Consider the following 111165-nt stretch of genomic DNA (forward strand, 5'->3'; position numbering starts at 1 on the left):
CCGATCCGGCGTGAGCTCGGGCCAGTAGTCGTGTCGGCAGATCAGCAGGGCGCGCTTGGCGACCTGATCGACGAGCCACGGCTCGCGCTCGTTCAGCGCCTCGAGCTCGGGCCAGGGGGTCGCCTCATCCGCCGGGCGGGCGCGGCGGCCCCGGCCGTTGCGGATTACTGAGGGTCCGGGGTCTCCTCACCCTCCGGCTCCTCGTCGCGGGCGTCGCCGGGCTGAGCGATGATGGTCTCGATGTTGTCGAGCTCGGCGCACGACTTGAACGTCACGTCGTGCCCGGCGCGGCGCAGCGACGCGAAGATCGCGACGGCGGTCTGCATCGACGTGGTGCGCATCTGACGCGCGTACTCCTTGCGGTTCCACCCGGTCTCCCGCTCCACCTCGGCGGTGTCGAACAGGGTCGGCTTGACGACAGGGATCGATGTCCCGTCGGTGAGTCGGATCTTTGCCACGGTTGCTCCTATGTCTCTTGTGCGGCGCGCGTGATGATGTCTTCGGTCGCGCGCAGCAGCTGCTCGCGCCCCTGGATGACGGGCGCGCGGAAGAATGGTTGGCCGGCCTGGTCGACGAACTGACCTCGGCGGCCGAACACGGGGTGACGAAACCGGCGCTTCTGCCAGAACTTCGCCTTGTTGAAACCGTCCGCACCCTTCGGGCCGGTCGTCTTAAACTCGATCCCCTGCCGGGTCTTGCCGGCGACGATTCGGAATTTCAAGCCGGCCTTGATCTTCGAGCGCATGCCCGTCGACCGGCCGCCGCGCTTCACGTCGCGCTCGGCGTAGGTGTTCTGCTTGACGGTGTAGAACTTGCCTTTGCGCTTCGAGTGCACGATCTTGTGTCGAAACCCCGTCTTCACGAGACCGCGGGGTAGCTCCCCGTCCAGGACCGCCTTCTGCGCGTCGATGACGGGCGCCCCGAGGGCGCGAAGTTCCCGCCGAACCGGCGTGCGCACGGCCGGCGGGAACTCACGCAGCTTCGAGATCAGGCGACGCAGCGACTCCGGGTCAGGGACGGCGCCCGTCGCCTGATCGCTCACACCAGCGTGTCGAGCGTCCGATAGACGATCGTGATCGGCTGCGCCGAAACCCCGTCGTCGAACACCTCGAAGTCAGCCGACAGCTTGATCGGGTTGCCCCCGTCGGACGCGGGCACCTCACCCTTCAGCCGGAACGCCGGGATCGCGATCTGCAGCATGGGCTTGTTCGCGCCCGAAACCGCGACGTTGTGCTCGAACGTGAGCAGCAGCGAGATCGGCGTCTGCGCGAGGTACGCGTCGCGCAGGGCGTTGTCGGTGTACTCGGCGGTGATCTTGCCCGAGATCTCCGGGAGGCCGAGCAGCGGCGCGCGCGAGCGCAGGCCCTTGCCGCCGAGGTTCCACCCGTCCGAGTCCAGCGAGCGCTTGATCGACAGGCTGATGTCGACGATGTTCGCCGCGGGACTGCCGGTCATCGACGCGGGCGCCGTGGCCGTCGGCGGGGTGAGCGCGCCGCCCGTGGTGACCGCGCCGTGCACGAACGTGAACAGCGCGTCGTCCGCCGGGTAGCTCGCCGCGGCGGCATTGAATGCCGTCTGCAGTTCCCGCGCCGTGACCGACAGCTTGGCCTCGACGAACCCGCCTTCCTTCGCGCTGAGCTCGATCGAGTCGAACGCGCAGCCGGTGAAGGTGTGCGGGTAGGAGTTGACGCCGCCGAGGGTCGGCAGCACCTCCTGCAGCGTGAACGTCTGCACGGGGTCGGTCGTCGAGATCGTGTGCACCTGCTGATACAGGGCCGGCGTGGTCGACGGGACGACGGTGTTCGTCACGGCGCCCAGCACGGCATTCAGCCACATGCCGAACCCGCGCGTCGGGACGTCGAACGCGACATCTCCCGAGCCCTCGAACCGGCCGATGGCGTTGCGGTTCAGACGGTTGACGTTCTTCCCGGGGCGCAGCCCCTTCGACTGAATCGTCTTGACGTCGTACTTCATCTTCGCGTCGGACTCCGCGAAACGGGTCGGCGCGACGGGCACGCCGTACGTCGTCTCGCGGCCGATCCCGACCGTGAAATCAAGCTGCGTCGTCACCGTCGGTCACCTCCTCGATCTCGGGCTCCTCGGCGGGGGCGAGCGCCCCCGCCGTCGCGGCCTTCGCCGCGGTGTTCACCGGCTCGTAGTTCGCCACCTGACCGGCGAACAGCGGCGCGAGATCCTCGCGCACCTCGAATTCCTCGTCGGCCTTGATGACGCGGCCCAGCGCGGGCACGTCCAGGTCGCCGAGGGGGGACACGTTCTTGAATCGGGGCTCGGCCTTCGCCATAGCTCCCCCTTCCGTTTCGGGGTTGGTCACGTCGGGCGCACCTTGTGCGCGCACACGAACTCGGCTTGGATCTCGACGACGTAACCGCCGCCTTCGGGGTCTTGCACGCCGGCCGTCGACATGCGCCCCGGGAGGCACCACAGGACCGCGTTCCCGAGGGTCGGGTCGGTTTGTGCGATCTGCGTTTGGATCTCGGCGAGGATGCCGTAGGCCTCGTCGAACGCGGCTCGGCCGTCGGCGACGGGATCGCCGGATGCCGCGACCCACGCGCCGACGGACACCCCGACGCTGATCTCTTCGTCGAACGATCGACGCGGGCCGAGCGTTGCGAGATTCGGCGTCGCGCTGACGTCTTCCATCGCCACCCACCGCACCGAGCCGATCGCGTCGGGCGGGGCGTAGTACCGGTCGATGTCGCTGCCCCGGTGCGCGGTCGCCGTGTTGATCGCCGCCCACACGCCATCGCGGGCGGCGAGGATTCCCGTCGCCTGACTAATGCCGCTCACGAGCGGTCGCCGTAGAACAGGCGAGGCGGGTACGGCGCGAGCCAGACCGCCACCTTCGCGGGCATACCGACACCTGCAGGTGCCGACGGGTCAGCCGACTGCCCGCGCGCGTTCGTGCCGCCCTTCGTCTGATTCCACATGAGCTTTCCCCACTCGCGGGCGCTCATCGTGAACTCGGGCGGCAGGGTGCCGTCGCTGGTCTCGTGGCGGAATTCTTCGATGTGTCGACCGGTCGCCCGGTCGATGAGACTGCAGACGGTCGCGGCGAAGAATTCGAGCTCCTCCTGCTCCGTCTGCGTGAGCTCAGCTGATAGGCCGATGGCCTTGCCGAGTACGTCGCTACTGATCGGCCATCCGTCAGCCACAGCTGCCCCTCTCTCTCGAACGTGAGGGCCGCACCTATCCCGGTGCGGCCCTCACGTTCAGCGGTCACTCGGCGGGGTAGGTGTAGCCGTTCGCCACCAGCGACGCGGCCTCGGCCGCCGGGACGGTGACGGTGCGCCCGGCGCGCGGCCAGGGCTCACCGTTGCGCAGGCCCGAGATCGTGAGAGCCATCACGAGCTCGACGTCGCCCTCGTCGGGTACCTCGTCGTCGTCGGCGGTCGGGTCGAAGGCGGGCGATGCTGCCTTCGATGCCGAGTCGGCGAGTACGGATGCCGCGGCGGCGACGTCGGCGACGGCCGGCCCCTGACCCTGCGACGGGTCGACGTCGCCCTGCGGCTTGACGTCGACCGTCACCTCGGGCACGGACTGCCCGGCCGGGTTGGTCGCGGTTTCACCCGCGGCGACGGCGACGAGCGGGGCCGGCTGATCGGCCGCCGTCTCGACGGCCGTGTCTTCGCGAACCTCGCCGGTCTCGGCGGGGACCGACTGCGCGTCAGCCTTCGTGGCGCGGGCCATCAGGACGCACCACCCGCGAAGTGCTTGATGGCCGAGGCGTCCATGAGACGGCCGTCGGCGCGCAGCACGCCGCGGAACGCGACCTGATCGGTACCGAACAGGGCGTGGTCCGAGCGCTCGATGCGCAGGTTTCCGACGGTGCGCACCCAGTAGCGGGAGAAATCGCCGTAGAACAGCGACTTGGCACCGGTTCCGACGCCCGCGATGAACGGGTCACGGAACAGAGGCGCGCCGAGCAGGGTCGACGGGGCACCGCTGAGAGCGTTCGGCTCCCAGAGGTAGCGGCCCGAGGCGTCCTTCTGCTTTCGGACGGAAGCCACGGCCGAGTTGGACGCAACCCACGCGGCGTTCGCCTGGTAGGGCGCGAGCACCGATTCCTGCAGGTCGATCAGGTTGTCCCACGACGGGGCGCCGCCGACGCCGGTCGCGCCGGTCACGCCGACGGTGGTCGCGTTCGCGATGCCCTGCGGTGCTCCCGTGCCCGAGCCGGTCGCGAGATCCTGGCCGAGCAGGACCGATACGTTCTCGCCGATGAGCTTGTTCGTCAGGCCCTCGATGTCGATCAGGGAGTCCTGCACGAGCTCGGTCGAGATGCCGACGAACTCGCCGAACTTCTTGGCCCCGAAAGAGATCTGGCCGAAGGTCGGGTCGGTGCCGCCGATCTGCGTCGCCTCGGGCACGGCGACGGCCGCACCGAAGGACGTCAGCCGGGGCAGGGTGACGGTGTCGCCCTTCTCGGTGACGAACACGTACGCGCCCGCGGCGAAGATGCCCGAGAACTGTCGCAGCGGCTGGATCAGCTGCGCGAGGTAGGTCTGACCCACGGTGTTGCCACCGGCCAGGGCGGTGCCGACGGACAGCGCGCGCGCCTCGGCGTGCATGATGGCGCGAACCTCGTTCGCGTCGGGGATGTAGTCGAGGAATTTGGTGTCCCCGTTCAGCACCCCGCGGATCTCGTTCGCGAACTGCGCGACGTCGGCGGCCGATCCGAAGGTGGAACGGTTGCCGAGGAGGTTGCCGGCGAAATCGGCGGCGCGCTCCTCGATCGTGCGCTGCTGCACGAGCAGCGTGATCCGGTCGTCGAAATCGTTGTAGGCGCGCTCGAGCGCCTCGAACTTGGTCCGCTCGTCGGCGGTCAGCGCGCGCTCGGCGGCGACGTCGGCGAGGGGCTTGCCCTCGGTCTCCCACGCCCGCTTCTGCTCGGCGGCGAGGGACTTGATGCGCTCCTGAATGGCGGTCATTCGGGTGTGTCCTTTCTCAGATCCCGCGCTTGCGGGCTCGGTTGGCGAGGGCGGGATGCGTCTCGCGGGTCATGGCCGCGGCGCGCTTGGTCGCCTCGGCCTCCCACTCGCCGGGACCGGCGGGGGAAGGGTGCAGGGACGCGCGTACGGCGTCGATGTCGACGGCGCTGCGCATCTGCGTGGTGGCCGCCCAGTAGGCGGGGTCGGCGACGGGTGCGACGTCGCTCAGGGTGGAGCGAGTCACCCGGCGCACGAGACTGCCGGCGGCGTTCTCGCGCCACTCGACGTCGAGCGCGTGGAATGCGAACGACGAATGCCGGTAGTCACCGCGTTTCGCGAGTGCGGCGACGTCGCGGCCGGCTCCCGTGTCGGGCAGATCCACCTCGTAGCGCACGCCGACGTCGTCGATGTACAGCCGCAGGGTGCCGGCGTCCGTCGTGCCGAGCAGCAGTCGACTGTCGTGCTCTGCGCGCGCGATCACTCGCGTGTGCAGAGCCATGTCGACGCGGCCCTCGGCATCCGGTGCGCCGAACGCCTCCGGTGCGATCTCCTCGAACCATCCGCCGAGATCGCGAGAGGGCGAGAGGAACACGACCGCGTAACCGGTCAGTACGCCCACACCCCCCGACCCTTCGGCGGCGGCTCGGAACTCGGTCGGTTTGTCGACGACGCGGCGTTCGAGCTCGGTCATTGCGTCCCCCCTTCGGGCATCTCGACGCGCGACGTCGAGTCAGATTCGGATTCGGATTTCGTGGTGGCGTACCAGGCCTGCCACTGCTCGATCTCGGTCGCGTCGATGCCGCGGCGGCCGAGCTCGCGGCGCGCCTCGGCGAGCGTGAGCGTGCCGTTCTTCAGCTGCTCGGTGATCGATCGCATGTACTCGAGCAGGCCGGGCCGCTCGAGCCGCGACAGGTCATAAGTCAGTTCCTGCCCGAAGGGCAGCACGTCGCTGAACGCTGCCTCGGCGCGCCCCGAGACGCCGCCGAGGGTCTTGATACGGAACAGCGTCTGATCCATTTCGCGGTTCGAGTACGTGCGGGACGACCCGGCCTTGCCGCCGACCTCTTCCGGCGGCACGCCGAAGATGATCGCGATTTCCGTCGCGGATGCCTCGATGGTCTGCAGGAACTGCGCCTCTTCGGGCGTGACCGTGATCTTGCGGTAGTCCCACTCGCCCGGCAGAGCGACGGGCTTTCCCTCGGCGGCGGCGCGCACGAAATCGTCGCGCACCTCGGCGAGCACCTCGCCGCCGACCTTCGCCGTTTTCGCCTGCAGGATGGCGGGCGGCATCGACGACTGCTTGAACCACCGACGCCCGTACTGTCGAGCCAGGTCGGCCCACTCGAACGACGCCGCGAACGCTGAGATAGGGGAGATTCCCCGCACGGTCCCGGCGCGCAGCTGCTCGCGCACGTGCAGCAGATTGCCGCCCTGCGAGACGAGCGTGACCGGCGTGCCCGCGACGCGGTACTTCGGCGCGAACGGATTCGACTCGTCGATGCTCACGTGCTCGTCGGCGATCCACTGGCAGTAGCGGCGATCGTCGTCCACCAGCGCGAACGCGTTCCCGCGGGTCTTCAGTTCCGCGACCATCTGCACGCGGGAGTCCCACACCGACAAGGTCGGCGAGGGCTTCGACAGGATCAGGGGTGTGTCGACGATCTCGCGCTGTCCCCCGCGGGTCTCGGTCACCGTGACCGTCGCCTGCGCCCACTGATCCGTGATGTACCGGATAGCCGCATAGGTGGCCGCCTGCCGCATCGCCCCGCCTCGGCCGAGCCCCTGCCACGCCGGCCCGAACACGTCGGATGCCGTTATGTCGCGGGTCTCCGCGGGCCGCGTGAACAGGCTCACGAGCGGCGCCCGACCGGCAGCGGGTGCACCGACAGCAGCACCGCCACCCCGGCCACGACGAGCGCGACGGGCAGCGACCACAGCGCGAGACCGGCAACGATCAGCAGCACCCCGACCACCTCGAGCACTTCCACGCGGAACGTCAGCAGGAACGATCGCAGTACCGCCCACGCAGCTGCGAGGGCCGCGCGCGGCTTCATTCGGTCGGTCATCCGGCCTCCTTTGTCGTGCCGTTCGCGGCGCGGAACGCTGCGATCGGGTCATATGCGAGATCCGGCAGGAGCTCGGCGAGCATCTGCCGGGCGTAGGTGACGGCGACGAGCGCCGAGACGGGGCGCATCGACTTGCCCCTGATCCACTTCCAGCCGGCATCCGTGGCCTTCGTGCTCGCCGACTTCAGTGCCTCGGTGAGCTCGTCTTGCCCGAGGTGCACGACGTCGTGGTTCAGCACGGCATCCAGCAGGCCAGGGCCGGCGACGGCGATGTTCGCGGCCGTCATCACGCGCGCATCGATGCCCGCCTCGAGCAGCTTCGGCAGCAGGAACCCGGCCGCGCGGTGCTCGAGGTACACCGGGCCGGGCGCTTCGGCGACGAGATCGACGATGCCGGGCACGTCGAGCCCGTCGTCGCCGTCAAGAATCCAGTCAGTGCCGGGCGCATCGGCGAGCACTTCGAGGTGCATTTTCGCGTCGGTGCGGATGCCGGCGACGGCGATCGACGCCCACGCCGATTCGGGCGCGACGTCGATCACGTACACGACCTCGTCGCGCGCTACCTCTGACCCGGGGTCGACGACGCGCTCGTGCTCCCACCGTTCCTTCGGGATCTTCCACGTTTTCTCGACGTCGTCGCTCCACCAGTTCAGGAACGGCCGCAGGAACCCGCCCTGCATCGCCTCTCGGAACGCCGCGATCTTCGTCTGATTCGTCGTGTAGCCGAGCGCCGGCATGCACCCCCACCACGTGAGCGGGTCGTCGGGATCGGCCCCGTCGGGCGCCGAGTATTCGACGTACATCGTGCGCATGCGCTGCGCATTCAGCAGCGACGGGTCCGCCCGGAGTAGATCGACACGGGCGCGGCCCGCCTCGGCTTTCTTCCACATGAACGGCGACTTGGTCTTCGACTCGCCCGCCGTCGAGATCCACAGCGACTGGGCGTCATCGACGGCCGTCGTCGCCGGCATCAGCGCGGCCTCGAGACGGTCATCCTTCTGCGCGAAGATCTCGTCACCGACCGTGAGGCCGAGGGTGCCACCGTGGCCGGCGTTCTCTGTCGGCGCGTCGATCGACCATTTCGAGCCGTTCAGGAACTTCATGTGCTCGCCACCGTTGGTGAGATTGAGCGTGTTCCCGGTGCGGTTCCGCTGCAGCAGCTGCCCGAACGGGGATGCCGCGATGCGATGATGCTGCTCCTCCTGCAGCTTCTCGAGCGCCTTTTCGCGTTTCTGCGCGATGTACAGCAGGTACTGCCGTTCGGGCCACATGATCATGCGGTGCACGCCCCACGGCAGAACGATCGACGTCTTGCCCGACTGACGCGGCACGATGATGACGATTTCCGAGTACCACAGCAGGCCCGTCGCCGGGTCGATCTCAAACGCGGTCTCGAGGATCTCCCGCTGCCACGGCATCGCCGCCCAGCCGAGCAGGCCCATGATGTTGACGACTTCGTGCGCGATCGTCTCGCGCGCCGGGTTACGGGGGGTCGCCCACCGGGGCCGGGTTTCCACTCCCGCCGGTACCCCGGATCGCACCCACGAGGGCGGCGAAGGCATCAGCACCGCCAGCACCCCCGGAATCCTTGACGTCGGCCAGCACCTTGCGCAGCGCCTCAACGGTCGACGCGAAGTAGCGGGCGTTCGCCGGGTCGTCGAGCGCGCGCGCACCGCGGAACACGAGCTCGTGTCGCAGCCGCGTCGCGGCATCCTTCGCCTCGGGCAGCGCCTCGCGCGCCGCTCGCTCGATCGCGGCCGACGGCTCGAGGATCTCGAGCGGGTCGACGCTGTCTCGGTGAATCCACCCGGCCGCCCGGATCGCATCGGCCGCGACAACCGACGCCGTCGCCGAATCGCCGTGCGCATCCCACAGCGCGGACTCGATCAGCTGGGCGAGCTCGTCGTCGGACGCCGGTCGACGCACCGTGAGGGCGGTCCGCACCTGATCGTCGAAGTCAGGCGCACCGACGGACACCACCACGGCACCCGTCGGCCGGGCCCGCTCGACGCGTCGCGATTCGCGGGCACTTGTAGGGCGCTTTTCGCGTGTAGGGCGCGCCCTCACCTCGGGCGCGGGCGCCGACTCGGCGACCGGTCCGCCGCCCGCGGCCACACGCTTGCGCTCGCGGTAGGCGGCCTGGTCATTCGTCTTCCACGTGCGGCATTCGCTGCACCGGCAACCCGCGCGATACCGCGCCCGCGTGCCGTGGTCGGCGGTCTTCGTCGCCACGCCAGACCACCTCCGCTCTGCGCCTCGCTGACGCGCCGAATTCCGACGACGCATCGCAGCGCGCGGCGGCTCCGTTCGGCCGTCTACGCCCCCGCCCGCGCCCTACGCGCCCTACACCCTGAGCCGGATGAACCGGGGAGAGGGATTTATGGGCGGGGCGAGGGTGAGGAGGGGTGCCGGGGGGTGAAAAAAATCGAACCGAAGACCGGCGGGTGCCGGCGGCGTGCGGTGCTCATGGCCGTGCAATTGCCGCCGACACCCGTCAGCCTTCGATCACTTCACGTCTTCACCATCACCACGACGACGACCAGCATTCACCCACCGCGACGAGCGGGTGCCACGCGCCAGGCGAGGGGCACGGTCGCGCCTACCCGAGTTGCACCCATAGTGAGCAGGCCTCAGGTTGGATGGCTCCCACGTTCCACCCTGCGACGCGGGCAGCACGTGATCCAGCGACGGCCCCCACGGATGCCAGGGCCGCAGCCCGTACACCACAGGGCGACGACACAGCCAGCACACCGAGCCAGGCGGGCACACCAGGGCCAGCAGCGCCGCGTACGCCGACGCGCTCAGCTTCGGGGCGTGATGAGGCATGCCGCCCCCTCCCCCCGCGATGTCAGACCCCCGGCGTATCTTTCGACGATGGACCCCCGCCCCGGCGCAAGACTCGGACGCGTCGACACCGACCGCGAGCTCACCTACCTGCGAGCAGGCAGTGACCCACCGTGGGAGCGCCCACACCGCGACGGCGTCGATGTCACCGACCACCCCGCAGCGTGGACGCCCTACCAGCGTGAGCGCCGCTTATCGTTCGAGGCCCGCGTCGCCGACTACCGACAGCGCGGACTCATCGACCCCTAACCCTCAGAGCAAGCCGAGGGCGGTCAAGTTCGCCAGCTTCACTCGACCGAATCGCACGGTCCCGATCGTGGGCCACAGTCGCAGGTTCACGGCCGTGGTGCCCGTCGGTACCGGGATCTCCATGTAGAACGTCCGGGCTCCCCCGGTCTCGGCGCGAGCACTGATGGCACGGGCGACACTGTACGGCGATCCGCCCGTGAACCGCAGTTCGACGCTCACGCCCGTTCCATCGACGTTCACCCACTCGCCGGCCAGTGCGAGCACGTCACCGACGGCCCACCCTGTGATGCCCGCTTGCTGCAGGTAGTCCGTGGACTGGTCAGCGGTGATCGACTGCCAGTTGCCGACACCGTCGGCGCGGGGCGTCAGCGTCCCGGCGATCAGGCTGCTATTCGTCCACCCATCGGCGTACCCGTCCGCGTTCGTGTCGACCTCGAAGAGACCGTTACCGGCGAGCAGGTTCGTCGTATCCCCGAGGTTGGCGAGCACGGGCGCGGGGCGAAGGTCATCGGGCAGGCGCGTGACGTTGTACGCGGCGATGGCATCCTGCCCCGCAGCGTTCGGGTGCGTGCCGTCGGCCGTGAACCCCGGCGCCCAGGCGCCCGTAGCCTCCACCCCCACGGGGGTGAACAGGTCGATGTAGTCGAGGCCCAGCTGCGTCGCGAGGGCGCGCAACCACGTGGTCATCTCTCGCAGGCGGGCAGCGACGGCGGGGGTGTTGCTCGGCGGGCCACCGCACACGATGACACGCTTACCCCGGAACAGGCACTGCTCGATGATCGACCGCACGTTGCGCTGCTGCTGCGCGAGCGTCAGCACGGCCGGGTCATCGTTCGGCGTCACCGCCTCGATCACGACGATGTCGCCCCGCTGCGTCAGCACGTCGGCATTCATCCGCGCGAGCATCGCCGACGTCGAGTTACCCGCGATGCCGGCGTTTCGGATGCGCAGCAGGCGCATGCCGCTGAGCTCGCACAGCTTCGAGAACCACGATCCGCCGTACCCGGACGCCACACCATCGGATGCCTGCGCGATCGAGTCGCCGACGATGGTCGATCGCTGCGCACGGGAGCGCCGACCGGACAGCGAGGCCACCACGTCGGCGGCAGCCTTCGCGGCCTTCTCCGCGTCACCCTTGTGCCCGAGCGCCGTCGCCGCCGACTGCCCGGCCGAGAATGCCGAGGTGCCGGCGCGAACGGCGTCGATGTCCGCGGCATCCGCGGCCGTCGACGCTCGCCCCTCGGCAGCCTCGGCGCGCGCGACGAGCGCAGGCGACACCGACGCCCCGTCTTCGCCCTTGTCGCCCCGCAGGGCGGCGTACACCGAGATATCGACGTCAGTCGACACCACGCGCTTACGCTGCACCAGGCCGATCGGGATCGACGACCCCACCTCGGCACCGACACGACCGACGACGAACGTACGACGACCCCCAGCGAGTGTGCCCGCGATCGTAAGCTGCGTGCCGCGCTTCGCGGATGCCGTGACCGACGGCGAGAACGTCACCGACAGGATGCCCTCGACCGCGCGCGACACGTCGACCGTGCCGACCCCGTCGCCGAGGCGGGCGGTGAACGCCCACGCCGACAGATCGACCGGCTGCTGCGACGTCGTCGACACGACCCGGATATCCCGGTACCACGTGTCGCCCGGGTACAGGTTGACCCCGACGACCAGCGGCTCGACAGGCGACGACTCGATCAGCTGCGCGTTCACGGCAACTCCTCTCTTCGATGCGGTCAGACGTCGCGCAGGATGCGATCCCACGCGCGCGCCCGCACCGCAAGCGGGAACGCGTCAGCCATGTGCACAGCGCCCGCGAGGTTCGGGTGCAAGCCGTCCTCACCGAGCATGGCCGCGGCGTCCCATCCCCCATCAGCGTTGACCGCGAGCACGTGCGCGCCGAACTCGGCCGCCGTACCGTCGATCGACGAGAGCAGGTGCGCGCGCAGCGCCGGCTTCTGATGCGACGCGGCCAGCACGGGCGGCGGCTTCACCAGGAACACGAACGGGGGCCGGGCAGCCTGCGGCAGCAGCGCATCGATGATCGCGGCAGACCCGGCGACGCCGTTCTGATCAACGGTCACCGTCACGATGCCCTCGGCGAGATCCGGCAGGCGGATAGCGAGCGGGCTCACGCCCTGGCTCGCCCCCTGGTTGCCCTCGCGGGTCGTCTGCACCGTCTGATCGTCCAGCGACTGCACGGCGACCACCCGGGCGCCCTGCCTGATGCGCAGCGTCGCCCCACGTCCCGCCGTGAGCGCCACACCGTGACAGAGCAGATAGCTCGTCCCGGCGGGCACAGGTATATCGACCTCGAGACCGTCGTGCACGCCGATGCTCGCCGTACCGCCCGAGGCATACGGCTGAGGCTGGTTCAGCATCCACTGCTGACCCGACGCGTTCGGGCGGTACGTCCACCCAGTCTCCTCGACGCGAGCGGATGCCGACGCGATCGCCACCATTGCCCGCAGGCTCTGCGAGATCGCCGCACGGTTGCCCGACGTGTCCGCGTCGATCAAGTTGTTACCGCCAGCGTTGATGATCAGCACGGGCGCGTCGCCCGGTGTCCAGGCGTACCCGCCGCCGGATGCCGCCATGAGCCACGCGATATCCTGCGCGTGCCACCCGGCACGACCCCGGTTCACGAGCCCGGCGAACCCGAGTCGCTCGGGAAGGTAGTACGGGTACGCCATCGCACCGTACGACCCAAACTCGATCCAGCTGTCTCCGCGAAGCTGCGCGGTCAGCGCGGCGAATGACTCGCGGGTGTCCAGCATCCGCGGCACGCTGACCTCGACCGTGCCGACACGGGTCGACAGCGGCGCGAGCGACCCGCCCACCGCGGCGTCGACCATCGCCTGCGCGGGCGCCGTCGCGCGATCGGCGGCGGCGACCGCCTCGTCACGCGCGCCGATCGTCTCGGCGTAGACGGCCTCGTTCACGACGAATTTCGTCGTCGGGGTCTCCACGAGCGGGGCCGCGAGCGTCAGGTCGAGCGGGGCCGCCTCGGTGTGCTCGGCCGTGACCGTCACCTGATAGGACGACGGTGCGACACCCTCGAACGTCAGCGTCACGACCCACGAGCCGACGACCACCCACAGGCCGCGACGGCCCGACGGGTCCACGACGAACCCCTCGGCATCCACCGTCAGCACGAGCGGCTGAGCGACGGCCGTCGCGGGAGGCGTGGCCTCGGCCATCCGAGCGACACCCTTCGGCGTCATCCGCACCGAGCCGCGCGCCGCGACGCCCGCCGGCTCCGCCCCCGCGGATGCCGCAGCACCACGGGGGCTCAGGAACCGACCCACGACGAACCCATACGACTCGGACACCGCTACCGCCCCTCAGAACTCAGTACGACCGGACACGCCCTTGATCGCGGCGCGCCCGCTCAGCACGGGATACCGCACGCTCGCGCGGATCGGCCTGCTGCACGACCAGCGCCTCGACAGGCGGGAACATGCGCGGCGGATCGGGCACGATCGCGAACGACACGACGTCGTCGAACCCGGACGACATCAGTCAACCTCGAGGTACTGCACCCGATCGCCGTCATACGACGACCCGTGCAGGTTCGGCTCGAACACCTCGATCAGATTCCGCGTGAGCGGGATCGTCACGAGCACGACGTCGAGCGACAGCCCGCGGAACTCGGACGCGAGGAACATGATCCGCAGCGACGCGATGTGCTCGGAACCGATTGCGGCTTTGGCCGCCTCGGTCACGGCCTCACGGTCGACGTGCGGCACACCCGGCCAGAACACGCCGACGTGCAGCCCGGTCAGCGGGGCCACCCATTCGGGCTCCCGCTCCTTGCCGAAGGTCGCCGCGCTCTCCTCGGGAGCTCGCTCGGCATCCGCCGCCTCGGCCGCGGTCGTCGCCGCACGCGCGCGCGCGAATTGAGCGAGCACCTCGTCGGGAAGATCACCCACGTGAGGCGCGGCCAGCGTGCCGGCGTTCACGATCTGCAACGCGCCGACCAGGATCGACGCGACGACGGTCGCCACCTGCACGATCAGCGACGACGTCTCGGCCGAGAACAGCGAGAACGCGAACCCCGCGGCACCGATTGCCCCGCCGAGCGCGTAGATCGCGCCGCGGCCATTCGTGTTCAGCCATGTGAACCGGTCACCCGCGCGAAGCAGGATCAGGCCGAGCGCGCCCTGTACGGCGAGCAGACCGGATGCCGACAGGTCGAGCAGCGCCGACGACTGCGCGTCGGTCACCGCGCCGAGCACCACCAGCAGTGACACCGCCGATGCGACCAACGCCTGCAGCGCCTGCCGTCGAGCGTCGGTCATCCAACGCGCCGATTCCGAAAGGAAATCCCTCATCCGTTCTGCCCCTCTCCGTCGGCGCCCGCGCCGCCCGTGTTCTCGATCTCCGACCACAGCCGGTCGTCGACCTCGGCGAGCTCGTCGACCTTCCTATACAGGCCGGCGACACCGACCTCGAGACGTTCCGACGTCTCCCCGAGCTCGGCGACGCGAGCCTCGGTACGACGAACCGCGTCATTCATCGACGTGCCCGAATTTGGGTGCAGTTCGTGGTGAATGGCTGCCATCTGCGCATCCGTGCGATCGATGAACGCCGGCAGCCCCTTGACACTGTCGAGCACCTGCGCGGCCGTGATGACACCGCGCGCGAAGGCGAGCACCCCCGAAGGGATCGACCGAACGACCGGCCACACCTTGCGTACGAACAGCCACACGCCGAAGGCACCGCCCACGACCGTAGCGACCGCCCCGGCGATCTCACCGAGCGCCGAGGCGGTCAGCATCAGCTGCCCTCGCGGCCGACGCGGTCGCGGCGATCCTGCTCGTCGTTGACGGCCTTCGCGATGCGCGCCAGGTCGTCGGCGTCGAGGTCAGTGACCGCCTGCGCGAGCAACGGCCCGAGCACCTTCACGAGCTCCGGGGCGAGCGCCTTCACGTCGACCGCTGCGGCCGGGCGGCCGAGCAGTTCGCGTACGAGCGTGCCCGTGTCGGCGGCATCCTGGATCTGCAGCACCGGGCGCAGGACGTTGTCTGCGTCGGGGCGCAGAACCGGCGTCTTCAGAATGTGATAGACCGAGCCGGCACCGCCGAGGTAGTTCGGATTGGGGGCGTCCGAGCCCCCGAGGTACAGGTGCGCCGCGATGTTGCCCAGCAGTTCACGGTCCTGATCGGTGAAGCTCACGTCTTCCTCCTCTTCGTCTTCGTCCGGGACATCCCGGAACGGGTCGTCGAAGTCGCAGACGTGCCACGGCTCCCAGTCGAATACGCCGGGGGTCAGGCCGACCTCACGGCACGCGGCATAGAACGCCTCACGGCTGCCCCACACCCACAGCCAGTTCGCGAAATCGATCGCGATCGAGTCGCGGCCCTGGTACTCGCCGCCGTGGGATGACGTGCCCTCCACGGCCGCGTCATTGCATCGACCGCGTGCGCACGCCTGCTGACGAGCCAGCTTCTGCCACAGGCGGGGCCGGTAGCAGTTGTAGCCGGGCGTGATCGCGAGCGTGCGCCCGCGGCGCTCCTCACCGATCTTGATCAGCCGGGCCACCTTGCGGGCCGTCGATCGGGGCAGCAGGTGCTTCCACTCGCCGTCTTCGTTCCGACCCGATCCGATCTCGATCAGCAATTCGCCCGGCAGCTCGCCGTTACGGAATCTCGCCACGATGACCCCCTATCCGATCAGGTATCGCAGCGGGTCGAGGCCGACCTCGAGCGTGCCGCGGATCGTCTTGTCAGGCTGGAACAGCAGCGTCCCGTTGGTCTGCAGGCGGATGCGCGCGAAGGTCGTCGACAAGATCGCCAGGGTCAGCACGACCGGCTTAGCTGGCAGGAACGCCGCGGGGATGATCTGTCCCATGCTGTACGTCGTGCCCGCGTCGAACGTCGCCAGAGACGACACGACGATGCCTTCGCCGTTCGCGTAGCCGCGGTCGGCTCGCAGCATGGGCGCCGAGTCGGACGCTGCGGAGTACGTGACCCCCGATACCTCGCCGAGGCTCGGCGTAGTCGGCGCGTCGCCGAGCCACTTCGACCCGTTCCACCACAGGAGAGCGTTCGGCAGCGCCGCCTGATCGCCGTACGACAGCAGGCCACCGTTCGCCGACGCCCACGTGTTCGCAGCCGTCTTCGATGCGAACTGCAGGACACCGGACACCGGCAGGAACACGTTCCCGTCACGCGACACCTCGAGCGAGTGCATCGCCCGGGCATCCGCACGTGACACGACCAACGGTCGAGACGACCCCACCGGCAGACTCGCCGTCGAAAGCCCCTGTACCAGCTGCGTGCGCGCCGTCGCATTCGCCACCGGAACCACACTGCTGACAGACAGGAGGCCCTTCGCGAGCGCCGCACGCGACGGCTTCTCCCCCGCGCCGAACGACTCGTTGCCCTTGATGTCCAACACCACAGCGCGCCCCCTTTCGGTTGTGCAGGACGGCCGCCCGCGGATAACCCACGCGGACGGCCGCCCCTCCTCACCACTCCCACCTCACAGGGAGACCAGCGCCCGACGCCCGCCGGGAAGAACTACGCCCCGAACCGCTCGCATCCTGCATGGGCCATGCATCCACGCGGCGCCCGTATAACGCGGCGCTCGACGACGTGGCATGCGGCATTTGCGTGTGCAGCGGAGTCGGTTCGAGGCGAGCCCCCGCCGGATAACCGACACACGGCGGGAAGACTCAGGCGCAGGAACACCGAAGGCCCGAACCGCTGATCGGTCCGGGCCTTCGTGTCAACTCTTGCGCAAGCTCACCTTAACAGCCCGCCGCGCCACACGGAGGGCGTTACGACCCCTCCCGACAAAACGCCTTACGCGGCGCGGCCAGGCCCCGGCCCCGGATCGAATGCGCCATCCGCGAAGGCAGGCCCCGCAGGCGCGACCGGCGCGAGCAGCCGCTGACTCCTCGGAAAGCCGACAGGATTTCGCCACCGGACGACCACGCGCCAGAACGCATAGTCGCCGAGATCCTGTGTCGACGTCCCGCACTCAGGGAAGTCACACACCAGCGAATACCCCATCTGCTCCTTGACGCTCACGCCGCCTTCTCCCCTTCTGCCTCGGCATACCGGCCGCCCTCGTCGCGGACGTTCTTCGCCGCCGCCATGCGATCCTTCACGGCGAGTAGCGCCGACCGGCGGTAGAGCGGCGTCGGCCGCCCGGCGACGTAGGCGGTGCGCTCGGGCTCGATCTCGCCGTCCTTCCGCCACCGCTGCAGCGTGCGCAGCGACCCCGCCACCGCCGCCGCCTGCTCGCCGCCGAGCAGCGGGTCGCCCGCCTCCGCGATGGGCCGCGCCGTCGACTCGTCGAACACCCGGTCGGGCCGCAGCGCACGGGATGCCGTCAGCGCCTCCTCGGCGGGCTGCTCGCGACGCTCCGCGCCCCACTTGTCGAGCGCATCCTGCACCGACCACGCGACGCGCACTCCGTCGTCGTCGGCCGGGTGACGCTCGAGCAGCAGCGCGGACAGCGACGCCACGTCGTCTTCGTCGGCGAGCCACTCGTCGAGATGAGCGAGGATGCCGGCGGCGGCGGCCTCGGCGTCGTCGAACGCCTCCGCAGCATCCGACCGCGGCCACCCGCCCGACGGCGACCATCGCCACAGCCCCTTCTGTAGAGCGTCCGACGCATCGATGAGATCCGCCGACGCCGGGGCGGGCGCCTCGGGCGACGCCGACCCCGTGCGCCGTGCCCGGTCCTCGTACACGATCGCCGACGTCGGATCGATGAGCGAACGCATCCGCCCGATCAGATCCGGCACCTCGCGCAGCGCGAACCGGAACCGGCCACGACACCTCGAGCACACGAGCGTGCCGCCGACGGTCGGCTCGGACGCGCACCCGTCGCACGGGAACTCGTAGTGCTTCCCGTCGTAGACCATGCAGTCAGCGAAGTGCACGCCCTGCTGCGCACACCCCAGGATGCAACCCGTCATTGCCCCGCCTCCTCTGCCACCTTGCGCATGACCATGCGGCCACCGCGACGACGCGATACCCACACGAACGTGCACCCGAGCTCGCGAGCCCGCTCCTGCGCGACCATCACATCGATCTGCCACTCGTAGAGCTCCACCCCGAGACGTCGCGCAACGTCTCGCCACCACTGACGGCGGCGACGCTCGCGACGGATCGCGCGGCCCGCGTGTCGACGCTCCCTCGATACGCCCATCAGAACGGCATCTCCCCACCCGAGGCATCCCAGGCTCCCGAGTTGTCGACCGGCGCGTCATACGGTGCCGACGGCCGCGACGACGAGCCGGCACCACGGGATGCCGCACGCGTCACCTGCGCCGTTGCGTAGCGCAGCGACGGGCCGATCTCGTCGACCTCGAGCTCGAGCGCCGTTCGGTTGTTCCCCTCGCGATCCTGGTAGCTGCGCTGCACGAGACGCCCCGTCGCCACCACACGGGAACCCTTCGACAGCGACCCGGCGATGTGCTCGGCGTGCTCACGCCAGGCCGAGCAGCGCATGAACAGCGCTTCGCCGTCCTTCCACTCGTTCGCCTGACGGTCGAAGGTGCGCGGGGTGCTCGCAACGGTGAAGTTCACGACCGACAGGCCGTTCTGCGTCGACCGCAGTTCGGGGTCCGCGGTCAGGTTGCCGACGATCGTCAGCGTGGTCTCTCCGGTCACCAGCCCATCCCCTCATTCACGAGATCGGCCATCGACTGCGCGCTGCCGATGCTCGTCGCACTGACGCCGCCGAGCGCGATGAGGTTCGCGATGCGCGTCTGTTCGACGAGCGCCAGCGTTGCCTCGGCCTGCGCCAGAATTGCGTTGTCGCGCACCGAGAAATCGAACTCCCCCTCGGCCTCTTGCTGCTTGTTCGCCCACTCGATGCGCTGCCGCGCCGCGGCTGCGTGGTCGATTCGTTCTGCGGTCATGCCGTCCTTCTCTCGTTTCGATCTCTCAACCCGGCGGCCCACTTCGCGAGCCGTCCGCGTTCCTTCTCCTGCATCTCGGCAATGAACCGATCAGCGTCCGCCACCGCGGCTAGGTGACGTTCCCGGGCCGCCTGCTGCGTGCGGCTCGCCGCCCGGTTGAGCGCCCGATGGAACTCCTGCTGCACCCGGTCGGTCTCCGACCCCGGACGCTCCCGCATCGCGGCGGCCAGCGTCGGGCCGGCCTCCCTCAGCGCGGCGCGTCTATCTACGGGCCAGCCCCATTCGTCACCACTCTTCGCCGGGCTCATCCGACTGCGATCCCCACTCGACGAGCTGATCGGTGTACCGCTGCTGCGCGAGCCACTTGTCGTGCTGACGTCGGGCCGTGCCGCAGGGTCCGCAGTTCTCCCGGCGGCCGTTGGGATGGTCGACGCACCCGATCGGCGGGGCATCCAGCAGCAGCGGCCGGCGAGGCGGTGCGGCCCTCTCGGCCCGCTCCCGCCACGCGGCCCACTCGCCCTCCCGCTCGGCCTGCTCGGCACGCACCCGCGCCGCCGCCCGCTCCCTCGCGCCCTCTCCCCCCATAGCCGCGGAATTCCTCGGAACCCCCCGCGACGGGGGCGGCGGGATCTCCGACGTCGCCCCGCGGGTATCGGCCTTCAGCGGACGCCGCAGCGCCAACACCTCCGACCCCTCGTGCTCGTACCGGATCAGAAACCCCGACTCCTCGAGCATCAGGACGTGCAGAATCACCTGCTCCGTCGCCGCCTCCCCCGGGTAGATCGCCGCGGCGATCAATTCCGGCACCAGCGGGCACCGCCCCTCGACGTCCGTCGCCTTCGTCCACAACCCCAGCGCGGTCGGCTTCGCCTCGTGCGGCGCCCTCAGGTACCCCACGAACTCGAGATCCGCCCCGCTGATCCGGCGCTGAACGCTCCTCGTTGACACCCGTATCGCTACCTCTCGCAAAACCCTTGAAACACAGATCGACCGCCAACTGCACGTAGTGCTCAGGCACGCTGAAGCACTCGGTCCAGCCGCGGCCGTACGGCATCAGCGACCACGCGTCGAGTTCAGAGTCGAACGCGTCGGGGAACCACCGCCGCAGCTGACGCAGCGCCTCCCGCTCCCAGGTGGCGTCCGTGCCGCGCGCGAGCACGAGCACGTGACCACCGGTAGACGTCATCGCGTCGATGCGCGCCCACTGCGACGTGCGGCCCACCTTCAGCACGGCCCGCTCGGGCCAGTAGATGACGTATGTCATCGCGAACCGGGGCATCATGCCGCACGCCCCGCGAAGACTTCCCACGCCCGGGCGACGCCGCCCGACCCGGCGAATATGTCGGTGAACTCGTCCTGCGGCTCAGCCCCGAGGAAATCGAACATCCACCGACAGAACGCCGCCGGCTTCGCCCCGACGACGCGGCCAGGCTCAGTCGTGCGAGCGCCGGGTCGGTAGGTCAGAACGTCGATCCGTCGTCCGTCGACGCGCGACGCGTCGGCGGCGGCCAACCCCGACGCGTCCGCGGCCGCACCGCGCGACGCGTCTCGCTCGACGTCGGTCACGACGGGTCGCGTTTCGCCGGCACCGCGCGACACGTCGTGCGGATCCTCCGCGACGCGTTCACCTGGTCGACGCGACACCTTCTCGCCCGCCATGATGGAACGCGACGCATCCCGTCGACCACCCCAGTAGATGACCGGCTCCCACGCGTTGAGCGGGCCCGCGCTACGGGTCGGTCGTTCGCCGCGCACCCACGCGGCGACGCGCGCACCGGGAGGGCACAGCGCGAGCACTTCCTGCAACGCGCGTGCCGACGTCGACAGCGCCCACCCGTCGAATCCGTCGAGCTGCTCGACGAGACGCCTGTGATCGACCTCCCCGGCGAAGTCAGGGTGACCGCCGTAGTACCGGCGCGACAGCCCGGGGTAAGGCGGGTCAGCGTAGGCGAGGCGCAAGACGTCGTCACCGCGGGCCCCCGCGACGCCTACGCCCGAATTGAACCGGTGGCGCGCCTGACGACAACGCACCGAGCAGCACACCGAGTCGCGACGGGCGGTCGCCGGGATCGGGCCGCGGCACCATGCGCACGCACGATCGCTCATCGACGACCCCCTCGGCCGCGCGCCCCGGGGGCGGGCGCCGGCACCGGGGGTAGCCCGAGGCGCACCCGCTGCGTCTTGTGCGAGTCGGTCACCTTCGAGCACAGCCCGGCCGCATCCAGACGCACCGCCGGCTGACCGCACAGCTTGCACTTCGGGTAGTCGCCCTGCATCCGGTCGATGCGGGCCGACGTCGCCGCCCACTCCCGGCGCAGGTGCTCACGGCGACGCCCATCGATGTTCGACCCGGCGTCATCCCACCCGCCGCGAGGCAGCGCCGCGACCTCGGCCGTGCAGCATCCGAGCTTGCACCCATTCGTCACGACGCCCACCGCTCCTCCTCCTGCACGGCGACCCACTGCCGCTCGAACTCCGCATACGTCACCCGCGGGAACTCCTCCCAGTGCTCGACGAGCTCGGGCGACGCGTACGCGTACGCCCGCACCGCCGGCCCCATGAACAGCGACACCGCGTCGATCCCCCGTCGCCGGCCTCGATCGTTCAGCAGGGCGCCGTTCGTCGCGATCTCCGCCCGGGTGTACGCCGAATGCAGCACCCCGTCGAACGCCTCCCGACACTCGCGCCATACGGCGAACGCCTCCGATATGACGCTCACGCACGCGGCCCCTCTCGAGCGCGCGGTGCGTCAGCATCCAGTCCCGGCTCACGCCGCCATCTCCTCTTCGTCGGGCTCGTCGGCAGGCGCGTAGCCGCCGTCGTTATTGAGTCGCACCCATCCGTGCAGGGCGTGCAGCATGGGCACGTCGACCGGGCGGCGGATGCCGATCCGGGCGACGCGGAACCCGAGGCGCGCGGGCACCTCGTTACGTGTGATCTCGCCGTGGCATCCGGCGACGCCGTCGCCGCAAGTCAGGACACCGTTCGCGGCGAGGGCGAGATAGGCGCGAGGCTGCACCCGACCCTTGCTGGCACGCTTCACGCCGCCCGCGCCGCGGTCCTCTCGGTGATGCAGCGACCAGCCGCCGGGGACGGGGCCGCGCCGCTCCCACACCAGGAACGCGCCGCACTTCGCGCACCGACCGCCGTCACGCTCCCAGATCAGCGCTACCGTCGTCGGCTTGAACTCCCCCGGGCCGGTCACGACGACCGCCCGGCGATCGACGCGGCGACCAGGATCAGGCTCACGACCAGCGACGTCGAGAACGTCGCCACCGGTCGACGATGGCCACGCGTGATCGCGATCGTCAGCATGCCGACCGACACGACTGCGAGCATCAGCGCCATGACACCCACGAACGCGAAGATCACAGTGCACCCCCCTGCATGAACGGGAGCGACCGCGCGAACACGTTCAGCCCCGCGGCCGAGCCGGGAGTGCGCCAGATCAGCAACACGCACCCGAATGGCGGGCGGTCCCCCTTCGGCCCGATCACGGCGTCGGGGCGACTGAAGCGCATGCGACCCGGGAGGAACTCGGTTCGGAGAGGTGATCTCGGGAGATCCCGGGCAGGCTCGACGAGCTCCTGCCACCAGCGCTGCTCGGGTCGGTTCGCCGGCAGCAACATGACGATGCCCCGAGAGCCCTCCCACTCGCGCCATGCCTTCAACACCCACGCGTGCAGGTCTGAATAGGGCGGGTTGCACCACACCCGCTCCCCCGCCCACGACTGCGCGAGGCCGTCGTCGGCGCGGGTGAAGTAGCGGGGCGCCTTCGCGTTATGCGCGGCGGCGGCGACATCGAGCGTGAACGGGGCGCCGAACCGCGCCTCGAGGCCGGCGACGAACGCCGGGTCGGTCCCGCGGTCGTCGACCTCGTCGAGCGCGCCGCGGACGCCGGTCTGCTGCGGGTGATTCTGCGCCTTGAATCCGGTGAGGGTCATCGGACACCCCCGCGGGTCTCGGGTGCGGCCAGGCGGGGCACGTGCGCGGCGGGCGGGCGGGGCACCGGGCCGGGCATCGCGGCCACCTCGGGCGCATCCGACACCCCCCACGGCAGCGCGCGTACGAGCGCCTCGAGCTCTGCGGCCTCGGCATCCGACAGGCGCGGGGCGGGCTCGCCGTCGGCGGGCTCGACTGGCGCGGGCGCGGCGGCGCGGGCGCGCGGCTTGCCCGGTTCGGGGCGGTCGCCGATGACGTCGGCGAAGGCACGGGCGAGCGCGGCGCGCAGCACGTACGACTCGAACCGCTCGGTCGGGTTGGCCTCCCACACGTCGCGCCACAGGCGGCCGTCGTCGGTCGTCACCGTCTCACCGGGCAGTGCCTCCACCCATCGGCGGTAGACGACCGTCTCGACGCCGTCGCGGCGCACCGTGGCGCGGGCGGCGGCGGGCGGCTCGGCGTGCAGCCACAGCGGCACCCACACGTCGCCGTCGGCGGTGAACTCCACCGGGTCGATCTCGAGGCGCGACCTCGTCGACAGCGCGAGGCGCGTGTACTCGGCGAGGGTCTGCGCGACGTCGTCGACCGGGGCCGGCGGCGCGGGCCGCTCGGCACCGCGCAGGCGGGACGCCCGCGTCTCGATCGGGATCTGAATGTCGTTGATGGTCGTCATGTCGTCAGCCCTCCCAGGCCCTCGTTGTGGTCGTAGACCGCCCAGTTCGGCGGGATTGCCATCTGCAGTTCCTGCGGGTATCCGGGCCACTCGCCCGACTCGATGCCGGCGGCGAACCGGCGGCGCGCCTCGGCCGCCCCGGCGTAGCCCATCTCGAGGTACTCGCGGCCGAGAACGAACGTCGCCGTCAGATAGGGCGGCTCCTTCTCGACGACCACGAACACGAACTGGTCGACCTCGCCGCCCGCCGCGGCGAGGGTGTCGAGGTAGTGGCCGACCTGGACGTGATAGCCGAGCTCGGCGACCGTCTTCGAGAACTTCACGGGCGTTGCCAGCCCGTGCTTCGTCTTCAGGTCGACGGCGAAACGGCGGCCCGACCCCGTGCCGAGGTAGTCGAACCGGCACCGCTGCTCGACGCCCGTCTCGGCGTCGTGGGAGAACACCGACAGTTCGGCGTCCCCCTCCTGCTCGAACATGACGCGCGCCATCGCGTGCGCCAGAACCGATTCCGCCATCGCGTCCACCTCGGCGATCTCGGGTGCTTTGAGCGGGATCGCGTTCGAGTCGCGAGCGGCGGCCACCCAGTCTTTTGCGGCGACGCTCGAGATGGCCCGGTTCGGCCCTGACAGCAGATCGTCCGGGATCTCGACGACGTCCCACCCGGTGCCGAGCACCTTCGCGTGCACCGCCGAGCCGACGTCGTACGCCTTTTTGTGCGGCGGCTTGTTCTGCATCCAGTGCGCGAACCGGGCGGGCGCCTGCAGCAGCTGCCGGGCACCGGTCGACGAGAGCGCCGAGTGCGCGTGATAGATCACCTCGTCGAGATCGGGCACGAACCCTTCGAGCGCGGTCACGCGTGACCCCCTCGGCCCGAACGGTCGCGCCACCAGCAGACCGCCAGCACCGCGAACAGCACGCCCGCGATCGGCAGGCCCAGCTGTGGCGGGAAGTAGTCGGGATTCACGGCGCGCCCACCTTCGCGACCGGCGCCCACGTGAGGCCGCAGATACACGTGTGATCGCCGCCGTGGTCAACCTCGGTGCGGCACATGTGCGTCAGCGTCGAAAGCGGCGCGTGCTCGCGCTGATCGGTCGCCGTCGCCTTGCACCGGTACGCGGGGAACGGCACCGGCTCGGTCTTCCCTCGGCCGTAGAACCGGCCGGTTGTCGGATTGGTCATATCGACTCCCTGAGTCGTTTCGGGCAGCACGGAACATCGGCCGTGTCGCCGAGAGGGGTGAGGTGAGTGGTTTAGCGGGCGAGCGCCCAGATTTCGGCGCGGCGGGTGCCGGTCGGCCCAGGCTTGAAAGCCGGGGTGCGGGTCAGCCACCGCTTGCGTTCGAGCTCGGGGCAACAGGACCGCAGTCGCTGATCCGAGTAGGTCGAGCCGAGGCGTCGACCCCACGCGATGACTTCGTGCTCGGCGAGGGCCGTCACGCCCTCGTCGCTGGCGATCTCGAAGATGGCGAGCACTTCCATCTGCGATCGGGCGAGATCCGTGTCGGCGACCGCCTCGGCCGAGGTGACCGGGTCGGCATCCCGAGTGCGCAGCGTGACGCCCATCAGGCGATCACCCGCGTGAAACCGTTCGTGCGACCGGATGCCACCACGGCGACGACCTCGGCGAGCTTGCGGGCCGCGTAGCTCGACGCGTGCGCGTACTCGCGATCGAACCCGTCACCCCCGAGGAGGCTGTGCACGGTGGCGAGCGCCATACGGTCGCGTTCCATGCGCAGCACTTCGACGTCGAGCGCGGTCACGGATGCATCGACGATGCGGCGGGAGCGGGCGATCACGCCGCGGTGCGTCGGCGGCACAGCTGCGGGACGGTGGCCGATCGGAGTCCCGGTCTCGGCGACGCTCACTCGGTCACCCCCGTGGGAAATCCGACGTAGGCGAGGCGGGAGAGCAGAGCCCGGGAGAGCGCGAGCGTTTCGGTCGGGGTGAGGTAGCGGACGCCGTCACGCATTTGCAGGACGACGACGCGCTGCCCTTCGAGCGTGGTCGTGTCGATCGTGAACGTCTCGCCGTCGAACGGGGCGTCGACCACGAGAGCGACGGGACGCTCGTCGGTGAGGATGTTTTCGGTGGGGTGCGGCATGAGGTGGCCTTCGGGGTGAGGTGGGGCGCGGGTCAGGCGCTGCGGCGCAGCGGCGTGACGTTGGTGACGGCCTGGTGTGCGCACTTCGCGCCGGCCATGTAGGCCGACAGGCAGCCCTCGGAGATGAGCCAGCGACCGCCGTCGACCCGCTGCGTGCCGTGCAGGGTCTTGTCGACGAGATCGCGGCGGATGGTCACGACGTGACGGCGCGCGATCTTTGCGGCCTCGGCGGGCGTGTACTGCTGCTCGAGCACGTCACGCCGCCTTCGCTTCGACGAACTCGGCGGGCACGTACTCGGACGGTGATACGCCCACGGCGCGAGCCACGCGCAGAAGTTCGCCCAGTGTGAACTCCACGTGACCGTCGATCTTGCGGCCAAACGTCGAGTTGGGAATGCCAGCCGCCGATGCCACAGACGCCTTCGAGCGGCCCGCGCGCAGAATGCTGGCTGCGACCTTGTCGGCCGTCAGCTTCGCCAGTGAGTGATCCATACGGGTAGATTACGTACCCAAACGGATCATGTCAACGAAGCAGCTACCCCTATTCGGGTTGATTTATGATCCAAAATGGCGATAGTGTTACCCGCATGGATCAGTACGTGGCCGCCGCATCCGCCGAACTGCGCGCCGCGCAAGGGCGAGCGAAGCTCTCGAACGTCGCCCTAGCCGCGAAGTCAGGAATCCCGCTGCCCACCTTGCGCCGCTACCTGAACGGGGAGCGCGACACGCCCGTGTCTGCGCTATTCCGTATCGCGAACGCCCTCGGCGTCGACGCCGGTCGATTGCTGAACGACGCGGCCGATCGCGTCGAGGATGCGTGACGGAGTCGTGCCCAACTCAGATGCCAACGCCAGAACTTCCCCCGCCGTGAAACGCATTCCCATTCCCCCACTCGAATATTTGTTCGATCGTAACTCAGGGGTCAGACACTGATGGCCTGGACCGAGAAGCTCCCTTCTGGCCGTTACCGCGGCGCTTACCGCCTCCCGAGCGGCGAGACCCGCTACACGCGCGGCGGCACCTTCACGTCGAAACGCGCAGCGAAGGACGCCGCTACCGCGCTCGAGGTGAAGGTGAAGCGTCCGGGATGGCGAGACCCGCGCGCATCCGAGATCACGTGGGGCGACTGGCTCGAGCTATGGACGCCCGCCCGCCAGATCGAGCCAAGCACGAGCGACAATGAGGCCGGGATGATCGAGCAGCACCTGCTGCCCCGATGGCGCGACGCGCCCCTCTCGACCATCACCCGCCACGACGTGCAGGCGTGGGCCACCGGACTGATCAAAGAAAACGTGGGCACCGAGGCCGAGCCGCGCTACCGCAAGTCATCGTCGGTGCGCCGGTATCTAAACGTGTTCGTTTCGAGCATGACGGCCGCGATCGACGCCGAGCTCATCGACACCAATCCCGCTACCCGCATCAAGCTGCCGCCGGATGCCGAGGGGCATCAGGTGTTCCTGACCCGCGAACAGTACGCCGCCCTATCGGCGGCCGTGCCGAACGCGCACGATCGCGCCCTGCTCGATTTTCTCGTGGGCACCGGCCTTCGGTGGGGCGAGGCCGCGGGGCTGCACCTGCACCGACTAGACCTCGAGCGCGGTATCGTCACCGTCGCCGACGTCACCGACGGCCGCGAGATCAAGCCCTACCCCAAGGGCCGCCGCCAGCGGCACGTACCCCTGCTGCAATGGGCCGTCGATTATCTCGAGGTGCCGCTGCCGCGCGACTGCGGCGTGCCGCACCGATCGGGGCGCTGCCCGTCCGGGCTCGTCTTCCCCGCGGCGCGCGGCGGTCTCCGCGATGACCGCAATTTCTATCGCCGCGTGATGCTCCCGGCGCTGAAGGCCGCCGGGCTCGAGCACACGGGGGCGACGCTGCACGATCTGCGCCACACCTACGCATCGTGGCTCGCACAAGACGGCGTCCCTCTCGGCCGGATCGCTGAGCTCCTCGGGCACCGATCGATCACGACGACGGAGATATACGCCCACTTCGCGACCGCGCGCGCCGACGACATCGCCTACGCGATGCGCGACCCGCGTGGGGCAAACGTGGGGCAGATTGTCGCTGCGCCGGGCATCACTCCGCTGCGTCGCGCTACGCGAGAATGACCCTCTGATCTGGCATATGTCCGCTCACACTGCGTGACGCTTCACGAGGCTACGCGGTCTCAGGGTCATTCACACGGAAGAGGTCATCGGTTCGAGTCCGGTATCGCCCACACCACAGAGGCCCGGAATCACGCGGAAAGCGGAGATTCCGGGCTTCTTTCATTCATGGCTTCCAGGTTTGGCGTGTGCGTTGTGTGTGACACGTCGGGCGGCGACGCATCTCGGCACCCCCGCGCGATGGCAAGTTGAGTCAGGTCTTCGATGGACGGTCCACCCCGGCGCCAAGCGCGTGCAGCGGCTTCCTGCGCGGTCATTCCGTCCAGCATCACGCCTATCTGATGGACCATGCGGCGGACCTCAGCGAACGCCCGCTCACGGGCAACGCTCTCGCCGTCCCCGATCATGCCCGCTCAGATATGAACGTCATCACGCGGCGGAGCTCACGGGGCGTCAGGGGCCTTCCGTCCTCGTGTATCCACGAGGTCGGAGCGCTACGAACGATACGGCCGCCTTGGTGGCCCGGAATGTCTACGCGCCCCTTCACCACTCGCCCCACCCCTGGCACATCCACCCGTTCATCAGACATGTGCGAAGCCTACTCAGGCTTTCGGGAGAACAGCCGGGCGGAGGCTCCGTCCGTGGTGGACCGGTTCTCGGCGTTGAGTCGTCGTGCGGCTTCGACCGGTGGCCACGATCGCGGCGCCGGCCGATGCGATGACGACGGGTGCCCGGACTGTCTGAATGGGCGCACGAGGGACGCGCGCGCCGTCCCGCGCCCGCGCGCGGGTCGACTGGCTTCGCAGCCGCGTTCGTCCTGCCTCGCAGCGCGGAATGTGCGGGTAAACCTCAGCGCCTGCCTATCTCGAACTCCGCTTCATCGAGAGATGAGGTTGAAGGCGGTTCGGAACCGTTCAAGGATCTTGAAGATGTTGAGCGCGAGGTGCGTCGCGAGCCAAACAACAGGAGGCGTCCACAGCCATGCGAGTCCGACCAGAAACGAGGGTGCCGGCTGCACTGAGGGCGTGACAGCCCCAGCAGCGACCGCCAGCAACACCACTAGCACGACCGCAACGAACACCGTGTAGGTGATTGTTGCGCGCAGGTCTGAGATTGTCTCCATCAGGCCGTGAGCGTTGCTGAAAGACTTGCCGTCCTTGCGCGCGGTGACCGCGAAATTGAACACCAGGAATAGAAGGCCGAAGAGCAGCGCAGTGAAGACGGAGAGAGCGGTGAGGTATGGAGTGAATGTCGGGATCTCGACGCGGAGGGCGAAGAAGGGGATGGCCGCCAGCGTCGGAAGACCGTAGAGGCGGATGCCGACCTTGCGGCGCGCCCGTTTCGCCGCGGCACCAGAAAGAGATGTCCATGAGTCGCGATAGTCGCGGAAGACAGTTCGGACTTGGCTTGGGATCAACGGCATTGCGGTCACCCTCACCCTCCATATCTAGGGGTCTTGCTTCATTTTTCCAGAGGCCACTGAGCGGGGAGCGCAGCTCCGATCCCTCGCAGGAACTGAGCCGACGTCGCGTCCCAAGCTTGCCGTAAGGGCGTGTCTAGCAATCGGTCAGAAAACTCGTAGACCAACTGGGGGACTCGGTCGCCGGCTACCACGAAGGTCTTCTCTGGCCGGTCCTGCCCGAACGATACCTCTACCCTCCGACTCTCGTACTCCGCGCGGTCTATCGGCAACACGGATTGCAGGTCCGCCTCAAGCTCCGCGCTCGACGGGCCCTGTCGGAGAGCGTCTATCTCGGCGACTAGCGCGCGCCACTCCTCCTCATCAGCAACGGTGAACGCGTCGCGGGGGGCCGCTTTCAGCTCGCGGATCACGGTGCCGTCGCGACGGTGGGTCTCACCCATCACCTTCCGTCGCGCTTCGAGCGGCGCGATCTTGATTAGTTGTCGCAACTCTTCCTGCTTCCGCTCCAGCAGTTCGAAGATTCGATCTTTCAGATCTCCGTCTCGAGCAGTGAGACCGGCCCCCTCGGCAGAGACGCGCACGGTCAGATCTTCGACGGTCGACGGGTCGTGTGCGGAGTCCAACGGTGAGAGTACCTCGGTCACTCGCATGACCTGCTTGCCTGCCAGCTCGGCCCGCCAATCATCAGTCAGTGCGAACCCCTCCACTCTCACGCCCATGAAGGTGCGGGCGGAGATTTGACGCGCCACCAGCCGGTACAGCAGATCTTTCAGGTGGCGGCCGCCAATCCGTTCGACGAACATGAACCCGTAGTAGCTGTCTCGGGGTACGTAGAATGCGGCGCGAAACTCGCTCAGCAATGCCTTGGTCGTTCCCGCTTCGACCGACTCGAGGCTCTCGACGTCCAGCATCTCCCCCGGGTTACCGACGGGGCCGCGCCGCATCTTGAGATGAATGCTTCGACCTCGACGGATGAATGACTTGAGCCGGTAGCCCTCTGCCAGGCCGTCATTCCGGTAGAACGTGTCGCCCAGGTCTTTCAGTTCGCGTTCGACCTCGAGAAGTAAATCCAGACCGTCGGGTCCAAACTCACCTAACCGCTGCAAGTAACGCGGCCGGTTCGGCGGAGCGATCCGAATCAAGTACGCCAGATACCCGTACGCAACCACGCATAGCCCCCAAAGCCGTTCCAGTCCCGAAACCATAACCGTAGCCGAGACATGCCCAGGCCCGGCCCTCGACCGGCTGAGGGGCCTACCACGACGAAACGCCCGGCCGGCCGCTCAAGATGCGCCGGCGTCTCGGGTGGTGTCGGGGGTTGCCCGTACGTTGGAGGTCGGTGCTGGGCGCAGGGCCTGGCAAGTGAGGAGAAGCATGAACCTGCTGGAGACGAAGGAGAAGGTGCAGAAGGAGTTGTTCGAGGCGATTTCTGCCCAGATCGCGGGCATTGCGAGTCTGGTTACGCCCCTGGATCGGGCGAAGACCCTGGCCCAGCTCGCTCTCGCATACCGGTACACCGCAGGTGGGCAGCAGCCGGGGAGCGGTGGCGCTGAGAAGTAACCGCCTGACCCGTCGAAGCCCCGGTGTCCACGTGTTGTGGGCCGGGGCTTCGACGTGGACGGAGACGGTGATCAGTCGGGCCAGGATCCAGTTTCTGACTGCAGCGTCCCGAGGTCAGTGGTCCACTCCGCGCGCCAGCGCACAGTGGGTACGCCAGCTCCGTTCTGGAACTGTTCGGGGAAGTCAGTTCTCACTCCCATCTCGACGGGGATTTCATCTTCTCGGTGCTCGACGCGTCCGATGAGGGTGCCCGTTACGGTGATGCGCACATTCCGCGGAACGTCCGGTCCCTGATTGACGAGGTAAAAGTGGCCGGGCTCCCAATCGAAGTGAGGACCCCATTCAACGTGATGCCGCTCGACGGCGCGGGCCATCTCAAGCGCGCGCGCTTCCTCGCCCGCTCGAGCGATGGCGTTGGCCTCCTCCAGGGCGTCAGCGGCGGCCTTCTGGGCACCGAGGCGGCTCTGCGGGCCTCTTGCGCCTGTGCGCTTGACCGCGCCGCTTCACCGCTTGCCTTGTGCGCGAGATGAGCTTGGCGCCATGCGATGCCGGCGGCGACGGTGGCGATGACCAGCAACCCGACGTTGACCCACAGCGATGCCGTCTCCAAAGTGTCCCGCCCCCCTTGCTTGACCCGCGTCGGTCGCGCGGCTACCTCGTTACGGTACCAACGCGTGTCCATGGGATGGGGTGCCGCGATTTCTACAGCGCGAGGTCGTTCAGGGCACGGGAGGCGCGCGTCACATGGCGTGGCTTCGGTCGAGCACCCGTTCATCATGCAACGTCAACGCCGGTCGTCCCCTCAACCGGCTCGACCTGGCCGTACGTGTTGTCGTCGCCGAACTTCTCGTGCAGCGCTTCCCTGAACTCTCGGAGGGCCTCTCGCATCTCCTCCCCCGATCCGTCCGGGACCGGCGACGCTCGCGAGACGGTGAAGAACATCTGGCCGAGTTCGCGCAGCGATGCGGCGCGATCGCGGTGGTCGCGGAGCGTCTTCGGCTTCTCGGCCTCTGCTAGCTCACGGCGGGCTGTCTCGAGGTCGCTGAGCAAATCGGCGCCGAGTGCCTGACGCTTGGCCTCGCTGTCGACCTTTGCGGCGGCGGTGGCGGCGGCGGTCTTCCGCCGGTCGAACGAGACGCCTGCGGCTTTCGAGTATTTCGACACGCTACCGACGCTGACGCCCGCCTCACGGGCGATCTGGTTCCGGGGCACGCCCTCGCGGGCCAGGGCGACGATGCGGTCGACCTGACCCTGCGACAGTGGCTCCGAGACCGGCATGAGCCCCTAGTACTGCGCGATCGTGACGGTTCGGCCGATACCGATCTCGAACAAGGCGGCGCTCAACGCTTCGATGAGGAACTTGCGCCGGTCCGGCACGGTATGGTGCGCCTGACCGTCGACCATCACATGGTGCAGGATGTCTCCCTGTACCAGCCACGCGTAGTTCTGGTGGTCGAGCCCCTCGACGTCCATCGGGTCGACCTGTCCCCATGGGGCAGGCGCCGGCAGCCCTGCCGCGTCGAACACACGGCGGATCTGCTCGACCGATGCGTTGCGGTCATCGGCCGCCGTCAGAACCGCCTGGATCGCGGTCGAGAGCTGTTGTCTCACGTCATCGAAGGGCGTCAGGTCAGCGGCGATGCGCGCCGCCTCTACCTTCGCTGCAGCCTGGGCGGAGGACCGGGCGGCGGCTTCGTCAGCAGCTGCTCGCTGCGCGCGCCCGCGTGCGATGAGGCCCGCGAGGGTCAAGCGCTCTCGCGCCTCGGCCAGCTGCGCCGGCTTCACGTCCTGGCCGTCGACGGCGGCCTGTTCGAGCGTCCGCAGCTGCTCGACGGCGGTCTCTTCGTCGAGCTCGTCGGTCGTGTTCTGTTCGGTCATCGGGTTTCCTTCCAATTGGTGCCGCGGCGGTCACGGCGGGCCGACCGCAGTCGGTCGATGTCGGTTTCTTCTCGCTGGCCTCGCGTGGTGCGGATCTGCTCGATGGGGTCGGTCTGGTCGGGCTGTCCGCGCCGCGCGCGGATCTCGTCGATGCTGTCGGCCGGGAGTGCTTCGTCGGTCATGGTTTCCTCTGTCACGCTTCCGTCGTGAGGAAGCTGGGGGTCTGCGATCCGTGCGTGCGCGCGGCTTCGCGGTGGCGTGTGGGCGGCGTGTGTGCGGTCTATGACTTCCCGAGAAGGCCAGCGACGGCGAGCGCCCTCGCTGTCGAGCGCCACTTCATCACAAACCACTCCACCGCCGCGCGATGGGTGGGCCTGGCACGAAAAGCTGGGCTCCTCCCTCCGGTTGATCGACGACCTGAGGGCTGAACGAGAAGCGGCCCCTGTGCAGGTAGCAACTGCACAGAGGCCAGTCCGACACCACTGAGAGGAACATCGGACATGGAAACGATACAGAACAACGGATACGGCGCTGTGCTGCGGGCCCTTCGCGAAGAACTCGGATGGGGGCGGCGAGAACTCGCGCGCCGCGCGCTGATCGGCTACCGATATCTGCGCCGCGTCGAATGTGGTCGCACGGCCGCTTCGAGGCAGTGGGTCACGCACGTCATGTCCGTCATGGCAGCCGAGCTGCGCGCGCGTTCCCTGGCCGTAGCACCGTGAGCGCGAGCATCTACCGTCGCTGTGGATGCCGCACCGAGGGAGGGCGCCACTTCGGCGCGCTCCCTGAGGGGGCCACGATCGAGCAGCGCGAGAAGGCGTGCCCCCGTCTCCTAGCTGACCCCAAGCACGGGAGCTGGGGGTACTACCTAAGCGCCGGGAAGAACCCCGCGACGGGCAAACGTCAGCAGGCACGCGTTGCGGGATTCCCGACGCGCCAGGCGGCGCAGAAGGCCCGCAACGCGGAGGCCGTGAAGATCGACCCGGGGCGGTGGCTTCCGCCCACACGCGACACGCTGGCGGCCTATCTCGGCAAGTGGCTCCCCCGCCACCGCCGCACCGCCAGGAACGGCCAGGGCCTTCGCGAGACGACGCACGGGCAGTACGAGCGGTACGTCACGAATGACATCATCCCCACGCGCCTCGGCGGCATGAGGCTGAGCGATGTGCGCCGGCATCACCTGATCGCGTTCTTCGACCAGCTCGCGGAAGACGGCCGCGGGATCGGCACACAGCACAAGATCCTGGTCGTGCTACAGGCAGCGTTCTCGTCGGCGCTGCTCGACGGTCTGGTCGACGTCAACCCAGCTTTGCGCATCCCGCTCGAGGCGGAGCGCCCGAAGCGATTCGAGGCGTGGAGCCCTGTGCAGGTTGGGACCTTCCTCGACGCCGCCGTGCAGCACCGCCTCGGATCGATGTACGAGTTGGCATTCCTGTCCGGGATGCGCCGCGGTGAGCTCGTCGGGCTCCGGTGGGAGCACGTCGACCTGGCGTCGCGTGTCCTGCACGTGCAGCACACGCGTGCGCAGGCACGCCGCGGGATCGTCGAGAGCGACCCGAAGACCGAGAGCGGGCGCCGAACCGTCACGCTCGACGACGCAGCCGTGGGAGCGCTACTGGACTGGCGTCTTCGGCAGGACCGCGATCGTGAGCGCTGGGCGGAGGCGTGGACCGACAGCGGCTACGTCTTCACGATGGAGGACGGCGGCCCCGTGAAGCCGGACTACGCGACGCGCCTCTTCGAGACGCTCCGGAAGCGCGCTGGCCTGCCCAAGATCACGCTGCACGGCGCGCGTCATGAGCACGCCTCGCTGTGGATCGCCGGCGGCGGCGACGTCACACAGCTGTCGAAGCGGCTGGGACACTCGACGAGTCGGATCACCGCTGACCTCTACGTTTCGCGCGTGGGCGACGCCGACCGGGTGCACGCCGACAGGGTGGCGAGCATGATCCCGCGCGCCCCGCGTGTGCACGAACGTGTGCACGCACCACGGACTACAGAACCGGACGGGACCGCACCAGACCGGATCGACGCCGCACGGGACCGCACGAAAACGGGCTAAACCATTCGGAACCGGACCGGGCGCAACTCGCCTAGTTACTTCACACGGAAGAGGTCATCGGTTCGAGTCCGGTATCGCCCACCGCACAAGCCCTCGGTACGCCGGGGGCTTCGTCGTTTGCGGCTCTCACCCCGCGGGAGAAGATCGAGCGCGGGCACCCTCGGCAAACGCCGGGCTCCATCGCCCCGGTCGAGCTCGGAGGGACGGTCATCGCCTGACGAGGGCGCCGAGAACCCTACCGCTGCTGCCACCCGTATCGCGCGGCGAGGGCCGCGGCGACCGCATCGAAACGCTTACGGTCCAGGGCGGCCGCCTCGCGGCGCATGCCCGCGTCATGGACGAGATACACCTGCTCGACGTCGATCCACGAGGGGCGGCTCTGCGGGTCCCACTCCCCCGTACCGAGTGCGAGGTACTGGCGATCGCCGTCGTGCGGCTTGCTCGTCAGGCGCACGGCGTACGAGTGGGTGGCATCCGCTCTCCCGATGACGAGAACGGGGCGGTCCTTGCCGCGCCCGTCGCGCTCCTCGTAGGGCACCCAGGTCCAGACGATCTCGCCGCCGTCGGGTGCGTTGTCGCGTTGCGGGGCGTAGGTCAGCGTCAGCCGACGCGGCGGGTCGATCTCCATCGTTTCGCTCCCCCGCGGCGGCGCCGGGCGCTCCGACGTCCTTGCCGGCGCGGGCCGGACCGGTGCCGGGCGGTCCTGCGATGTGGACGGGCGCAGCAGGCCCAGGACGGCGGAGATCAGACGAGAGGCGGTTCCCATACCGCCCACCCTAGACACGACGTACGGGGCGCCACCGACGAGTCGGTGACGCCCCGTACGGGGTGAAGCGGATCAGCCGCGGGTGTCCGAGAGCACGTAGCCCTCTTCACCGTGCACGACGGTGTCGATGCCGGCGATCTCGTCCTCGTTCTTCACGCGGAAGCCGATGGTCTTGTCGACCGCGAAGCCGATGATGAAGGCGAGCACGAACGAGTAGATCATCACGGCGAAGGCCGCGATGGCCTGCACGAGCAGCTGCGTGAGCGAGCCGCTGTAGATGAGACCGGTGCCGTTGGCGAAGATGCCGAGGTACAGCGTTCCGATCAGACCACCGACGAGGTGGATGCCGACCACGTCGAGCGAGTCGTCGAAGCCGAGCTTGAACTTCAGCTCGATGGCGAGGGCGCAGACGGCACCGGCGACGAGCCCGAGGACGATCGCCCAGACCGGCGTCAGCGAGGCGCAGGCCGGGGTGATGGCGACCAGACCCGCCACGGCACCGGAGGCGGCGCCGACCGAGGTGGGCTTGCCGTCCTTGATCTTCTCCACGATCAGCCACGCGAGCAGGGCGGCGGCGGGAGCGGCGATCGTGTTGACGAATGCGAGGGCGGCGGTGTTGTCGGCGGCGAGCTCGGAGCCTGCGTTGAAGCCGAACCATCCGAACCACAGCAGACCCGCACCCAGCAGAACGAACGGCGGGTTGTGGGGGACGTGCGCGCCCTTCTGGAACCCGACGCGCTTGCCGAGCACCAGGGCGAGCGCGAGGGCTGCGGCACCGGCGTTGATGTGCACCGCGGTACCACCGGCGAAGTCGATGGCGCCGACGCCGAAGACGTCCTGCATGCCGTGGGTGATCCATCCGCCGTACGAGAACGACCCGTCATCGGCCAGGCCGAAGTTGAACACCCAGCTGGCGACGGGGAAGTACACGACGGTGGCCCAGATGGCGGCGAAGACCATCCACGCGCCGAACTTGGCACGGTCGGCGATGGCGCCCGAGACGAGCGCGACGGTGATGATGGCGAAGGTGGCCTGGAAAGCGACGAATGCGAGGGGCGGGTACGCCGCGCCCTCGGGCGTCTCGAGCACGCTGGCAAGGCCGAAGTTGGTGAAGTCGATCGTCCAGGGCACCTGGGTGGTGCCCTCGGCGGTGCTGGGGAAGGCGATGGAGTACCCGTAGAGCACCCACAGCACGCCCATGAGTCCCATCGCGCCGAAGCTCATCATCATCATGCTGATGACGCTCTTGGCCTTGACGAGTCCGCCGTAGAAGAATGCGAGTCCTGGCGTCATGAGCAGCACGAGTGCCGCTGCTATCAGGATGAATGCGGTGTTGCCTTGATCCATCTCGGAGGGAACCTCTCTGCAGGGACGCAGGTAAAGCGTCGGGTCCCCTCAGTGTTCCCACCCTCGGTTACCGTCGTCGTTCGCCTCGTGTTTCAGGCACGTTACAGAGAGTTCACTCCGGTAAACACTGCGTTTCGCGCAGCTTCAGGCCGCTGATGAGCCGCTCAAGAATGCGTGAGCGCCACCATGCGCGACACCGCGCGCAGGTACTTCTTGCGGTACCCGCCGCCCAGCATCTCTTCGCTGAACACGCTGCTCAACGGCACGCCCGTGGCCCGGATCGGGATCTGCGCGTCGTAGGCGCGGTCGACGAACGCGACCAAGCGCAACGCCGCCGACTGGTCGTGCAGCACCTGAACGTCGCGCAGGCCGATCGTGGTGACGCCGTCGATGAGGCGGATGAACCTCGAGGGGTGCACGCGCGCGAGGTGGCCCACGAGCTCGGAGAACGCGTCGTCGGATGCCACTCCCCCGGCGGAGGCGGCATCCACCGCCCGTCGGTACTCGTCGTCGCCGAGCACGCGGGCCGCACCGTCGATGGCGCGCTGGCGATAGTCTGTGCCGTCGATGCGGATGGTGCGGAAGCTGTCCGACATCGACTGGATCTCGCGGAGGAAGTCCTGAGCGGCGAACCGACCTTCGCCCAACGCGTTGGGCGGGGTGTTGGAGGTCGCGGCGAGCCGTGTTCCGGATGCCACGAGCTCGCCCAGCAGGCGGGTCATCACCATCGTGTCGCCCGGGTCGTCCAGCTCGAACTCGTCGATGCAGAGCAGGTCGGAGCCGCGGAACAGCTCGACCGCCTTGGCGTAGCCGAGCACGCCCACCAGCGCGGTGTACTCGATGAACGACCCGAAGTACTTCCGGCGGGCGGGCATCGCGTGGTAGATCGAGGCGAGCAGGTGGGTCTTTCCGACGCCGAAGCCGCCGTCGAGGTACACGCCCGGCTTGACCTGCGGTGCCTTCTCTGCCCGGCGGAAGAACCCGCCCTTCTTCACCGGCGCCGACTGCGTGCCCGCGAACGCCTGCAGCAGTTCCTTGGCCTCCTGCTGCGAGGGGTACGCGGCATCCGCCCGGTACGACTCGAAGGTCGCGCCGTCGAACTGCGGAGGGGGCACGAGCGCACTCACCATCTCGGAGCCCGAGACGGCCGGCTCCCGCTCGGTGAGGTGGGTGAGCCCTGTCGTTGCGGGAGTCGAGGTCATGGCCGTCCTGTGTCCAAGTCTTACGGGAGGGTGCGTGCCCCGACACGGCGGATCTAGGGTCGAAGGTGCGGTGTCCAGCCTATGCCGCCGCATCCATCGCCCCGACCGAGGAGATCCCGTGACCGTCGAGTTCGACACCACCTCGCCCAAGTTCGCCGAGTACGCCGAGCCCGGCCGTCTCGTCACCGGTGAATGGCTGCAGGAACGCCTCGGTCAGCCGGGCCTCGTCGTGGTCGAATCCGACGAGGACGTACTGCTGTACGAGACGGGGCACATTCCCGGAGCCGTGAAGGTGGACTGGCACACGGAGCTGAACGACCCCGTCGTCCGCGACTACGTCGACGGCGAGGGCTTCGCTCGGCTGTTGAGCCGCAAGGGCATCTCGCGCGACGACACCGTCGTCATCTACGGCGACAAGAACAACTGGTGGGCCGCCTACGCGCTGTGGGTGTTCTCGCTGTTCGGCCACGCCGACGTCCGCCTGCTCGACGGCGGCCGCGACAAATGGATCGCCGAGGGGCGCCCCGTCACGACAGGGAAGACGGTCGTCGAGACCACCGAGTACCCGGTGGTCGAGCGCGACGACTCCGTCATCCGCGCATACAAAGACGACGTGCTCCGCCACCTCGGCAACCCGCTCATCGACGTGCGCTCGCCGGAGGAGTACTCGGGCGAGCGCACGACGGCTCCCGCCTACCCCGAAGAAGGGGCGTTGCGCGCCGGGCACATCCCGAGCGCCCAAAGTGTTCCGTGGGGCAAGGCCGTGGCCGAGGACGGCGGCTTCAAGTCGCGTGCCGAATTGGATGCCATCTACCGCGACGGTGCGGGCCTCTCGGACGGCGACAAGGTCGTGGCCTACTGCCGCATCGGCGAACGCTCGAGCCACACGTGGTTCGTGCTCCGGCACCTCCTCGGGTTCGACGATGTGCGCAACTACGACGGCTCGTGGACCGAGTGGGGCAGCGCGGTGCGCGTGCCCATCGTGTCGGGTGCGGAGCCCGGCGAGGTGCCCGGGCGCTGATGCCGCCATCGAGCCCGAGCGCGACGGGCGTGGGAGGATGACGGTGATGTCCGACAACGCCCTCCCCGCCCGCCTCGCCGAGATCCGCGACGAATTCCTCGAGCTCGAGGAGCCCGACCGGCTGCAATTGCTGCTGGAGTTCTCCCAGGAGTTGCCCGAGGTGCCGGCCGAGTACGCCGATCATCCCGAGATGCGCGAGCGGGTCGTGGAATGCCAGTCGCCGGTCTACATCATCGTCACCGTCGACGACGACGACAGCGTCGCGATGCACGCCACCGCTCCGGCCGAGGCGCCGACCACGCGCGGGTTCGCGAGCATCCTCGCCCAGGGGCTCACCGGGCTGAGTGCCGACGAAGTGCTCGGCGTGCCCGACGATTTCCCGCAGAGCATCGGCCTCACCCGCGCCGTGAGTCCGCTGCGCATCGCCGGGATGACGGGAATGTTGATGCGCGTCAAGCGTCAGGTCCGCGCCAAGCGGGCTGCCTGAGACCCGCCGTCCGGTCCCCGTTCTCGGGGCGGGTTTCGCGGTTCGGGGCGTGCATACACGCCCCCACACGCAGAATGCGCCCAGAAGCCCCGGAGACTCTCGCGTCAGTCGCGGGCGAAGCCCCGTGCGCGCACCCAGTCCGTGATGGCGGTGACCCAGCGGGTCTCGTCGTAGTTCCACAGCTTCGTGTGGCGGGCCACGTGGAAGGTCTCCATCGTCACGAGGTCGGGCCGGGCGGCAGCCAGAGCGTGCGACGCGTCGGACGGCACGAACCCGTCGTCGTCGCTATGGAGCACGAGCATCGGATGCCGGAGTTCGCGGGCGCGCGCCACGCCGTCGAGACGGTCGAGGGGGATCGCCTCGCCGCTGCCCAGGACGGCCGCGCCCCAGTTCGACGCGAGGGCGTTCTGGGCGACGGCGATCACGGGCGCGGGCAATCGCATGAGGCGCCCATGGAAGCGGAGCACGGTACGCCAGTCGACGACCGGCGACTCGAGCACGAGACCCGCGATGACGTCGGCGTGGGGCGATTCGAGGGCGGCCTGAAGGGCGAGCGCGCCGCCCATCGACCACCCCATGACGATGACGTGCCGGGCGCCCTGGCGGCGTGCGTAACCGATGGCGGCGTCGAGGTCGCGCCACTCAGTGGCGCCGAGCGCGTAGGTGCCGGACGCGCTCTTCGGCGCTTCGCCGTCGTTCCGGTAGGACACGAGGAGGCTAGTGATGCCGAGGTCGTGGAACACGGGGACCGCGCGCAGCGCCTCGGCCTTGGTCGTGCCGCGGCCGTGCACCTGGATCACCCAGATGTCCGTCGCGGCCGGGGTGGCGAACTCCCAGGCGGGGCAGGGTCCGACACCGGTGTCGATGTCGACGGTGCGGAACGGACGGCGCACCTGCTCGGGGCGGTCGTAGTACCACCCGCTGAAGGCGGCGTCCGGTGCGAGGTCGCCGTCAGCGGTGACGTGAGTGAGGAGCTTGCGGGTCACCGTGTTCTCGTCCTCACCCACGATCGAGCCGAGGCGCACGTAGTCGACCGTGCCGACCGTGAACAGGCCGTACCGGCCCGGCAACGCCGTGTCGGGTGTGCGCACGAGGGTGATGGTCTGAGCGGCGGGATCGACGCGCACGATGCGCGTGTCGGGCAGGCGGCCCGCGGGGTGCACGACGGTGCGCGCGACGCGCAGCGACACCGCGCCGAGGGCCGCAGTCGAGGCGGCGAGCGTCAGGCTGAGAGCTGACAGAGCGATGCGGATGCCGGTCGCTCCGCGTTGCGTTGCGCGGGGACCTGCGGCGCGCCTGGGAGCGTTCATCGAGGCCTCACTCTAGTCTGTGGCCGTGAGTGACCAGCGCGCGGCGGAGGCCGCCAGCCCCTTCGCGCGGGCAGCCGAAGAGGTGCGCGCCACCACCTTCCGCGAAGACCTGGTCGTTCGCGAAATCCCCTCGCCCGCCGGGCTCGCGCCGTTCTCGCTGGCCCTGGCCGGCGACGTGCGCCCCGAGGAACACGCGACGGACTCGCCTTTCGGTACGGGGCGCTTCATCTTGCTGCACGATCCCGAAGAGCCGGAACCGTGGGGTGGGGCGTGGCGCATCGTGTGCTTCGCGCAGGCGCCCCTCGAGCCCGAGATCGGGGTCGACCCCCTGCTGGCGGAAGTGGCGTGGTCGTGGCTCATCGACGCCCTCGACTCGCGCGGGGCGGAGCGGCACTCGGAATCGGGTACGGCCACCAAGACACTCTCCACCGGCTTCGGCGCCCTCGCCTCGCAGGGCGAGGGGTCGCAGATCGAACTTCGCGCGTCATGGTCGCCGCGCGGTCCCTTCCGCCCGCACCTCGAGGCGTGGGCGGAGCTCGTGTGCATGCTCGCCGGCCTCCCCCCGGGGTCGGAGGGTGTCGCAGTGTTCGGAGCCCGGAGGCCCACGCGTGGTTGAGTACATCGTCATCGAGGATGCCGCGGGGCTCAGCTCCGCGTGCGAGGCCCTGGCCGCGGGGCACGGTCCCGTCGCGGTCGACGTCGAACGGGCGTCGGGGTTCCGCTATTCCCAACGCGCCTACCTCATCCAGGTGTTCCGCCGCGGCGCGGGCGTCTTCCTCTTCGACCCGTCGACCATCGAGGACTTCTCGCCGCTGCAGGAGGCGATCGGCGACGTCGAGTGGGTGTTCCACGCGGCGAGCCAGGACCTCCCCTCTCTGCGCGAGCGCGGTCTCGAGCCGCCGTCGATCTTCGACACCGAGCTGGGCTCCCGCGTGCTCGGCCACGAGCGCGTGGGACTCGGCGCGGTCGTCGAGCAGACGTTGGGGATCACCCTGGCCAAGGCCCACTCGGCCGCCGACTGGTCGACGCGCCCGCTGCCGGCATCCTGGCTCGAGTACGCCGCCCTCGACGTGGAGCATCTCATCGATGTTCGCGACGTGCTCGTGGCCGAACTCGACGAGCAGCAGAAGACGGAGTTCGCTCGGCAGGAGTTCCAGGCGGTGCTCGAGCGCCTCCCCAAGCCCGTGCGCGACGACCCGTGGCGTCGCCTCAGCGGTCTGCACTCCGTGCGCGGTCGCCGCTCCCTCGCCATCGCCCGTTCGCTCTGGCAGGCCCGCGAGGACTACGCCCGTGAGCAGGACGTCGCCCCGGGGCGTCTCGTGCCCGATCGCGCCCTCGTGGCGGCCATCCTGGCCGACCCGCAGAGCAAGCAGGCGCTGGCCGGCGTGAAGGAGTTCAACGGACGAGCCAGCCGCACGCAGCTCGACCGCTGGTGGAACGCCATCGTGGCGGGCCGCGAGGCGACGGAGCTGCCCGCCGACCGCGTCCCGAGCGATACGCTGCCGCCTCCCCGCGCGTGGGTCGACCGCAACCCCGAGGCCGATCGGCGGCTCAAGGCCGCACGCCCGGCGGTCGAGGCGCGCGCGGAAGAGCTGCGGATGCCGACCGAGAACCTCCTGACGCCAGAGACGCTGCGCCGCGTCGCGTGGGCCCCGCCCGCCGAGGTGACGGCCGACTCGATCGGTGCGGCCCTCATCGACCTGGGTGCGCGACCCTGGCAGATTGATCAGACCGCACAGGTGATCGCGGATAGTTTTGTAGCTTCCCTCAGCGCGGAAGACGACGACCCCGTCATCGATTCGTAGGTTCGGACAACCGATTCCCGAGCGCGAAACCGCCTTCCTAGGCTGGGATCATCCCAAACACTGGAGGCAGAGTGGCCGAGATGACGGACGTCTTCTTCGTCGACGGAATGCGCACCCCCTTCGGGCGCGCCGGCGAGAAGGGCATGTACCGGAACACCCGGGCTGACGACCTGGTGGTCAAGGCGATCATCGGGTTGATGGAGCGCAACGGCGACGTGCCGAAGGACCGGATCGACGACGTGGCCATCGCCGCGACCTCGCAGACCGGTGACCAGGGTCTGACGCTGGGCCGCACGGCGGCGATTCTGGCGGGGCTCCCGATGACGGTGCCGGGGCTGGCGATCGAGCGCATGTGCGCGGGCGCCATGACGAGCGTTACGACGATGGGTGCCTCGATCGGCGTCGGGATGTACGACCTCGCCCTCGCGGGCGGTGTCGAGCACATGGGCCGACACCCCATCGGTGGCAACGTCGACCCCAACCCGCGCTTCGTGGCGGAGAGGCTGGTCGATCCGGGCGCGCTCAACATGGGTGTCACCGCCGAGCGCATTCACGACCGCTTCCCGCACCTCACCAAGGAACGCGCAGACCGCTTCGGCGCCACGAGCCAGCACAAGGTGCAGGCGGCCTACGAGGCGGGAAAGATCCAACCCGACCTGGTTCCGGTCGCCGTCAAGGACGCCGAGGGCGCCTGGGGCCTCGCCACCGAAGACGAGGGGCGCCGCCCCGAGACCACGGTCGAGGGACTCGCGACGCTCAAGACGCCGTTCCGACCCCACGGTCGAGTGACCGCGGGGACCTCGTCGCCGCTCACCGACGGCGCGACCATCAGCCTGCTCGCAGGCCGCGACGCCGTGAAGGAGTTCGGTCTCGCTCCCAAGATGCGCATGGTGTCGTTCGCGTTCGCCGGCGTCGAGCCCGAGATCATGGGCATCGGCCCGATCCCCTCGACCGAGAAGGCTCTGAAGAAGGCCGGACTCACGATCGACGACATCGGTCTGTTCGAACTGAACGAGGCCTTCGCCATCCAGGTGATCTCGTTGCTCGACCACTTCGGTATCGCCGACGACGATCCGCGCGTGAACCCATGGGGCGGTGCGATCGCCCTCGGCCACCCGCTCGCGGCATCCGGGGTCCGTCTCATGATCCAACTCGCCGCGCAGTTCGCCGAGCGCCCCGATGTGCGCTACGGCCTCACGGCCATGTGCGTGGGTCTCGGCCAGGGCGGTTCGGTCATCTGGGAGAACCCGTTCTTCAACGGAAAGAAGAAGCGCAAGTGACCGACTACGCAACCATCGACTTCACGCCCCTCGATGCCCTCACCGGCGACGAGGTGGTCACCCACTCCCCCGTGCGTGACGTGCGGTTGCCCTCGGGCAACGTGCTCGCCCTGATCACGCTCGACAACGGCCGTGATCACACGCGTCCGAACACCCTCGGGCCGGCCACCCTCGCCGAACTCGGGCAGACGCTCGAAACGCTGAAGAAGCGCGCCGCCGCGGGTGAGATCCACGCGGTGGCCGTCACCGGCAAGCAGTACATCCTCGCCGCGGGTGCCGACCTGTCGGATGTCGCGAAGCTGCCCTCGAAAGACGTCGCGCGGCTCATCGCGCAGCGCGGTCATCAGGTGATCGGGTCGTTGTCCGATCTGGGCGTGCCCTCGTTCGCGTTCGTCAACGGGCTCGCCCTGGGCGGTGGCCTCGAGATCGCCTTGAACTCGACCTACCGCACGGTCGACGCGTCGGCGGCGGCGGTCGCGCTGCCCGAGGTGTTCCTCGGCATCATCCCCGGCTGGGGCGGCGCGTACCTGCTGCCCAACCTCATCGGCATCGAGAACGCCCTCGAGGTCGTCATCTCGAACCCGCTCAAGCAGAACCGCATGCTCAAGCCGCAGCAGGCTTTCGACCTCGGGATCATGGATGCGATCTTCCCCGCGGCGTCCTACCTCGAAGACTCGCTGAGGTGGGCCGACGGCGTGCTCACCGGCCGCGTGAAGGTCGAGCGCAAGAACGAGCCCGGCAAGATCGAGCGTCTGACGAAGTGGCCCATCGCGATCAAGGTCGCGCGCGGCATGCTCGAGTCCAAGATCGGAACGGTCCCCCGCTCCCCCTACGTCGCGCTCGACCTGCTCGACAAGGCGAAGAGCGGTACGAAGGCCGAGGGCTTCGCCCGCGAGGACGAGGCTCTCGCCGACCTCATCACGGGCGATCAGTTCGCGGCATCCATGTACGCCTTCGATCTCGTGCAGAAGCGCGCGAAGCGTCCGGTCGGAGCCCCCGACAAGGCGTTGGCGAAGAAAGTCACGAAGGTCGGCGTCATCGGCGCGGGACTCATGGCCTCGCAGTTCGCGCTGTTGTTCGTGCGCAGACTCCGCGTGCCCGTCGTCATCACCGACCTCGACCAGGGCCGCGTCGACAAGGGTGTGGCATCCATTCGCGAAGAGATCGGCAAGCTCGAAGCCAAGGGTCGCCTGGACGGCGACACCGCCAACCAGCTTCGGGCCCTCGTGCACGGCACGACGGACAGGTCGGAGTTCGCCGACTGCGACTTCGTCATCGAGGCCGTGTTCGAAGAGGTCGGCGTGAAGCAGGACGTGTTCTCTGCCATCGAGAAGATCGTCGCCGACGACGCGATCCTGGCCACCAACACCTCGTCGCTGTCGGTGGCCGAGATCGCCTCCGTGCTGCAGAACCCCGAACGCCTCGTCGGCTTCCACTTCTTCAATCCCGTCGCGGTCATGCCCCTCATCGAGGTCGTGAAGACGGATGCCACGAGCGACGCCGCCCTGTCGACGGCCTTCGTCGTCGCCAAGGGATTGGGCAAGAACGCCGTGCTCACCGCGGACGCCCCCGGGTTCGTCGTGAACCGTCTGCTGGCGAAGGTCATGGGCGAGGCCGCACGCGCGGTCTACGAGGGCACACCGATCACGGTGGTGGAGAAGGCGTTCGCGCCCCTCGGGTTGCCGATGGGCCCGTTCCAGCTCATCGACCTCGTGGGCTGGAAGGTCGCGGCTCACGTGCAGGACACGATGGCGCACGCTTTCCCCGACCGATTCTTCTCGTCCGAGAACTTCCACGAGCTCGCGGCCCTCCCCGAGGTCGTCGAGAAGGACAAGGGCGGTCGCGTGACCGGTTGGAGCAAGGCCGCGCAGAAGGTCCTCGTCACCGGGAAGACGCCGGTCGCGCCCGAGACGATCCTCGCCCGTGTGCAGGACGGCCTCGCGCAGGAGATCAAGATCATGCTCGACGAGGGCGTGGTCCCCGAGGTGCAGGACATCGACCTGTGTCTCATTCTCGGCGCCGGCTGGCCTTTCATCGACGGTGGGGCCTCGCCCTACCTCGACCGTGAGGGGGCGTCCGACCGCGCCTTCGGCGACACGTTCCACCACCCGCCCATCCGCGGCATCGAGGCCTGAGCCCTCGTATACGACAGCGGCGCCGTCCCCGAGGGGGCGGCGCCGCTGTCGTTCGCGAAGGCTCTACGGGCGCGACTTCTCCCACTCGTCCATCGTGGGGATCGAGCCCGTGGGCGTCTGCCGCGCCATGGGGATACGGGTGCCGAGCACCTGAGCGACGACGTCGTGTGCGATCTTGGACGCCGTGAGGCCGGCGTCCTCGAAGATCTGCTCGCGCGTGGCGTGGTCGATGAACTCATCGGGGATGCCGAGCTCGTCGACGGCCGTGTCCACACCCGCTTCGCGCAGCACCTGCCGCACGCGGGTACCGACACCGCCGACACGGATGCCGTCTTCGATCGTGATGACGAGACGGTGATCGCGCGCGAGGTCGACGATCGACGGCTGCACGGGGATGGCCCAGCGCGGGTCGATGACGGTCGCTCCGATGCCCTGCGCCTCGAGTCGCTCGGCGACCTCGAGGGCGAGGTGGACCATCGGGCCGATGCCGACCAGCAGCACGTCTTCGCTCGCCCCGCGTCGCAGCACATCGACGCCGTCGTGGAGACGCTCGATCGCCTCGACGTCGTCGTTCACCTTGCCCTTGGGGTAGCGCACCACCGTCGGGGCGTCTTCGATCGCCGTCGCCTCGCGGAAGACCTCGCGGAGGCGCGTCGCATCGCGAGGGGCGGCGATCCGGATGCCGGGCACCAGCTGCAGCATGGCCAGGTCCCAGATGCCGTGGTGGCTCGGGCCGTCGGGGCCGGTCACACCCGCGCGGTCGAGCACGAAGGTGACGCCGGCTTTGTGCAGGGCGACGTCCATCATGACCTGGTCGAACGCCCGGTTCATGAAGGTGGCGTAGATGGCGACGACGGGGTGCAGGCCGCCGAAGGCGAGACCCGCGGCCGAGGCGACGGCGTGCTGCTCGGCGATGCCGACGTCGTAGACCCGCTCGGGGAAGCGCTCGGCGAACTGCTGCAGCCCGGTGGGGCGCAGCATCGCCGCGGTCATCGCGATGACGTCGTCTCGCTCGGCGCCGACCTTCACCAGTTCTTCCGCGAAGACGTCGGTCCACTGCAGACCGCCGCCGGCGCCGAGTGCTTCTCCCGTGATCGGGTCGATCTTGCCCACGGCGTGGAACTGGTCGGCCACGTCGCTCATGGCCGGGGCGTAGCCGCTGCCCTTGTCGGTGATCGCGTGCACGATGACCGGGGCGCCGTACGACTTCGCCAGCTCGAGGGTCTCGATGAGCGACTCGAAGTCGTGGCCGTCGATGGGGCCGAGGTACTTGATGTCAAGGTTGCTGTAGAGCGCCTCGTTGTTGGTGAAGCGCGACAGGAAGCCGTGGGTGCCCCCGCGCACACCGCGATAGACGGCGCGGGCGGCGGGACCGAGGCGGCGGAACAGGGTGTCGGAGCCGCGGTGCAGCGTGCGATAAGCGTCGTTGGTGCGCACACGGTTGAGATAACGGGCCATGCCGCCGATGGTGGGCGCGTAAGACCGGCCGTTGTCGTTGACGACGATGACGAGGTTGCGGTCGTTGTCGTCGCTGATGTTGTTGAGCGCCTCCCACGTCATGCCACCCGTGAGGGCACCGTCACCCACGACGGCGACGACGTGCCGATCGCGGCGAGAGGTGCGGCTGAAGGCCCGCGAGACCCCGTCGGCCCAGCTGAGGGAGCTGGACGCGTGCGAGGACTCCACGACGTCGTGTTCGCTCTCGGAGCGCTGCGGGTAGCCGGCGAGTCCGCCGCGTGAGCGCAGGGCCGAGAAATCCTGCCGACCGGTGAGCATCTTGTGCACGTACGACTGGTGGCCGGTGTCGAAGATGATGGGGTCGGAAGGAGAGTCGAAGACCTTGTGCAAGGCGATCGTGAGTTCGACGACGCCGAGGTTGGGACCGAGATGTCCACCCGTGCGGGCGACGTTCTCGACGAGGAACGAGCGGACCTCCGTGGCCAGCTGGCGCAGCTCGTCAGGGGTGAGCGCGTCGAGGTCGCGGGGTCCATGAATGCCGGGCAGGAGAGCCATTCGACTCCTCTCGTGCGGTGCGCGCAGTGGTACGCGTACTGATGAATTCTAGTCTCGGAGGGTGCGCCGGGCTCGGCAACGGCTTGCGCGCGGCGCCGCGACCCGACCGCGCGACGTACGCGCGCCGTCCACCGGAGCACCGCCGCACGCCGAGGGGTCGGCGACCCGTGACGAACGCGATGTGCCCCGGGAGCGAGAGCTCCCGGGGCACATCGTCGCGGGGTGGATCAGACGAGCGAGCGCAGCACGTACTGCAGGATGCCGCCGTTGCGGTAGTAGTCGGCCTCACCGGGGGTGTCGATGCGGACCACGGCGTCGAACGTCACGGTCTGCTTGCCCTCGGGCGAGAACTCGCTGGGCTCGGCCGTGACCTTCACCGTCTTGGGGGTGACGCCCTCGTTCAGCTGCTCGAGACCCTCGATCGAGATGACCTCGGTGCCGTCGAGTCCGAGCGACTTCCAGCTCTCGCCGGCGGGGAACTGCAGCGGCACCACGCCCATACCGATCAGGTTCGAGCGGTGGATGCGCTCGAAGCTCTCGGTGATGACGGCCTTAACACCGAGGAGCTTGGTTCCCTTGGCCGCCCAGTCGCGCGACGAGCCGGAGCCGTACTCCTTGCCACCGAAGATGACCAGCGGGGTGTCCTGGTCCTGGTAGTTCTGGCACGCGTCGTAGATGTACGACTTCGGGCCGCCCTCCTGGGTGAAGTCGCGGGTCCAGCTGCCCTCGACGATCTGGCCGTCGTTGACGGCCGCGACCATCTCGTTCTTCAAACGGATGTTGGCGAAGGTGCCGCGGATCATGACCTCGTGGTTACCGCGGCGCGAGCCGTAGGAGTTGAAGTCCTTCTGCGCGACGCCGTGCTCGGTGAGGTACTGGGCGGCGGGAGTGCCCGCCTTGATGTTGCCGGCCGGGCTGATGTGGTCGGTGGTGACCGAATCGCCGAGCGTGGCCATGACGCGCGCACCGGTGATGTCGCGCACCGGGTCGGGCTGCATGGTCATGCCCTCGAAGTAGGGAGCCTTGCGCACGTACGTGGAGTCGGCATCCCATTCGAAGATCGGGCCGGTCGGAGTGGGCAGGTTCTTCCAGCGCTCGTCACCCTCGAAGACGGTGGCGTACTGCTGGATGAACTGCTCGCGCGAGATCGACGCGTCGATGATCGTCTGAACCTGGTCGGGAGCGGGCCAGATGTCCTTCAAGAAGACGTCATCGCCGTTCTGGTCGGTGCCGAGCGCGTCGGTCTCGAAGTCGAAGTTCATCGAACCGGCGAGTGCGTAGGCGACCACCAGCGGCGGGGATGCCAGGTAGTTCATCTTCACGTCGGGGCTGATGCGACCCTCGAAGTTGCGGTTGCCCGAGAGCACCGCGGTGACGGCCAGGTCGTTCTCGTTGACGGCTTCGGAGACCTCTTCGATCAGCGGGCCGGAGTTGCCGATGCAGATCGTGCAGCCGTAGCCGACGGTGTAGAAGCCGAGGCCCTCGAGCGACTTGTCGAGGCCCGACTTCTCGTAGTAGTCGGTGACGACCTTCGAGCCCGGTCCGAGCGTCGTCTTGACCCAGGGCTTGCGCTTCAGGCCCTTGTCGACGGCGTTCTTGGCGAGCAGGCCCGCCGCGATCATAACCGAGGGATTCGAGGTGTTGGTGCACGACGTGATGGCGGCAAGCGTGACCGCGCCATTGTCGAGCAGGTACGACTGGCCGTCGGGCGTCGTCACCTTGACCGGCTTCGAGACGTTCGCCGGGTGGCCGGACGAGATAAGCACGTCGCTGTCGGTGACGTCCTCGGTCTCTTCACCGGGGACGGAACCCGGGTCGGAGGCGGGGAACGTGCCGTCGACCTCGAGGTCGACCACCGAGTCGGTGGTGGAGACGGCGGCGTAGTTCAGGATGTCCTTCTCGAACTGCGACTTGGCCTCGGAGAGCAGGATGCGGTCCTGCGGACGCTTGGGCCCTGCGATCGAGGGGACGACGGTCGAGAGGTCGAGTTCGATGAACTCGCTGAACGACAGTTCGCGCGACGGGTCGTGCCACAGCTTCTGCTCTTTGGCGTACGCCTCGACCAGGTCGACGGTCTGCTCGTCGCGGCCGGTGAGGCGCAGGTACTCGAGGGTGACGTCGTCGATGGGGAACATCGCGGCCGTCGAGCCGAATTCGGGGCTCATGTTGCCGATGGTGGCGCGGTTGGCCAGCGGCACAGAGGCGACGCCTTCGCCGTAGAACTCGACGAACTTGCCGACCACGCCGTGCTTGCGCAGCATGTCGGTGATGGTGAGCACGACGTCGGTGGCCGTGACGCCCGCGGGGATCTCGCCCGAGAGCTTGAAGCCGACGACGCGCGGGATGAGCATCGACACGGGCTGTCCGAGCATCGCGGCCTCGGCCTCGATGCCGCCGACGCCCCAGCCGAGCACGCCCAGACCGTTGACCATCGTGGTGTGCGAGTCGGTGCCGACGCAGGTGTCGGGGTAAGCGCGCAGGACGCCGTCGACCGTGCGGTCGTAGATGACCTTGGCCAGGTGCTCGATGTTGACCTGGTGCACGATGCCGGTGCCCGGGGGGACGACCTTGAAGTCGTCGAAGGCGGTCTGGCCCCAGCGCAGGAACTGGTACCGCTCGCCGTTGCGTTCGTACTCGATCTCGACGTTGCGCTCGAGGGCGTTCTCGCTGCCGAAGAGGTCGGCGATCACCGAGTGGTCGATGACCATCTCGGCGGGCGAGAGCGGGTTGATCTTGTTGGGGTCGCCGCCGAGGGCGGTGACGGCCTCGCGCATGGTGGCGAGGTCGACGATGCAGGGAACACCGGTGAAGTCCTGCATCACCACGCGCGCGGGGGTGAACTGGATCTCGGTGTCGGGGTCGGCCGTGGGCACCCACGACCCGAGCGCCTGGATCTGCTCTTTGGTGACGTTGGCGCCGTCTTCGGTGCGCAGCAGGTTCTCGAGCAGCACCTTGAGGCTGAAGGGGAGCTTCTCGTGACCGGCGACCGTGTCGATCCGGAAGATCTCGTAGTCGGTGCTGCCGACTGTCAGGGTGCTCTTTGCACCGAAGCTGTCAACCGTGGACACGATCGTCTCCTTCGTCGGCGAATGCGCAGGCGTAGGCCCGCTTCTTCCCATCTTCCCCGCGCTGCGAGGCCGATTCCAGGAAGGTCGACCTAACCGCGCGGAGCGACGGATTTATCTTGATGTCAAGATAATATCAGGACTCTCGCCGAGGTGAGAGGGAACGCACCACGAGCCACGTCACCGCGAGCATCGGGGCGAACAACGGCAGCCCCATCACGATCTTCAGCGTGCCGAGCGCGGTCACGTCGCCCGCGAAATACAGCGGGAGCTGCACGACCAGGCGCGCCGCGAACAGCGCCGCCCACGCGAGCGAGAGCCAGGTGTACGCCCGGCGCTTGCGGGGATCGCTGCGCCAACGCGTCCCCTCGCCCAGCAGGTAGCCGGCCGCCAGACCGATGAGCGGCCAGCCGACCAGTGCCGACACCAGGAACGCGGTGCCGTAGGCGCCGTTGGTGAAGAAGCCGAAGACGAAGTTGTCTTGCCCGCGACCCGTCACCAGGGCGAGCACCGCGGCACCCGCCGTCGCGAGCAGGCCGCCGATGGCCGCACTCGGCGGCGATTTGGCGACCAGCCGCGCGAGCGTGAACACGACGGCGAGGCCCACCGAGACGCCGAGGCTCAACCAGAGGTTTCCCTGGCGCGTCTCGGGATCGATCGTGAGCGTGAACAGCACGACGAACGCCAGCGAGGGCAGCACCGACTCGAGGATGCCGCGCACTCCGCCCATCGCCGACCAGACGGCCGCACCGGTCGAACCGTGCTGCGCCGGGTCGAGGCCCGCGCGTCGTGCGGCACTCCCGAGTGCCGCCCCCATGCTCTCGGCCGCGGTGGGCGGCTCCAGAGGAACGCGATCGCCGTCGGGCGCCGGCCGGGTCGGGTCGTCGCTCATGCGGTGCCGGCGGTGCCCGGCATCCGGAGCGGGATCAGATCGCGAGGCGGCATGGGCGAGGTACCGCGCACCACGACGATCGAGCGGAACAGGTCCTCGACCGCGGCGGCGGCCTCGATGTCACTGGTCGCGGCTCCCCCGACGACTCCACGCAGGAACCAGCGCGGGCCGTCGACGCCGACGAAACGGGCAAGACGCTGCGAGGCGACGTCGGCACCCGCCATGACGGGCACCTCGGCGAGCAGCTCGGGGCCGAGCGGGCCCTCGCGCTCCTCGACGCGGCCACCCTGCTGCTTCACCTGCTGACGGATCTGCTCGCGCGTCTCCTCCCACAGACCGCTCGTGCGCGGGGCGGCGAAGGGCTGCACCTGCAGGGTCGAATCGGCGTAGTCGAGGCCGACGGCGACGATGCGCTTGGTCTGCTCCTCGACCTCGAGGCGGAGGTTGAGGCCCTCGCGGGGCAGGATCTTGATGCCACCGAGATCGATGTAGGGGCGCACCGGGTTCGCCTCGGCCTCGTCGAAGGGACCGGCGCTCTCACGGTCGATCGGCGCGCTCTTGGCGGGCGGGGCGAGGTCGGTCGCGGGCTGTTCCCCCTCGGGGGTGTTCTGCGTTTCGTCGTCGGTCATCGGGTGCTCCCTTGCAGGCTCTGGTATCCGCTCGATCCGAAGCCGCCATCGCCGCGCGCGCTGTCGGGAAGTTCGTCGACGGGGACGAAGCGCACGGGCGGGACGGGCAACACGATGAGCTGGGCGATGCGGTCGCCGACCGTGATGTCGTAGGCCTCGTCGAGGTCGGTGTTCAACAGGGCCACCTTGATCTCGCCGCGATAGCCGGCGTCGATCGTGCCGGGCGAGTTGACGATGGTGATCCCGTGCTTGGCGGCGAGGCCGCTGCGGGGCACGACGAACGCCGCATGCCCTTCCGGAAGGGCGATCCGTACGCCCGTCGACACGAGCGCGCGACGACCGGGTTCGAGGCGAACCGCCTCGGCAGCGGTCAAGTCGGCGCCGGCGTCGCCCGGGTGGGCGAAGACCGGGGGCTCGGATGCGACAATGAGGACGTCCACCGTTTCGGTCACCCCACGAGGGTAATGCAGAAGAGGGGGTGCGGCATCCGCACCGCAGCCGAGTATCGCGAGCGTCTGAGTCCGTCCCTGTGGGCGCTCGTCGCCGCCGCCGTGTGCGGCCCCATGGCCGCCGTGGTCTTCTCGCCGCTCGATACGACTCTGGCCCTGTTCATCGGGCTGGTCGTGTCGGTGGCCATCGTGGTGGCGCTGCTCGCCTTCTCGCCGATGGTGGAGGTGCGCGACGGCGAACTGCGAGCCGGTCGTGCGCACATCCCCGTCGCGCTCCTGGGCGAGCCCACCGGCGTCGTGGCCGATGAGGCCCGCACCGCCCGCGGGAGCGGGCTGGACCACCGGGCGTGGCATGTCATCCGGGGTGGGATCGACGGCATCGTGACGGTGCCGGTGACCGATCCCGACGACCCGACCCCGATGTGGGTCGTCTCGACCCGCACGCCGGATCGCCTGGTGGCGGCGATCCAGCGCGCTCAGGTCAGGCTGCGCACTCCAGGCAGATGAAGCCGGGGCCGCTCTCTTCCGCGATCTGCGAGCGGTGCTTCACGAGGAAGCAGCTCATGCAGGTGAACTCGTCCTCCTGAGGGGGAAGGACGACGACATCGAGTTCGATGTCGGAGAGGTCGGCACCGGGCAGTTCGAAGCCCGAGGGGTTGTCGGCATCCTCGTTGTCGATCGACCCCGACGCCTTGTCGGGCACGCGCTCCTTGAGGGCCTCGATCGACTCGCTGTCGTCCTCGGTCTTGCGCGGTGCGTCGTAATCGGTTGCCATGCGTGAAGGTCTCTACTTCCGGATTTCGTGGTGCTCTGCCCCATCGGGTGCCCGATCGGGCGGCCATAGTTTGCATGACCCGTCCTCGATAAGCAAATGCTCGCGGAGGGGTATGCGTGTCGGGCCAGGCGTGAAACTCGCGGCGCGCCCGCGATATTCCCGAAAGCACGCGGTGGGCATGTCAGCATGGGCGCTGACCGCAGAACGGAGGGGTGCTTCGCATGGAACAGCTCAAAGTCATCGGAACCGAGGATGACGTCCTCGTCGTGGCGACCCAGGCCGGCGAACGCTTCGCCCTCGCACTCGACGAGGTGCTGCGCGTGGAAGCGCGCCGCGCGCGCCGCGACCGTGAAGACGACGACCGCGCCCCGCGTCCCAGCCCCCGCGAGATCCAGGCGCACATCCGAGCCGGCATGTCGGCCCGCGAGGTGGCCTCGCTGCTGAACGCGCGCATCGAAGACATCGAGCGCTTCGAGGGTCCGGTGCTCGCCGAGCGCGAGCACGTCGTCAGCCAAGCCCTCGCCGTGCCGGTGCTGCTCGGCGGCACCATCGAGCACGACGCCCCGATCACCTTCGGTGCGGCCGTCCGAGCGAAGCTCTCCGAGGCCAGCGCCTCGGCCGAGCGGTGGACGAGCTGGAAAGAGGGCGCGAGCTGGATGGTCAAGCTCGAGTTCACCGCCAACGGTGTCGACCACGATGCCCGATGGGGATTCGATCCGCGTCGGAGCACGCTCTCGCCCCAGAACGCCGACGCGATCCAGCTCTCCCGCCAGGGGTCGCTGCCCGAGGGGCTCATCCCGCGGCTGCGCGCCCTCGACACCGTGCAGAAAGACGAGTCGCGTTTCGACAGCGGGTCCTTCGGTCTGCGCCGTCTCGACATCGAGGACGAACCGGGAGTGGAGGCCACGGGCCCGGTCGCCCCGGCCGTTCAGGCGGCTGCGATCAAGCGTGCACCCGATGCCCCCGTCACCTCGGCCGAGACCGCCGACCTGCTCGAGGCACTCCGTCGCCGCCGCGGACAGCGCGAGCCGCTGCCCGGGATCGCCGAGACCGAGCCGGAGCCCCGCCCGTCGGGCCCGCCCGTGGCGCTTTTCGACGCCGCCGAGCCGGCTGTCGTCGACGAGCCGACTGCACCGGCGCCCGAGCCGGAACGCCCGCAGGCCGATTCGGCCCGCCGCGCGAAGGGGCGCCCCTCGATGCCCTCGTGGGACGAGATCGTCTTCGGCGCGCGGTCCGACGAGAGCTGACCGCGCGCGTCTGATGGATGCCGGACCTCCGGCATCCATCGGTCTCAGGCGAACGCGCCGAGGCGGAGGAGCGGGACCGTCCGCTCCTCGTCGGTGAGCGAGCCGTGCTGGCCGACCATCCGCTGCGGGCGCTTGTCGGCCTCGCGATCGTCGTAGTACGCGAAACGCCCGCGCGCAGCGATCAACACATCGCCGATGCGAGGACGCACCTCGTCATCGACCGCGCCGAAGAGACCCGCGGAGATCGCCTCCTCACGCGTCATGACCCAGGCGCGACCCGCCTCGCCCTCCTTCCACGCCGCGGCGACGGCGTGCGCGCTGGCGTCCTCGGCGTAGAGATGGAGCATCCGGGGCTCCCCGCCGATGAGGGCGACACCCTCCAGCAGCCGGTCGCCCTCGCGCAGGAGCACGTGCTTGTGTGCCGGCACGTCGACCATGCCGTGATCGGCGGTGACGAGCACGCCGGTGCGCGGATCGACGGCCTCGACCAGTCGGCGGGCGGCGCCGTCGATCCGCTCGAGCGCGTCGGTCCACCGGTCGGACTCCCAGCCGTCGCGGTGCCCGGCGGTGTCGAGCTCGGGGGCGTACAGGTAAGTGAGGGAACCCGGATGACGAGCGGCCAGGTCGGCCGCGATGGCCACTCGTTCATCGAGGTCGTCGGCGGGGAAGAACGCCGCCCCCCGCAGCGTCGCCTCGGTGAAGCCGGTGCCGGTGTACGTGGGCTTGGAGACGACGAACGCACGGTCGGCGAGGGCGGCGAAGAGTGGCTCGTGACGCTGCCAGGAGTGCGGGTCCAGTCCGTCGGTCTCCCACCCGTGCAGCTGGTTGGAGGCGATCAACGTGCCGGGGATCCGCGTGCGGTAGCCGACGATGCCGTGCACCCCGGGGTCCACCCCCGTCAGAAGACTGGTGAGCGCCGCGGCCGTGGTCGAGGGGAACACCGTCCGCGCGACGTCGCGACGACCGCCGGCGGCGGAGAGGAACCGCGCATGACCACGACGCGCGGCGAGGTTGTGCGCGCCGAGACCGTCGACGAGGAAGACGATCACGCTGCGGGCGGGGGCGAACCAATCGGACGCCCCCTCCATCGCTGCGACGGACTGCGTCAGGACACCGGTGAGGCTCCGAGAGCGCGGCGGGTCCGCCGGTAAGCTGAGTGACATCGGAGCAAGTCTTCCACACGGCTCCCGATTCCCGTCCGTCCCGGACGCCCGCCCGACCCGAGGCCCTCCTATGCCCGATTCCCGTTCCTCTTCCGCCGCGACGTCGCCCGTCGTCGAGCGCATCGAAGACGTCGATGTCTCGACCGAGATGCAGGGGTCGTTCCTCGAGTACGCGTACTCGGTCATCTACTCGCGCGCCCTCCCCGACGCCCGAGACGGCCTCAAGCCCGTGCAGCGCCGCATCCTCTACCAGATGGCCGAGATGGGCCTGCGACCCGACCGCGGGCACGTCAAGAGCGCCCGCGTCGTCGGCGAGGTCATGGGAAAGCTCCACCCCCACGGCGATGCGCCGATCTACGACGCCCTCGTGCGCCTCGCGCAGCACTTCACGCTCCGCGTGCCGCTGGTCGACGGTCACGGCAACTTCGGCTCGCTCGACGACGGCCCGGCGGCCTCGCGCTACACCGAGGCTCGCCTCGCTCCCCCTGCCCTGGCGCTCACCGAGAACCTCGACGAAGACGTCGTCGACTTCATCCCGAACTACGACGGGCAGTTCCAGCAGCCCGAAGTGCTGCCGGCGGCGTTCCCCAACCTCCTCGTGAACGGCGCGACGGGCATCGCGGTCGGCATGGCCACCAACATGGCTCCGCACAACCTCGTCGAGGTCGTCGCAGCGGCGACGCATCTGCTCCAGCATCCGGAGGCCACGGTGGAGGAGCTCATGGAGTTCGTCCCCGGCCCCGACCTGCCCACGGGCGGCATCATCGTCGGTCTCGACGGCATCAAGGACGCGTACACGAACGGTCGCGGCACGTTCCGTACGCGCGCGAAGGCAGCGATCGAATCGCTCGGCCCGCGTCGCACCGGCATCGTCATCACGGAGCTGCCCTACCTCGTGGGTGCGGAGCGTGTGATCGAGAAGATCAAAGACGCCGTGCAGGCGAAGAAGCTGGCCGGCATCGCCGACGTCACCGATCTCTCCGACCGTCATCACGGTCTGCGGCTGGTCATCGGCATCAAGACCGGTTTCGACCCCAAAGCCGTCCTCGAGCACCTGTACCGGCTCACCCCGCTCGAAGACTCCTTCGGCATCAACAACGTCGCCCTGGTCGACGGGCAGCCGCAGACCCTGGGCCTGCGCGACCTCCTGCGCGTGTACCTGGATCACCGCGTCCGCGTCGTCACCCGCCGCAGCGAGTACCGCCTGGCGCGCCGCCGCGAGCGGCTGCATCTCGTGGAGGGCCTCCTCATCGCCATCCTCGACATCGACGAGGTCATCCAGGTCATCCGCTCGTCCGACGACGGCGAGCAGGCCCGCACGAAGCTGCAGGAGGTGTTCGACCTCTCGCATCCGCAGGCCGAGTACATCCTCGAGCTGCGACTGCGGCGCCTGACGAAGTTCTCGCGCATCGAGCTCGAAGCCGAGCGCGACCAGTTGAACGCCGAGATCGCGCAACTCGTCGAGTTGCTCGGCAGCGAGACGCTGCTGCGACAGCAGGTGGCCCGAGAACTGGATGCCGCGGCCGAGGCGTACGGCACTCCGCGACGGACCCTGCTGCTCAACGGCGGACCCGTGCAGCCCCGATCGGCCAAGGCCGCCGCCGCCGCGGATCTGCAGATCGCCGATGCCCCCTGCCGTGTCTACCTGTCGGCCACCGGGCGCATGGTGCGGGCCGAGCTCGTCGCCGATGCGCCGGGCGGCGGTGTGGTCGCGCCCACCCGCCGGTCGAAGCACGACGCGATCCGCTCCTCCGTCGACACCACCACGCGCGGTGACATCGGTGCGGTCACCTCGGCGGGGCGCCTCGTGCGCTTCTCCCCCGTCGACCTGCCCTCCGTGCCGGCCAACTCGGTGCAGGTGGCCGCGGGCATGAAGGTCGAGCAGTACCTGGCGCTCGGCAAGGGAGAGACGGTCATCGGCCTCGTTCCCCTGACGGACGGCCCCACCATCGCCCTCGGTACCGAGCAGGGTGTGGTCAAGCGGGTCGCCGCGAGCGAGCTGGGCACGAAGGACGAGATCGAGGTCATCGCGCTGCGCGAGGGGGACCGGGTCATCGGAGCCGCGCCCGCGGGCGACAACGCCGAGTTGGTGTTCGTCGCCGACGACGCGCAGCTGCTCCGTTTCGATGCGTCATCCGTGCGGCCGCAGGGACGCTCGGCTGGGGGGATGGCCGGCATCCGCCTATCGGACGGCGCGCGCGCCATCGCCTTCGCCGTCGTGGGTGCGTCGGCGTTCGACGCCGTCGTGGTGACCGTGGCCGGCTCCTCGGCCGCTCTCGCCGGAACCGACGCCGGCAGTGCGAAGGTCTCGGCCTTCACGGAGTTCCCCGCGAAGGGACGCGCCACCGGCGGAGTCCGCGCACAGCGCCTTCTGCGCGGCGAAGATGCGCTCGTGCTCGCCTGGGTCGGTACCGAACCGCGCGCGGTGGGCACGGACGGTTCGGTGCGAGCGCTGCCCGAGCCGGGAGCAAAGCGTGATGCCTCGGGTCAAGCCCTCGACGCTGCGGTGGCCGCGATCGGCACCGTCGTTCGCTGAGCCCGGCCGTCGGCCGCACCGGCGTGCGCGACGGGGGTGGGCACGCCGGCCGTGTGCGGCGTATCGGGGCGAGGGTGCGCCGCCGGGATCAGACGTCGATGCTCTCGCGCGCCAACCGGTCGCTGGAGTGCACGATGAATTCGCGGCGCGGCGCCACCTCGCTGCCCATCAACAGATCGAACACCTGGGCGGCGCCCTCCATGTCTTGCACGCGAACGCGACGGAGCGTGCGGCCCGCGCGGTCCATGGTGGTGGTCGCGAGCTGGTCGGCATCCATCTCGCCGAGACCCTTGTAGCGCTGGATCGGCTCCTGCCAGCGCTTGTTCGACTTCTTCAAGCGCGCGAGCAGCGTGTGCAGTTCTTTCTCGCTGTACGTGTAGATCGTTTCATTGGGCTTGGAGCCCGGGTTCATCACGATGACGCGATGCAGCGGCGGCACGGCCGCGAAGACCCGCCCGGCCTCGACGAGAGGCCGCATGTAGCGGAAGAACAACGTCAGCAGCAGCGTGCGGATGTGCGCGCCGTCGACGTCGGCGTCGCTCATGAGGATGATCTTGCCGTAGCGGGCGGCGCTGAGATCGAAGGATCGACCCGATCCGGCCCCGATGACCTGGATGATCGAGGCGCACTCCGCATTGGACAGCATGTCGCTGATCGACGCCTTTTGCGTGTTCAGGATCTTGCCGCGGATGGGCAGCAGCGCCTGGTACTCGCTGTTACGCGCATCGCGCGCGGTGCCGAGGGCGGAGTTGCCCTCGACGATGAAGAGCTCGGAGTTCTCGACGTCGTTCGAGCGGCAGTCGACGAGCTTCGACGGCAGCGACGACGACTCGAGTGCGTTCTTGCGACGCTGCGTCTCTTTGTGCGTGCGCGCCGAGATGCGAGCCTTCATTTCGGACACGATCTTCTCGAGCAGCTGCGCCGTCTGCGCTTTGTCGTCGCGCTTGGGCGAGGCGAACCGCTCCGCCAGTTCCTTCTGGACGACGGATGCCACGATCTGGCGCACCGCCGGGGTGCCCAGCACCTCTTTGGTCTGCCCCTCGAACTGCGGCTCGGGCAAGCGCACGGTCAACACGGCGGTGAGACCGGCGAGCAGGTCGTCTTTCTCCACCTTGTCGTTGCCGACCTTCAGCTTCCGGGCGTTCTGCTCCACCTGGGTGCGCAGCACCTTCATCAGACCCAGTTCGAAACCTTGCTGGTGGGTCCCGCCCTTGGGTGTGGCGATGATGTTGACGTAGGAGCGCGAGGTGGTGTCGTAGCCGGTCCCCCAGCGCACCGCGATGTCGACCACGCACTCGCGCTCCACCTCGGTGGGCACCATCGAGCCGCCGGGCTGCAGCACCGGCACGGTCTCGGAGAACGTTCCGGTACCTGTCAGACGCCACGTGTCGGTGACCGCGGCGTCGGGGGCGAGGAACTCGGCGAACTCCGAGATGCCCCCGTCGAAGCGGTAGCTCGTCTCGACACGTTCCTCCGCGCGCTCGTCGAACACCACGAGCTCGAGCCCGGGCACGAGGAACGCCGTCTGACGCACGCGCTGCACGAGTTCGTCGTGGCCGAAGGCGGCGTCTTTCGTGAAGATCTGCCGGTCGGCCCAGTACCGGATGCGCGTGCCCGTGACGCCGCGGGGGGCCTTGCCGACGACCCGCAACTCGCTGCTGCGCTCGAACGGCGTGAAGGGTGCGTCGGGGCCGTCTCCGGCGAAGAGCCCGGGTTCACCGCGGTGGAACGACATCGCGTAGGTCTTGCTGCCGCGGTCGACCTCGACGTCGAGGCGCTCCGACAGGGCGTTCACGACCGACGCGCCGACACCGTGCAGACCACCGGATGCCGCGTACGAGCCGCCACCGAACTTGCCCCCGGCGTGGAGCTTGGTGAAGACCACTTCGACACCGGTCAGACCGGTGCGCGGTTCGACGTCGACGGGGATGCCGCGCGCCCGGTCGCGCACCTCGACACTGCCATCGGCGTGGAGCACGATGTCGATGCGAGTGCCGTGTCCGGCGAGGGCTTCGTCGACGGAGTTGTCGATGATCTCCCAGAGGCAGTGCATGAGACCGCGGGAGTCGGTGGAGCCGATGTACATTCCGGGGCGCTTGCGCACGGCTTCGAGGCCCTCGAGGACCTGCAGGTGGTGGGCGGAGTACTCGGACGTCACAATCTCCCAGCGTAATCGGGGCCGCCGACATCGCCTGGCAGACTCACAGCGAGGTCGGGTCGCCGTACGCGCACAGCGAAATGTGATCAAGGCGCGGCATAGGGGAAACATCCGCGTGGTTGTATATGGAGACTCGCCCACGACCACACGAGGAGGGCACCCGAGATGACCACCACGACCGCACCCGACGCGATTGTTCTCGACCACCGTCTGACGGCGGCGGATCGCTGTGACTCCTGCGGCGCACAGGCATACATCGCCGCAGAGGTCAACGGCAGCGAACTGCTGTTCTGCGCACACCACGGACGCAAGTACGAAGAGAAGCTGCGCAGCATCGCCACGTCGTGGCACGACGAGACCGCGCGTCTGTCGTCCGCCGACTGAGCCCACGCATCAGATCAGGCCCCGGCCGTCTCTCGAGACGCGGATCCGGGGCCTTCTCTGTGTCAGGCGGTCACGCCGTGTAGACGCGAGCGAGCGACGGCGATACGCGCAACGCGATCTCTTCGCCGATGGTGTCGATCATCTCCGCGAGATCGGTGGCGGTGTGCAACGCTCCCCGACCGAAGACGACGATCTGGTCGCCCGTCCGGGCGTCGTCCCACGGCGCCACCACGGTCTCGGTCGCACCGATGACCTCGACCCGCCGGGGACCAGCGGGGGTGGCCACGTCGAAGCGCCCGGACAGGGTGCTGGGCAGGCCGTGAAGGCTGCCCACGTCGAGGTGCACTCCCCCGGGGTCCACGGCGGTCACAGACGCGACCACGGCTGCGACGGGCTCGATGCCGAGCTCGGCTTCTCCGGGGCCTCCGGCAGGACGGATGCCGTACGAGAACGCCCCGACACGCACCAGGTCTTCGCGGAACTCCCCGCGGGCGAAGCCGGCGGCGCTGGCAGCCAGGTGGGAGAACCGCGGTTCGAGGCCCGCAGCGCGAGCCGCGTGGCGTGCGGCGAGGAAGAGCGCGCGGGCGTCGTCGTCGTCGGCATCCGACGCTTCGGAGATGTGGGACCAGATCCCCTCGAAGACCGCCCGATCATCGGCGACGAGAGCGGCCGTCCGGCCCAGAGCGCCCTCCCAGCGCTCGGGACGGATGCCGTTGCGGTGAAGGCCGGTGTCGATCTTGAGGTGCACGCGGGCAGCGCCCCCGGCGAGGGTCGCGAGATCGTCGAGCAGCGCTTCGTCGCCGATGCCGAGGTCGAGGTCGGCGGCCACACCGGCCGCGAGGTCGTCGACTCCGCCGACGAGCCAGACGAAGATGCGGGCGTGCGGACCGACCACCGCGCGCACCGCGGCCCCGGTGGCGACGTCGAATGCGCCGAACCATCTGACGCCCTCCTCCCACGCCCGACGTACGAGCACCTCGAGCCCGTGGGCGTAGGCGTCGTCCTTCACGACGAGCATGTGCGCGGCCGGCGCGACGGCCTCGCGCACGCGGCGGAGGTTGCGTGCGAAGGCGTCGAGATCGACGCGGTAGACGGCGCTCACGCCGTCACCCGGCGGTCGGCCCGTGCCCCCACGGCCGCGACGATCTCGGCCGCGCTCCAGCCCGTGGCATCCATCCACTCCGCGAGGAAGGGGTGGCCGGCGGCCGGGTCGCCGAAGAAGACGACCTCGGCGCCGCGCGGGATCGGGGTGCCGCCGACGTCGACGACGCAGACGTCCATCGCCACGCGCCCGACGATCGGGTGGCGACGCCCCTGGATCGCCACGGAGGCCGCGTTGCCGAGGGAGCGCACGACGCCCTGCGCGTATCCGCCCGTGACGAGCGCGACGGTCGTGTCGGCGTGCGCGCGGTGGGTGTATCCGTACGAGACGCCCTCGCCGCGCAGCAGCGGCTTCGTGCCCAGGGCGCGCCCGCGAAGCGAGAGCACGGGCGTTGCGGCGGAACCCGGGAGGCCGTACAGGACCGCCGCGTCGAGGGCAGCGGCATGCATGCCCAGATCGGCGAGCACGGATGCCACCCATTCGGCGCCGTGGCCCCAGCCGTCGGCGGCCAACACGTCATCATGACCACCCATCGCCCGCTCGGCGTTGCGGCGCAGCGCCGCCTCGGAGACGAGGGCCACCGGTGCCACCGCCCCGGCCCCGGGCGCGCGGGCAGGGAGCGTGGAGGTCACACATCTAGACTAACGGGGTCCGTCGTCCCCGACCCCGGAGCGTGCATGCCTACCCAGGGCTTCTCCCCCGTCACCCGTCTGCGCTACCTCGCCGGACGTGCCCGCCGCATCGACGTGGGCTCGGTGATCGAACGTGCCAAAGAGGCCTCGGCGCAGCACGGCAAGTCGCTGCCGCTCGTCGTCGCCGACATGCTCTTCCAGGCGGGCGTGAAGAACGTCGGGTTCCAGGACTACATCGACTATGACTTCGCGATCCTCACCCCGGCCGAACGCGCGACATACATGACGCACCCGGTGTCGAACCAGATCTCGCAGAAGTACGACCACCCCGACTACCGCGGGATCTTCCAGGACAAGGTCGCCTTCGACCGGCGCTTCAGCGAGTTCCTCCGTCGCGAGTGGATGGTGGTGGACGCCGGCAACGCCGACGAACTGCGCGCGTTCGCCGAGCGTCTGGGCACCGTCGTCACCAAGGAGCCCGTCGGCCAGGCGGGAACCGGCGTGCACCGCTACCACGCGGCCGAGGTCGCGGACTGGGACGCCTTCCACCGTGGTCTGCTCGAGCGCGGCGAGATCCTCGTCGAGGAGGTCATCCGCCAGCACGACGACCTCGCCGCCGTCTGCCCCGGCACCGTCAACACCACGCGCGTCACCGCGTTCTTCGACGGCGAGACGACCCACATCCTCGCGATGGCCCAGAAGTTCGGCCGCGGCGCGGTCAGCGACCAGATGACCTTCGGCGGTTTCTACACGATGCTCGATGACGACGGTCGTGCCCTCGGCGCCGGCTACGACTCGCACGGGCACGTGCACGAGCTGCACCCCGATTCGGGAGTCCGCATCGCCGATTTCCAGCTGCCGCTTATCGACGAGGTGAAGGCGTTCGTCGACCAGGTCGCGCGCGTCGTGCCGCAGGTGCAGTACGTCGGCTGGGACATCGTCGTCGGTCCCGACGGCCCCGTACTCGTCGAGGGCAACTGGGGTGCGGGCGTCTACGAGAACAAGCCGAGCGTGACCGGAATCCGTACCGGGCACAAGCCGCGTTACCGGGCCGCGATCGGTTTCTGACACCGGCTGCCGTGAAGGCCCGCTCCCGTAAGGGGGCGGGCCTTTCGCACGACACGGTGGCTTCGACGGGCTCAGCCGTCGCGGACCGTGAGCGTCGATCACCCCGAGCTCGTCGAAGGGTCCGGCCCCGAGTGGACGCCATCCGGAAACCGCGAAGGCCCGCCCCGTGAACGGAGCGGGCCTTCGTCGGGCTGTGTCAGCCGTGGCGGACGATGCCCAGCGGCGTGGACTCGTGTCCCTGACCGAGAGGGTTGTCTTTCAGGATGGCGACGAGGCGCTTCTCTCCGGCCTTGTCCATCGTCGAACCGAGGATGTTGCCACCCAGGTCGTTGATGTCGACGACCGCGACCTGGAGGTCTCCTCCGAGCAGCGACTTCAGACGAGCAGCCACCTCGCGCGGGCGGTCCGGTCCGAGGACGACGGCCTGGTTGTACGGCGGGATCGTGCCCGAGGTGGGGCCGTCGATCGCGCGGGCCTTGTCACCGGCGATGCGGTAGAAGTCGCCCTTGCGTCCGAGCGCCTTCGTCACGGCCGAGACGGCCGCCGCGATCAGGATGCGGGGCGTCCCGCACTCGCGCAGCGCCATCTCCATCGTCTCGGGCATGCCGAGTCCGATGCCGTACGGCGTGCGGGTGACGTACTTGGACAGGAACAGCGCGAGCTTGCGGGGCTTGATGCTGTCGAGCGTGTACGAGCGTCCCTGCGTGATCGCGACGATCTTCTCGGTGACGAACAGCAGGTCGCCCGGCTGCACGGCAGATTTCGCGTACTCGAGGATGAAGGCGTCGAGGTCGTCGCCCGGCATGACGACCCGGGTGCGGATCGGGATGCGGGCGTACGAGGTGCCCTCGACGGTGCGGGTGAGCGCCTTGCCGGCGTTGGCCTCGCCGCTCATTCGAGGTAGTCCCGGAGCGACTGCGAACGGCTGGGGTGACGCAGCTTCGCCATGGTCTTCGACTCGATCTGGCGGATGCGCTCACGCGTGACACCGAACGTGTCGCCGATCTGGTCGAGGGTCTTGGGCTGACCGTCGCCGAGGCCGAAGCGCATGCGGATCACGCCCGCCTCACGCTCGCTGAGCGAATCGAGCAGCGACTCGAGCTGGCGCTGCAGCATCGTGAAGCCCACCGCGTCGGCGGGAACGACGGCCTCGGTGTCTTCGATGAGGTCACCGAATTCGCTGTCGCCGTCTTCACCGAGGGGCGTGTGCAGGGAGATCGGCTCACGGCCGTACTTCTGCACCTCGATGACCTTCTCGGGGGTCATGTCGAGTTCGCGGCTGAGCTCTTCGGGCGTGGGTTCGCGACCGAGGTCCTGCAGCATCTGACGCTGAACGCGCGCAAGCTTGTTGATGACCTCGACCATGTGCACCGGGATGCGGATGGTGCGGGCCTGGTCGGCCATGGCGCGCGTGATCGCCTGGCGGATCCACCAGGTCGCGTAGGTCGAGAACTTGAAGCCCTTGGTGTAGTCGAACTTCTCGACCGCACGGATCAGGCCCAGGTTGCCCTCCTGGATGAGGTCGAGGAACTGCATGCCGCGACCGGTGTAGCGCTTGGCGAGCGAGACGACCAGGCGCAGGTTGGCACCCAGCAGGTGGCTCTTGGCGCGCTGACCATCGCGGGCGACCCACTGCAGGTCGAGACCGAGCTGGCTCGTCTTCTCGGCCGCCGACATGTTCGACAGCTTCTCTTCGGCGAACAGGCCCGCCTCGATGCGCATGGCGAGCTCGACCTCTTCGGCCGCGTTCAGCAGCGGGACTTTACCGATCTGCTTCAGGTAGTCCTTGACCGGGTCGGCCGTGGCTCCGGTGATCTGCGCCGAGTAGACGGGGACGTCGTCCTCGTCGCTGGAGGAGATGACGATCGCGCCCTGGGGCAGGGCCTCGGCGGGTTTCGCCGGGGCATCGTCGTCATCATCGTCGTCGGACTTCTTCGTGTCGCCCTTGACGGCGTCGTCAGAGTCGTCGGAGTCGTCACTGTCGTCGGTCTCGAGGACGACCTCGGTCTCTTCGTCGACCTCTTCGTCTTCGTCGAGGTCGTCGTCCTTCTTGGCCTTGGTCTTCGCCTTGGCCGGCGCGGCCTTGGCCTTGGCGGGGGCCTTCTTGGCGGGAGCCTTCTTCGCGGTCGTCGTCGTCGACGCCGTCACGGTCTCCTCGGAGTTCTCGAGCTCGGCGTCCTTCGCACTCCGGGAGCGGGTCTTGGTTGTCGTGCCTGCCACGTTTCGCCTTTCACCGGGAACGTACGTTGCACGGCCGCCGGTCGTTCTCGGACACTAGTAAGACCCTTGTCAAGTCCCGATCCGAGGAGCGGGGGCTCCTGGACCGGTTGACAACGGGTCAGGTTCTTTATTGTCTCACATCCTCGGACCGGGACTTGACGCGGACCAGGGATCTATGCGTAGACAACGCGGATGCACCGACGAGCATTCCCGGATGCCGAAGACTCGGCATCCGGGATCCGTTCCACGTCGTCGGTGGTGAGCCGCTGTCGTCGGGTCAACCGAGTTTTCCGCGGCGATCGTCGTCGCCGGGACGTGTCGCGAGGAAGCGCTCCAACTCGGCGGCGAGTTCGTCGGCGCTGGGCAGATCGCCCATGTGGATGATCGGTGTCGCCTGGGTCGAGCCCGCCATATAGGCGTCGTAACGCTCTTCGAGGTTCTCGAGCATGCGCGTGAGTTCGTCGCTGGCCTCGACCTGCTCGGTGACCTTCGTGAGGAACTCGCGGTTCTCTTCGCGCAGCACCTCACCCGAGAACTCCAGGCCGGTCGCCACGGTGAGGCTGTCGAGGGCGGCCAGGGTGGCCGCCGGATACTCGGTGTCGCCCAGGTAGTGGGGAACGAGCAGGGCGAAGCCGACGACCTTGGCTCCGGCCTCGGCGAAGCGGTACTCCAGCAGGTGGCCCGCCGTCGACGGAACCTGCGTGTGGGGGCGCCACACCGAATGGGCTTCGGCGAGATCGGGACGGGTCCCGCTGACCGTCGTTCCGATCGGGCGGGTGTGCGGCACGGGCATGGGGATGGCGTGCACCCACGTCACGGACGACACCTGGAGCCCGGCCGCGAGTTCGAGCACGGACTCGGCGAAGGCCTCCCAGAGGAAGTCGGGCTCGTAGCCGGCCAGCAGAAGGAACGGCCGCCCCGTCGAGTCGTGCGCAAGCGACAGTTCGAGGCGTGCAGGGCGGTAGTCGGTCAGGTGGTCTTCGACGAAGGTGATGAGCGGCCGACGGGCGCGGTAGTCCAGCAGGACGTCGTTGTCGAAGATGACCACGGGGTTGGGCGCGAGGTCGTTGCGGAAGTATTCGACCAACCTCGTCACGGCGCCGCCGGCGTCCGTGAACCCGGTGAGCGAGATCACCAGCGGCAAACCCGACGGCACGGGCGGAGCCGCGGGAGCACGGTCGTACAGCGGTGCGGATGCGGGCATGGGTCCACTTTACGAGCGCTCCCGGTGGGCCGGCGGCGGTGCGTCCCGCTGCTAGCGAACACGCGCGAACCTAGGATGGACACCATGCCCTTCCCCTCTGTGGCGTACACCGACGCCCCCGTTCTCGAGTCCGACGCCGATGCGATCCTCCTGATCGTCCCGACTGTTTCGGAGGGGACACCGGATCCCGACGGATGGGACGGCCTCGGCAGCGCACTGTCCGCCGTCGGCTTCACCGGCGCGACCGGATCCTTCCAACGCGTGCACGTGCCCGGCGTCAGCACGCCGGTGGCGGTCGTGGGTGCCGGCACCGATCCGGGTGAGTCGGCGCTGCGGGATGCCGCGGGGACGGGCGTTCGTCAACTCACCGGTTTCGCCCACGTGGCGGTCCAGGCCCTCGTCGACGCGCCGTGGCGTCCGCTGGCCGAGGGTGCGGCCCTCGGCGGTTATCGCTTCGCCGACTACAAGAAGAAGTCCGCGAAGGCACGCGCAGCGCGCGTCAGTGTCCTCGCGTCCGCAGCGCCGTCCGACGCCGACACCGCGGCCGTCGCCGCCGTGTCGGGCGCCGTGGCGCTTGTGAAAGACCTGGTGACGACGCCCGCCGAGTGGCTCGGACCCGCTGACTTCGCCGACGCCGCCGTCAAAGCCGTCGAAGGACTCCCCGTCGAGGTCGAGGTGCTCGACGAGGTGGCCCTCCGCGAGGGCGGGTACGGCGGGATCCTGGGCGTCGGGCAGGGATCCGACCGGCCGCCCCGCCTCGTGCGGCTGGACTACTCCCCCGCGGGTGCCGAGCGCCACGTCGCGCTGGTCGGCAAGGGCATCACGTTCGACACCGGCGGACTGTCGCTGAAGCCCGCGGCATCCATGGTGGGCATGAAGTACGACATGTGCGGCGCAGCCACCGTTCTCGCGGTGCTGAAAGCCGCAGCCGAGATGCGGCTGCCGGTCAAGGTCAGCGCGTGGCTCTGCATCGCCGACAACATGCCGTCCGGCCGGGCGATCCGCCCCGGAGACGTGCTGCGCACGCTCGACGGCACCACCGTCGAGGTGCTGAACACCGATGCGGAGGGGCGCCTCGTGCTCGCCGACGGTCTGGCCGCGGCCAGCCGGGAGCAGCCCGACCTCATCGTCGATGTGGCCACGCTGACCGGTGCCATCACGGTCGCCCTCGGCAACCGCCACACCGGTGTCATGGGCGACGACGACGCCGTTGCGGAGTATCTCGCTGCGGCGGGTCGCGCCTCGGAGCTGGCGTGGCAGCTGCCGCTGCCCGACCACATGATCGACGACCTCGACTCCCCCATCGCCGATCTGCAGAACGCCAAGATCGGCGACCCGGCGGGCGGCTCGCTCTTCGCCGGCCTCTTCCTGCGGCACTTCGTCGGTCGTGTCTCCGAGGACGCCGACGCCGCGCGCATCCCCTGGGTGCACCTCGACATCGCCGGTGTGGGCATGAACAAGTCGGCGCCGTTCGGGTTCACCGACAAGGGTGTGACCGGCGCGACGGTCCGATCGCTCGTCGAGATGCTCTCCGCGGAGGCTGCACGATGACCGATCAAACGGCCGACGTCGTCGTGCTCGGCGGCGGAAGCGGAGGGTACGCCGCCGCGATCCGTCTCGCCGAGCTCGGAAAAGACGTCGTGCTCGTCGAGAAGGACAAACTCGGCGGTACGTGCCTGCACCGCGGCTGCATCCCCACGAAGGCCCTGCTGCACGCGGGCGAGGTGGCCGACGCCGCCCGGGGCGCTGCCGACATCGGCATCGACGTCACCCTCGGGGGGATCGACCCCGTCCGAGTGCGTGCGTACCGCGAGGGCATCGTCGCCAAGAAGTTCAAGGGTCTCGAGGGTCTCATCTCGGCACGAGGGATCCGCGTCGTGTCCGGTGAGGGCACGCTCGAGGCCGGCCCCGCCGTCCGCGTCGGCGACGACCTGTACCGCGGCACCGACGTCATCCTCGCGACCGGCTCGTACAGCCGGAGTCTGCCCGGACTCGAGATCGGCGGCCGCGTCCTCACGAGCGAGCAGGCGCTGGATCTCGACGTCATCCCCGAGCGCGTCGTGGTACTGGGCGGCGGGGTCATCGGTGTCGAGTTCGCGAGCGTGTGGCGCTCGTTCGGCGTCGAGGTCACGATCGTCGAGGCGCTGCCGCACCTGCTGCCCGCCGAGGACCTGTCGTCGAGCAAGGCGCTGGAGCGCGCGTTCCGCAAGCGCGGGATCTCGTTCCAGCTCGGTCGGCGTTTCGCCTCGCTCTCGCAGACCGCGGATGCCGCGACCGTCACCCTCGACGACGGATCTGAGCTCGTGGCCGACTACGTCCTCGTCGCCGTCGGGCGTGGGCCCGTCACGGCAGGCCTCGGCTACGAGGATGCGGGAGTCGTGCTGGACCGGGGCTTCGTGCAGACCGACGACCGTCTGCGCACGGCGTCCGCGCACGTCTGGGCCGTGGGCGACATCGTGCCCGGACTGCAACTCGCGCACCGCGGGTTCCAACAGGGCATCTTCGTCGCCGAGGAGATCGCGGGCCTGTCGCCCGTGCTCGTGCCCGACATGGACGTCCCCCGCGTCGCCTATTCGCACCCCGAGGTGGCCTCCGTCGGGCTCACCGAAGCGCAGGCCCAGGATCGTTATGGATCCGAGGCCGTGAAAGCCTACGAGTACAACCTGGCCGGTAACGGCCGCAGCGAGATCATCGGCACGTCGGGCATCGTCAAGATCGTTCGACGGGTCGACGGCCCCGTCGTCGGGGCGCACCTCGTGGGCGATCGGGTGGGCGAGCTCATCTCCGAGGCGCAGCTCGCCGTCGGGTGGGAAGCGCACCCGGAAGACATCGCGCCGTTCGTCCATGCCCACCCCACCCAGAGCGAAGCGCTGGGCGAGGCCTTCCTGGCCCTCGCCGGCAAGCCCCTGCACGCACTCTGACCACAAACCGGTCACTAAGCTAGATACCGCATCCGGTACGAAGGAGAACTATTCATGAGCACTTCCGTCGTCCTCCCCGCTCTCGGCGAGAGCGTCACCGAGGGAACGGTCACCCGCTGGCTCAAGCAGGTCGGTGACACCGTCCAGGAGGACGAGGGTCTGCTGGAGATCTCGACCGACAAGGTCGACACCGAGATCCCCTCGCCCATCTCGGGCGTGATCGAAGAGATCCTCGTCCAGGAAGACGAGACCGTCGAGGTCGGCGCCGTCCTCGCCAAGATCGGTGACGGCTCGGGCGCATCGTCGTCCGATGACGCCCCGCAGGCCGCTCCGGTCGAAGAAGAGTCGGCTCCCGCCGAGGAAGCCGCGCCCGCCGAGTCCGCGCCGGCCGCGCAGTCGGCGCCGGCCGAGCAGTCGGCTCCGGATGCCGGTGGCGACTCGACCGAGGTCAAGCTGCCCGAACTCGGTGAGAGTGTGACCGAGGGCACGGTGACCCGCTGGCTGAAGGCCGTCGGAGACGACGTCGCCGTTGACGAGCCGCTGCTCGAGATCTCGACCGACAAGGTCGACACCGAGATCCCCTCGCCCGTCGCGGGCACGCTGCAGGAGATCCTCGTGCAGGAAGACGAGACGGTCAACGTCGGTGCCGCCCTCGCCCGTATCGGCAGCGGCGCGGCCCCCGCCGCTCAGCCCGAGGCCCCTGCCGCCCCGGCCGCCGAAGAGAAGCCTGCCGAGCAGCCTGCCCCCGCTGCGGAGAAGCCCGCACCTGCGGAAGAGAAGCCCGCCGCCCCGGCCCCGGCCGCAGAAGAGAAGCCCGCGGCCCCGGCCCCTGTCGCGGAAGAGAAGCCCGCCGCCCCGGCTGCGGCCGCGTCGTCGAACGACGACATCACCTACGTCACGCCCCTCGTGCGCCGTCTGGCGCAGCAGCAGGGCGTCGACCTGGCCTCTGTCACGGGCAGTGGCGTGGGCGGCCGCATCCGCAAGGAAGACGTGCTTAAGGCCGCCGAGGCTGCCAAGGCCGCACCGGCCGCGTCGTCCGCCCCCGCGGCTGCCGCGCCCGCCGCCGCCCCGGCGCCGGTGGAGGTCTCGCCGCTGCGCGGCACGACCCAGAAGATGTCGCGTCTGCGCAAGGTCATCGCCGAGCGCGCGGTCGCATCGATGCAGGCGACGGCGCAGCTGACGACGGTCGTCGAGGTCGACGTGACGAAGGTCGCGGCTCTGCGCGACCGCATGAAAGGCGAGTTCCAGCAGAAGACGGGCGACAAGCTGTCGTTCCTGCCGTTCTTCGCGATTGCGGCCATCGAGGCGCTCAAGTCGTACCCCATCATCAACTCCACGGTCGAGGGCGACGAGATCGTCTACCCCGCCCAGGAGAACGTCGCGATCGCGGTCGACACCGAGCGCGGTCTGCTGACGCCGGTCATCAAGGAGGCGGGCGACAAGAACATCGCGCAGCTCGCTCGTGAGATCGCCGATCTCGCCGCGCGCACGCGCGACAACAAGCTCAAGCCCGACGAGCTCGCGGGCGGCACGTTCACGCTGACCAATACCGGTTCGCGCGGCGCGCTCTTCGACACCCCGATCGTCTTCCTGCCGCAGTCGGCCATCCTCGGCCTCGGTGCCGTCGTGAAGAAGCCGGGTGTCGTGTCGGTCGACGGCAAGGACGCGATCTCGGTGCGCTCGTACGTCTACCTCGCACTGTCGTACGACCACCGCACGATCGACGGAGCGGACGCTGCCCGCTTCCTCGGTGCGGTCAAGGCACGCCTCGAAGCGGCGCAGTTCGAGGGCGACCTCGGCATCTGACAGCGCTGAACTCCGGCTCACGATGGCTGGTCCGCGACCGTTCTGACGGCGCGGACCAGCCATCGGTCTTTCTGCCTCACGAGCGTCACGTACTGCGTGGTGGAGTCGGCGCTGAGCCGGACGACGACGACCCCGCCGAAATCGTCGATGAGCTCGATGTCGGCGTCGCGCGCACCGGCGAGCAGCGGCTCGTGCGGGAATCCCGAGTCCTCTTCGTGTGCGGCTACGCACGCGGTGTCACCGACGCATCGATCGATCTCCGCGAAGAGGTCGCGGGCGGCGTCGACGGGGGCGGCGGACGCCGCAGAGCTTCCCTCTGTCGGCTGGTCTGGCTTCGTCGCGGTCTCGTCGGGCGTAACCGATACGGCGGGGGGCGTCATCGTCGGCTCGTCGGTCGCCGTGTCGGCGGCCAGGGGGAACGCCGACGGGGCATCCGCCGATGGGGACTCGCCGACGGTACGTGACTCCGATGGCCCCGGCGCGGATGCCGCGGACCCGTCGGGCGTCGGCCACATGAGCAGGCCCGTCACCACGATGATCGCACCGGCGGCGGCGCACATCGTGCCGAAACGTACGACCGGCGAGCGGCGCCACCGTTCGCGTACGTCGCGCAGCACCTCGTGCACGGCGTCGGCGAGGTCGGCGTCGATGAGCGCCAGCACGCGTGACGGTGCGCTCGGCGTCGCTTGCACGGCCGACGCGGGAGGCTCTTCCACCACCGGGGTCAGCGGCCCCAAGACGAGCGGAATCGGGCCGGCGTGCTGGAAGAGCCGGCGCTCGACGGCGTCCCACTCGCGAGGGGGCCGGGTGAGCACGCTCTCCCGGGCGCGCGTCACCATGTCGCGGGTGGCGTCGTCGTCGGTGATCGCCGCAATCCGCTCGAGCGCATCGGCCGTGGCCGCGATGGCATCCGGTTCGCCGTCCTCCTCTTCGGCGACGGGACACCCATCGGCCCGCAGCCACCATCGCGTGCCGGCGAATCGACCCGTCGCGCCGCGGCAGCCGCGCAGCAGCGCGACGGCAGCCGTGACCGCCTCGCCCGCCGTGAAGGCGATGGCGCTCCGGGAGCGACGCCGGAGGTAGGCGTCGAACGGTTCGACCAGGACGGATGCCGCGGGGCTGCTCATCCGAAGATGGTGGTCGAGGGGCGGCATCGCCCGCGGCGCAGCGACGTCGGAACGGGGACGGATAACGCGTTCGAGGCTCTGGGGAGGAGGGGGCGGTGGCGAAGATAGAATCGATCTCATGGCCGCTCGTACTTCCACGCCCGAGAAGCGTCCGGGCTTCTTCTCGCAGCTCAAGACCCTCTACACCTTCACCCAGAAGGAGTACCGGTGGCTGCCGTTCCTGCTGGCCGGCATCGTGCTGGTGGGCATCGCCCTCGGCGTGGTCGTCGGCTTCCTGATCCCGCCGCTGGCGGTGTGGAGCATCATCTTGTGGGGTGTCACGGGCCTGCTGGCCGGCATCCTGGCCGCGATGATCACGATGACGCGCCTGTCGACCACGGCCATGTACAAGAAGATCGACGGGATGCCGGGTGCCACCGGCCACGTGCTGTCGTCGTCGCTCGGCCGTAACTGGCAGGCCTCCGAGGCCCCGGTGGGTGTGAACCCGCGCACGCAGGAGGCCCTGTACCGCGCCATCGGCCGCGGAGGCGTCGTGCTCATCGGCGAGGGTAACCGCAGCCGTCTCACCCGTCTCGTGGGCGAGGAGCGCGGTCGCGTCCAGCGCATCGCCTCGGGTGTCCCGGTGACGGTGCTCTACATCGGGCACGGCGATGACGAGGTGCCGATCGCGAAGCTCGCCTCCACCATCAAGGGGCTGCCGAAGAAGGTCGATCGGGCCACGATGGCGGCCGTCATCAAGCGCGTGTCCTCGGTCTCGCAGGGTCTGTCGTCGCTGCCGATCCCCAAGGGTGTCGATCCGACCAAGATGCGGTCGCCGCGTCCGCGTTGATCCCGAGATGACGAGGGCCCCCGCAGATGCGGGGGCCTTCGTCGTTCCGTCGGCGTCAGGTGCGGACGAGGACGGTGCCGACGATCTTGTCGTGCAGACCGCGCTGATCGGCGTCCCAGACCACGGCAGGGATGATCAGTGCCAGCAACACGGTTCGCACGATCGGGCGCCACAGCCCCACCCATCCCCCGGATGCCAGCTCGAGGCGCATCCCCATGAGGCGGTGTCCGGGGCTTCCCCCGATCAGCGGGATGAAGAGGATCTGTACGGCGAAGAAGATGACGTTGGCCGCGATCGGGTTCGCGAATGGGACGCCGGTCACCGGATCGGGTGTCGAGAAGAAGGCGAAGCCGACCAGACCGGCACTGACGACGTCGATCAGGAGCGCGGCGATCCTGCGGCCTGGGCGGGCGATGGAGCCGCGCCCTTCGCGGGGAAGGCCCAGTCGCTGGCCTGGATAGTCGTGCTCGGAGGGTGCGCTCACGGCATCCAGAGTAATCGGGCTCGCGTAACACGCCCGAAACATGCGAGATATCGCCGAGACACCGGTTCTGTATAGGGTCGAGGAGGCCGGGCGAGGCCCGCCGATCCCGAATGTTCTACCTCTGGAGTCTTCATGTTCAAAGATTCGTCCGAGGTGCTCAAGTTCATCCAGGACGAGGACGTCAAGTTCCTCGACATCCGTTTCACGGATCTTCCTGGTGTGCAGCAGCACTTCAACATCCCCGCCTCGACCGTCGACGAGGAGTTCTTCACCGTCGGACAGCTGTTCGATGGCTCGTCGATCCGCGGGTTCGCGAACATCCACGAGTCGGACATGCAGCTGATCCCCGACGTGACCACGGCGTACGTCGACCAGTTCCGCGAGGCCAAGACCCTCGTGATGATCTTCGACATCTACAACCCGCGCAACGGCGAGATCTACTCGAAGGACCCGCGACAGGTCGCCAAGAAGGCCGAGAAGTACCTCGCCTCCACCGGCATCGCCGACACGGCGTTCTTCGCCCCCGAGGCCGAGTTCTACATCTTCGACGACGTGCGTTACGAAGTGAAGCAGAACTCGAGCTTCTTCTCGGTCGACTCCGAAGAAGGCGCGTGGAACACCGGTCGTCAGGAAGAGGGCGGAAACCTCGCCAACAAGACCCCCTACAAGGGCGGGTACTTCCCGGTCTCGCCGGTCGACAAGACGGCCGACCTGCGCGACGACATCACCCTCAAGCTGATCGAGGCGGGCTTCGCGCTCGAGCGCTCGCACCACGAGGTCGGCACCGGTGGTCAGCAGGAGATCAACTACCGCTTCGACACGATGCTGCACGCGGCCGACGACATCCTGAAGTTCAAGTACATCGTCAAGAACACCGCCGAGCTGTGGGGCAAGGTCGCGACCTTCATGCCCAAGCCGCTCTTCGGTGACAACGGCTCGGGCATGCACACCCACCAGTCGCTGTGGAACGACGGCAAGCCGCTGTTCTACGACGAGACCGGCTACGGCGGACTGTCCGACGTCGCCCGCTGGTACATCGGTGGTCTGCTCGCGCACGCTCCCGCGGTGCTCGCCTTCACCAACCCGACCCTCAACAGCTACCACCGTCTGGTGAAGGGCTTCGAGGCGCCGGTCAACCTGGTGTACTCGGCCGGTAACCGCTCCGCGGCCATCCGTATCCCGATCACGGGCACGAACCCCAAGGCCAAGCGCATCGAGTTCCGCGCCCCCGACGCCTCGGGCAACCCGTACCTCGCGTTCGCCGCACAGCTCATGGCCGGTATCGACGGCATCAAGAACCGCATCGAGCCCCACGAGCCCGTCGACAAGGACCTCTACGAGCTCCCCGCCGAAGAGGCCGCGAACATCCCGCAGGTTCCGAACTCGCTGCTCGACTCGCTCGAGGCCCTGCGCGCCGACCACGAGTTCCTGCTCGCCGGTGGCGTCTTCACGCAGGAGCTCATCGACACCTGGATCGAGTACAAGATCGAGAACGAGATCCAGCCGATGGCCCAGCGTCCGCACCCCTTCGAGTACGAGCTGTACTTCGGGGTCTGATCGCCTCCGCATCACCGACGCCCGTCCCCGCCGTTTCGCGGGGGCGGGCGTCGTCGCGTTGTCACGGAACAGTCAGCGGACGCCCCCCGCTGTTGCCCTCGTCGACCGCAGTCCATGAGGAATGACGGCGCAGTGTGTCTCGACTCACCCCCGTGAGTTCGTGCACAGCGCGTTGGCTGAGTCCCGCGGTCTTCATCAACGTGACGGCCGCTTCCCGCCGACGCCGCGGCGGCCATGACCCGAGGCGCTGCACGGTGGCCGCCTGGAGGGCTTCCCCGACGCCGATCTCCGTCGTCGCGGCGAACCGTCGGGCGCGCTCGACCGCGAGCTCGATCGTGCGCGGTGTCTCGCCGCGGTGGAGAGCCCCGACCACCCGGATGACGCGGTCGTCGACGTCGCCGAGGAGATCGCGGAGGAGCGACTCGACCATCGCGACGTCGGGGACGCCCACCTCGAGGACCGCGTCGACGGCGAGATCGGTGCGCTCCTCCCTCGTCTCGATCAGGACGAGACCCGACCCCGCCCGCGCCCGCACGAGGGCCGCGAGGGCCGCGACGTCGCGAGCGTGCGCGTGTTCCAGGTGGACCGTCATCCCGGATGCCGTGGCGGAGGCGACCGCGTCGACGAGACGGACGAGCGGGGCGTCGAGCACCGTCGCGAGATCGATCGTCATGACGGCACGGCCCCGCTGGTGGGCCATCCACCGCGCGCGCAGGGTCTTGCCGGTACCCGCGGGACCGACGAAGAGCACCGACCCGCCCTCCGTGAGGCGCTCGGCCACGGCGGTGAGGTGGCGCGACTGCTCCTCCCCCAGGGACGCCGTGGGCGCGGGCGCGACGCGCTCCACCGTCGCGATCGGTGACACAGGACGGTTGTTCCGCCGGACGGGTCGGGGCGATGTGCGTTCGAGGATGCCGGCGATCACCTCCGATGCCCCCGCTCCGTCGCGGTCGGCGATCTGCGTGATCACGGCTCTCGCGGCCGGGTCGGTGGCTCGCAGAGCGAACTCGACGATCTGGGCGAGGTCGTCGGCGGCGAGTCGCACCTGGCGGCGACCGCGAGGTGGCGAGCCCGCTGAACGGGGGGTGCGGGGAACGCCGGGGATGACGGACATGGGGGATCTCCCGAGCTGAAGTCGACACGATCGACCATCGTTCGACGGTCGCGATCCGCCGCGTGCGCGGCGGCGCGTGACCTCAGGTACGGGAGATACCGAAGACGATCAGAGGATGCCGACGCGGCGGGGGCGCGCCCGACCGCATCCCCTCTCCGCGGACTGTCGGGAGCAGCAGGACGCCGAGGACCGAGAACACGACGGCCGCGAGGACGAGAGTCACGTTCTCGGACCCGTCGGCGGCGACCGCGTTCGTCGCGTCGGTGTCGACGGGCGGGACCAGCGCGGCATCCGGCATCTCGTCGTCATCCGTCTGCAGAAAGGAACCGACGGTGAGAGCACTGTGCGCGGTGCCCTCATGATGACCGCCCGCCTCATCGAGATGCGTGGTCGCCCAGGCGCAGAGCAGGAGGAAGACCGCGAGTGCCAGCCGAACCGCACGCTCGGCGGAGCGACGGCCTGAGAGGCGTGAAACGGCGACGGTCATCGAGCAGAGCCTAGGTGCGGCCGTCCGAGGGATGGGGGCTCATGGACGATTGACTACCGTCTGGACACCGGATCTTCACCTGGACATCGCGCAGGGGTGATCCCCGGGCAGTGGGCTTGCCCTGCGGTCGCCGGCCGCCTCGATCCGACGAAGGACTCCCCCATGGACTCTCGCACTTCCCGACGCCTCCGCGCGGCCGCCGCCTCGGTGGCCGTGGCCCTGGCCGCGTCGACCTCCCTCGGCCTCCTGGCCGCTCCCGCCCTGGCCGCGACGCCCGACATCACCGAGCACGGCGGAGCCGCGCGCAACGACGGCGACATGACCGACGCCCTGCGCGAATCGATCGTCGACGGCCCCGCCAAGAATGTCATCCTGCTGATCGGCGACGGGATGGGCGACTCCGAGATCACCGTCGCGCGCGACTACGCCGAAGGTGCCGCGGGGCGGTTCGCCGGCATCGACGCGCTCCCCCTGACGGGTCAGTACACGACGTACTCCATCGACGAGGCGGGCAAGCCCAACTACGCCTCCGAATCGGCGTCGACCGCCAGCGCCTGGTCGACGGGCACCAAGACGGCGAACGGTCGCCTCAGCGTCGACGTCTCCAACGCGCCGCAGGCCACGCTGCTCGAGATCGCCAAAGCCAATGGCCTGAAGACGGGCAACGTCTCGACCGCAGAGATCCAGGATGCCACTCCGGGCGCGCAGATCGCCCACATCTCGGCCCGCGGCTGCTACGGCCCCGAGCAGACGTCGAAGAATTGCTCCGCGGAGGCGCTCGAGAACGGCGGCCTCGGTTCGATCAGCGAGCAGCTGCTCAACGTGCGTCCGGACGTCACTCTCGGCGGCGGCGCGGCGAGCTTCGCGCAGACGGCGAAGGCGGGCCCGTGGATGGGGCAGACGCTCTCGGACCAGGCGCGCGACCGCGGCTACGCGCTCGTGAAGGACGCTGCCGGACTCGAAGCGATCACGACGGCGGATGCCGACCAGCCCCTGCTCGGGCTCTTCTCCGAGGGAAACTTCCCCGTCCGTTGGAACGGACCCGCGGCGACCGACCTGACCGTCGGCGGCGAGCTCCCCGCCCCGGTCTCTTGCACGGAGAATCCCGATCGGCTCGCCACGGGCCTGTCGCTGGCCTCCCTCACCTCGAAGGCGATCGACCTGCTCGACAACGACAACGGCTTCTTCCTGCAGGTCGAGGGCGCGAGCATCGACAAGCAGGACCACGCCGCGAACGCCTGTGGGCAGATCGGCGAGACCGTCGACCTCGACGAGGCCGTGCAGGTCGCCCTCGAGTTCGCCCGCACGCAGGGCGACACCCTCGTGGTCGTCACGGCCGACCACGCCCACACGAGCCAGATCGTGGGCTCCGCCATCCCCGGCCTCAACACCCACCTGCTCACGGCCGACGGCCAGCCCCTGATCGTCGCGTACGGAACGTCGCCGGCCGGCGGCTCGCAGCAGCACACCGGCTCGCAGGTGCGCATCGCCGGGTACGGACCGGGAGCGGCGAACGTCGTCGGTCTCACCGACCAGACCGACCTGTTCTTCACCGCCGCGAACGGTCTCGCCCTCTCGCAGAACCTCGCCGCCCTCAGCGGTCAGGCGACGGTGAGCGTGCCCGCCGAGGTACGTCCCGGCGACCCGCTCACGGTGGCGGCCGACGGCTTCGCAGCCGACTGGCAGCTCTCCGGTACGGCGTCGACGACCGGCGACCTCGGCCAACGCGACGCGCTGCGCGGCTCCGCGAACTTCACGACCACGGCCCCGACGGCCGAGGGCACCTACGAGGTGACGGTGAGCGGTGCGCAGACCGGTGTGGTGAAGACGGCATCGTTCCGCGTGTCCGCCTCTGCGGCCCCGGCGCTGACGACCACTCCCACCCCGCTGCCCTCGCCCACGGCCGGGGCGGGCGCTGCGGGCGCGGGGCAGAACGGCAACGGCTCGCCGCTGGCGATGACCGGTGCGGCGCTGCCGCTCGGTGCGCTCGTGCTGGCGGTGGGGCTGCTCGCCGTCGGCGTCACTCTGCGCCTGCGTCGTCGTCGTCGCACCGAGTTCGTCTGATCCACTCTCCCTCGATGCCCGTCGCCGCACTCGCGGGGGCGGGCATCGAGGCGTTCAGGCGGTGCGTTCGGCGCGCTTCTGCTCCTGGAAGACCCGGATCGCCTCGTAGCGTTCGGCCGAACGTGCCTGCCGTTTCGCGGCTTCGACTTCGCGGACTTTCGGAGGCGCCGCGGTGACGAGGTCGTCGAGCAGGCGGCGGACGGATGCCGCGATCTCGGCCACGGCGCGATCGAAGACCGCCTGATTGGCCCGCGACGGCGTGGTCGTCCCCACGATCTTGCGCACGAACTGCCGCGCGGCGTCGTGGCATTCGGCATCCGTGGCCGGGGGCGTGAAGTTGTGCAGGGGGATGATGTTGCGGCACATGCCCCACAGGGTAGGCCGATCGCGGGCGCATGGCGAGCGGGACGAACGAGCGGATCCATCCCCGTCAAGCGTCGTCGCGATGTCGGAGGGGCTTGGAAAGATGGAGGCATGCCGGAGTCTCCTTACGCCTCGCGCCCGTGGTCGACCTCGTACGCCGAGGGCGTCCCGCTCGAGATCGACACGCCATCGCAGACCCTGCCCGAGATGCTGGCGGCCTCCGTGTCGTCGTACGGCGCGAAGGTGGCCCTGGAGTTCTTCGGTGCGTCCACGACCTACGCGCAGCTCGGCGATGAGATCCTGCGGGCCGCCGAGGGCCTCCGCCGCCTCGGTGTGCGGGCGGGTGATCGTGTCGCGCTCGTGCTCCCCAACTGCCCGCAGCACGTCATCGCGTTCTACGCGGCCTTGCGCCTGGGAGCCATCGTCATCGAGCACAACCCGCTGTACACGGCGCGCGAGCTGCGCCACCAGTTCGAAGACCACGGGGCTCGCTTCGCGATCGTGTGGGACAAGCTCGCCGATACCGTCGCCGACTTCCCGTCAGACCTCGCGCTCGAGCACATCGTGAGCGTCGACATCACCGCGGCGTTCCCGCTCTCCAAACGGCTCGCCCTGCGTCTGCCGATCGCGAAGGCACGCACGGCGCGCGCGCAGCTGACCGCGACGCCGCAGTCGAAGCGCCCGAGCCGCTGGGAGAAGCTGCGGACCCGCGGAACGCTGTCGAAGAAGCATCCCGGCCCGCGGGTCGATGACATCGCTCTGCTGCAGTACACCAGCGGCACGACCGGTACCCCCAAAGGGGCAATCCTGACCCACGCCAACCTGCGGGCGAACGCGATGCAGGGGCGGGCGTGGGTGCCGGGACTCCACGACGGAGAAGAGACGTTCTACGCCGTACTGCCGCTCTTCCACGCGTACGGACTGACGCTGTGCCTGACGTTCGCGATGAGTATCGGAGCGAAGCTCGTGCTCTTCCCCAAGTACGATCTCGATCTCGTCGCCGCGGCCGCGAAGAAGAGCCCGCCGACGTTCCTCCCCGCGGTGCCGCCCATCTACGATCAGCTCGCTCGCGCCGCCGCGCGCGGCTCGGTCGACCTCACCAGCGTGCGGTTCGCGATCTCCGGGGCGATGAGCTTGCCGGTCGCGACCGTCGACCGCTGGGAACAGGCCACCGGCGGGCTGCTCGTCGAGGGCTACGGCATGACCGAGTCGTCCCCGGTCGCCTTGGGCAACCCCATCGGCCCCTCGCGGCGGCCGGGAACGGTCGGCGTGCCGTTCCCCAGCACCGAGATCCGCATCGTCGATCCCGAGAACCCGACCGTCGACCGTCCGCTCGGAGAAGCGGGCGAGCTGCTGCTGCGCGGTCCCCAGGTCTTCCGGGGGTACTGGCAGCGGCCGGCCGACACCGCCGACACCCTGCTGCCCGGGGGCTGGCTGCGCACCGGCGACATCGCGACGGTGTCCTCCGACGGGTTCGTCACCATCGTCGACCGGCTGAAGGAGATCATCATCACCGGCGGCTTCAACGTAGCGCCGACCGAGGTCGAAGACGTGCTCACCTCGCATCCCGACATCGAGAGCGCCGCAGTCGTCGCGCTGCCCAAGCCGCGCGGCGGAGAAGACGTCGCCGCCGCCATCGTCGTCCGCGACGGCGTCGACATCTCTTCGGAGACGGTGCGCGACTACTGCAAGACACGACTGGCGGCGTACAAGGTGCCGCGCCGCATCGTCGTCGTCGACGACCTCCCGCGCTCGCTCATCGGCAAGGTGCTGCGTCGAGAGGTGCGAGAGCGCCTCATGTCGTCGTGAGGCGTGCGGGCGCGGAGCGGTTGCCGCTGCGACGCACCGGCGGCCCGCGTCGGCGGCAGCTACGCACGGCATCGGTGAGCAGCGGGGCCGGCATGGACGCCGGAGCCCGCGGCATCCATTCGCCTCAGCCGTAGAAGAGCTTGTCGAAGACGCGACGGGCGCGACGCGTCGCGCCCAGGTAGTCCTCTTCGACGCGCGTCGCCGAGCGGGGCGGGTACTCGAGGATCCGCCCGATCCCGTCGAGTCGCACGCGGTCGGCCGGAAGAACGTCACTCGTCTGCCCCGACAGCAGCGTATTCGCCGAACGCAAGCGGCTCGCGAGATGCCACGCGGCGGCGAGCTTCTGCGCCGCGTCGGCCTCGACGATCCCCGCCTCGACAGCGGCATCCAGCGCCGACAGTGTCGAGGTGGTGCGCATCGCCGGGACGGCTCGCGCGTGCTGCAGCTGCAGCAGCTGCACGAGCCACTCCACGTCGCTCAGCGATCCGGGGCCGAGTTTCAGGTGACGCGCCGGGTCGGCGCCCTGTGGAAGCCGCTCGTTCTCGACGCGCGCCTTGATGCGGCGGATCTCGCGCAGGCCGTTCTGGTCGGCCGACGCCGGATAGCGCACCTCGTCGGCGAGAGCCATGAACTCTGCGATCAGCTTGACGCTGCCGGCGACGCCGCGGGCGCGCAGCAGCGCCTGCGCCTCCCACGACAGCGACCACCGCCGGTAATACTCGGCATACGCCTCGATCGACCGGGCGAGCGGGCCGCTGCGGCCCTCGGGCCGGAGTTCGGCGTCGAGGTCGAGTGGCAGGCGGTGGTCCTCCGAGTGCTCGCGGAGGCCGGCGACGAGCTTGAGTGCCAGCTGACCCGCGCGCTGCGGGTCGACGCCGTTGGCCCGGTAGACGTACATGACGTCGGCATCCGACCCGAAGCCCATCTCGCGCCCACCGAATCGCCCCATCGCGATAACCGCGAAGTCGAGGTCGTCGTCTTCGGGCGGCACGACCACGCGCCGCACCGCGCGAAGCGTCGCCTGGATCGTCACCTCGGTGATCGTCGAGAGGGCGTCGGCGAGTTCTTCGAGCGACACCGTCCCGAGGACCGCGGCCATGGCCACCCGCAGCATCTCGCGGCGCCGGAGTGCGCGTACCGAGCGCATGGCGTCGTCGATGTTCTGCCACCGGGTCTGGATCGCCCGCGCCTCTTCTTCGAGAGCTTTGCCCGAGCGAGGTCGCAGCAGCGCATCGTCGTCGAGCCACGCCACGGACTCGGGGATCCACTCCATCAGCTCGCCGATGTAGCGCGAGCCGGAGAGCACGCGGGTGAGACTCTCGGCGGCGCCCGCGGAGTCGCGCAGCATGCGCAGGAACCACGGGGTGTTGCCGAGCCGCTCGCTGATGCGGCGGAAGACGAGGAGGCCGTAGTCGGGGTCGACGCCGTCGGCGAACCATCGGATCATGACCGGCATGAGGTGCCGCTGGATCGTCGCCTTGCGGCTGAGGCCGCTGGTCAGCGCCGCGATGTGGCGGAGCGCCCCGGCAGGGTCACGGAAACCGATGGCCGCGAGACGATCGCGCGCTTGCGCGGTCGACAGCGTCCGCTCCCCCTCGGGCAGGGACGCCACGGCCGAGAGCAGCGGACGGTAGAACAGGCGCACGTGGATGTCGCGGACCTCGCGCTTGATGGCCTCCCACGCCGCCTGGACCCCGGATGCCGAGTCGGCCAGGCGGGTCGCGCGCGCGAGCACTCGCAGGTCGTCGTCCTTCTCGGGCAGCAGTGCCGTGCGACGCAGTCCGCGCAGCTGCAGCCGGTGCTCGAGCAGGCGCAGCGTGCGGTAGTCGCGGGCGAACGCCTCGGCTTCGGAACGCCCGATGTACCCCTCGGCCACCAGCGCGTCGAGGGCTTCGAGGCTGCCGCGCTGGCGGATGCGCTCGTCGGTCAGGCCGTGCACGAGCTGAAGCAGCTGCACGGTGAACTCCACGTCGCGGATGCCACCGGGCCCGAGCTTGACCTGACGGTTCACCTCGGTCGCGGGGATGTGCTCGGTCACGCGCTCCCGCATGCGCTGGACGCCTTCGACGAAGTTCTCGCGGGCCGCGCTGTGCCACACGAGCGGCTGTACCGCGGCGACGTACTCGGCGCCCAGGACCGGATCGCCGGCGATCGCACGGGCCTTCAGCAGTGCCTGGAACTCCCAGCTCTTCGCCCACCGGTCGTAGTACTGCTGGTGCGACGCGAGACTGCGCACGAGCGCGCCCTGCTTGCCCTCGGGGCGCAGGTTCGGATCGACCTCCCAGAGGGGTGGCTCGATCTCGGGACCGGAGATGCCGCGCATCGTCTGCACGGCGAGACGGGTGCCGATGTCGATCGCCCGGGCCTCCGACACCACGTCGTCGTCGGACGTGCCTCCGACGAAGATCACGTCGACATCGCTGACGTAGTTGAGTTCGCGCGCGCCCGTCTTACCCATCGCGATGATGGCGAAGCGGGTGGCCTCGACCTGCTCGCGAGGGAAGGCCCCGGGTCCGGGAGCCGACACCCGCGCGCGGGCGACGCTCAGCGACGCCTCCAGCGCCGCGCCGGCGATGTCGGCCAACGCCGCAGAGACGACGTCGATCGCCCCCGCCGGGTCGTCCTGACCGAGGTCGTACGCCGCGATACGCGCGAGCAGGCGGCGGTAGCGCACCCGCAGCGCGACCCACGCGGCATCCGAGGCGTCCGACGCGAATCCGTCGACGTCGCCCACGGATTCCAGCAGCTCGGCGCGCATCGACTGCTCGTCGGGAACGGTGAGGCCCGCGCCCGACAGGTGCGCGAGCTCGTCGGGGTGGCGCAGGTAGAACTCCGCGAAGCCGTCGGACGCCCCCACCAGATCCCACAGCGCGCGCCACGCACCCGCGTCGGCGGCCGCTGCTCTCACGGCCGCCGCATCGCGCCGGGCCACCTGCAGAATCGATCGCAGGGCGCCGTCGGGGTCGGCCACGCGCTGCGCCAACCGCATGGCATCCGCCCGGTCGACACCGACCGTCTCGTCGAGCTCGCCGAGCAGGGTGTCTGCTTCGGCGAGCCGCGAGAAGCCGGTGCGAGCGAGCGCGGTGAGCGCGGTGGAGCGATCGCCCGAGGTCATGGGACGACCGTCAGAGTGCTTCGAGGTTGCTCGCGAGCTCGAACGGCGTCACCTGGGCGCGGTACTGCTGCCACTCGCGGCGCTTGTTGAGCAGGACGTACTTGAACACCTGCTCGCCCAGCGTCTCGGCGACGAGCTCGGACTCCTCGAGGTACTCGAGAGCGTGGTCGAGGCTCGCCGGCAGGGGCGCGTAGCCGAGGGCGCGGCGCTCCGAGTCGGTGAGCGACCACACGTTGTCTTCCGCCTCGGCGGGGAGTTCGTACTCCTCCTCGATGCCCTTGAGGCCCGCCGCGAGCATGAGCGCGTACGACAGGTAGGGGTTGGCCGCGGAGTCGAGTGCGCGGTACTCCACACGGGTCGACTGGCCCTTGTTCGGCTTGTACAGCGGCACGCGAACGAGCGCGGAGCGGTTGTTGTGGCCCCAGCAGATGAAGCTGGGCGCCTCGTCGCCGCCCCACAGCCGCTTGTACGAGTTCACGAACTGGTTCGTGACCGCCGAGATCTCGTTGGCGTGGCGCAGGAGGCCCGCGATGAAGTGACGGCCCACCTTCGACAGCTGGTACTGGCCGCCCTCTTCGTAGAAGGCGTTCATGTCGCCCTCGAAGAGCGACAGGTGCGTGTGCATGCCGCTGCCGGGCTGGCCGCTGATCGGCTTGGGCATGAAGGTCGCGTACACGCCCTGCTCGATCGCGACCTCTTTCACGACCGTGCGGAAGGTCATGATGTTGTCGGCCGTGGTGAGCGCGTCGGCGTACCGGAGGTCGATCTCGTTCTGTCCGGGGCCGCCCTCGTGGTGGCTGAACTCGACCGAGATGCCGAGGTCTTCGAGCATGCGCACCGAGCGGCGGCGGAAGTCGTGCGCCGTGCCGCCGGGGACGTTGTCGAAGTAGCCCGCCGAGTCGACCGGCTGGGGACGTCCATCGGTGCCGAGCTGCGACGACTTCAGCAGGTAGAACTCGATCTCGGGGTGCGTGTAGAAGGTGAATCCGGCGTCGGCGGCCTTCGCCAGCGTGCGCTTGAGCACGTGACGGGGGTCTGCCACGGCGGGCTGGCCGTCGGGCGTGGTGATGTCGCAGAACATGCGCGCCGTCGGGTCGATCTCACCGCGCCACGGCAGGATCTGGAACGTCGTGGGGTCGGGGTGCGCGAGCAGGTCGGACTCGTACGAGCGGGTGAGCCCCTCGATCGCCGACCCGTCGAAGCCCAGCCCTTCGGTGAACGCCCCCTCGACCTCGGCCGGGGCGATCGCCACCGACTTCAGCGTCCCCACCACGTCGGTGAACCACAGGCGCACGAACTTGACGCCGCGCTCCTCGATCGTGCGCAGGACGAAATCACGCTGCTTGTCCATCGTCATCCCTCGTATCGGTGCGGTCAGCGAGCGGAGCCGGAGCCCCAGTCGTCACGAGCCTCTTCTTCGGCCCACTTCTTCGAACGCTCCTTGAAGAGCTGCGGCGCGTTGGCCGCCTCTTCGGCGGTGTCGAAAGGGCCGGCGCGATCGACGGCCGGCGACTCGTACCCCTGTTCGACCTGACCGGTCTCGAGGTTGTACCAGTACTTCGTGTTGTCGTCGCTCACGATGCTCCTCACGTGGGTCTCGCGTCTCGGCGCGAACCGCCGGTGCTCCCCCCGATCCTACTGATGCCGACCGTGCGGCTGGATAGGCTGAGGGGTATGGCAACCAATGCGTCTCGTGCGGTCGGAGTGGACATCGGCGGAACCGGCATCAAAGCCGGGATCGTCGACCTGGATGCCGGAGAGCTCGTCAGCGACCGCGTCAAGGTCGCCACCCCCGCCGGCGCGGAGCCCGCCGACGTCCTGACCGCGGTGCGCCAGGTGCTCGAGACGCTCCAAGCCCCCGCCGATCTGCCGCTGGGCGTGGCCTTCCCCGCCATCGTGAAGAGCGGCAAGACCCTATCGGCGGCGAACGTCTCGAAGACCTGGATCGGCTTCGAGGCCGAGAAGTTCTTCGAAGACGGCCTGTCGCGCGGCATCCACTTCGCCAACGACGCCGATGTGGCCGGGATCGCCGAGGTGCGTTACGGCGCGGCGAAGGGCGTCGAGGGTCTCGTGATCCTCACCACGCTCGGCACCGGCATCGGCTCGGCAATGATCTACGACGGCGTGCTGGTGCCCAACAGCGAGCTCGGTCACCTGCAGCGCGCCGGGCACAAGCGAGATGCCGAGCACTTCGCGGCGTACTCGGCCATGGAGCGCGAGGAGCTGTCGTGGGACAAGTGGGCCAAACGCCTGCAGTGGTACTACGACTACGTCGAGTTCCTCTTCAGCCCCGACCTGATCGTCGTCGGGGGCGGGGTGTCCAAGCACTCCGAGCACTTCCTTCCGCTGCTGAAGCTGCGCGCGCCGATCGTTCCCGCGAAGCACCGCAACAACGCGGGCATCATCGGTGCGGCATCCCTCGCCGTTCCCGTTCCCGAGGCGCTGCCGGCGGTCAAGTGAGGGATGCGCGGCGCGTCGACGCGATGGGGTCGGCATCGTCGCTCAGCCGGCGGCGTCACGCACGCTGACGGCGTTGCGCCACACGACCGGCGCCCAGTGCCCGCCCTCGCACGGCACCTCGAGCATGACCACGCGGTCGTTGCCGCCCGTCGCCCACGCCGGTTCGCGCGTGGCCGCACGATTCGGCCACGTCACCCATGCCCACACCGGGCGCTTCTGCGCGTACCACTCGATCGGGCGAGCACCCCAGGTCTCGGGTTGCAGGGTGCAGGGGGCGATGGATGCCAGCACCCGCGCGACCATCTCGTCGCTGACCCTCGTCGAACCCATGCACCGGACCCCTTCCCCGGCCGTGCTCGATGTTAGAACATAACTCCGACATTCACCCCAGTACGGGACGGGACGCGCACTCGTTCACCCGCCTGCAGAGGGCGACCCTCCTGAGGCAGGGGGCCAGCAGGAGGGTCGATGAGTATTCGGCGCGAAGCGCCGGTCGGTTTGGGATGTCTCATCCCGTGAGGGCGAATGGGCCGGCCTGTACGCCGGGTACTGAGCGCACCGGTTACGGCGATGAACGGCATTTGCAGTTCGATCGAGTTATGCCCGGTCGGGGGCCGAATACCGTTCTTGGGGCTTGATGGCCGATGAAGTGCGCGTGAGGGCATTCTGCGGACTTTCTGCGGACTGCCTGCGGACTGCCTGCGGACTCGCGGACCCGTCCCGCGCCTGTCGGCCCTTCCCGAGTGCAACCGGGTGCCCTATGTTTCCGACATGGCATCAGGATTCGAAGGCATCGGGGACAGCATCCGCGCGAAGGCGGCAGAGCTTGCGAACGAGGAGGCCGCGAGAAGGCTCGCCGAGATCGCGCGGGAGCGGGGGCTGACGTCCGTCGACAGCCTCCATCTCGATGCGGGGTCATCCACCGGCGTGCTGACGCCTGACGTACAGCAGATCCGTTCCCGAGCGAACGAGATGCTCCGTTCAGACGTCTGATCGCGAGGCCGGCCAGTTGCCAGCGGACGGGCGACCGGCAGCCGCATACGCCTGGCACAGCTTCAGCACGGGGCACGATTCGCAGATGGCCCGCATCGTCTCGACGTCGTCCTCTGACGGGCGATCGGCCGTGTAGGCGTCCATGCCATCGCATGACGGCGTGACTTCACGGAGAGCGTCCTGGAGGGCTGCGAACTCCCGAGCGCCGCGCATCGGGGCGACGTTCGCCAACGGATCAGCGTCACGGGCCGGCTGCGGTCGGGGTGCCGCCGTGCGACGCGGTGCGCTCGCCTGACGCCGTTTCGTAGCCTGGGGCGGCGCGGATGCCACCACGGCCCCTGAAGCGTCTTGGAGGCGGTCCCGGGCGATCCTCGCCTGATGCACCGGATCGGCCTTCATCCGCTCGCGCCAGAACACCAACAGCGCATCCTCGCGAACCATGCGCCGGCCGTCGACCAGAGCGAACGACAGGCCCATGCGCCGCCACCGCTTCACCGTCTCAGGGTGCGATCGCACACGCTCCGCAGCCTGCGAATACGTCAACCACCTCGGCATGTGCGACCGCCTTCCCTGCGACGGGAGCGATCATCGCACGGGAGAAGACGCCTCAGGCCCCCGTGCTGCCCGCCTCAGTGGACACCTTCAGCAGGTCTCGTTTCAGCGCCCTGAGAAGAGCGACGATCTCACCCGGCTTCTTCCTGTCGGACCGGCTCACACCGGATCCACTCAACTTCACCGGCTCCGCCAGGCCCCGATACGAAACCGATGCGGTCAACGTCCCCGGCCAGCTCATGACGAGGTACCGGCTCTCGTATCCGTCGGGGTTGTACACGATGGGTTCGCCGCCGCCTACCTCCAGACCGTCGATGGCTGATCGAGCAACGAGAGTCGTCGTAACCGTCTTGCCATCGGCGTCGTCAGGGCGGGCCACGAGCAGCGACGTCTCAGTGAAGACGGCCAGGCTTCCCAAGCCCCCGCCGCTCGTCTCCAGCCCTACTTGCGCGTAGACAAGTTCGTCTTCGTCCATCAGCAGGACGATGTGCGTCAGCGCGAGGTGCACCCATTCTCTGTTGTCCATCCAGCCAGCCGGGGCGTTCTGCTCTAGCCGGCCGAACAGCTCGTAAGCCCTCGATGAATCAGCATTGGTCGCCACCATGGCGTCTCCCCTCGTCGTGGACCAAAGACGGTAGCGGACGACGAAGGGCCGTCGGCACAGGCACACATGCGGCAACGACGAAGGCCCCCAGCGTGATGCCAGGGGCCTCGTGATCGTGAAGGACTACTGCGGCTTCACCGTGAGGCTGGGCGCGTCGATCGCGAACGCGGTCTGAACGGTGCAGGACACCACGACGAGCACAGCGATCTCGACAGGCCCGGGACGGATCGCCGCGAGAGTGCCGAACCTCATGCTTGCCCCGTTCGTGACGGACGCCGAGAGACGGGCAGACGCACCCGCTGAGCTGCCCGGGATCGTTGCACCGGTCGCAGCATCCCGAACGGCCATCCGCAGCGAAATGGCCGCGGAGCCGGACCCGAACAGCGTCATCCGGGCGTGACCCGTCACCACCTCTACGAGAGCCGAGCCGGTCGACGGGAACGTGAGAGCCGTCCCAGTCTCGTAGACACGCTCGACGCCGTCGCCCGGGATGGTCACCGACCACGATGAACCCGGATCCGTGGCCCTCGTCGTCCTGGCTCCGATGTAGTCGACCATCCCCGACAAGTTCCCCGCGATGCCGGCGCGCTGTGTGCCCGATGGTCGGTTCAGGCGTGCAATCTCCGCTCGCAGCTCCGCGAGCCGATCGGCCAGGCTTTCCAGCCCCGGGCGGGGAGGAACGGGATCAGCCACGATCGCCACCGTCCCCACGCTTCGCCGGCCGCGCCAGCTTCGACACGTTCGCCGGGAGAGGCGGTGCACCAGCGGGTGCCGGCGGTGCAGCCTCGGCGCTCTCCGTGGCCTTGCGCGCCTCGATCTGGGCGGACCGCAGCTCGAACCGCATGCGCACCACGGGCGTGAGCCCGAGCTGGCCCAGGATCGACGTCAGACGCCCAATGATCCGAAGTACCAGGGCGTCATCCCCGAGGTAGTCGGCATAATCCAGATCCTCCGCGAGCAGCCGCCCCAGGGCTACCAGGGCACCATCCGAGGGCTTGAACCACTTCGCGGCCGACACCGACGCCTCATACGCGTCACGATGCGTCCGAGAGGCATTAGCCACCGCATTGGCACGATCAGCGCGTAGACGAGCGTCACGCTCCGCCGCGATCTCAGCCCTCTTCGCAGCCGCCCAGATCCGCTTAGATTCGCGGCGTTCCTCCTCCGTCTGAGCCATCACACACCCCCCAAAATCTCGTCTACGTCGACAGCGCTCACTTTGCACCCGCTCGCGGTGGGGGAAACCGAAGCCGGTGGAGTGGCGCTGACGTGGGGTCGCCAGAGATTCGGACACCCCTCCCCTGGTGGTCGTCGGTGTCGGGCCTGGAGCGTCCTCGCTCCGCTGTCACGCGCCGCTCTCGCGGCCTGCGCGTCACCCCGGGTCACTGCACCACGTCGGGTGATCCTCGTCGCTCTCATCGTCGTCTCTCTCCTCTGTGTCCTGATCTGGTTTTCGTCGTCGTCGGTGCTGGTGCTCATGGTCTGCATCTACCTCGATGCCCCTCGGGTTGTTCTTCCTCTTCGCCTCTATGCGATCCGAGATCCGGGAGACGCAGAGGTGTCCTCTCGTGCGCTTGCTCACGAGCGATGCTGTGCGCCTACCTCAGCGGCACCGCGTCACTCGTCCCGCTGGCATAGACGCTCCGTGCTGGCGGCGTCCGCGAGGCGCACAGCCGGGAGGTGCGGCGGGTGGCTCCCGCTCTCCCTGCTGCCCGTCGATCCCGTCACCTGGCCGATTGCGACGCCGCTGAGCGGGATCCTTGGAGACGAGGCCCCGGATGCCGTGGCCGGTTCGGGGTGCCCCGGTAGCGGGCCGGCCGTTCCTGGGACATGCCGCCCGGGGACGAGAGAGGGGGCCGGCCTGAAGTGGACCGGCCCCCTCGGGGGCGACTGGAGGAACCCCCCGATGCGGGCAGGAGAACCCGCTACCCGCCGGGTGGAGCAGATGAAGGCAGACACCCGGCGGGAGTTCGTTACGTGGCGGGCGTCAGGTCGAAGCGGCAGAACGCGTTCGGGCGTCCGACCTTCAGCGTGTAGCGGCCCTCCACACGAAGACGGAACTGGTTGCGGTTGAACAGGTCGCCGCTCGTGTCGATATCGACGCGGTCCGTCTCACGGGTCACGAGTTCCAGGGTGCTGAAGTCGCCGACCAGGCCCGTTCCGAGCGCGATCGCCGCCGAGGTAACCACGGGCAGATCGTGGAGGAGGTGCTTCGCGCCTTCCTCCGCCTCGTTGGCCGGGTTCTTCGCGATGCGGGCGAGGGTGATGTTCTCCCAGTCCGTCGGGTTCAGCACGTAGCCGGTGGCGGGGGTGCCGCCGATCTCGTCCGCCTTCGTCTTCGCCTTCAGGCTCGTCTCCAGGCGGTAGTCGAGGCCGGTGACGCTGGTGCTCCGCGCCTGCGTCTGGATGCCCGACGTCTGGAGGATGCCGGTGAAGTTCTCGCCCGTGCCGTTGCCGGACACCACCAGATCCTCGACGGCGGTGATGACGGCTTCACCGAGCTGGACGCGGAGGATATCCGTCAGTCCGCGGAAGTCGGTCAGGTAGCGGATCGGCAGCGGCTCGGACAGGATCGCGATCGTCCGCAGGCGGTCCTCGATATCCGTGAAAGTCGCGGTGCCGGTCGGCTTCAGCGCACCGTCGGCGACAGCCGCGGCACCGGTCGGGCGCTGGGTCTGGCGGAGGTACTGGATCGCGTTGCCGTTGCCGTCGGCGGGGCGGTCGCGGCCCACGATGAGATCGAGCACGGTGTGCGGGCGAGCGGGGATCTCGCCCGGGTCGCCGATGACGGCGGGCACGTCGACCGTGCCTGAGGTGAGGGCCTTCGCGCCGCCCGAGCTGGCGACGGTGCGCAGGATCTCGTCGGTCGATTTGGCCCATGACGCCGAGCGTGCCGCCTTGTAGCCCCGGTTGGGAGCCTTCGACTTGGTTCCGGAGAACTCGCCGTTCAGCGCGTCGAGCGCGTCCTTCACCGCGGCAGAGCCGTCAGCGGCGTCGAGCTGCGAGCGCAGGCCCTTGACGGCCTTCAGGTGCGTATCGGCGTCGGAGATCTCCTGGTCCGTCATTTCGCGGCCGGCCTTCTCGGCGGTGGCGACGATCGCCTTCGCCTTGTCCAGCTCGGCGCGGATCTGTTCCTTGATGTTCACGTGCGTTCCTTCGTTCGTTGATCGGGTCGACCAGGGGCCGGTGATGCGGTCCGAACGATTCCAGTCGTTGGGGTGAGCATAATGCTCATCCGATGCGGGTTGGCAAGCTCATTGTGCACGGCGTGTCGGTAAGCGACCGGCGAGCGCTTCGGCCGTTGCGACGTCCGTGCCGACCTCCGCGATGCGTGCGAGCAGCACGCCGACCGACAGGTCGAGATCGTGCCGCCAGATCCATTCCGCCGCGGCGAGACGGTTCAGTTCCGCGATCTCATCAGCGGCGGCGATCGCTCCGCTCGCGTCGGCGAGATGCTTCGGGCGCCGGGTCCGCGAGGCGAACGGGTCGCGGCGGATCACGGTGCGTCCGGTCGACACGGGCACAGGCACGGGACTATCTCGTCGTCATCGGTCACGTCGGCGAACTCGGCGCACACCGCGTGCTTTCCCGACCGACACTCCGGGCAGCGCGTGAACGACGCCACGCGCCCATCTGACGCGACAGGAGCGCCCGCGGCACCGCTGACCAGCCCGGAGCCGTCCTGCGAGTCCTGGGGGCGCAGCAGGCCCACCCCGTCCACCAGGCGCGGATCCGGTGCGGAACCGCGGCCGACAACCTCGATCCCGTCGGGAAGGCCGACGCTCACGACTCGCTCGCTTCGTTCTCAGCCGCACGGAGCTGCGCGAGGGTTTCGCGCAGGAGGACACCAGCCGCCTCGCGGCCGATCGTCGCCGTCAGGAAGTCGACGGTCCCCTTCGCGGCTACGAGCATCAGGTTCGTGTGCGCCTCCGGTCGGGGATCCTCGTTCGCCGCGGTGAGGGCATCGTTCGCCATCGTGTCGTCGTCGTCCAGGATGGCGACGGCGAGCTGAGCGGCGCGTGCGTGGTCGACGGCGGGGACGTTTTCGAAGTTCATGATGTTCTCCATCTGCGAGCGGTGCTCGCGCGTACTGGGGTTGCCTTCCTGGCGACCACGGGTTGTGTTGGTCTTGCTGTCGACGGCCGACGACGCGTGTCGGGATCCGCGTTCGCCTTCGTCATCAGCCGCGTCGGCGGGAGCCGGCGCAACGGTGACCAGATGGTCGACGGATGATGCGGGTCACGTCGACCTCGGGGATCTCCCCCTCCGCCCCCCAAGGGGAACCGTCACCGCCAGCGGCGACGGTCAGACTTCAGGGTTCGATCGAACACAGCGGAGCGAAGCGCAGCGGCGAGCGCACGGGAGTGCGCGCACAGCCTCGGCAGCGCGTCGGGCGTGAGTTCGTTACTACTTCGTGGCCACTGGGTAGCCCATAGCGGTCCGACGGATACGGCATACCCAGTGGCCCATAACCCCGCGCGCTATATGGGCTACCCAGTAGCCCATAAGCCGACCGCGGACGAGATGCGATAGCGAGCCGACTTCCGAGGTCCGCCAGGCTCGACAACCTCGATGACTCCGGCGTCGGCAAGAGCTGCGAGCGCCTTCCGTACGCCCGACCGTTCCATACCCGACTCTTGGGCGATCGTTTCCTGCGCGGGGAAGCTGAGCCCGCTCGCGTCCGCATGATCAACGAGGACCACGAGCACGAGCGACTGTCCCGGCGTGAGCCCGAGGCGGGTGAGCCGACGGCTGCGGAACAACCACCGAACCGAAGGACGGGCCACACGTCACCGACCCCCCTCGCGGTCGCGCAGCGTCTCATCAACCTGCGTCGCCCGCCGAATCTCGCGTGCCGTCTTCACCTTCGACTTCGCCGCGATCCCTCGCTGCGCCCGCTCCAGATGAACGACGGCAGACAGGATCTTGCGCTGAAGGTCGAACGCCGCTTCGACGTCGAGATCCATCGTGACGCCGCCGATCGTCACGACGACACCGCCAGCCCTGCGCGCCGTCGGCTCCCGGACCTCGACGCCGGTCACGGCGCACCGCCGTTCGCGCGGCGTCGCTCAATCAGAGCGAGATCACGTCGGCCCTCAGCGAGTATCTGCCAGGACCGCGCGAATGCTCCGGCCATCAGGGCCACCGTTCGATCGCTGCCAGCCGCAGGCTTGCTGCGGTTAAGATTGAGCGCAGGATTCGTCGTCCTCGTGTTCGCCGTCTCGACCTGGTCGGGGCGGCGTTCCTCGTTCATCGGCCTGCCGCCGCGGTCTGCGTGTCAGCCTCGGCGAACGCGGCTTCGATGAACGCCTCGACGTCCTTCTCTTTGAAGCAGACCCGCCCCGCGATCTTCGCGTGGCGCGGTGCGGTTCCGTTCGCGACCATCCAGCGGACCTGGGCGGCGGAGCGGTTTAGCATCCGCGCGACGTCGGGGATGAAGATGATTCGGTCAGTCACGTCTCTCTCGTTTCTCTTATACGGCTAGTTAGTGTCCGTGTTGAGAAAGCATGCACCCGAGGCTTGTGCATGTCAAATACGGCTGATAATTTCCCTTGCATGGCAAATGAGCGCATCAGGGGTAACGACGTGGGACCGACCGGCAAGACGGTAGGGGAAAATGTCGCCCGCATTCGTCGGCAGTCGGGAATGTCGCTCGCCGCTCTGGAGGAGAAGCTGATCGGCCTCGGTCGGCGGGTCAGTCTCAGCGGCTTGTCCAAGATCGAGCGTGGCGAGCGGCGCGTCGACAGCGACGATCTCATGGCGCTCTCGGTCGCGCTCGACGTTCCTCCAGTCGCCCTTCTGCTCCCCTTCGCAGACCCGACCGACGATGTGAGGGTGACAGGTGCACACGGCAGCGCGAGCGTGTTCTGGAGCTGGGCGCTTGCTACTACGCCGCTTCAGGCGGAGGGCGCGCGCGAGTTCGATTCTCGATCCGTGCCCTACTGGGTCTTTCCTGCGGCCGACGTGAGCTGGTACGGCGACGTCGAGGAGAAGCTGGCAATCGGTGAGAGGGAAGCGGAGGTCGTGCGCACCATTCGGTACAGCGCACGCACCGCGGCCGACGTTGACTGGAGCCGGCGCTGATGGCGTCCGTCACCCAGCGTACGAACGGCACCTGGCGGGCGCGCTATCGCGACCACGCCGGAAAGGAACACGCGCGGCACTTTCGCACGAAGCGCGAGGGTCAGCGGTGGCTAGACGAGGTGACCGCCTCAGTCGTCACCGGAATGTACGTCGACCCGAGCGCAGCGAAGCTGACCTTCCGCGACTACGCGGAGACGTGGCTGTCTGCACAGGTGCACCGGGAGGCGACAGCGACCCTCTATCGTTCCCACCTTGAACGGCACGCCTACCCCGTCCTCGGTGACCGGCCCATCGGCGGCATTCTCCGCACGACCGTGCAGGGATTCGTGAAGGGCCTGACCGTCGATGATCCCGACTCGGGTCGCCGAGCACTCTCCCCCGCGACGATCGGTGTCGTTTACACGGTGGTCGCATCCGTATTTCGTGCGGCCGTGCGTGACCGGAAGCTGGCCGCGACACCCTGCGATGGGATCTCACTCCCCCAGGTCGCGAAAGCTCGCGTGCAGCCGCTCACCACGGCACAGGTCGATCTTCTCGGTGAGAACGTCCCCGCCGAGCTGCGGGCGTTGGTCATCCTCGCCGCCGGCACGGGACTACGGCAGGGTGAAGCGCTCGGGCTGACCCGCGATCGTATCCGTCTCCTGGGGAAGAACCCCGCGATCACGATCGACCGGCAGCTCGTCACCCTGGCGGGGGGTCAGACAGCGTTCGCGCCGCCGAAGACCGCGGCATCCGTCCGGACGGTCCCGCTCCCCCGCGTCGTCGTCGCAGCGCTGAACGATCACCTCGCGCGCCACGACGTCGGCGACGGCGACTTGCTGTTCACCCTCCAGGGGAAGGGCATCACTCGGCAGCGGTTCGGCCACCTCTGGCGACCGGCCGCGAAAGCCGCAGGGCTGAGCGAGGCAACCGGGACCGGAATGCACGCGCTGCGGCACTACTACGCGAGCCTGCTGATCCGGTACGGCGAGAGCGTGAAGACCGTCCAGAGCCGTCTCGGGCACAAGTCCGCTACCGAAACGCTGGACACTTATGGCCACATGTGGGCGGACAGCGACGACCGCACTCGCGAGGCCGTGGATAGCGTTCTCGGTGCTTCTGCGGACTCCCCGCGGACCGCAAGCAGCAGAGCGTAGAGAAATACCCGGTCAGGCGGGAAAGTGCGAATGGGCCGGCCTGTACGCCGGGTTCTGTCCGGGGGCGCGAAGCCCCGTGGACGGTCATCTCTCTCGGCGACACGTTGCCGTGCCGCTCCAGCGGCCTACCCGGGGACTCGGCGAGCCGCGTCGTCATCCCCTGTCTGGCCTTGCTCCGGACGAGGTTTACCTCGCGGGTCGTGTCACCACGACCCCGGTGGTCTCTTACACCACCCTTTCACCCTTACCCCCGACCATGACGGGCGGGGGCGGTCTGCTCTCTGTGGCACTGTCTCGCGGATTGCTCCGGGTGGGTGTTACCCACCGTCCTGCCCTGTGGAGCCCGGACGTTCCTCGGCACGGGCGAACCCGTGACGCGACCGTCCAGCCGACCCATTCGCGTGGCCCAGTCTACCGGCGGGCGCGCTCAGCCCTTCTCCGCCGTCTCGCCGATACGCAGGTCGAGGGGGAAATCGATCGGAAAGGTGCCGAAGAGCAGCCGGCCCGCGGATGCCGCAGATTCCCGCACGGCGTCGGCGACGGCATCCGCGTGCTCGAGGGGGGTGTGCACCACGATCTCGTCGTGCAGGAAGAACGCCAGGTGCGGCGCCCGCTGGAACACCGGCCCGGACGCGGGCGCCGCGCGGGTGGCATCCACCTCGGGGAGGGAGGCGAGGCGCGCGCGCAGGTCGGCCAACCACGCGAGGGCCCATTCCGCGGCCGTGCCCTGCACGATGAAGTTGCGGGTGAAGCGTCCTCGGTCGCGGGCGGAGCGGCGCGCGCGGGTCTCGTCGACCCCGGATGCCGCGGCGTCGCTCGCCCGCGACTGCAGCTCGCGCCACGACTCCCCCGCCCGGGGCGACGTGCGCCCGAGCCACGTGTGCACGACCCCGCCGTCCTCCCCCGTGCGGGCCGCGTCGTCGACGAGCTGCATCGCGCGGGGGAAGGTGCGCCGCAGGCGCGGCAGCAGACGCCCGCTCTCCCCCGTCGTGGCGCCGTACATCGCGCCCAGCATCGCGAGCTTCGCCTCGGCGCGGCTGGCGACGGCTCCGCGCTCGACGATGCCGGCGTACAGGTCGCGACCGGATGCCGCTTCGGCCAGCGCCGTGTCGCGTGCCATCGCCGCGAGCACGCGCGGTTCGAGCTGGGCGACGTCGGCGGTGACGAGCGTCCAGCCCGCGTCGGCGCGGACCGCCGTGCGCAACGATCGCGGGATCTGCAGTGCTCCACCGCCCGACGACGCCCACCGGCCGGTGACGACACCCGCCGGGACGTAGACGGGGCGGAAGCGGTCGTCGCGCACCCAGTCGTCGAGCCACGCCCACCCGTTCGCCGTGTACAGGCGCATGAGCTTCTTGTAGGCGATCAGCGGCGCGACGGCGGGGTGGTCGTGCTCGGCGAGCTCCCACCGACTGGTGGACTGCACCAGCAGTCCTGCGCGGTGGAGCGACCGGAGCAGGCGCGGCTGCGAGTCCAGCGAGGCCGAGGGGTCGCCGAGTGCCGCCCGCACGGCGACGGCTGCCTGTTCGATGCGGGCGGGGAGCCCTCCCCCGCGGCGTGCGCCGAGTTCGCTCTCGAGCATCTCTTCATGCGCGGAACGGCTCCACGGCACTCCCGCGGCGTCGAGCTCCACCGAGATGAGCGCCCCCGCCGACTCGGCGGCGCACAGCAACCGCAGCGCGCCGGGCGTGTCCGACGACGTGATCGCGGCGACCTGGCGGCGGTACTCCGCCACCGCGGCGTCGACGCTGTCGGGGACCCCGGATGCCGAGTCGCCCAGGTCGAAGAGCGTGTCGCCGGCCAGGGGTGCCGCAGGGTCGGCATCCCACGGCGTGGCGTCGCGGAGTCCGTGGTCGTCGGCCACCGCCTGCGCCTGCCGGAGGATGGCGTGCACGAGCCGGAGGTCCCACGCGCGGGCGACGCGCACGCCGGCAGCGAGCAGACGCGGATAGGTCGCGGCCGTGTCGGCCCAGACCCACCGGACCTCGCCCGTGCTCTCGCGCGTGGAGACGGCGTCGGTGAGGGCATCGGCGTCGATCTCGGTGGTGCCGAGAGGTACGGCATCCGGTCCCAGGGAGACGAGGGCGACACGCCCGGTCGCGATGCGACCGACGACGACCGTGTCAGAGGCCACGGACGCCGTTCGGGGTCATCGGGATTCTTCGGTGCGAACGAGGATCGCGCCGCACTCGGGGCAGAAGACCACCTCGTCGGTCTGCGATCGGCGCACCACGTTGAGGTCGCTGGGCGGCAGCACCATGCGGCAGGCTTCGCACGCGCCGGCCTGGAGGAGTCCGGCCCCGTTGCCGCGGGACGCGAGACGCTCGTAGAGGGCGAGCAGGTCTGCGGGGACCGAGGCGGCGACGGCGTCGCGATCGCGCCGCGCGCCCTCGAGGCGGGTGGTCGCGTCGGCGACGGTGGTCTTGGCCTCGGCGCTCAGCTGCGCACCCTGCGCGTTGGTGTCGGCGATCAGCGCTTCCTGCTCGGCGACGGCGGCGTCGGCCGCCTCGAGGCGCTCCATGAGGGCGATCTCGGTGTCTTCGAGGTCGTCCTTGCGGCGCCGGAGCGAGACCAGCTCGTTCTCGAAGCCCTGCGCCTGCTTCGCGTTCGACGAGGCGGCGAGCCGCTCGGTGTCGCGGGCGATGCGGGCGTCGACCACAGCGACGTCGGACTCGAGGCGCTTCAGCTCGGCGGTGATGTCGTCGCGTGCGTTGGCGCGGGCACCGAGCTCTTGCGAGAGGGTCCCCCGCTGCGCGATCAACGCGCGGACGCGCTCGGCCTGCGGTGGGTTGCCGATGACCTTCTCGTCGCGGTGGATTCGCGCGTCGAGGTCGGCGAGGTCGAGCAGTTTGCGCTGGTCGGCGGGATCGGCATTCACGGGCTCAACGCTACCCCGGGGGTGGGACATCGGTGGTGCCCTTCCGTCGCCGCACCCGCGTCCGGGCGGTCTGCCGCACGACCAGGCACCCTCGTCGGTCGCGACATCACACGATCCGCGCGAGAGCACACGTTATTCAGCGCGGAGCGCGCGCGATCTCGTGCCGATCGTGTGATGTCGAGGTGCGCCCCCCGGGCGAGTCGGGAAGGCGGCGCCACGCTAGACTGGAGGCATCCCGGGCCTTTAGCTCAGCTGGTAGAGCGCCACGTTTACACCGTGGATGTCGTCGGTTCGATCCCGGCAGGGCCCACCTCAGTTCAAGACGTTGACACTGCGCGCGATCACCAACGCGAGCAGGATGAATCCCGACACCGCCTGCACCATCATGAAGAGCTTCGCGCGTGAGGACAGCGGCATCACGTCGGTCGGGCTGAACGCCATCGCGTTGGATGCCGAGAAGTAGAGGTAGTCGACGTAGCCGGGCGCCCAATCCTCGACGTCGGACGATCGACGACGGACCTCGCTCACGGCATCACGGTCGGAGTCCTGCGGGAACTGGAAGTCGGCCGCGGGCAGGGCGTCGCGCAGGTCCCGGCGGCGGGCGATCGGGCCGCCCCGGTCCATCTCCCAGTAGACGACGGCGTAGCCGATGACGTTGATCGCCCACACCTGGGCCGCCCCGAGCAGGGTGGTCACCCCCTCGCCCTCCCCCCGTAGCAGCTGGAGGATGAGCAGCACGAGTGCGACCTGGTTCGCGAGCAGCAGCAGCGCGGTGAACGCCAGCGCGAAGCCGCGGCCCAGGCGCGAATCGCGCGTCAGCCGGGCGGGGTTGGTGGCGATCATCGGGATCGCGCAGAGCACGCCGGCGCCCACCACGACGTAGCGGAGCGCCCCGGACGCATCGCTCGGCAGCACGGCGTACAGGCCCGCGCCGACGGCCAGTGCGATCAGCACCGGCCATCGATGCTCGGGGCGGGTGCGGAACGCGGCGGGATCCTGCGGGCTCACGCGCTCAGGCTAGCCCCGCGACGCGCGGCTCCCGCGCCCGTGCGGCGGAACCCGGCATCCTTCCTGTGGAGCTCACGGATGCCGCAGACCTCTCGATGTCGAACGGTCGCTTCGAGCGCGGGGCCGGGCGTGTCGGCAGCGCGCATCCGAGGCGGTCCCGACTCGCTAGGGTGGACTCTGGTTGATTGTGCGGAGCAGACAAGGGTTGCCGCACTCGTATGGCGATTCTCTGGCATGACCTGCCAGACGACGAAAGGTCTTCCGTGACTGTTCACGACCAGGATCCGTATTCGCAGGGGCCGCAGGACAGCGACCCGGAAGAGACCGGGGAGTGGCAGGAATCCCTGCGACAGCTGGTCCAGGCCAAGGGCCCGGCCCGTGCGCGCGAGATCATGCTGAGCCTTCTTAAGGGCTCAAAGGAACTGCACCTCAACGTGCCGATGGTTCCCACCACCGACTACATCAACACCATCTCGCAGAAGAACGAGCCCGAGTTCCCCGGTGATGAGGAACTCGAGCGGCGCTACCGCAAGTGGATCCGCTGGAACGCCGCGGTCACCGTGCACCGCGCGCAGCGCCCCGGCATCGGCGTCGGCGGCCACATCTCGACCTACGCCTCGTCGGCCGCGCTCTACGAAGTCGGTTTCAACCACTTCTTCCGCGGCCTCGACGACCCCTCGGGCGGCGACCAGATCTTCATCCAGGGCCACGCCTCGCCCGGCGCGTACGCCCGTGCCTACCTCGAGGGTCGCCTCACCGAGGCGCAGCTCGACGGCTTCCGCCAGGAGAAGTCCGCCGCCCCCCACGGCATCCCCTCCTACCCCCACCCCCGTCTCATGCCGGAGTTCTGGCAGTTCCCGACGGTGTCGATGGGTCTCGGACCGATCAACGCGATCTACCAGGCGATGTCGAACAAGTACATCGCCAATCGCGGCATCAAGGACGTCGGCGACTCGCAGGTCTGGGCCTACCTCGGCGACGGCGAGATGGACGAGGTCGAGAGCCGCGGCCAGCTGCAGGTCGCGGCCAACGAGGGCCTCGACAACCTGAACTTCATCATCAACTGCAACCTCCAGCGCCTCGACGGCCCCGTGCGCGGCAACGGCAAGATCATCCAGGAGCTCGAGAGCTTCTTCCGCGGCGCCGGCTGGAACGTCATCAAGGTCGTCTGGGGCCGCGAGTGGGACGACCTGCTCGCCCGCGACACCGAGGGCGCACTGCTCAACCTGATGAACACCACCCCCGACGGTGATTACCAGACCTACAAGGCCGAGAACGGCGCCTACGTGCGCGAGAACTTCTTCGGTCGCGACCCGCGGGCGCTCGAGCTCGTCAAGGACTACACCGACGACCAGGTCTGGGGCCTCAAGCGAGGCGGCCACGACTACCGCAAGGTGTACGCGGCGTTCAAGGCGGCGGCCGAGCACAAGGGCCAGCCGACCGTCATCCTCGCCAAGACCATCAAGGGCTACGGCCTGGGCCCCCACTTCGAGGGCCGCAACGCCACGCACCAGATGAAGAAGCTGACCCTCGACGACCTCAAGTCGTTCCGCGACGCGATGGACATCCCCGTCACCGACGCGCAGCTCGAAGAGAACCCGTACCAGCCGCCGTACTACACCCCCGGCGACAAGGACGAGACGATCCAGTACATGCTGGAGCGCCGTCGCTCGCTCGGCGGTTTCCTGCCCGAGCGTCGCACCACCCACGTGGGTCTGGAGCTCCCCGGGGATGCCGCCTACGCGCTGCCCAAGAAGGGCTCGGGCACGCAGGAGATCGCCACGACCATGGCGTTCGTGCGCCTGCTGAAGGACCTGCTGCGGGTCAAGGACTTCGGCCACCGCATCGTGCCGATCATCCCCGACGAGGCGCGCACGTTCGGCATGGACGCGTACTTCCCCACGGCGAAGATCTACAACCCCAAGGGACAGCACTACACGTCGGTCGACCGCGAACTGCTGCTGGCCTACAAGGAGAGCCCGCAGGGCCAGATCATCCACGTCGGTATCAACGAGGCGGGCGCCCTCGCGGCGTTCACCGCGGCGGGGACCGCGTACTCCACCCACGGCGAGCCGCTCATCCCGGTCTACGTCTTCTACTCGATGTTCGGCTTCCAGCGCACGGGCGACGCCCAGTGGGCGGCCGGTGATCAGATGGCGCGCGGCTTCATCATCGGCGCCACCGCCGGTCGCACGACCCTGACGGGTGAAGGTCTGCAGCACGCCGACGGCCACTCGCAGCTGCTGGCATCCACGAACCCGGCGACCGTGTCGTACGACCCGGCCTACGGCTACGAGATCTCGCACATCGTGCGTTCGGGTATCGAGCGCATGTACGGCGGCAACCACCCCGACCCCAACGTCATGTATTACATGACGGTCTACAACGAGCCGTACGTGCAGCCGGCCGAGCCCGAGGGGGTCGACGTCGACGGGATCGTCCGCGGCATCCACCACATCTCGGCCGGTCAGGGCGACGGCCCCCGCACGCAGCTGCTCGCCTCGGGCGTCGGTGTGCCGTGGGCGTTCGAGGCCCAGCGTCTGCTCAAGGACGACTGGGGCGTCGTCGCCGACGTGTGGTCGGTCACCTCGTGGACCGAGTTGCGTCGCGACGGTCTCGCCGCTGACGAGCACAACTTCCTGCACCCCGATGAGGAGCGCCGCACGCCCTACCTCACCGACAAGCTCAAAGAAGCCGAGGGCCCGGTCGTCGCGGTCAGCGACTGGATGCACGCCGTCCAGGACCAGATCCGTCAGTGGGTTCCGCAGAACTACTGGACGCTCGGTGCCGACGGCTTCGGCTTCTCCGACACCCGTGCCGCGGCTCGACGCTTCTTCAAGATCGACGGCCCCTCCCTCGCCGTCCGCGCTCTGCAGGCGCTGGCCGAGGAGGGCAAGGTCGATCGTGCCGTGGTCGGACAGGCGATCGAGAAGTACCGCCTGCACGACGTCAACGCCGGCACCAGCGGCAACGCGGGTGGCGAGGCCTGATCCACGTGACGGACTCCACCGTCGGACCCGGTTCCCCCTCCTCGGGCGGGGCCGGGTCCGACCGGTCTTCGGGCGGGAACATGCGTGCCGAGGCAGCCGTCGAGAAGGCGGAGACCCTCGCGTGGCTGCGGCGGATCTCGGGCGACCTCGCCACCGCGACGATCCAGCGCCTCGAAGAGACGCTCCCCTGGTACGCCGAGATGCCGCCGGCGCGGCGTTCCGCCGTCGGGCTCGTGGCCCAGGCCGGCATCACCTCGTTCCTGCAGTGGTTCGAGGAGCCGGCATCCACTCCGGCCATCGCGGCCGATATCTTCGCCGCTGCTCCTCGCGAGCTGCTGCGCAGCGTCAGCCTGACCCAGACGCTGCAGCTCGTACGCGTCACGGTCGAGGTGATGGAGGAGCGCGTCGCCGGCCGCAGCGAGAAGGTGCGCGAGGCGATGCTGTCGTACTCGCGCGAAGTGGCGTTCGCCGCCGCCGACGTCTATGCACGCGCCGCCGAGGCGCGGGGCCTCTGGGACGCGCGCCTCGAAGCCCTCGTCGTCGACTCGATCCTCACCGGCGAGGCCGACGACGAACTCCCCAGCCGCATCGCCGCTCTCGGATGGCACGGCCACGGCGAGGTGTCGGTGCTCGTGGGCACGACTCCCCCGCAGCTCGACGTCGACCAGGTGCGCCGTACCGCGCGCAAGCTCGGCGTCGACGTGCTCATCGGGGTGCAGGGGCTCCGCCTGGTGCTCGTGCTCGGTCGCGCCGACCTTCCCTCCCGCGGCGGCGCCGAGATCAGCGAGCTGCCCTTCACCGACATCGCCAAGCGGCTCGAGCCCAGCTTCGGCACGGGCCATCTCGTACTCGGACCGGCCGTTCCGGCCCTCGTCGACGCGGGCCAGAGCGCCCGCGCAGCGCTCGCGGGTTTCGCGGTCGCACGTGCGTGGAGGCATGCGCCGCGGCCGGTCGAGGCCGACGATCTGCTTCCCGAGCGCGCCCTGGCGGGTGACGCTGTCGCGAAACAGACCCTCGTCGACCGCGTGTACCGTCCCCTGCACGCGCACAGCGCCGATCTCGTCGCGACGCTGTGGAGCTACCTCGACAACGGCCGTTCGCTGGAGGCGACGGCCCGCGAGCTGTACGTGCACCCCAACACCGTGCGGTATCGCCTCAAACGCGTCTCCGAAGTCATCGGATGGGATGCCACGGGCCCTCGCGAGGCGCTCATCCTGCAGACGGCGCTGATCCTCGGATCGATCGGCACGGACGCCACGCGGCGCCGCGGCACCGCCAAACGGCGTTCGTCGCCGCCCCGGTGATGCACGGCACGCACAAAGACACGCCGTATATCTGTGTCGATATCTCCAGAAGAGGTCGCCCGATGCCTGTCAGGATGGACTCGTGATCATCGCCGTCTTCCCGGGACAGGGTTCGCAGACCCCCGGATTCCTCACCCCGTGGCTCGAACTCGACGGAGTGCGTGAGCGCCTCGAGGCATTCTCCGAGCAGTCGGGCGTCGACCTGATCGCCGCCGGCACCGAGTGGGACGCCGATCAGATCCGCGACACGGCCGTCGCGCAGCCGCTCATCGTGGCGGCGAGCCTCGTGTCGTCGGCCGCCCTGAACGATCGCGCCGGCGTACCGGTCGCCGGTGTCGCGGGTCACTCGGTCGGTGAGATCGCCGCGCTGGCGGCATCCGGTGTTCTCCGCGATGACGATGCGTTGCGCCTCGTGGGTCTGCGTGGTCGCGCCATGGCCGACGCCGCCGCAGCGGTCGAGACCGGCATGAGCGCCGTCGTCGGTGGAGATGAGACCGCCGTGCTCGAGCGGCTCGAGAGCCTCGGCCTCACCCCCGCCAATTACAACGGCGGCGGCCAGATCGTCGCGGCGGGTGAGAAACCCGCCCTCGCTGAGCTCGCGGCCGAAGCTCCGCGTGGGGCGCGCGTCATCCCGCTGCAGGTGGCCGGCGCCTTCCACACCCGCTTCATGGAATCCGCGGTCGAGGCGCTGCGCACCGCGGCCGCCGACGTCGCGGTATCCGACCCGGCGACGACGCTGTGGACGAACTCCGACGGTTCCGTCGTCGACGACGGCCGCCGCGCTCTCGACCTCGTGGTCGCCCAGGTCGCCTCGCCCGTGCGCTGGGACCGCTGCATGGCATCGTTCGCCGAGCACGGCGTGACCGGCATCATCGAACTCTCCCCCGCGGGCGCACTGACCGGGCTCGCCAAGCGCGCCCTGCGCGGCACACCCACCGTGGCGGTCAAGACCCCCGACGACCTCGACGCGGCCGTCTCACTCTTGAAAGAAGACCAGGCATGAGCACCCCCACCCTCCGTCAGCTGCAGGGCGCCGCCCACACGCGCATCTACGCGTACGGCGCCGCTCGAGGTGAGAACTTCATCCCCAACGACGACCTCGTCGGCCCCATCGACTCCAGTGACGAGTGGATCCGCCAGCGCACCGGCATCGTCACCCGCGTGCGGGCCAACAAAGAGACGGATGCCATCGACCTGGCCACCGCGGCCGCTCGCGAGGCCGTCGAGAAGTCGGGTGTCGCACCCGCCGACATCGACGCGGTGATCGTGGCGACCATCAGCAACCCCAAGCAGACGCCGTCGGCTTCGGCCATCGTCGCCGACCGCATCGGCGCGAACCCCGCAGCCGCCTACGACGTCAACGCCGCCTGCGCCGGCTTCGCCTACGGCGTCGGCCAGGCCGATGCTCTGGTGCGCGCGGGCCTGGCGACGCACGTCGTGGTGGTGGGCGCCGAGAAGCTCAGCGACATCGTCGATCCCACCGATCGCAGCATCTCGTTCCTGCTCGGCGACGGCGCGGGCGCCGTCGTCGTCGGTCCGAGCGATACCCCCGGCATCGGCCCCACCGTGTGGGGATCCGACGGATCGAAGTCGGAGGCCGTGGGCATGAACGCCACTCTCACCGACTTCCGCGACGGCAACGCCGCGTGGCCCACCCTGCGCCAGGAGGGGCCCACCGTGTTCCGCTGGGCCGTGTGGGAGATGGTCAAGGTCGCCCGTCAGGCGATCGAGGCCGCGGGCATCGAGCCCGCCGACCTCGCCGCCTTCGTGCCGCACCAGGCGAACATGCGCATCATCGACGAGTTCGCCAAGCAGCTCGGACTGCCCGAGACCGTCGTCATCGGCCGCGACATCGAGACCACGGGCAACACCTCGGCGGCATCCATCCCGCTCGCGACCCACCGCCTGCTGGAGGAGCACCCCGAGCTCAGCGGCGGACTCGCGCTGCAGATCGGCTTCGGCGCCGGACTCGTGTTCGGCGCGCAGGTCGTCGTCCTCCCCTGACGCACGGTCGTCGAACCCTAAACTGATCCAGGCTCGTTCGGGCCCACCCCAAGAAAAACAGGAGACATCATGGCATTCACCAACGACGAGGTTCTCGCCGGCCTTGCCGAGCTCATCACCGACGAGACCGGCATCTCGGCCGACGAGGTCGCCATGGAGAAGTCGTTCACCGACGACCTCGACATCGACTCGATCTCGATGATGACGATCGTCGTCAACGCCGAGGAGAAGTTCGGCGTCACCATCCCCGACGACGAGGTCAAGAACCTCAAGACCGTCGGCGACGCCGTGACCTTCATCACGTCGAACCAGTCCTGACACCTCCCGGTGGGGGCTCCGGCCCCCACCGGTCACGACCCGTCGGCCGCACCAAGGATTCTTCGCTCATGAGCACACCCCGCATCGTCGTCACCGGTATCGGTGCCACCTCGCCCATCGGCGGCACCGCCCCCGAGAGCTGGTCGGCGCTGCTCGCCGGCACCTCCGGCGCGCGCACCCTCGAGCACGAGTGGGTCGAGAAGTACAACCTGCCCGTCACCTTCGCCGCCGAGGCCCTCGTGCGGCCGGAGACGGTCCTCGACCGTCCGGTCGCCAAGCGTCTCGACCCCTCGTCGCAGCTGGCGATGGTCGCGGCCAAGGAGGCCTGGGAAGACGCCGGCGCCCCCGACATCGACCCCGACCGCCTGGGCGTCGACTTCGCCACCGGCATCGGAGGCGTCTGGACGCTGCTCGACGCCTGGGACACCCTGCGCGAGAAGGGTCCGCGCCGCGTCATGCCGATGACGGTGCCGATGCTCATGCCCAACGCCGCGGCGGGCAACCTGTCGCTGCACTTCAACGCCCGTGCGTTCGCCCGCACGGTGGCCTCGGCCTGCGCGTCGAGCACCGAGTCGATCGTCAACGCCGTGCAGCACATCCGTGACGGCCTGGCGGACGTCGTGATCGCCGGTGGCACCGAGTCGGCGATCCACCCGATCACCATCGCGTCGTTCTCGTCCATGCAGGCGCTGTCGAAGCGCAACGATTCGCCGGAGACGGCCTCGCGTCCGGCGAGCATCGACCGCGACGGTTTCGTCATGGGCGAGGGTGCGGGCGTACTGATCCTCGAGACCGAGGAGCACGCAAAGGCGCGCGGTGCCAAGATCTACGCGTCGATCGTGGGCGGCGGCGTCACCGCCGACTCGTACCACATCACCGCCAACGACCCCGAGGGTACGGGTGCGGCCCGCGCCGTGCGCCTGGCGCTCGAGATGGCCGGGGCATCAGCTGACGACGTCACGCACATCAACGCGCACGCCACCTCGACCCCCGTCGGCGACCCGAACGAATACCGGGCGCTTCACACGGTGTTCGGTGACCGGATCGACGAGATCCCCGTGTCCGCCACGAAGGCTTCGACCGGGCACCTGCTCGGCGGCACCGGTGCACTGGAAGCGATCTTCACCGTGCTGGCGCTGCAGCATCGCGTCGCCCCGCCCACGATCAACCTCACCGAGCAAGACCCCGAGGTCCCGTTCGCGCTCTCGGGTTCGCCCGTCGAGCTCGGCGCCGGTGACCAGCTCGGCATCAGCAACTCGTTCGGCTTCGGCGGACACAACGCTGTCGTCGCGATCGCCTCGGTCTGACGCCGTCGGCGCGCTTTCGCGCTCTCGAGTGTCCACGACACCCGGATGAGTTTCCGCAGACTCCGGGTTTCGTGGGCACTCGACGGCCGGGCGTGCGCCCACCGGCGGCGGCCCGCATCGCGGTGGGCGAAAGAGAACGCCCCCTGGCTTTCCCCGACGGAGATCGGGGATGCCAGGGGGCGTTCGTCGTGCCGGGCCGGGGATACGCGTTCTCGGTGCCAGGTGTGTTCACCGGCCTCCGGTAGTGGCGCCTCCCCGCCGACGTCCTGTGTCGGCGCTCAGCCGACCTTGTGGAGCCAGACGATCTGCTGATCGTCCCCCGCGTGACGGAAGGGCTCGAGCTCTTCGTCCCACGCGGAACCGAGGGCGATGTCGAGCTCGCGCTGCAGCTCGAACAGGTCGCCGGCGGCGACCTCCATCGCGTAGCGCACGCGATCCTCGCCGATGACGACGTTGCCCGCCGCGTCGGTCTGGGCGTAGTGGATGCCGAGACCGGGCGTGTGCATCCAGCGTCCGCCGTCGCTTCGGGGCGTGGGATCCTCGCTCACTTCGAAGCGCAGGTGCTCCCAGCCGCGAATGGCGCTCGCGAGCGCGGCTCCGGACCCCACCGGGCCCTCCCAGTAGAACTCCGCGCGGCGGCTGCCCACGAGCACGGGCTGATCGGCCCAGTCGAAGTTGACGGCGCGGCCGAGAGCGCGTCCTACCGCCCACTCGAGGTGGGGGCACAACGCGCGGGGCGCGGAGTGGATCAGGATCACTCCGCGCGAAGACGTGATCGCCATGGTCTCTCCTTCGTCAGGTACGTCTTCCCCTACGACCTGGGACGGAGTGTGGCGAGTGTTCGGTTGTCCGGCCATTATCGCCCGCGCATAACGAAATCACAACACTGTGATTCCGGTTCAGGCGAACCAGAGGGCCCAGTACAGGGCGAAGTTGCGATTGCCGTACGCCGAGCAGTCGTCTCCGGTCCCCCATCGTGCGGCGAGCGCCGCCGGGTTCGGCTGATAGGGCGTGTAGTTGTACAGCGCGGCCGTCGCTTCGTTGGTGATCGTCACGTCGGTTCCGCCGCATGCCGGGTCGGGCGAGTAGGCGATGTAGTGCGTGCCCGGTTGACGCATGAAGTCGGAGGCGCTGTACGACTTCAGGTCGGTCGCACCCTGGGCGACCTGATCGGCGAAGCCTGCGGCGCCGGGGTCGCACGCCGCGTCGTCGGGGCAGCGTGCGCCCATTGCCGCGCCGAGCTGTCGTTGCGTGGGGGCGCGCGCGGTGCGTCCCGAGACGAGGCTCTGCTCTTTCTGCAGGGTGACCAGCAGCACTTTCGCCGAGATGCCGCACGCGCGCTGGACGCGGTCGATGACCTCGGCCGCGCTGAGATCGCCGCCCTCGAAGCCTTCGCAGACGGTCTCGCCCGTCGAGCTCGAGACCACCGGGTCGCGGTCCTGCACCGGCATCCGCAAGCGCGCGAGACACGAGTCGGTCGCGCACCGGCCGACCTGTTCGTCGAGGAAGCGCTGGATCTCGTCGGCGCTCAAGGCGTCGCCGTCGTAGAAGTCGTCGTCGCCGATGAGCGTTCCCGGGTCGAAGCCGGTGAGGTCGACGGCGTCGCGCCGCGCCTCGGTGTTCCAGGCCGCGTTCCACGCGGACGTCAGGGATACCAGGGGCACGACGGCGAGGACGACGAGGGTGATCAGCCCGGCGGCGACCAGCCCGAAGACGATGCGCCGGCGACGGAGCACACGCGCGCGAGTCGTGCGGCGGGGCCGCGTGCGTGTTCTCGCCACCCTCCGATCGTGCCGTACCGCGCTGACCGCGCGCTGCACATCTGACGATGTGGCGCGTCGGCCAGCGCGGTCACGGCTTGCACGGGACTACGGGTTCGCTGCTCGCGTGAGCGGCGCGGTCAGCTGCCGGGCTGGGCGGGCGGGGTCGGAGCGGTGCCGTCGGCGGGCGGTGTGGGCGCAGTGCCGTCGGCCGGGGGCGTGGGCTTCTCCCCCTCTGCCGGAGGCGTGGGCGCGGTGCCATCCGCGGGGGGTGTGGGCGCCGTGCCGTCGGCGGGCGGGGTGGGCTTGTCGCCCTCGGCCTTCGGGCCGTGTCCGGGGCCGGCGGGGCCTTCACCGGGTCCGCACTCGCCCGGACCGGAGCCCTCCCCGGGCGCGGGCGGAATGGGCGCGGTGCCGTCCGCGGGGGGTGTGGGCGCGGTGCCGTCCGCCGGGGTACCGGTGG

At 69.3% G+C, this 111165-nt stretch carries 123 protein-coding genes, 1 tRNA gene and 1 other RNA gene (1 of these 125 running past the window's edge); 36 read left to right on the top strand and 89 right to left on the bottom strand.

Annotated features, from left to right (window positions below; all coding sequences use genetic code 11):
* Window positions 1-164: 164 nt before the first annotated feature.
* The 13 genes from FHS07_RS09345 to FHS07_RS09405 form a co-directional block, all read right to left on the bottom strand.
* Window positions 165-458 carry a hypothetical protein gene (locus FHS07_RS09345; protein ID WP_183419649.1) on the bottom strand — a complete coding sequence of 98 codons (294 nt, stop codon included), beginning with the start codon at window positions 456-458 and terminating at the stop codon, window positions 165-167.
* Window positions 459-466: 8 nt separating this feature from the next.
* On the bottom strand, window positions 467-1042 hold the full coding sequence (locus FHS07_RS09350) for a hypothetical protein (protein ID WP_183419650.1): 576 nt from the start codon (window positions 1040-1042) through the stop codon (window positions 467-469).
* Complete coding sequence (locus FHS07_RS09355) at window positions 1039-2070, bottom strand: phage tail tube protein (protein WP_183419651.1); 1032 nt, start codon at window positions 2068-2070, stop codon at window positions 1039-1041. Before FHS07_RS09355 ends, FHS07_RS09350 begins: the two co-directional genes overlap by 4 nt.
* Window positions 2054-2332, bottom strand: a complete 279-nt coding sequence (locus FHS07_RS09360; RefSeq protein WP_183419652.1) for a hypothetical protein — start codon at window positions 2330-2332, stop codon at window positions 2054-2056. Before FHS07_RS09360 ends, FHS07_RS09355 begins: the two co-directional genes overlap by 17 nt.
* Complete coding sequence (locus FHS07_RS09365; RefSeq protein WP_183419653.1) at window positions 2329-2808, bottom strand: hypothetical protein; 480 nt, start codon at window positions 2806-2808, stop codon at window positions 2329-2331. Before FHS07_RS09365 ends, FHS07_RS09360 begins: the two co-directional genes overlap by 4 nt.
* Entirely contained in the window at window positions 2805-3173 is a 369-nt protein-coding gene (locus tag FHS07_RS09370) for a hypothetical protein (RefSeq protein ID WP_183419654.1), read from the bottom strand. The genes FHS07_RS09365 and FHS07_RS09370 overlap by 4 nt, the downstream gene beginning before the upstream one ends.
* Before the next feature lie 64 nt (window positions 3174-3237).
* On the bottom strand, window positions 3238-3708 hold the full coding sequence (locus FHS07_RS09375) for a hypothetical protein (protein ID WP_183419655.1): 471 nt from the start codon (window positions 3706-3708) through the stop codon (window positions 3238-3240).
* Window positions 3708-4949 carry a phage major capsid protein gene (locus FHS07_RS09380; protein ID WP_183419656.1) on the bottom strand — a complete coding sequence of 414 codons (1242 nt, stop codon included), beginning with the start codon at window positions 4947-4949 and terminating at the stop codon, window positions 3708-3710. Before FHS07_RS09380 ends, FHS07_RS09375 begins: the two co-directional genes overlap by 1 nt.
* A gap of 16 nt (window positions 4950-4965) precedes the next feature.
* Window positions 4966-5640, bottom strand: a complete 675-nt coding sequence (locus FHS07_RS09385; protein ID WP_183419657.1) for an HK97 family phage prohead protease — start codon at window positions 5638-5640, stop codon at window positions 4966-4968.
* The gene (locus tag FHS07_RS09390) at window positions 5637-6803 is read right to left on the bottom strand and encodes a phage portal protein (RefSeq protein WP_183419658.1); all 1167 of its coding nucleotides are present in this window, start codon (window positions 6801-6803) and stop codon (window positions 5637-5639) included. Before FHS07_RS09390 ends, FHS07_RS09385 begins: the two co-directional genes overlap by 4 nt.
* Window positions 6800-7015 (bottom strand): hypothetical protein, encoded by a 216-nt coding sequence (locus FHS07_RS09395; protein WP_183419659.1) that lies wholly within the window; start codon window positions 7013-7015, stop codon window positions 6800-6802. Before FHS07_RS09395 ends, FHS07_RS09390 begins: the two co-directional genes overlap by 4 nt.
* On the bottom strand, window positions 7012-8532 hold the full coding sequence (locus FHS07_RS09400) for a terminase large subunit (protein ID WP_183419660.1): 1521 nt from the start codon (window positions 8530-8532) through the stop codon (window positions 7012-7014). The genes FHS07_RS09395 and FHS07_RS09400 overlap by 4 nt, the downstream gene beginning before the upstream one ends.
* The gene (locus FHS07_RS09405) at window positions 8498-9247 is read right to left on the bottom strand and encodes a hypothetical protein (RefSeq protein WP_183419661.1); all 750 of its coding nucleotides are present in this window, start codon (window positions 9245-9247) and stop codon (window positions 8498-8500) included. The genes FHS07_RS09400 and FHS07_RS09405 overlap by 35 nt, the downstream gene beginning before the upstream one ends.
* Before the next feature lie 642 nt (window positions 9248-9889).
* Between FHS07_RS09405 and FHS07_RS09410 the strand changes: the two genes are divergently transcribed.
* Entirely contained in the window at window positions 9890-10108 is a 219-nt protein-coding gene (locus FHS07_RS09410; protein ID WP_183419662.1) for a hypothetical protein, read from the top strand.
* A 3-nt stretch (window positions 10109-10111) separates the two neighbouring features.
* Here FHS07_RS09410 and FHS07_RS16820 read toward each other — a convergent pair whose 3' ends face one another.
* The 27 genes from FHS07_RS16820 to FHS07_RS09550 all read right to left on the bottom strand — a co-directional run bounded on the left by FHS07_RS16820 (window position 10112) and on the right by FHS07_RS09550 (window position 26199).
* Window positions 10112-11824 (bottom strand): GDSL-type esterase/lipase family protein, encoded by a 1713-nt coding sequence (locus tag FHS07_RS16820; RefSeq protein ID WP_183419663.1) that lies wholly within the window; start codon window positions 11822-11824, stop codon window positions 10112-10114.
* A gap of 23 nt (window positions 11825-11847) precedes the next feature.
* Window positions 11848-13443 (bottom strand): SGNH/GDSL hydrolase family protein, encoded by a 1596-nt coding sequence (locus FHS07_RS09420; protein WP_183419664.1) that lies wholly within the window; start codon window positions 13441-13443, stop codon window positions 11848-11850.
* A gap of 19 nt (window positions 13444-13462) precedes the next feature.
* Window positions 13463-13630, bottom strand: a complete 168-nt coding sequence (locus tag FHS07_RS09425; RefSeq protein WP_183419665.1) for a hypothetical protein — start codon at window positions 13628-13630, stop codon at window positions 13463-13465.
* Entirely contained in the window at window positions 13630-14412 is a 783-nt protein-coding gene (locus FHS07_RS09430) for a hypothetical protein (protein WP_183419666.1), read from the bottom strand. The genes FHS07_RS09425 and FHS07_RS09430 overlap by 1 nt, the downstream gene beginning before the upstream one ends.
* A 29-nt stretch (window positions 14413-14441) precedes the next feature.
* Window positions 14442-14891 carry a hypothetical protein gene (locus tag FHS07_RS09435; protein ID WP_183419667.1) on the bottom strand — a complete coding sequence of 150 codons (450 nt, stop codon included), beginning with the start codon at window positions 14889-14891 and terminating at the stop codon, window positions 14442-14444.
* Window positions 14891-15769, bottom strand: a complete 879-nt coding sequence (locus tag FHS07_RS09440) for a M15 family metallopeptidase domain-containing protein (RefSeq protein ID WP_183419668.1) — start codon at window positions 15767-15769, stop codon at window positions 14891-14893. Before FHS07_RS09440 ends, FHS07_RS09435 begins: the two co-directional genes overlap by 1 nt.
* A 9-nt stretch (window positions 15770-15778) precedes the next feature.
* Window positions 15779-16516 carry a hypothetical protein gene (locus tag FHS07_RS09445; protein ID WP_183419669.1) on the bottom strand — a complete coding sequence of 246 codons (738 nt, stop codon included), beginning with the start codon at window positions 16514-16516 and terminating at the stop codon, window positions 15779-15781.
* Window positions 16517-16920: 404 nt separating this feature from the next.
* Window positions 16921-17148: a hypothetical protein gene (locus tag FHS07_RS09450; protein WP_183419670.1), complete on the bottom strand. Its 228-nt coding sequence runs from the start codon at window positions 17146-17148 to the stop codon at window positions 16921-16923.
* Window positions 17145-18044: a hypothetical protein gene (locus FHS07_RS09455; RefSeq protein WP_183419671.1), complete on the bottom strand. Its 900-nt coding sequence runs from the start codon at window positions 18042-18044 to the stop codon at window positions 17145-17147. The genes FHS07_RS09450 and FHS07_RS09455 overlap by 4 nt, the downstream gene beginning before the upstream one ends.
* Window positions 18041-18277, bottom strand: coding sequence for a hypothetical protein (locus tag FHS07_RS09460; protein ID WP_183419672.1), 237 nt, complete (start codon window positions 18275-18277; stop codon window positions 18041-18043). Before FHS07_RS09460 ends, FHS07_RS09455 begins: the two co-directional genes overlap by 4 nt.
* A complete protein-coding gene (locus FHS07_RS09465; RefSeq protein ID WP_183419673.1) occupies window positions 18277-18741 on the bottom strand; it encodes a single-stranded DNA-binding protein in 465 nt (154 codons plus the stop codon). The genes FHS07_RS09460 and FHS07_RS09465 overlap by 1 nt, the downstream gene beginning before the upstream one ends.
* Complete coding sequence (locus FHS07_RS09470) at window positions 18738-18992, bottom strand: hypothetical protein (RefSeq protein WP_183419674.1); 255 nt, start codon at window positions 18990-18992, stop codon at window positions 18738-18740. Before FHS07_RS09470 ends, FHS07_RS09465 begins: the two co-directional genes overlap by 4 nt.
* A gap of 285 nt (window positions 18993-19277) precedes the next feature.
* Window positions 19278-19889 carry a hypothetical protein gene (locus tag FHS07_RS09480; protein ID WP_221189371.1) on the bottom strand — a complete coding sequence of 204 codons (612 nt, stop codon included), beginning with the start codon at window positions 19887-19889 and terminating at the stop codon, window positions 19278-19280.
* Window positions 19890-20270: 381 nt separating this feature from the next.
* The gene (locus FHS07_RS09485; protein ID WP_183419675.1) at window positions 20271-21098 is read right to left on the bottom strand and encodes a hypothetical protein; all 828 of its coding nucleotides are present in this window, start codon (window positions 21096-21098) and stop codon (window positions 20271-20273) included.
* On the bottom strand, window positions 21095-21427 hold the full coding sequence (locus tag FHS07_RS09490) for a hypothetical protein (RefSeq protein WP_183419676.1): 333 nt from the start codon (window positions 21425-21427) through the stop codon (window positions 21095-21097). The genes FHS07_RS09485 and FHS07_RS09490 overlap by 4 nt, the downstream gene beginning before the upstream one ends.
* Window positions 21415-21711, bottom strand: coding sequence for a hypothetical protein (locus tag FHS07_RS09495; protein WP_183419677.1), 297 nt, complete (start codon window positions 21709-21711; stop codon window positions 21415-21417). Before FHS07_RS09495 ends, FHS07_RS09490 begins: the two co-directional genes overlap by 13 nt.
* A gap of 48 nt (window positions 21712-21759) precedes the next feature.
* A complete protein-coding gene (locus FHS07_RS09500; protein WP_183419678.1) occupies window positions 21760-22197 on the bottom strand; it encodes a hypothetical protein in 438 nt (145 codons plus the stop codon).
* On the bottom strand, window positions 22194-22364 hold the full coding sequence (locus tag FHS07_RS09505) for a hypothetical protein (protein WP_183419679.1): 171 nt from the start codon (window positions 22362-22364) through the stop codon (window positions 22194-22196). The genes FHS07_RS09500 and FHS07_RS09505 overlap by 4 nt, the downstream gene beginning before the upstream one ends.
* Window positions 22361-22936, bottom strand: coding sequence for a DNA N-6-adenine-methyltransferase (locus tag FHS07_RS09510; RefSeq protein ID WP_183419680.1), 576 nt, complete (start codon window positions 22934-22936; stop codon window positions 22361-22363). Before FHS07_RS09510 ends, FHS07_RS09505 begins: the two co-directional genes overlap by 4 nt.
* Entirely contained in the window at window positions 22933-23607 is a 675-nt protein-coding gene (locus FHS07_RS09515) for a hypothetical protein (protein ID WP_183419681.1), read from the bottom strand. Before FHS07_RS09515 ends, FHS07_RS09510 begins: the two co-directional genes overlap by 4 nt.
* On the bottom strand, window positions 23604-24461 hold the full coding sequence (locus FHS07_RS09520) for a PD-(D/E)XK nuclease-like domain-containing protein (protein WP_183419682.1): 858 nt from the start codon (window positions 24459-24461) through the stop codon (window positions 23604-23606). Before FHS07_RS09520 ends, FHS07_RS09515 begins: the two co-directional genes overlap by 4 nt.
* 106 nt (window positions 24462-24567) lie before the next feature.
* Window positions 24568-24786 (bottom strand): hypothetical protein, encoded by a 219-nt coding sequence (locus FHS07_RS09525; protein ID WP_183419683.1) that lies wholly within the window; start codon window positions 24784-24786, stop codon window positions 24568-24570.
* 71 nt (window positions 24787-24857) lie between these two features.
* Window positions 24858-25169 carry a hypothetical protein gene (locus tag FHS07_RS09530; protein ID WP_183419684.1) on the bottom strand — a complete coding sequence of 104 codons (312 nt, stop codon included), beginning with the start codon at window positions 25167-25169 and terminating at the stop codon, window positions 24858-24860.
* Entirely contained in the window at window positions 25169-25471 is a 303-nt protein-coding gene (locus FHS07_RS09535; protein ID WP_183419685.1) for a hypothetical protein, read from the bottom strand. Before FHS07_RS09535 ends, FHS07_RS09530 begins: the two co-directional genes overlap by 1 nt.
* Window positions 25468-25707: a hypothetical protein gene (locus FHS07_RS09540; RefSeq protein ID WP_183419686.1), complete on the bottom strand. Its 240-nt coding sequence runs from the start codon at window positions 25705-25707 to the stop codon at window positions 25468-25470. Before FHS07_RS09540 ends, FHS07_RS09535 begins: the two co-directional genes overlap by 4 nt.
* Before the next feature lie 32 nt (window positions 25708-25739).
* Complete coding sequence (locus tag FHS07_RS09545; protein ID WP_183419687.1) at window positions 25740-25961, bottom strand: MerR family transcriptional regulator; 222 nt, start codon at window positions 25959-25961, stop codon at window positions 25740-25742.
* 1 nt (window position 25962) lies between these two features.
* Window positions 25963-26199, bottom strand: coding sequence for a hypothetical protein (locus FHS07_RS09550; protein WP_183419688.1), 237 nt, complete (start codon window positions 26197-26199; stop codon window positions 25963-25965).
* A gap of 95 nt (window positions 26200-26294) precedes the next feature.
* Here FHS07_RS09550 and FHS07_RS09555 point away from each other — a divergent pair, with 95 nt between their 5' ends.
* Both FHS07_RS09555 and FHS07_RS09560 read left to right on the top strand, forming a co-directional pair.
* The gene (locus FHS07_RS09555) at window positions 26295-26528 is read left to right on the top strand and encodes a helix-turn-helix domain-containing protein (RefSeq protein ID WP_183419689.1); all 234 of its coding nucleotides are present in this window, start codon (window positions 26295-26297) and stop codon (window positions 26526-26528) included.
* A gap of 111 nt (window positions 26529-26639) precedes the next feature.
* The gene (locus tag FHS07_RS09560; protein WP_183419690.1) at window positions 26640-27818 is read left to right on the top strand and encodes a tyrosine-type recombinase/integrase; all 1179 of its coding nucleotides are present in this window, start codon (window positions 26640-26642) and stop codon (window positions 27816-27818) included.
* An 874-nt stretch (window positions 27819-28692) separates the two neighbouring features.
* Here FHS07_RS09560 and FHS07_RS09565 read toward each other — a convergent pair.
* Both FHS07_RS09565 and FHS07_RS09570 read right to left on the bottom strand, forming a co-directional pair.
* Window positions 28693-29247, bottom strand: a complete 555-nt coding sequence (locus tag FHS07_RS09565; protein ID WP_183419691.1) for a hypothetical protein — start codon at window positions 29245-29247, stop codon at window positions 28693-28695.
* A 29-nt stretch (window positions 29248-29276) separates the two neighbouring features.
* Entirely contained in the window at window positions 29277-30443 is a 1167-nt protein-coding gene (locus tag FHS07_RS09570; protein WP_183419692.1) for a hypothetical protein, read from the bottom strand.
* 157 nt (window positions 30444-30600) lie between these two features.
* Between FHS07_RS09570 and FHS07_RS09575 the strand changes: the two genes are divergently transcribed.
* Window positions 30601-30798, top strand: coding sequence for a hypothetical protein (locus FHS07_RS09575; protein ID WP_183419693.1), 198 nt, complete (start codon window positions 30601-30603; stop codon window positions 30796-30798).
* A gap of 224 nt (window positions 30799-31022) precedes the next feature.
* Window positions 31023-31328 (top strand): hypothetical protein, encoded by a 306-nt coding sequence (locus tag FHS07_RS09580; protein WP_183419694.1) that lies wholly within the window; start codon window positions 31023-31025, stop codon window positions 31326-31328.
* 244 nt (window positions 31329-31572) lie between these two features.
* Here FHS07_RS09580 and FHS07_RS09585 read toward each other — a convergent pair whose 3' ends face one another.
* The 3 genes from FHS07_RS09585 to FHS07_RS09595 all read right to left on the bottom strand — a co-directional run bounded on the left by FHS07_RS09585 (window position 31573) and on the right by FHS07_RS09595 (window position 32858).
* Entirely contained in the window at window positions 31573-31962 is a 390-nt protein-coding gene (locus tag FHS07_RS09585) for a hypothetical protein (RefSeq protein WP_183419695.1), read from the bottom strand.
* A gap of 120 nt (window positions 31963-32082) precedes the next feature.
* Window positions 32083-32676, bottom strand: a complete 594-nt coding sequence (locus FHS07_RS09590) for a hypothetical protein (protein WP_183419696.1) — start codon at window positions 32674-32676, stop codon at window positions 32083-32085.
* Complete coding sequence (locus tag FHS07_RS09595; RefSeq protein ID WP_183419697.1) at window positions 32673-32858, bottom strand: hypothetical protein; 186 nt, start codon at window positions 32856-32858, stop codon at window positions 32673-32675. Before FHS07_RS09595 ends, FHS07_RS09590 begins: the two co-directional genes overlap by 4 nt.
* Window positions 32859-33176: 318 nt before the next feature.
* Between FHS07_RS09595 and FHS07_RS09600 the strand changes: the two genes are divergently transcribed.
* Together FHS07_RS09600 and FHS07_RS16495 are read left to right on the top strand one after the other, a co-directional pair.
* Complete coding sequence (locus FHS07_RS09600; protein WP_183419698.1) at window positions 33177-33398, top strand: helix-turn-helix domain-containing protein; 222 nt, start codon at window positions 33177-33179, stop codon at window positions 33396-33398.
* Window positions 33395-34738 (top strand): tyrosine-type recombinase/integrase, encoded by a 1344-nt coding sequence (locus tag FHS07_RS16495; protein ID WP_183419699.1) that lies wholly within the window; start codon window positions 33395-33397, stop codon window positions 34736-34738. Before FHS07_RS09600 ends, FHS07_RS16495 begins: the two co-directional genes overlap by 4 nt.
* A gap of 235 nt (window positions 34739-34973) precedes the next feature.
* Here FHS07_RS16495 and FHS07_RS09610 read toward each other — a convergent pair whose 3' ends face one another.
* The 3 genes from FHS07_RS09610 to zapE all read right to left on the bottom strand — a co-directional run bounded on the left by FHS07_RS09610 (window position 34974) and on the right by zapE (window position 38053).
* Window positions 34974-35504 carry a type II toxin-antitoxin system PemK/MazF family toxin gene (locus tag FHS07_RS09610; RefSeq protein WP_183419700.1) on the bottom strand — a complete coding sequence of 177 codons (531 nt, stop codon included), beginning with the start codon at window positions 35502-35504 and terminating at the stop codon, window positions 34974-34976.
* A 72-nt stretch (window positions 35505-35576) separates the two neighbouring features.
* Window positions 35577-36851: an ammonium transporter gene (locus FHS07_RS09615; protein WP_183419701.1), complete on the bottom strand. Its 1275-nt coding sequence runs from the start codon at window positions 36849-36851 to the stop codon at window positions 35577-35579.
* 164 nt (window positions 36852-37015) lie between these two features.
* Complete coding sequence (zapE, locus tag FHS07_RS09620) at window positions 37016-38053, bottom strand: cell division protein ZapE (RefSeq protein WP_183419702.1); 1038 nt, start codon at window positions 38051-38053, stop codon at window positions 37016-37018.
* A gap of 118 nt (window positions 38054-38171) precedes the next feature.
* Here zapE and FHS07_RS09625 point away from each other — a divergent pair, with 118 nt between their 5' ends.
* Both FHS07_RS09625 and FHS07_RS09630 read left to right on the top strand, forming a co-directional pair.
* On the top strand, window positions 38172-39074 hold the full coding sequence (locus FHS07_RS09625; protein WP_183419703.1) for a rhodanese-like domain-containing protein: 903 nt from the start codon (window positions 38172-38174) through the stop codon (window positions 39072-39074).
* A gap of 46 nt (window positions 39075-39120) precedes the next feature.
* Window positions 39121-39561 carry a SufE family protein gene (locus tag FHS07_RS09630; RefSeq protein WP_183419704.1) on the top strand — a complete coding sequence of 147 codons (441 nt, stop codon included), beginning with the start codon at window positions 39121-39123 and terminating at the stop codon, window positions 39559-39561.
* 104 nt (window positions 39562-39665) lie between these two features.
* Here FHS07_RS09630 and FHS07_RS09635 read toward each other — a convergent pair whose 3' ends face one another.
* Window positions 39666-40871, bottom strand: a complete 1206-nt coding sequence (locus tag FHS07_RS09635; RefSeq protein ID WP_183419705.1) for an alpha/beta hydrolase family protein — start codon at window positions 40869-40871, stop codon at window positions 39666-39668.
* A gap of 25 nt (window positions 40872-40896) precedes the next feature.
* Here FHS07_RS09635 and FHS07_RS09640 point away from each other — a divergent pair, with 25 nt between their 5' ends.
* From FHS07_RS09640 to FHS07_RS09655, 4 genes are all read left to right on the top strand, one after another.
* Window positions 40897-41487 carry a DUF3000 domain-containing protein gene (locus tag FHS07_RS09640; protein WP_343054665.1) on the top strand — a complete coding sequence of 197 codons (591 nt, stop codon included), beginning with the start codon at window positions 40897-40899 and terminating at the stop codon, window positions 41485-41487.
* Entirely contained in the window at window positions 41480-42676 is a 1197-nt protein-coding gene (locus FHS07_RS09645) for an HRDC domain-containing protein (protein WP_183419707.1), read from the top strand. Before FHS07_RS09640 ends, FHS07_RS09645 begins: the two co-directional genes overlap by 8 nt.
* 71 nt (window positions 42677-42747) lie before the next feature.
* Entirely contained in the window at window positions 42748-43956 is a 1209-nt protein-coding gene (locus FHS07_RS09650; RefSeq protein WP_183419708.1) for an acetyl-CoA C-acyltransferase, read from the top strand.
* Entirely contained in the window at window positions 43953-46091 is a 2139-nt protein-coding gene (locus FHS07_RS09655; RefSeq protein ID WP_183419709.1) for a 3-hydroxyacyl-CoA dehydrogenase NAD-binding domain-containing protein, read from the top strand. Before FHS07_RS09650 ends, FHS07_RS09655 begins: the two co-directional genes overlap by 4 nt.
* A gap of 63 nt (window positions 46092-46154) precedes the next feature.
* On the opposite strand, the gene dxs is transcribed toward FHS07_RS09655, so the two are convergent.
* The 5 genes from dxs to dut all read right to left on the bottom strand — a co-directional run bounded on the left by dxs (window position 46155) and on the right by dut (window position 53142).
* Window positions 46155-48104: a 1-deoxy-D-xylulose-5-phosphate synthase gene (gene dxs / locus FHS07_RS09660; protein WP_183419710.1), complete on the bottom strand. Its 1950-nt coding sequence runs from the start codon at window positions 48102-48104 to the stop codon at window positions 46155-46157.
* A gap of 227 nt (window positions 48105-48331) precedes the next feature.
* Window positions 48332-51172: an aconitate hydratase AcnA gene (gene acnA / locus FHS07_RS09665; protein WP_343054666.1), complete on the bottom strand. Its 2841-nt coding sequence runs from the start codon at window positions 51170-51172 to the stop codon at window positions 48332-48334.
* Between the two features lie 133 nt (window positions 51173-51305).
* Window positions 51306-52061, bottom strand: a complete 756-nt coding sequence (locus FHS07_RS09670; protein WP_183419712.1) for a DUF3159 domain-containing protein — start codon at window positions 52059-52061, stop codon at window positions 51306-51308.
* Window positions 52058-52690 (bottom strand): DUF3710 domain-containing protein, encoded by a 633-nt coding sequence (locus tag FHS07_RS09675; protein ID WP_221189373.1) that lies wholly within the window; start codon window positions 52688-52690, stop codon window positions 52058-52060. Before FHS07_RS09675 ends, FHS07_RS09670 begins: the two co-directional genes overlap by 4 nt.
* Window positions 52687-53142 (bottom strand): dUTP diphosphatase, encoded by a 456-nt coding sequence (gene dut / locus FHS07_RS09680; RefSeq protein WP_183419713.1) that lies wholly within the window; start codon window positions 53140-53142, stop codon window positions 52687-52689. The genes FHS07_RS09675 and dut overlap by 4 nt, the downstream gene beginning before the upstream one ends.
* 12 nt (window positions 53143-53154) lie before the next feature.
* Here dut and FHS07_RS09685 point away from each other — a divergent pair, with 12 nt between their 5' ends.
* A complete protein-coding gene (locus FHS07_RS09685) occupies window positions 53155-53646 on the top strand; it encodes a DUF3093 domain-containing protein (RefSeq protein ID WP_183419714.1) in 492 nt (163 codons plus the stop codon).
* Here FHS07_RS09685 and FHS07_RS09690 read toward each other — a convergent pair.
* Window positions 53621-53914 (bottom strand): DUF4193 domain-containing protein, encoded by a 294-nt coding sequence (locus FHS07_RS09690; protein ID WP_055954659.1) that lies wholly within the window; start codon window positions 53912-53914, stop codon window positions 53621-53623. The two genes, FHS07_RS09685 and FHS07_RS09690, sit on opposite strands and share 26 nt — an antisense overlap.
* Window positions 53915-54135: 221 nt before the next feature.
* On the opposite strand from FHS07_RS09690, the gene sepH reads away from it, so the two are divergent.
* Window positions 54136-55161 (top strand): septation protein SepH, encoded by a 1026-nt coding sequence (gene sepH / locus FHS07_RS09695; protein WP_183419715.1) that lies wholly within the window; start codon window positions 54136-54138, stop codon window positions 55159-55161.
* A gap of 44 nt (window positions 55162-55205) precedes the next feature.
* Here sepH and FHS07_RS09700 read toward each other — a convergent pair whose 3' ends face one another.
* Window positions 55206-56324 (bottom strand): alkaline phosphatase family protein, encoded by a 1119-nt coding sequence (locus tag FHS07_RS09700; RefSeq protein WP_183419716.1) that lies wholly within the window; start codon window positions 56322-56324, stop codon window positions 55206-55208.
* A 70-nt stretch (window positions 56325-56394) separates the two neighbouring features.
* Between FHS07_RS09700 and FHS07_RS09705 the strand changes: the two genes are divergently transcribed.
* Window positions 56395-58860, top strand: coding sequence for a DNA gyrase/topoisomerase IV subunit A (locus tag FHS07_RS09705; RefSeq protein WP_183419717.1), 2466 nt, complete (start codon window positions 56395-56397; stop codon window positions 58858-58860).
* 88 nt (window positions 58861-58948) lie between these two features.
* On the opposite strand, the gene FHS07_RS09710 is transcribed toward FHS07_RS09705, so the two are convergent.
* The gene (locus FHS07_RS09710; protein ID WP_183420150.1) at window positions 58949-61021 is read right to left on the bottom strand and encodes a DNA topoisomerase IV subunit B; all 2073 of its coding nucleotides are present in this window, start codon (window positions 61019-61021) and stop codon (window positions 58949-58951) included.
* Between the two features lie 162 nt (window positions 61022-61183).
* Here FHS07_RS09710 and FHS07_RS09715 point away from each other — a divergent pair, with 162 nt between their 5' ends.
* The gene (locus FHS07_RS09715; protein ID WP_055954644.1) at window positions 61184-61402 is read left to right on the top strand and encodes a DUF7455 domain-containing protein; all 219 of its coding nucleotides are present in this window, start codon (window positions 61184-61186) and stop codon (window positions 61400-61402) included.
* A 70-nt stretch (window positions 61403-61472) separates the two neighbouring features.
* On the opposite strand, the gene FHS07_RS09720 is transcribed toward FHS07_RS09715, so the two are convergent.
* A complete protein-coding gene (locus FHS07_RS09720) occupies window positions 61473-62504 on the bottom strand; it encodes an alanine racemase (protein ID WP_183419718.1) in 1032 nt (343 codons plus the stop codon).
* Window positions 62501-63136, bottom strand: a complete 636-nt coding sequence (locus tag FHS07_RS09725) for an alanine racemase C-terminal domain-containing protein (RefSeq protein WP_183419719.1) — start codon at window positions 63134-63136, stop codon at window positions 62501-62503. Before FHS07_RS09725 ends, FHS07_RS09720 begins: the two co-directional genes overlap by 4 nt.
* A 45-nt stretch (window positions 63137-63181) precedes the next feature.
* On the opposite strand from FHS07_RS09725, the gene FHS07_RS09730 reads away from it, so the two are divergent.
* Window positions 63182-64204 (top strand): sugar-transfer associated ATP-grasp domain-containing protein, encoded by a 1023-nt coding sequence (locus tag FHS07_RS09730; protein ID WP_183419720.1) that lies wholly within the window; start codon window positions 63182-63184, stop codon window positions 64202-64204.
* Window positions 64205-64400: 196 nt separating this feature from the next.
* On the opposite strand, the gene FHS07_RS09735 is transcribed toward FHS07_RS09730, so the two are convergent.
* The 3 genes from FHS07_RS09735 to FHS07_RS09745 form a co-directional block, all read right to left on the bottom strand.
* Window positions 64401-65099: a coenzyme F420-0:L-glutamate ligase gene (locus FHS07_RS09735; RefSeq protein WP_183419721.1), complete on the bottom strand. Its 699-nt coding sequence runs from the start codon at window positions 65097-65099 to the stop codon at window positions 64401-64403.
* Window positions 65096-66424: an RNA polymerase sigma factor gene (locus FHS07_RS09740; protein ID WP_183419722.1), complete on the bottom strand. Its 1329-nt coding sequence runs from the start codon at window positions 66422-66424 to the stop codon at window positions 65096-65098. Before FHS07_RS09740 ends, FHS07_RS09735 begins: the two co-directional genes overlap by 4 nt.
* A gap of 277 nt (window positions 66425-66701) precedes the next feature.
* A complete protein-coding gene (locus tag FHS07_RS09745; RefSeq protein ID WP_183419723.1) occupies window positions 66702-67628 on the bottom strand; it encodes a proteasome assembly chaperone family protein in 927 nt (308 codons plus the stop codon).
* A gap of 84 nt (window positions 67629-67712) precedes the next feature.
* On the opposite strand from FHS07_RS09745, the gene FHS07_RS09750 reads away from it, so the two are divergent.
* Genes FHS07_RS09750 through sucB form a run of 3 tightly spaced genes read left to right on the top strand, consistent with a single transcriptional unit; the run spans window position 67713 to window position 72355 of the window.
* Window positions 67713-69179 carry a leucyl aminopeptidase gene (locus FHS07_RS09750; protein WP_183419724.1) on the top strand — a complete coding sequence of 489 codons (1467 nt, stop codon included), beginning with the start codon at window positions 67713-67715 and terminating at the stop codon, window positions 69177-69179.
* A complete protein-coding gene (lpdA, locus tag FHS07_RS09755; protein ID WP_183419725.1) occupies window positions 69176-70549 on the top strand; it encodes a dihydrolipoyl dehydrogenase in 1374 nt (457 codons plus the stop codon). Before FHS07_RS09750 ends, lpdA begins: the two co-directional genes overlap by 4 nt.
* Window positions 70550-70603: 54 nt before the next feature.
* A complete protein-coding gene (gene sucB, locus FHS07_RS09760) occupies window positions 70604-72355 on the top strand; it encodes a 2-oxoglutarate dehydrogenase, E2 component, dihydrolipoamide succinyltransferase (protein WP_183419726.1) in 1752 nt (583 codons plus the stop codon).
* A gap of 17 nt (window positions 72356-72372) precedes the next feature.
* Here sucB and FHS07_RS09765 read toward each other — a convergent pair whose 3' ends face one another.
* Complete coding sequence (locus FHS07_RS09765) at window positions 72373-73482, bottom strand: hypothetical protein (protein ID WP_183419727.1); 1110 nt, start codon at window positions 73480-73482, stop codon at window positions 72373-72375.
* 118 nt (window positions 73483-73600) lie between these two features.
* On the opposite strand from FHS07_RS09765, the gene FHS07_RS09770 reads away from it, so the two are divergent.
* The gene (locus FHS07_RS09770) at window positions 73601-74311 is read left to right on the top strand and encodes a DUF4191 domain-containing protein (protein ID WP_183419728.1); all 711 of its coding nucleotides are present in this window, start codon (window positions 73601-73603) and stop codon (window positions 74309-74311) included.
* A 55-nt stretch (window positions 74312-74366) separates the two neighbouring features.
* On the opposite strand, the gene FHS07_RS09775 is transcribed toward FHS07_RS09770, so the two are convergent.
* Complete coding sequence (locus FHS07_RS09775) at window positions 74367-74837, bottom strand: RDD family protein (protein ID WP_183419729.1); 471 nt, start codon at window positions 74835-74837, stop codon at window positions 74367-74369.
* Between the two features lie 90 nt (window positions 74838-74927).
* On the opposite strand from FHS07_RS09775, the gene glnA (FHS07_RS09780) reads away from it, so the two are divergent.
* The gene (gene glnA, locus FHS07_RS09780; RefSeq protein ID WP_055954603.1) at window positions 74928-76352 is read left to right on the top strand and encodes a type I glutamate--ammonia ligase; all 1425 of its coding nucleotides are present in this window, start codon (window positions 74928-74930) and stop codon (window positions 76350-76352) included.
* Between the two features lie 61 nt (window positions 76353-76413).
* On the opposite strand, the gene FHS07_RS09785 is transcribed toward glnA (FHS07_RS09780), so the two are convergent.
* Window positions 76414-77466 carry an AAA family ATPase gene (locus FHS07_RS09785; protein ID WP_183419730.1) on the bottom strand — a complete coding sequence of 351 codons (1053 nt, stop codon included), beginning with the start codon at window positions 77464-77466 and terminating at the stop codon, window positions 76414-76416.
* A gap of 82 nt (window positions 77467-77548) precedes the next feature.
* Window positions 77549-77953 (bottom strand): hypothetical protein, encoded by a 405-nt coding sequence (locus FHS07_RS09790; protein ID WP_183419731.1) that lies wholly within the window; start codon window positions 77951-77953, stop codon window positions 77549-77551.
* Between the two features lie 162 nt (window positions 77954-78115).
* Between FHS07_RS09790 and phoA the strand changes: the two genes are divergently transcribed.
* Entirely contained in the window at window positions 78116-80017 is a 1902-nt protein-coding gene (gene phoA, locus FHS07_RS09795; RefSeq protein ID WP_183419732.1) for an alkaline phosphatase, read from the top strand.
* A 54-nt stretch (window positions 80018-80071) separates the two neighbouring features.
* Here phoA and FHS07_RS09800 read toward each other — a convergent pair whose 3' ends face one another.
* On the bottom strand, window positions 80072-80383 hold the full coding sequence (locus tag FHS07_RS09800; protein ID WP_183419733.1) for a DUF2277 domain-containing protein: 312 nt from the start codon (window positions 80381-80383) through the stop codon (window positions 80072-80074).
* A 108-nt stretch (window positions 80384-80491) separates the two neighbouring features.
* On the opposite strand from FHS07_RS09800, the gene FHS07_RS09805 reads away from it, so the two are divergent.
* On the top strand, window positions 80492-82189 hold the full coding sequence (locus tag FHS07_RS09805; protein WP_183419734.1) for a long-chain-fatty-acid--CoA ligase: 1698 nt from the start codon (window positions 80492-80494) through the stop codon (window positions 82187-82189).
* A gap of 124 nt (window positions 82190-82313) precedes the next feature.
* Here the strand turns inward: FHS07_RS09805 and FHS07_RS09810 are convergent, their stop codons facing one another.
* From FHS07_RS09810 to FHS07_RS09820, 3 genes are read right to left on the bottom strand one after another with little or no spacing between them, the layout of a single operon-like run.
* Window positions 82314-85304 (bottom strand): bifunctional [glutamine synthetase] adenylyltransferase/[glutamine synthetase]-adenylyl-L-tyrosine phosphorylase, encoded by a 2991-nt coding sequence (locus FHS07_RS09810; RefSeq protein ID WP_183419735.1) that lies wholly within the window; start codon window positions 85302-85304, stop codon window positions 82314-82316.
* 10 nt (window positions 85305-85314) lie between these two features.
* Entirely contained in the window at window positions 85315-86655 is a 1341-nt protein-coding gene (gene glnA / locus FHS07_RS09815; RefSeq protein WP_183419736.1) for a type I glutamate--ammonia ligase, read from the bottom strand.
* A gap of 23 nt (window positions 86656-86678) precedes the next feature.
* On the bottom strand, window positions 86679-86882 hold the full coding sequence (locus FHS07_RS09820) for a hypothetical protein (RefSeq protein WP_055954581.1): 204 nt from the start codon (window positions 86880-86882) through the stop codon (window positions 86679-86681).
* A gap of 96 nt (window positions 86883-86978) precedes the next feature.
* On the opposite strand from FHS07_RS09820, the gene ppgK reads away from it, so the two are divergent.
* Complete coding sequence (gene ppgK, locus FHS07_RS09825; protein WP_183419737.1) at window positions 86979-87764, top strand: polyphosphate--glucose phosphotransferase; 786 nt, start codon at window positions 86979-86981, stop codon at window positions 87762-87764.
* A 42-nt stretch (window positions 87765-87806) separates the two neighbouring features.
* Here the strand turns inward: ppgK and FHS07_RS09830 are convergent, their stop codons facing one another.
* A complete protein-coding gene (locus FHS07_RS09830; RefSeq protein WP_183419738.1) occupies window positions 87807-88094 on the bottom strand; it encodes a hypothetical protein in 288 nt (95 codons plus the stop codon).
* Window positions 88095-88535: 441 nt separating this feature from the next.
* Between FHS07_RS09830 and FHS07_RS09835 the strand changes: the two genes are divergently transcribed.
* On the top strand, window positions 88536-88757 hold the full coding sequence (locus FHS07_RS09835; protein ID WP_183419739.1) for a hypothetical protein: 222 nt from the start codon (window positions 88536-88538) through the stop codon (window positions 88755-88757).
* Here FHS07_RS09835 and FHS07_RS09840 read toward each other — a convergent pair.
* The 11 genes from FHS07_RS09840 to FHS07_RS09885 form a co-directional block, all read right to left on the bottom strand.
* Entirely contained in the window at window positions 88746-89312 is a 567-nt protein-coding gene (locus FHS07_RS09840) for a helix-turn-helix domain-containing protein (protein ID WP_183419740.1), read from the bottom strand. The two genes, FHS07_RS09835 and FHS07_RS09840, sit on opposite strands and share 12 nt — an antisense overlap.
* 52 nt (window positions 89313-89364) lie before the next feature.
* Window positions 89365-89913, bottom strand: a complete 549-nt coding sequence (locus tag FHS07_RS09845) for a hypothetical protein (RefSeq protein ID WP_183419741.1) — start codon at window positions 89911-89913, stop codon at window positions 89365-89367.
* A 123-nt stretch (window positions 89914-90036) separates the two neighbouring features.
* A complete protein-coding gene (locus FHS07_RS16290; protein WP_221189374.1) occupies window positions 90037-90624 on the bottom strand; it encodes a hypothetical protein in 588 nt (195 codons plus the stop codon).
* Window positions 90599-91090, bottom strand: coding sequence for a terminase small subunit (locus FHS07_RS09850; protein WP_425488149.1), 492 nt, complete (start codon window positions 91088-91090; stop codon window positions 90599-90601). Before FHS07_RS09850 ends, FHS07_RS16290 begins: the two co-directional genes overlap by 26 nt.
* 195 nt (window positions 91091-91285) lie before the next feature.
* The gene (locus tag FHS07_RS09855) at window positions 91286-91495 is read right to left on the bottom strand and encodes a hypothetical protein (RefSeq protein ID WP_183419742.1); all 210 of its coding nucleotides are present in this window, start codon (window positions 91493-91495) and stop codon (window positions 91286-91288) included.
* Between the two features lie 391 nt (window positions 91496-91886).
* Entirely contained in the window at window positions 91887-93059 is a 1173-nt protein-coding gene (locus FHS07_RS09860; protein ID WP_183419743.1) for a phage major capsid protein, read from the bottom strand.
* A 108-nt stretch (window positions 93060-93167) separates the two neighbouring features.
* Window positions 93168-93431: a hypothetical protein gene (locus tag FHS07_RS09865; protein WP_183419744.1), complete on the bottom strand. Its 264-nt coding sequence runs from the start codon at window positions 93429-93431 to the stop codon at window positions 93168-93170.
* Between the two features lie 265 nt (window positions 93432-93696).
* Entirely contained in the window at window positions 93697-93969 is a 273-nt protein-coding gene (locus FHS07_RS09870) for a hypothetical protein (RefSeq protein ID WP_183419745.1), read from the bottom strand.
* Window positions 93970-94403: 434 nt separating this feature from the next.
* Window positions 94404-94700, bottom strand: a complete 297-nt coding sequence (locus FHS07_RS16910) for a helix-turn-helix domain-containing protein (protein WP_425488150.1) — start codon at window positions 94698-94700, stop codon at window positions 94404-94406.
* A 3-nt stretch (window positions 94701-94703) separates the two neighbouring features.
* Window positions 94704-94955, bottom strand: a complete 252-nt coding sequence (locus tag FHS07_RS09880) for a hypothetical protein (RefSeq protein ID WP_183419747.1) — start codon at window positions 94953-94955, stop codon at window positions 94704-94706.
* Window positions 94956-95163: 208 nt separating this feature from the next.
* The gene (locus FHS07_RS09885) at window positions 95164-95370 is read right to left on the bottom strand and encodes a helix-turn-helix transcriptional regulator (RefSeq protein WP_183419748.1); all 207 of its coding nucleotides are present in this window, start codon (window positions 95368-95370) and stop codon (window positions 95164-95166) included.
* A 99-nt stretch (window positions 95371-95469) separates the two neighbouring features.
* On the opposite strand from FHS07_RS09885, the gene FHS07_RS09890 reads away from it, so the two are divergent.
* Together FHS07_RS09890 and FHS07_RS09895 are read left to right on the top strand one after the other, a co-directional pair.
* Window positions 95470-95997 (top strand): helix-turn-helix domain-containing protein, encoded by a 528-nt coding sequence (locus FHS07_RS09890; protein ID WP_183419749.1) that lies wholly within the window; start codon window positions 95470-95472, stop codon window positions 95995-95997.
* Complete coding sequence (locus tag FHS07_RS09895) at window positions 95997-97133, top strand: tyrosine-type recombinase/integrase (RefSeq protein WP_183419750.1); 1137 nt, start codon at window positions 95997-95999, stop codon at window positions 97131-97133. Before FHS07_RS09890 ends, FHS07_RS09895 begins: the two co-directional genes overlap by 1 nt.
* Window positions 97134-97160: 27 nt before the next feature.
* On the opposite strand, the gene rnpB is transcribed toward FHS07_RS09895, so the two are convergent.
* The 3 genes from rnpB to FHS07_RS09910 all read right to left on the bottom strand — a co-directional run bounded on the left by rnpB (window position 97161) and on the right by FHS07_RS09910 (window position 100011).
* An RNA gene (gene rnpB, locus FHS07_RS09900) (RNase P RNA component class A) lies at window positions 97161-97529 on the bottom strand.
* A gap of 31 nt (window positions 97530-97560) precedes the next feature.
* The gene (locus FHS07_RS09905; RefSeq protein ID WP_183419751.1) at window positions 97561-99267 is read right to left on the bottom strand and encodes a bifunctional 3'-5' exonuclease/DNA polymerase; all 1707 of its coding nucleotides are present in this window, start codon (window positions 99265-99267) and stop codon (window positions 97561-97563) included.
* Window positions 99268-99282: 15 nt separating this feature from the next.
* Window positions 99283-100011 carry a zinc ribbon domain-containing protein gene (locus FHS07_RS09910; RefSeq protein ID WP_343054669.1) on the bottom strand — a complete coding sequence of 243 codons (729 nt, stop codon included), beginning with the start codon at window positions 100009-100011 and terminating at the stop codon, window positions 99283-99285.
* 237 nt (window positions 100012-100248) lie between these two features.
* On the opposite strand from FHS07_RS09910, the gene FHS07_RS09915 reads away from it, so the two are divergent.
* Window positions 100249-100321 (top strand) — tRNA-Val (locus FHS07_RS09915).
* A gap of 2 nt (window positions 100322-100323) precedes the next feature.
* On the opposite strand, the gene FHS07_RS09920 is transcribed toward FHS07_RS09915, so the two are convergent.
* The gene (locus FHS07_RS09920; protein ID WP_183419753.1) at window positions 100324-101019 is read right to left on the bottom strand and encodes a DUF1345 domain-containing protein; all 696 of its coding nucleotides are present in this window, start codon (window positions 101017-101019) and stop codon (window positions 100324-100326) included.
* 263 nt (window positions 101020-101282) lie between these two features.
* Here FHS07_RS09920 and aceE point away from each other — a divergent pair, with 263 nt between their 5' ends.
* The 6 genes from aceE to FHS07_RS09950 all read left to right on the top strand — a co-directional run bounded on the left by aceE (window position 101283) and on the right by FHS07_RS09950 (window position 108942).
* Window positions 101283-104009: a pyruvate dehydrogenase (acetyl-transferring), homodimeric type gene (gene aceE, locus FHS07_RS09925; protein WP_183419754.1), complete on the top strand. Its 2727-nt coding sequence runs from the start codon at window positions 101283-101285 to the stop codon at window positions 104007-104009.
* Between the two features lie 80 nt (window positions 104010-104089).
* Window positions 104090-105313 (top strand): PucR family transcriptional regulator, encoded by a 1224-nt coding sequence (locus tag FHS07_RS09930; protein WP_183419755.1) that lies wholly within the window; start codon window positions 104090-104092, stop codon window positions 105311-105313.
* An 82-nt stretch (window positions 105314-105395) separates the two neighbouring features.
* Window positions 105396-106316: an acyltransferase domain-containing protein gene (locus FHS07_RS09935; protein WP_183419756.1), complete on the top strand. Its 921-nt coding sequence runs from the start codon at window positions 105396-105398 to the stop codon at window positions 106314-106316.
* Complete coding sequence (locus tag FHS07_RS09940; RefSeq protein WP_183419757.1) at window positions 106313-107317, top strand: beta-ketoacyl-ACP synthase III; 1005 nt, start codon at window positions 106313-106315, stop codon at window positions 107315-107317. Before FHS07_RS09935 ends, FHS07_RS09940 begins: the two co-directional genes overlap by 4 nt.
* 69 nt (window positions 107318-107386) lie before the next feature.
* Window positions 107387-107635, top strand: a complete 249-nt coding sequence (locus tag FHS07_RS09945) for an acyl carrier protein (protein ID WP_108320051.1) — start codon at window positions 107387-107389, stop codon at window positions 107633-107635.
* A gap of 68 nt (window positions 107636-107703) precedes the next feature.
* Window positions 107704-108942: a beta-ketoacyl-[acyl-carrier-protein] synthase family protein gene (locus FHS07_RS09950; RefSeq protein ID WP_183419758.1), complete on the top strand. Its 1239-nt coding sequence runs from the start codon at window positions 107704-107706 to the stop codon at window positions 108940-108942.
* A gap of 278 nt (window positions 108943-109220) precedes the next feature.
* Here FHS07_RS09950 and FHS07_RS09955 read toward each other — a convergent pair whose 3' ends face one another.
* From FHS07_RS09955 to FHS07_RS09965, 3 genes are all read right to left on the bottom strand, one after another.
* Entirely contained in the window at window positions 109221-109724 is a 504-nt protein-coding gene (locus FHS07_RS09955) for a DUF3145 domain-containing protein (protein ID WP_183419759.1), read from the bottom strand.
* A gap of 117 nt (window positions 109725-109841) precedes the next feature.
* Window positions 109842-110723, bottom strand: a complete 882-nt coding sequence (locus tag FHS07_RS09960) for a hemagglutinin (RefSeq protein WP_183419760.1) — start codon at window positions 110721-110723, stop codon at window positions 109842-109844.
* A 119-nt stretch (window positions 110724-110842) separates the two neighbouring features.
* Window positions 110843-111165: the 3' portion of a hypothetical protein gene (locus FHS07_RS09965; RefSeq protein WP_183419761.1), read on the bottom strand. The gene runs 247 nt beyond the window's last position; only the last 323 of its 570 coding nucleotides appear in the window; its start codon lies off the right edge, out of view; the stop codon is at window positions 110843-110845.

It is taken from the genome of Microbacterium proteolyticum (assembly GCF_014192415.1).
Taxonomy (GTDB): domain Bacteria; phylum Actinomycetota; class Actinomycetes; order Actinomycetales; family Microbacteriaceae; genus Microbacterium; species Microbacterium proteolyticum.

Bases quoted from the DNA above. Each gene is read 5' to 3' on its own strand.
- FHS07_RS09670 (WP_183419712.1), bottom strand. From the start codon at position 52,061: ATGAGCGACGACCCGACCCGGCCGGCGCCCGACGGCGATCGCGTTCCT.
- FHS07_RS09685 (WP_183419714.1), top strand. From the start codon at position 53,155: ATGCAGAAGAGGGGGTGCGGCATCCGCACCGCAGCCGAGTATCGCGAG.
- FHS07_RS09470 (WP_183419674.1), bottom strand. From the start codon at position 18,992: ATGACCGCAGAACGAATCGACCACGCAGCCGCGGCGCGGCAGCGCATC.
- FHS07_RS09830 (WP_183419738.1), bottom strand. From the start codon at position 88,094: ATGGGTTCGACGAGGGTCAGCGACGAGATGGTCGCGCGGGTGCTGGCA.
- dxs (WP_183419710.1), bottom strand. From the start codon at position 48,104: ATGGCTCTCCTGCCCGGCATTCATGGACCCCGCGACCTCGACGCGCTC.
- FHS07_RS09675 (WP_221189373.1), bottom strand. From the start codon at position 52,690: ATGACCGACGACGAAACGCAGAACACCCCCGAGGGGGAACAGCCCGCG.
- FHS07_RS09810 (WP_183419735.1), bottom strand. From the start codon at position 85,304: ATGACCTCGGGCGATCGCTCCACCGCGCTCACCGCGCTCGCTCGCACC.
- FHS07_RS09735 (WP_183419721.1), bottom strand. From the start codon at position 65,099: ATGAGCGGCGAGGCCAACGCCGGCAAGGCGCTCACCCGCACCGTCGAG.
- FHS07_RS09850 (WP_425488149.1), bottom strand. From the start codon at position 91,090: ATGGCTCAGACGGAGGAGGAACGCCGCGAATCTAAGCGGATCTGGGCG.
- FHS07_RS09945 (WP_108320051.1), top strand. From the start codon at position 107,387: ATGGCATTCACCAACGACGAGGTTCTCGCCGGCCTTGCCGAGCTCATC.
- FHS07_RS09600 (WP_183419698.1), top strand. From the start codon at position 33,177: ATGGAAACGATACAGAACAACGGATACGGCGCTGTGCTGCGGGCCCTT.
- FHS07_RS09430 (WP_183419666.1), bottom strand. From the start codon at position 14,412: ATGACCGACGCTCGACGGCAGGCGCTGCAGGCGTTGGTCGCATCGGCG.
- FHS07_RS09895 (WP_183419750.1), top strand. From the start codon at position 95,997: ATGGCGTCCGTCACCCAGCGTACGAACGGCACCTGGCGGGCGCGCTAT.
- FHS07_RS09870 (WP_183419745.1), bottom strand. From the start codon at position 93,969: ATGAACTTCGAAAACGTCCCCGCCGTCGACCACGCACGCGCCGCTCAG.
- FHS07_RS09540 (WP_183419686.1), bottom strand. From the start codon at position 25,707: ATGCCGCACCCCACCGAAAACATCCTCACCGACGAGCGTCCCGTCGCT.
- FHS07_RS09705 (WP_183419717.1), top strand. From the start codon at position 56,395: ATGCCCGATTCCCGTTCCTCTTCCGCCGCGACGTCGCCCGTCGTCGAG.
- FHS07_RS09570 (WP_183419692.1), bottom strand. From the start codon at position 30,443: ATGGTTTCGGGACTGGAACGGCTTTGGGGGCTATGCGTGGTTGCGTAC.
- FHS07_RS09635 (WP_183419705.1), bottom strand. From the start codon at position 40,871: ATGAACGCTCCCAGGCGCGCCGCAGGTCCCCGCGCAACGCAACGCGGA.
- FHS07_RS09750 (WP_183419724.1), top strand. From the start codon at position 67,713: ATGCCCTTCCCCTCTGTGGCGTACACCGACGCCCCCGTTCTCGAGTCC.
- FHS07_RS09380 (WP_183419656.1), bottom strand. From the start codon at position 4,949: ATGACCGCCATTCAGGAGCGCATCAAGTCCCTCGCCGCCGAGCAGAAG.
- glnA (WP_183419736.1), bottom strand. From the start codon at position 86,655: ATGGACAAGCAGCGTGATTTCGTCCTGCGCACGATCGAGGAGCGCGGC.
- FHS07_RS09715 (WP_055954644.1), top strand. From the start codon at position 61,184: ATGACCACCACGACCGCACCCGACGCGATTGTTCTCGACCACCGTCTG.
- FHS07_RS09690 (WP_055954659.1), bottom strand. From the start codon at position 53,914: ATGGCAACCGATTACGACGCACCGCGCAAGACCGAGGACGACAGCGAG.
- lpdA (WP_183419725.1), top strand. From the start codon at position 69,176: ATGACCGATCAAACGGCCGACGTCGTCGTGCTCGGCGGCGGAAGCGGA.
- FHS07_RS09610 (WP_183419700.1), bottom strand. From the start codon at position 35,504: ATGGGAACCGCCTCTCGTCTGATCTCCGCCGTCCTGGGCCTGCTGCGC.
- FHS07_RS09525 (WP_183419683.1), bottom strand. From the start codon at position 24,786: ATGACCAATCCGACAACCGGCCGGTTCTACGGCCGAGGGAAGACCGAG.
- FHS07_RS09745 (WP_183419723.1), bottom strand. From the start codon at position 67,628: ATGCCCGCATCCGCACCGCTGTACGACCGTGCTCCCGCGGCTCCGCCC.
- FHS07_RS09950 (WP_183419758.1), top strand. From the start codon at position 107,704: ATGAGCACACCCCGCATCGTCGTCACCGGTATCGGTGCCACCTCGCCC.
- FHS07_RS09940 (WP_183419757.1), top strand. From the start codon at position 106,313: ATGAGCACCCCCACCCTCCGTCAGCTGCAGGGCGCCGCCCACACGCGC.
- FHS07_RS09765 (WP_183419727.1), bottom strand. From the start codon at position 73,482: ATGAGCAGCCCCGCGGCATCCGTCCTGGTCGAACCGTTCGACGCCTAC.
- FHS07_RS09785 (WP_183419730.1), bottom strand. From the start codon at position 77,466: ATGTCCGTCATCCCCGGCGTTCCCCGCACCCCCCGTTCAGCGGGCTCG.
- FHS07_RS09395 (WP_183419659.1), bottom strand. From the start codon at position 7,015: ATGACCGACCGAATGAAGCCGCGCGCGGCCCTCGCAGCTGCGTGGGCG.
- glnA (WP_055954603.1), top strand. From the start codon at position 74,928: ATGTTCAAAGATTCGTCCGAGGTGCTCAAGTTCATCCAGGACGAGGAC.
- FHS07_RS09930 (WP_183419755.1), top strand. From the start codon at position 104,090: ATGCGTGCCGAGGCAGCCGTCGAGAAGGCGGAGACCCTCGCGTGGCTG.
- FHS07_RS09515 (WP_183419681.1), bottom strand. From the start codon at position 23,607: ATGACGACCATCAACGACATTCAGATCCCGATCGAGACGCGGGCGTCC.
- FHS07_RS09805 (WP_183419734.1), top strand. From the start codon at position 80,492: ATGCCGGAGTCTCCTTACGCCTCGCGCCCGTGGTCGACCTCGTACGCC.
- FHS07_RS09530 (WP_183419684.1), bottom strand. From the start codon at position 25,169: ATGGGCGTCACGCTGCGCACTCGGGATGCCGACCCGGTCACCTCGGCC.
- sucB (WP_183419726.1), top strand. From the start codon at position 70,604: ATGAGCACTTCCGTCGTCCTCCCCGCTCTCGGCGAGAGCGTCACCGAG.
- sepH (WP_183419715.1), top strand. From the start codon at position 54,136: ATGGAACAGCTCAAAGTCATCGGAACCGAGGATGACGTCCTCGTCGTG.
- FHS07_RS09615 (WP_183419701.1), bottom strand. From the start codon at position 36,851: ATGGATCAAGGCAACACCGCATTCATCCTGATAGCAGCGGCACTCGTG.
- FHS07_RS09775 (WP_183419729.1), bottom strand. From the start codon at position 74,837: ATGTTTCGGGCGTGTTACGCGAGCCCGATTACTCTGGATGCCGTGAGC.
- FHS07_RS09560 (WP_183419690.1), top strand. From the start codon at position 26,640: ATGGCCTGGACCGAGAAGCTCCCTTCTGGCCGTTACCGCGGCGCTTAC.
- FHS07_RS09410 (WP_183419662.1), top strand. From the start codon at position 9,890: ATGGACCCCCGCCCCGGCGCAAGACTCGGACGCGTCGACACCGACCGC.
- FHS07_RS09730 (WP_183419720.1), top strand. From the start codon at position 63,182: ATGCCTACCCAGGGCTTCTCCCCCGTCACCCGTCTGCGCTACCTCGCC.
- FHS07_RS09890 (WP_183419749.1), top strand. From the start codon at position 95,470: ATGGCAAATGAGCGCATCAGGGGTAACGACGTGGGACCGACCGGCAAG.
- ppgK (WP_183419737.1), top strand. From the start codon at position 86,979: ATGGCAACCAATGCGTCTCGTGCGGTCGGAGTGGACATCGGCGGAACC.
- FHS07_RS09510 (WP_183419680.1), bottom strand. From the start codon at position 22,936: ATGACCCTCACCGGATTCAAGGCGCAGAATCACCCGCAGCAGACCGGC.
- FHS07_RS09555 (WP_183419689.1), top strand. From the start codon at position 26,295: ATGGATCAGTACGTGGCCGCCGCATCCGCCGAACTGCGCGCCGCGCAA.
- FHS07_RS09550 (WP_183419688.1), bottom strand. From the start codon at position 26,199: ATGGATCACTCACTGGCGAAGCTGACGGCCGACAAGGTCGCAGCCAGC.
- FHS07_RS09590 (WP_183419696.1), bottom strand. From the start codon at position 32,676: ATGACCGAACAGAACACGACCGACGAGCTCGACGAAGAGACCGCCGTC.
- FHS07_RS09840 (WP_183419740.1), bottom strand. From the start codon at position 89,312: ATGCCGAGGTGGTTGACGTATTCGCAGGCTGCGGAGCGTGTGCGATCG.
- FHS07_RS09455 (WP_183419671.1), bottom strand. From the start codon at position 18,044: ATGACGGGTTGCATCCTGGGGTGTGCGCAGCAGGGCGTGCACTTCGCT.
- FHS07_RS09845 (WP_183419741.1), bottom strand. From the start codon at position 89,913: ATGGTGGCGACCAATGCTGATTCATCGAGGGCTTACGAGCTGTTCGGC.
- FHS07_RS09700 (WP_183419716.1), bottom strand. From the start codon at position 56,324: ATGTCACTCAGCTTACCGGCGGACCCGCCGCGCTCTCGGAGCCTCACC.
- FHS07_RS09485 (WP_183419675.1), bottom strand. From the start codon at position 21,098: ATGAGCGATCGTGCGTGCGCATGGTGCCGCGGCCCGATCCCGGCGACC.
- FHS07_RS09955 (WP_183419759.1), bottom strand. From the start codon at position 109,724: ATGGCGATCACGTCTTCGCGCGGAGTGATCCTGATCCACTCCGCGCCC.
- FHS07_RS09770 (WP_183419728.1), top strand. From the start codon at position 73,601: ATGGCCGCTCGTACTTCCACGCCCGAGAAGCGTCCGGGCTTCTTCTCG.
- FHS07_RS09595 (WP_183419697.1), bottom strand. From the start codon at position 32,858: ATGACCGACGAAGCACTCCCGGCCGACAGCATCGACGAGATCCGCGCG.
- FHS07_RS09375 (WP_183419655.1), bottom strand. From the start codon at position 3,708: ATGGCCCGCGCCACGAAGGCTGACGCGCAGTCGGTCCCCGCCGAGACC.
- FHS07_RS09835 (WP_183419739.1), top strand. From the start codon at position 88,536: ATGGCATCAGGATTCGAAGGCATCGGGGACAGCATCCGCGCGAAGGCG.
- FHS07_RS09425 (WP_183419665.1), bottom strand. From the start codon at position 13,630: ATGTCGTCCGGGTTCGACGACGTCGTGTCGTTCGCGATCGTGCCCGAT.
- phoA (WP_183419732.1), top strand. From the start codon at position 78,116: ATGGACTCTCGCACTTCCCGACGCCTCCGCGCGGCCGCCGCCTCGGTG.
- FHS07_RS09435 (WP_183419667.1), bottom strand. From the start codon at position 14,891: ATGCTGACCGCCTCGGCGCTCGGTGAGATCGCCGGGGCGGTCGCTACG.
- FHS07_RS09460 (WP_183419672.1), bottom strand. From the start codon at position 18,277: ATGGGCGTATCGAGGGAGCGTCGACACGCGGGCCGCGCGATCCGTCGC.
- FHS07_RS09385 (WP_183419657.1), bottom strand. From the start codon at position 5,640: ATGACCGAGCTCGAACGCCGCGTCGTCGACAAACCGACCGAGTTCCGA.
- FHS07_RS09800 (WP_183419733.1), bottom strand. From the start codon at position 80,383: ATGTGCCGCAACATCATCCCCCTGCACAACTTCACGCCCCCGGCCACG.
- zapE (WP_183419702.1), bottom strand. From the start codon at position 38,053: ATGACCTCGACTCCCGCAACGACAGGGCTCACCCACCTCACCGAGCGG.
- FHS07_RS09790 (WP_183419731.1), bottom strand. From the start codon at position 77,953: ATGACCGTCGCCGTTTCACGCCTCTCAGGCCGTCGCTCCGCCGAGCGT.
- FHS07_RS09630 (WP_183419704.1), top strand. From the start codon at position 39,121: ATGTCCGACAACGCCCTCCCCGCCCGCCTCGCCGAGATCCGCGACGAA.